The 115,343-nt window shown below is 70.2% G+C and carries 97 protein-coding genes and 5 pseudogenes (1 of these 102 running past the window's edge); 54 read left to right on the top strand and 48 right to left on the bottom strand.

Annotated features, from left to right (window positions below; translation table 11 throughout):
• Positions 1-454, top strand: the 3' portion of a protein-coding gene (locus tag ACFY16_RS30535; RefSeq protein WP_390650410.1) for a lysozyme. 374 nt of this gene lie to the left of the window's left edge; the window shows 454 of its 828 coding nt (coding positions 375-828); the start codon falls outside the window, past its left edge; it ends in the stop codon at positions 452-454.
• A 221-nt stretch (positions 455-675) separates the two neighbouring features.
• Here ACFY16_RS30535 and ACFY16_RS30530 read toward each other — a convergent pair whose 3' ends face one another.
• From ACFY16_RS30530 to ACFY16_RS30515, 4 genes are all read right to left on the bottom strand, one after another.
• On the bottom strand, positions 676-1,347 hold the full coding sequence (locus ACFY16_RS30530) for a lipoprotein (RefSeq protein ID WP_390650409.1): 672 nt from the start codon (positions 1,345-1,347) through the stop codon (positions 676-678).
• Positions 1,348-1,449: 102 nt separating this feature from the next.
• Positions 1,450-2,442, bottom strand: coding sequence for a methylmalonyl Co-A mutase-associated GTPase MeaB (gene meaB / locus ACFY16_RS30525; protein WP_390650408.1), 993 nt, complete (start codon positions 2,440-2,442; stop codon positions 1,450-1,452).
• A 4-nt stretch (positions 2,443-2,446) separates the two neighbouring features.
• Positions 2,447-4,621, bottom strand: a complete 2,175-nt coding sequence (gene scpA, locus ACFY16_RS30520) for a methylmalonyl-CoA mutase (protein ID WP_390650407.1) — start codon at positions 4,619-4,621, stop codon at positions 2,447-2,449.
• A complete protein-coding gene (locus tag ACFY16_RS30515) occupies positions 4,621-6,429 on the bottom strand; it encodes a methylmalonyl-CoA mutase family protein (RefSeq protein WP_390650406.1) in 1,809 nt (602 codons plus the stop codon). The genes scpA and ACFY16_RS30515 overlap by 1 nt, the downstream gene beginning before the upstream one ends.
• 207 nt (positions 6,430-6,636) lie before the next feature.
• Here ACFY16_RS30515 and ACFY16_RS30510 point away from each other — a divergent pair, with 207 nt between their 5' ends.
• The 3 genes from ACFY16_RS30510 (at position 6,637) to ACFY16_RS30500 (ending at position 13,697) form a co-directional block, all read left to right on the top strand.
• Positions 6,637-9,036, top strand: a complete 2,400-nt coding sequence (locus ACFY16_RS30510; RefSeq protein WP_390650405.1) for a SpoIIE family protein phosphatase — start codon at positions 6,637-6,639, stop codon at positions 9,034-9,036.
• A 295-nt stretch (positions 9,037-9,331) separates the two neighbouring features.
• On the top strand, positions 9,332-9,499 hold the full coding sequence (locus ACFY16_RS30505; RefSeq protein WP_390650404.1) for a hypothetical protein: 168 nt from the start codon (positions 9,332-9,334) through the stop codon (positions 9,497-9,499).
• A gap of 274 nt (positions 9,500-9,773) precedes the next feature.
• Positions 9,774-13,697 carry a glycoside hydrolase family 2 TIM barrel-domain containing protein gene (locus ACFY16_RS30500; protein WP_390650403.1) on the top strand — a complete coding sequence of 1,308 codons (3,924 nt, stop codon included), beginning with the start codon at positions 9,774-9,776 and terminating at the stop codon, positions 13,695-13,697.
• Between the two features lie 118 nt (positions 13,698-13,815).
• On the opposite strand, the gene ACFY16_RS30495 is transcribed toward ACFY16_RS30500, so the two are convergent.
• The 4 genes from ACFY16_RS30495 to ACFY16_RS30480 all read right to left on the bottom strand — a co-directional run bounded on the left by ACFY16_RS30495 (position 13,816) and on the right by ACFY16_RS30480 (position 17,850).
• Positions 13,816-14,169: a hypothetical protein gene (locus ACFY16_RS30495; RefSeq protein ID WP_390650402.1), complete on the bottom strand. Its 354-nt coding sequence runs from the start codon at positions 14,167-14,169 to the stop codon at positions 13,816-13,818.
• A gap of 203 nt (positions 14,170-14,372) precedes the next feature.
• A complete protein-coding gene (locus tag ACFY16_RS30490) occupies positions 14,373-15,413 on the bottom strand; it encodes a ComEC/Rec2 family competence protein (protein WP_390650401.1) in 1,041 nt (346 codons plus the stop codon).
• Positions 15,410-16,693 (bottom strand): hypothetical protein, encoded by a 1,284-nt coding sequence (locus tag ACFY16_RS30485; RefSeq protein WP_390650400.1) that lies wholly within the window; start codon positions 16,691-16,693, stop codon positions 15,410-15,412. The genes ACFY16_RS30490 and ACFY16_RS30485 overlap by 4 nt, the downstream gene beginning before the upstream one ends.
• Complete coding sequence (locus ACFY16_RS30480; RefSeq protein ID WP_390650399.1) at positions 16,690-17,850, bottom strand: caspase family protein; 1,161 nt, start codon at positions 17,848-17,850, stop codon at positions 16,690-16,692. The genes ACFY16_RS30485 and ACFY16_RS30480 overlap by 4 nt, the downstream gene beginning before the upstream one ends.
• A gap of 143 nt (positions 17,851-17,993) precedes the next feature.
• On the opposite strand from ACFY16_RS30480, the gene ACFY16_RS30475 reads away from it, so the two are divergent.
• Positions 17,994-19,049 carry a DUF2235 domain-containing protein gene (locus ACFY16_RS30475; protein WP_390650398.1) on the top strand — a complete coding sequence of 352 codons (1,056 nt, stop codon included), beginning with the start codon at positions 17,994-17,996 and terminating at the stop codon, positions 19,047-19,049.
• 98 nt (positions 19,050-19,147) lie between these two features.
• On the opposite strand, the gene ACFY16_RS30470 is transcribed toward ACFY16_RS30475, so the two are convergent.
• Complete coding sequence (locus tag ACFY16_RS30470; RefSeq protein ID WP_390650397.1) at positions 19,148-20,128, bottom strand: polysaccharide deacetylase family protein; 981 nt, start codon at positions 20,126-20,128, stop codon at positions 19,148-19,150.
• A 34-nt stretch (positions 20,129-20,162) separates the two neighbouring features.
• Positions 20,163-21,182: a glycoside hydrolase family 11 protein gene (locus ACFY16_RS30465; protein ID WP_390650396.1), complete on the bottom strand. Its 1,020-nt coding sequence runs from the start codon at positions 21,180-21,182 to the stop codon at positions 20,163-20,165.
• A gap of 478 nt (positions 21,183-21,660) precedes the next feature.
• Between ACFY16_RS30465 and ACFY16_RS30460 the strand changes: the two genes are divergently transcribed.
• Positions 21,661-22,491: a PP2C family protein-serine/threonine phosphatase gene (locus ACFY16_RS30460; RefSeq protein ID WP_390650395.1), complete on the top strand. Its 831-nt coding sequence runs from the start codon at positions 21,661-21,663 to the stop codon at positions 22,489-22,491.
• A gap of 49 nt (positions 22,492-22,540) precedes the next feature.
• Positions 22,541-23,554, top strand: a complete 1,014-nt coding sequence (locus tag ACFY16_RS30455; RefSeq protein ID WP_390650394.1) for an MASE1 domain-containing protein — start codon at positions 22,541-22,543, stop codon at positions 23,552-23,554.
• A 100-nt stretch (positions 23,555-23,654) separates the two neighbouring features.
• Here ACFY16_RS30455 and ACFY16_RS30450 read toward each other — a convergent pair.
• A pseudogene (locus ACFY16_RS30450) lies at positions 23,655-23,846 on the bottom strand (DJ-1/PfpI family protein); the annotation flags it as partial.
• A gap of 342 nt (positions 23,847-24,188) precedes the next feature.
• Between ACFY16_RS30450 and ACFY16_RS30445 the strand changes: the two are divergent.
• The 3 genes from ACFY16_RS30445 (at position 24,189) to ACFY16_RS30435 (ending at position 27,217) form a co-directional block, all read left to right on the top strand.
• Positions 24,189-25,112: an SGNH/GDSL hydrolase family protein gene (locus tag ACFY16_RS30445; RefSeq protein ID WP_390650393.1), complete on the top strand. Its 924-nt coding sequence runs from the start codon at positions 24,189-24,191 to the stop codon at positions 25,110-25,112.
• Between the two features lie 133 nt (positions 25,113-25,245).
• A complete protein-coding gene (locus ACFY16_RS30440; protein WP_390650392.1) occupies positions 25,246-25,884 on the top strand; it encodes an NUDIX hydrolase in 639 nt (212 codons plus the stop codon).
• Between the two features lie 259 nt (positions 25,885-26,143).
• Positions 26,144-27,217, top strand: coding sequence for an NAD(+)/NADH kinase (locus tag ACFY16_RS30435; RefSeq protein ID WP_390650391.1), 1,074 nt, complete (start codon positions 26,144-26,146; stop codon positions 27,215-27,217).
• A gap of 57 nt (positions 27,218-27,274) precedes the next feature.
• On the opposite strand, the gene ACFY16_RS30430 is transcribed toward ACFY16_RS30435, so the two are convergent.
• Complete coding sequence (locus ACFY16_RS30430) at positions 27,275-28,270, bottom strand: pyridoxal-phosphate dependent enzyme (RefSeq protein ID WP_390650390.1); 996 nt, start codon at positions 28,268-28,270, stop codon at positions 27,275-27,277.
• A gap of 271 nt (positions 28,271-28,541) precedes the next feature.
• Here ACFY16_RS30430 and ACFY16_RS30425 point away from each other — a divergent pair, with 271 nt between their 5' ends.
• The 3 genes from ACFY16_RS30425 (at position 28,542) to ACFY16_RS30415 (ending at position 32,324) form a co-directional block, all read left to right on the top strand.
• On the top strand, positions 28,542-29,258 hold the full coding sequence (locus tag ACFY16_RS30425; RefSeq protein WP_390650389.1) for a hypothetical protein: 717 nt from the start codon (positions 28,542-28,544) through the stop codon (positions 29,256-29,258).
• Between the two features lie 128 nt (positions 29,259-29,386).
• On the top strand, positions 29,387-31,540 hold the full coding sequence (locus ACFY16_RS30420) for a histidine kinase (RefSeq protein ID WP_390650388.1): 2,154 nt from the start codon (positions 29,387-29,389) through the stop codon (positions 31,538-31,540).
• 61 nt (positions 31,541-31,601) lie between these two features.
• A complete protein-coding gene (locus tag ACFY16_RS30415; RefSeq protein ID WP_390650387.1) occupies positions 31,602-32,324 on the top strand; it encodes a response regulator in 723 nt (240 codons plus the stop codon).
• 63 nt (positions 32,325-32,387) lie between these two features.
• On the opposite strand, the gene ACFY16_RS30410 is transcribed toward ACFY16_RS30415, so the two are convergent.
• A complete protein-coding gene (locus ACFY16_RS30410) occupies positions 32,388-32,849 on the bottom strand; it encodes a hypothetical protein (protein WP_390650386.1) in 462 nt (153 codons plus the stop codon).
• 215 nt (positions 32,850-33,064) lie between these two features.
• Between ACFY16_RS30410 and ACFY16_RS30405 the strand changes: the two genes are divergently transcribed.
• From ACFY16_RS30405 to ACFY16_RS30390, 4 genes are all read left to right on the top strand, one after another.
• A complete protein-coding gene (locus tag ACFY16_RS30405) occupies positions 33,065-33,421 on the top strand; it encodes a sortase-dependent protein (RefSeq protein ID WP_390650385.1) in 357 nt (118 codons plus the stop codon).
• Complete coding sequence (locus tag ACFY16_RS30400; protein ID WP_390650384.1) at positions 33,418-34,035, top strand: class F sortase; 618 nt, start codon at positions 33,418-33,420, stop codon at positions 34,033-34,035. The genes ACFY16_RS30405 and ACFY16_RS30400 overlap by 4 nt, the downstream gene beginning before the upstream one ends.
• A 141-nt stretch (positions 34,036-34,176) precedes the next feature.
• Positions 34,177-34,668 (top strand): RNA polymerase sigma factor, encoded by a 492-nt coding sequence (locus tag ACFY16_RS30395; RefSeq protein WP_390650383.1) that lies wholly within the window; start codon positions 34,177-34,179, stop codon positions 34,666-34,668.
• 566 nt (positions 34,669-35,234) lie between these two features.
• Positions 35,235-36,116, top strand: a complete 882-nt coding sequence (locus ACFY16_RS30390; protein WP_390650382.1) for a PhzF family phenazine biosynthesis protein — start codon at positions 35,235-35,237, stop codon at positions 36,114-36,116.
• 148 nt (positions 36,117-36,264) lie between these two features.
• Here ACFY16_RS30390 and ACFY16_RS30385 read toward each other — a convergent pair whose 3' ends face one another.
• The 5 genes from ACFY16_RS30385 to ACFY16_RS30365 form a co-directional block, all read right to left on the bottom strand.
• Positions 36,265-36,621, bottom strand: coding sequence for a MerR family DNA-binding protein (locus ACFY16_RS30385; protein WP_390650504.1), 357 nt, complete (start codon positions 36,619-36,621; stop codon positions 36,265-36,267).
• 36 nt (positions 36,622-36,657) lie between these two features.
• Positions 36,658-38,751 carry a SpoIIE family protein phosphatase gene (locus ACFY16_RS30380; protein ID WP_390650381.1) on the bottom strand — a complete coding sequence of 698 codons (2,094 nt, stop codon included), beginning with the start codon at positions 38,749-38,751 and terminating at the stop codon, positions 36,658-36,660.
• A 112-nt stretch (positions 38,752-38,863) separates the two neighbouring features.
• Positions 38,864-40,036, bottom strand: a complete 1,173-nt coding sequence (locus ACFY16_RS30375) for an acyltransferase family protein (protein ID WP_390650380.1) — start codon at positions 40,034-40,036, stop codon at positions 38,864-38,866.
• 203 nt (positions 40,037-40,239) lie between these two features.
• Positions 40,240-40,743 (bottom strand): NUDIX hydrolase, encoded by a 504-nt coding sequence (locus tag ACFY16_RS30370; RefSeq protein WP_390650379.1) that lies wholly within the window; start codon positions 40,741-40,743, stop codon positions 40,240-40,242.
• A 379-nt stretch (positions 40,744-41,122) separates the two neighbouring features.
• Positions 41,123-41,845, bottom strand: coding sequence for an FAD binding domain-containing protein (locus ACFY16_RS30365; protein ID WP_390650378.1), 723 nt, complete (start codon positions 41,843-41,845; stop codon positions 41,123-41,125).
• 376 nt (positions 41,846-42,221) lie between these two features.
• Here ACFY16_RS30365 and ACFY16_RS30360 point away from each other — a divergent pair, with 376 nt between their 5' ends.
• Together ACFY16_RS30360 and ACFY16_RS30355 are read left to right on the top strand one after the other, a co-directional pair.
• On the top strand, positions 42,222-45,092 hold the full coding sequence (locus tag ACFY16_RS30360; protein WP_390650377.1) for a peroxidase family protein: 2,871 nt from the start codon (positions 42,222-42,224) through the stop codon (positions 45,090-45,092).
• 268 nt (positions 45,093-45,360) lie between these two features.
• Positions 45,361-47,175 carry an ABC transporter ATP-binding protein gene (locus ACFY16_RS30355; protein ID WP_390650376.1) on the top strand — a complete coding sequence of 605 codons (1,815 nt, stop codon included), beginning with the start codon at positions 45,361-45,363 and terminating at the stop codon, positions 47,173-47,175.
• Here ACFY16_RS30355 and ACFY16_RS30350 read toward each other — a convergent pair.
• Entirely contained in the window at positions 47,103-47,342 is a 240-nt protein-coding gene (locus tag ACFY16_RS30350; protein ID WP_390650375.1) for an aldehyde dehydrogenase family protein, read from the bottom strand. The two genes, ACFY16_RS30355 and ACFY16_RS30350, sit on opposite strands and share 73 nt — an antisense overlap.
• 533 nt (positions 47,343-47,875) lie before the next feature.
• Between ACFY16_RS30350 and ACFY16_RS30345 the strand changes: the two genes are divergently transcribed.
• The 3 genes and pseudogenes from ACFY16_RS30345 (at position 47,876) to ACFY16_RS30335 (ending at position 50,535) form a co-directional block, all read left to right on the top strand.
• On the top strand, positions 47,876-48,343 hold the full coding sequence (locus tag ACFY16_RS30345; protein ID WP_390650374.1) for a lamin tail domain-containing protein: 468 nt from the start codon (positions 47,876-47,878) through the stop codon (positions 48,341-48,343).
• Positions 48,344-48,717: 374 nt separating this feature from the next.
• Positions 48,718-48,852, top strand: a pseudogene (locus ACFY16_RS30340) (hypothetical protein); the annotation flags it as partial.
• Between the two features lie 15 nt (positions 48,853-48,867).
• Entirely contained in the window at positions 48,868-50,535 is a 1,668-nt protein-coding gene (locus ACFY16_RS30335) for a serine hydrolase (RefSeq protein WP_390650503.1), read from the top strand.
• Positions 50,536-50,634: 99 nt separating this feature from the next.
• Here the strand turns inward: ACFY16_RS30335 and ACFY16_RS30330 are convergent, their stop codons facing one another.
• From ACFY16_RS30330 to ACFY16_RS30320, 3 genes are all read right to left on the bottom strand, one after another.
• Positions 50,635-50,892 (bottom strand): hypothetical protein, encoded by a 258-nt coding sequence (locus ACFY16_RS30330; protein ID WP_390650373.1) that lies wholly within the window; start codon positions 50,890-50,892, stop codon positions 50,635-50,637.
• Complete coding sequence (locus ACFY16_RS30325) at positions 50,879-51,193, bottom strand: DUF6400 family protein (protein WP_390650372.1); 315 nt, start codon at positions 51,191-51,193, stop codon at positions 50,879-50,881. The genes ACFY16_RS30330 and ACFY16_RS30325 overlap by 14 nt, the downstream gene beginning before the upstream one ends.
• Positions 51,194-51,579: 386 nt before the next feature.
• The gene (locus ACFY16_RS30320) at positions 51,580-52,803 is read right to left on the bottom strand and encodes an Ig-like domain-containing protein (RefSeq protein WP_390650502.1); all 1,224 of its coding nucleotides are present in this window, start codon (positions 52,801-52,803) and stop codon (positions 51,580-51,582) included.
• Positions 52,804-53,014: 211 nt separating this feature from the next.
• Between ACFY16_RS30320 and ACFY16_RS30315 the strand changes: the two genes are divergently transcribed.
• The 9 genes and pseudogenes from ACFY16_RS30315 to ACFY16_RS30275 all read left to right on the top strand — a co-directional run.
• On the top strand, positions 53,015-54,151 hold the full coding sequence (locus tag ACFY16_RS30315) for a hypothetical protein (RefSeq protein WP_390650371.1): 1,137 nt from the start codon (positions 53,015-53,017) through the stop codon (positions 54,149-54,151).
• A gap of 279 nt (positions 54,152-54,430) precedes the next feature.
• Entirely contained in the window at positions 54,431-55,615 is a 1,185-nt protein-coding gene (locus tag ACFY16_RS30310; protein WP_390650370.1) for a lipid II:glycine glycyltransferase FemX, read from the top strand.
• Positions 55,612-57,318, top strand: a complete 1,707-nt coding sequence (gene murJ / locus ACFY16_RS30305) for a murein biosynthesis integral membrane protein MurJ (RefSeq protein WP_390650369.1) — start codon at positions 55,612-55,614, stop codon at positions 57,316-57,318. Before ACFY16_RS30310 ends, murJ begins: the two co-directional genes overlap by 4 nt.
• Before the next feature lie 76 nt (positions 57,319-57,394).
• Positions 57,395-58,075 carry a response regulator gene (locus ACFY16_RS30300; RefSeq protein WP_390650368.1) on the top strand — a complete coding sequence of 227 codons (681 nt, stop codon included), beginning with the start codon at positions 57,395-57,397 and terminating at the stop codon, positions 58,073-58,075.
• 7 nt (positions 58,076-58,082) lie between these two features.
• The gene (locus ACFY16_RS30295; protein ID WP_390650367.1) at positions 58,083-59,588 is read left to right on the top strand and encodes an ATP-binding protein; all 1,506 of its coding nucleotides are present in this window, start codon (positions 58,083-58,085) and stop codon (positions 59,586-59,588) included.
• Positions 59,585-60,100 carry a hypothetical protein gene (locus tag ACFY16_RS30290; RefSeq protein WP_390650366.1) on the top strand — a complete coding sequence of 172 codons (516 nt, stop codon included), beginning with the start codon at positions 59,585-59,587 and terminating at the stop codon, positions 60,098-60,100. The genes ACFY16_RS30295 and ACFY16_RS30290 overlap by 4 nt, the downstream gene beginning before the upstream one ends.
• A 3-nt stretch (positions 60,101-60,103) precedes the next feature.
• A pseudogene (locus ACFY16_RS30285) lies at positions 60,104-60,301 on the top strand (SWIM zinc finger domain-containing protein); the annotation flags it as partial.
• Positions 60,286-60,417: a hypothetical protein gene (locus ACFY16_RS30280; RefSeq protein WP_390650510.1), complete on the top strand. Its 132-nt coding sequence runs from the start codon at positions 60,286-60,288 to the stop codon at positions 60,415-60,417. The pseudogene ACFY16_RS30285 and the gene ACFY16_RS30280, both read left to right, overlap by 16 nt.
• A gap of 13 nt (positions 60,418-60,430) precedes the next feature.
• Positions 60,431-60,778, top strand: a pseudogene (locus ACFY16_RS30275) (TetR family transcriptional regulator); the annotation flags it as partial.
• Between the two features lie 725 nt (positions 60,779-61,503).
• Here ACFY16_RS30275 and ACFY16_RS30270 read toward each other — a convergent pair.
• On the bottom strand, positions 61,504-62,061 hold the full coding sequence (locus ACFY16_RS30270) for a hemerythrin domain-containing protein (protein ID WP_390650365.1): 558 nt from the start codon (positions 62,059-62,061) through the stop codon (positions 61,504-61,506).
• A 364-nt stretch (positions 62,062-62,425) separates the two neighbouring features.
• Between ACFY16_RS30270 and ACFY16_RS30265 the strand changes: the two genes are divergently transcribed.
• Complete coding sequence (locus tag ACFY16_RS30265) at positions 62,426-63,205, top strand: SDR family NAD(P)-dependent oxidoreductase (protein WP_390650364.1); 780 nt, start codon at positions 62,426-62,428, stop codon at positions 63,203-63,205.
• Between the two features lie 550 nt (positions 63,206-63,755).
• Complete coding sequence (locus ACFY16_RS30260) at positions 63,756-66,146, top strand: ATP-binding cassette domain-containing protein (RefSeq protein WP_390650363.1); 2,391 nt, start codon at positions 63,756-63,758, stop codon at positions 66,144-66,146.
• Between the two features lie 160 nt (positions 66,147-66,306).
• Here the strand turns inward: ACFY16_RS30260 and ACFY16_RS30255 are convergent, their stop codons facing one another.
• The gene (locus ACFY16_RS30255) at positions 66,307-66,783 is read right to left on the bottom strand and encodes a MarR family winged helix-turn-helix transcriptional regulator (protein WP_390650362.1); all 477 of its coding nucleotides are present in this window, start codon (positions 66,781-66,783) and stop codon (positions 66,307-66,309) included.
• A gap of 104 nt (positions 66,784-66,887) precedes the next feature.
• On the opposite strand from ACFY16_RS30255, the gene ACFY16_RS30250 reads away from it, so the two are divergent.
• The gene (locus ACFY16_RS30250; protein WP_390650361.1) at positions 66,888-67,271 is read left to right on the top strand and encodes a hypothetical protein; all 384 of its coding nucleotides are present in this window, start codon (positions 66,888-66,890) and stop codon (positions 67,269-67,271) included.
• Between the two features lie 241 nt (positions 67,272-67,512).
• Here ACFY16_RS30250 and ACFY16_RS30245 read toward each other — a convergent pair whose 3' ends face one another.
• A complete protein-coding gene (locus ACFY16_RS30245; RefSeq protein WP_390650360.1) occupies positions 67,513-68,148 on the bottom strand; it encodes a hypothetical protein in 636 nt (211 codons plus the stop codon).
• A gap of 429 nt (positions 68,149-68,577) precedes the next feature.
• Here ACFY16_RS30245 and ACFY16_RS30240 point away from each other — a divergent pair, with 429 nt between their 5' ends.
• Complete coding sequence (locus ACFY16_RS30240) at positions 68,578-69,315, top strand: SAM-dependent methyltransferase (protein WP_390650359.1); 738 nt, start codon at positions 68,578-68,580, stop codon at positions 69,313-69,315.
• 309 nt (positions 69,316-69,624) lie between these two features.
• Here ACFY16_RS30240 and ACFY16_RS30235 read toward each other — a convergent pair whose 3' ends face one another.
• The 4 genes from ACFY16_RS30235 to ACFY16_RS30220 form a co-directional block, all read right to left on the bottom strand.
• A complete protein-coding gene (locus ACFY16_RS30235; protein WP_390650358.1) occupies positions 69,625-70,830 on the bottom strand; it encodes a flotillin family protein in 1,206 nt (401 codons plus the stop codon).
• A gap of 14 nt (positions 70,831-70,844) precedes the next feature.
• Positions 70,845-71,093: a hypothetical protein gene (locus ACFY16_RS30230; protein ID WP_351145524.1), complete on the bottom strand. Its 249-nt coding sequence runs from the start codon at positions 71,091-71,093 to the stop codon at positions 70,845-70,847.
• Between the two features lie 490 nt (positions 71,094-71,583).
• On the bottom strand, positions 71,584-72,912 hold the full coding sequence (locus ACFY16_RS30225) for an enolase C-terminal domain-like protein (RefSeq protein ID WP_390650357.1): 1,329 nt from the start codon (positions 72,910-72,912) through the stop codon (positions 71,584-71,586).
• A 71-nt stretch (positions 72,913-72,983) separates the two neighbouring features.
• Entirely contained in the window at positions 72,984-74,321 is a 1,338-nt protein-coding gene (locus ACFY16_RS30220; protein WP_390650356.1) for a gluconate:H+ symporter, read from the bottom strand.
• A 317-nt stretch (positions 74,322-74,638) separates the two neighbouring features.
• On the opposite strand from ACFY16_RS30220, the gene ACFY16_RS30215 reads away from it, so the two are divergent.
• Positions 74,639-75,427 (top strand): IclR family transcriptional regulator, encoded by a 789-nt coding sequence (locus ACFY16_RS30215; RefSeq protein ID WP_390650355.1) that lies wholly within the window; start codon positions 74,639-74,641, stop codon positions 75,425-75,427.
• 83 nt (positions 75,428-75,510) lie between these two features.
• On the opposite strand, the gene ACFY16_RS30210 is transcribed toward ACFY16_RS30215, so the two are convergent.
• Positions 75,511-76,134, bottom strand: a complete 624-nt coding sequence (locus tag ACFY16_RS30210) for a helix-turn-helix domain-containing protein (RefSeq protein WP_390650354.1) — start codon at positions 76,132-76,134, stop codon at positions 75,511-75,513.
• Between the two features lie 228 nt (positions 76,135-76,362).
• On the opposite strand from ACFY16_RS30210, the gene ACFY16_RS30205 reads away from it, so the two are divergent.
• Entirely contained in the window at positions 76,363-76,554 is a 192-nt protein-coding gene (locus tag ACFY16_RS30205; RefSeq protein WP_390650353.1) for a hypothetical protein, read from the top strand.
• 26 nt (positions 76,555-76,580) lie between these two features.
• Here the strand turns inward: ACFY16_RS30205 and ACFY16_RS30200 are convergent, their stop codons facing one another.
• Positions 76,581-76,787: a DUF6233 domain-containing protein gene (locus tag ACFY16_RS30200; protein WP_390650501.1), complete on the bottom strand. Its 207-nt coding sequence runs from the start codon at positions 76,785-76,787 to the stop codon at positions 76,581-76,583.
• Between the two features lie 293 nt (positions 76,788-77,080).
• Here ACFY16_RS30200 and ACFY16_RS30195 point away from each other — a divergent pair, with 293 nt between their 5' ends.
• Positions 77,081-77,605 carry an ATP-binding protein gene (locus tag ACFY16_RS30195; RefSeq protein WP_390650352.1) on the top strand — a complete coding sequence of 175 codons (525 nt, stop codon included), beginning with the start codon at positions 77,081-77,083 and terminating at the stop codon, positions 77,603-77,605.
• 117 nt (positions 77,606-77,722) lie between these two features.
• Here the strand turns inward: ACFY16_RS30195 and ACFY16_RS30190 are convergent, their stop codons facing one another.
• Positions 77,723-80,635 carry a glycoside hydrolase family 3 C-terminal domain-containing protein gene (locus ACFY16_RS30190; RefSeq protein ID WP_390650351.1) on the bottom strand — a complete coding sequence of 971 codons (2,913 nt, stop codon included), beginning with the start codon at positions 80,633-80,635 and terminating at the stop codon, positions 77,723-77,725.
• Between the two features lie 425 nt (positions 80,636-81,060).
• Here ACFY16_RS30190 and ACFY16_RS30185 point away from each other — a divergent pair, with 425 nt between their 5' ends.
• Together ACFY16_RS30185 and ACFY16_RS30180 are read left to right on the top strand one after the other, a co-directional pair.
• Positions 81,061-82,575 carry a glycoside hydrolase family 43 protein gene (locus tag ACFY16_RS30185; protein ID WP_390650350.1) on the top strand — a complete coding sequence of 505 codons (1,515 nt, stop codon included), beginning with the start codon at positions 81,061-81,063 and terminating at the stop codon, positions 82,573-82,575.
• A gap of 134 nt (positions 82,576-82,709) precedes the next feature.
• On the top strand, positions 82,710-83,252 hold the full coding sequence (locus ACFY16_RS30180) for a GNAT family N-acetyltransferase (protein WP_390650349.1): 543 nt from the start codon (positions 82,710-82,712) through the stop codon (positions 83,250-83,252).
• Positions 83,253-83,422: 170 nt separating this feature from the next.
• Here the strand turns inward: ACFY16_RS30180 and ACFY16_RS30175 are convergent, their stop codons facing one another.
• A complete protein-coding gene (locus ACFY16_RS30175) occupies positions 83,423-83,884 on the bottom strand; it encodes a TetR/AcrR family transcriptional regulator (RefSeq protein ID WP_390650348.1) in 462 nt (153 codons plus the stop codon).
• Between the two features lie 187 nt (positions 83,885-84,071).
• On the bottom strand, positions 84,072-85,148 hold the full coding sequence (locus ACFY16_RS30170) for a LacI family DNA-binding transcriptional regulator (protein WP_390650347.1): 1,077 nt from the start codon (positions 85,146-85,148) through the stop codon (positions 84,072-84,074).
• A 632-nt stretch (positions 85,149-85,780) separates the two neighbouring features.
• On the opposite strand from ACFY16_RS30170, the gene ACFY16_RS30165 reads away from it, so the two are divergent.
• The gene (locus ACFY16_RS30165; RefSeq protein WP_390650346.1) at positions 85,781-86,551 is read left to right on the top strand and encodes a class I SAM-dependent methyltransferase; all 771 of its coding nucleotides are present in this window, start codon (positions 85,781-85,783) and stop codon (positions 86,549-86,551) included.
• 162 nt (positions 86,552-86,713) lie between these two features.
• Complete coding sequence (locus ACFY16_RS30160; protein WP_390650345.1) at positions 86,714-88,129, top strand: MFS transporter; 1,416 nt, start codon at positions 86,714-86,716, stop codon at positions 88,127-88,129.
• Positions 88,130-88,259: 130 nt separating this feature from the next.
• On the opposite strand, the gene ACFY16_RS30155 is transcribed toward ACFY16_RS30160, so the two are convergent.
• The 3 genes from ACFY16_RS30155 to ACFY16_RS30145 form a co-directional block, all read right to left on the bottom strand.
• Positions 88,260-88,892 (bottom strand): DedA family protein, encoded by a 633-nt coding sequence (locus ACFY16_RS30155; protein WP_390650500.1) that lies wholly within the window; start codon positions 88,890-88,892, stop codon positions 88,260-88,262.
• Between the two features lie 416 nt (positions 88,893-89,308).
• Positions 89,309-89,917: a TetR/AcrR family transcriptional regulator gene (locus ACFY16_RS30150; protein WP_390650344.1), complete on the bottom strand. Its 609-nt coding sequence runs from the start codon at positions 89,915-89,917 to the stop codon at positions 89,309-89,311.
• 365 nt (positions 89,918-90,282) lie between these two features.
• A complete protein-coding gene (locus ACFY16_RS30145) occupies positions 90,283-90,741 on the bottom strand; it encodes an Lrp/AsnC family transcriptional regulator (protein WP_390650343.1) in 459 nt (152 codons plus the stop codon).
• Positions 90,742-90,803: 62 nt separating this feature from the next.
• Between ACFY16_RS30145 and ACFY16_RS30140 the strand changes: the two genes are divergently transcribed.
• On the top strand, positions 90,804-91,553 hold the full coding sequence (locus tag ACFY16_RS30140; RefSeq protein ID WP_390650342.1) for an AzlC family ABC transporter permease: 750 nt from the start codon (positions 90,804-90,806) through the stop codon (positions 91,551-91,553).
• Entirely contained in the window at positions 91,546-91,875 is a 330-nt protein-coding gene (locus tag ACFY16_RS30135; protein ID WP_390650341.1) for a branched-chain amino acid transporter permease, read from the top strand. Before ACFY16_RS30140 ends, ACFY16_RS30135 begins: the two co-directional genes overlap by 8 nt.
• A gap of 41 nt (positions 91,876-91,916) precedes the next feature.
• Here ACFY16_RS30135 and ACFY16_RS30130 read toward each other — a convergent pair whose 3' ends face one another.
• Positions 91,917-92,993 (bottom strand): maleylacetate reductase, encoded by a 1,077-nt coding sequence (locus ACFY16_RS30130; RefSeq protein ID WP_390650340.1) that lies wholly within the window; start codon positions 92,991-92,993, stop codon positions 91,917-91,919.
• Between the two features lie 382 nt (positions 92,994-93,375).
• Positions 93,376-94,275, bottom strand: coding sequence for an LLM class flavin-dependent oxidoreductase (locus tag ACFY16_RS30125; protein ID WP_390650499.1), 900 nt, complete (start codon positions 94,273-94,275; stop codon positions 93,376-93,378).
• A 166-nt stretch (positions 94,276-94,441) separates the two neighbouring features.
• Here ACFY16_RS30125 and ACFY16_RS30120 point away from each other — a divergent pair, with 166 nt between their 5' ends.
• A complete protein-coding gene (locus ACFY16_RS30120) occupies positions 94,442-94,891 on the top strand; it encodes a MarR family winged helix-turn-helix transcriptional regulator (protein WP_390650339.1) in 450 nt (149 codons plus the stop codon).
• A 263-nt stretch (positions 94,892-95,154) separates the two neighbouring features.
• Here ACFY16_RS30120 and ACFY16_RS30115 read toward each other — a convergent pair whose 3' ends face one another.
• Positions 95,155-95,712: a TetR/AcrR family transcriptional regulator gene (locus ACFY16_RS30115; RefSeq protein WP_390650338.1), complete on the bottom strand. Its 558-nt coding sequence runs from the start codon at positions 95,710-95,712 to the stop codon at positions 95,155-95,157.
• A 10-nt stretch (positions 95,713-95,722) separates the two neighbouring features.
• Complete coding sequence (locus ACFY16_RS30110; RefSeq protein ID WP_390650337.1) at positions 95,723-96,304, bottom strand: sugar O-acetyltransferase; 582 nt, start codon at positions 96,302-96,304, stop codon at positions 95,723-95,725.
• Between the two features lie 119 nt (positions 96,305-96,423).
• Between ACFY16_RS30110 and ACFY16_RS30105 the strand changes: the two genes are divergently transcribed.
• From ACFY16_RS30105 to ACFY16_RS30080, 6 genes are all read left to right on the top strand, one after another.
• Positions 96,424-97,608, top strand: a complete 1,185-nt coding sequence (locus ACFY16_RS30105; protein ID WP_390650336.1) for a PP2C family protein-serine/threonine phosphatase — start codon at positions 96,424-96,426, stop codon at positions 97,606-97,608.
• 165 nt (positions 97,609-97,773) lie between these two features.
• The gene (locus ACFY16_RS30100; protein ID WP_390650498.1) at positions 97,774-98,637 is read left to right on the top strand and encodes an RNA polymerase sigma factor; all 864 of its coding nucleotides are present in this window, start codon (positions 97,774-97,776) and stop codon (positions 98,635-98,637) included.
• 163 nt (positions 98,638-98,800) lie between these two features.
• The gene (locus tag ACFY16_RS30095) at positions 98,801-99,529 is read left to right on the top strand and encodes a Crp/Fnr family transcriptional regulator (RefSeq protein WP_390650335.1); all 729 of its coding nucleotides are present in this window, start codon (positions 98,801-98,803) and stop codon (positions 99,527-99,529) included.
• Positions 99,526-100,533 (top strand): hypothetical protein, encoded by a 1,008-nt coding sequence (locus tag ACFY16_RS30090; protein WP_390650334.1) that lies wholly within the window; start codon positions 99,526-99,528, stop codon positions 100,531-100,533. Before ACFY16_RS30095 ends, ACFY16_RS30090 begins: the two co-directional genes overlap by 4 nt.
• An 82-nt stretch (positions 100,534-100,615) precedes the next feature.
• Positions 100,616-102,571, top strand: coding sequence for a dynamin family protein (locus tag ACFY16_RS30085; RefSeq protein ID WP_390650333.1), 1,956 nt, complete (start codon positions 100,616-100,618; stop codon positions 102,569-102,571).
• On the top strand, positions 102,568-102,915 hold the full coding sequence (locus ACFY16_RS30080) for a hypothetical protein (protein WP_390650332.1): 348 nt from the start codon (positions 102,568-102,570) through the stop codon (positions 102,913-102,915). The genes ACFY16_RS30085 and ACFY16_RS30080 overlap by 4 nt, the downstream gene beginning before the upstream one ends.
• A 297-nt stretch (positions 102,916-103,212) precedes the next feature.
• Here the strand turns inward: ACFY16_RS30080 and ACFY16_RS30075 are convergent, their stop codons facing one another.
• The 7 genes from ACFY16_RS30075 to ACFY16_RS30045 all read right to left on the bottom strand — a co-directional run bounded on the left by ACFY16_RS30075 (position 103,213) and on the right by ACFY16_RS30045 (position 112,541).
• Positions 103,213-104,724, bottom strand: a complete 1,512-nt coding sequence (locus ACFY16_RS30075) for a dynamin family protein (RefSeq protein ID WP_390650331.1) — start codon at positions 104,722-104,724, stop codon at positions 103,213-103,215.
• The gene (locus tag ACFY16_RS30070; RefSeq protein WP_390650330.1) at positions 104,721-105,635 is read right to left on the bottom strand and encodes a hypothetical protein; all 915 of its coding nucleotides are present in this window, start codon (positions 105,633-105,635) and stop codon (positions 104,721-104,723) included. The genes ACFY16_RS30075 and ACFY16_RS30070 overlap by 4 nt, the downstream gene beginning before the upstream one ends.
• Positions 105,636-105,649: 14 nt before the next feature.
• Complete coding sequence (locus ACFY16_RS30065; RefSeq protein WP_390650329.1) at positions 105,650-107,578, bottom strand: dynamin family protein; 1,929 nt, start codon at positions 107,576-107,578, stop codon at positions 105,650-105,652.
• Positions 107,575-109,098, bottom strand: coding sequence for a hypothetical protein (locus tag ACFY16_RS30060; RefSeq protein ID WP_390650328.1), 1,524 nt, complete (start codon positions 109,096-109,098; stop codon positions 107,575-107,577). Before ACFY16_RS30060 ends, ACFY16_RS30065 begins: the two co-directional genes overlap by 4 nt.
• 1 nt (position 109,099) lies before the next feature.
• Positions 109,100-110,158: a hypothetical protein gene (locus ACFY16_RS30055; RefSeq protein WP_390650327.1), complete on the bottom strand. Its 1,059-nt coding sequence runs from the start codon at positions 110,156-110,158 to the stop codon at positions 109,100-109,102.
• 87 nt (positions 110,159-110,245) lie between these two features.
• Positions 110,246-111,142 carry a hypothetical protein gene (locus tag ACFY16_RS30050; RefSeq protein WP_390650326.1) on the bottom strand — a complete coding sequence of 299 codons (897 nt, stop codon included), beginning with the start codon at positions 111,140-111,142 and terminating at the stop codon, positions 110,246-110,248.
• Positions 111,143-111,293: 151 nt separating this feature from the next.
• Entirely contained in the window at positions 111,294-112,541 is a 1,248-nt protein-coding gene (locus ACFY16_RS30045; RefSeq protein WP_390650325.1) for an Hsp70 family protein, read from the bottom strand.
• Positions 112,542-112,997: 456 nt separating this feature from the next.
• Here ACFY16_RS30045 and ACFY16_RS30040 point away from each other — a divergent pair, with 456 nt between their 5' ends.
• From ACFY16_RS30040 to ACFY16_RS30030, 3 genes and pseudogenes are all read left to right on the top strand, one after another.
• On the top strand, positions 112,998-113,954 hold the full coding sequence (locus ACFY16_RS30040) for a GlxA family transcriptional regulator (protein ID WP_390650324.1): 957 nt from the start codon (positions 112,998-113,000) through the stop codon (positions 113,952-113,954).
• Positions 113,955-114,055: 101 nt separating this feature from the next.
• Positions 114,056-115,054, top strand: coding sequence for a type I glyceraldehyde-3-phosphate dehydrogenase (gene gap / locus ACFY16_RS30035; RefSeq protein WP_390650323.1), 999 nt, complete (start codon positions 114,056-114,058; stop codon positions 115,052-115,054).
• A 93-nt stretch (positions 115,055-115,147) separates the two neighbouring features.
• Positions 115,148-115,234: pseudogene (locus ACFY16_RS30030) on the top strand (IS5/IS1182 family transposase); the annotation flags it as partial.
• Between the last annotated feature and the right edge of the window lie 109 nt (positions 115,235-115,343).

The raw sequence follows: 115,343 nt of genomic DNA, 5'->3' as shown, positions 1-115,343 counted from the left end.
CGGGTACCACTTCGCCACCCCCGACACCTCCAGCGGCGCCACCCAGGCCAACTACTTCGTCGACCACGGCGGCGGCTGGTCCAAGGACGGCAAGACGCTGCCCGGTGTGCTGGACATCGAGTGGAACCCGTACGGGGGCGACTGCTACGGCAAGACCAAGAGCGCCATGGTCTCCTGGATCCGCGACTTTCTGACGACGTACAAGGCCCGCACGGGCCGCGATGCCGTGCTCTACACGGCGACCAGCTGGTGGACCCAGTGCACCGGCAACTACAGCGGCTTCGGCGCCAGTACCCCCCTGTGGATCGCCCGGTACGCCTCCGCACCGGGCACACTGCCGGCGGGCTGGTCGACCCACACGATGTGGCAGTACACGTCGTCGGGGCCGACGGTCGGCGACCACGACAGGTTCAACGGGGCTCTGGACAGGGTGCAGGCCCTCGCCAACGGCTGACCTGCGCGCCCCGGGACGGCCATGTCCGTCCCGGGGCGCGCACGTGCCCGTTCGGCTCGAACCAGTGCATCCTGATGCCGGACCTGACCGGCACCTGGAAGCCGCGGGCCTGGACGATCGTCGGATCGGCCGTGCAGTTGCAGTAGCTGCCCGGACACCAGGCCTCGTCCTGGGGTCCGTCCAGGAGGCCTCGGTCACCGGGAACGTGCTGCCACCGAGCCTCAGGCGGCGCGCAGGGTGCGTTTGGCGAGTTCGAGGGCCGGCAGCATCGCCTCGTGCTCCTCGGTGTCCATTCCGCCGAGGTGGAGGACGACCGGCCCGTCGGACGTGGAGACGGCGAGGGCGCTCTCCTCCTTCGTCTCGTCCAGGAGTTCGCTCGTGTACAGGTACTTCACCTCGACGCCCTCGAGATCACCCGCCTTGAACGTGGCGTACTTCTCCTCGCTCACCTTTCCCTCGTCCGCGACGAACGCCTCCAGGACGGCACGGGTGTCGGCGTCGCCCGGGGCGCCGGTGAAGACGCGGAGGAAACCGATGTTCCCGGCGGGCTTGGCGTCGATCTCGCACACGGCGGCGACCGGCCCCTGGCGCAGGATCATGTCGCCGAGCTCCGCACTGCCGGCGGCTCCGTTGTCGATGGCTTCCGCCTTCCACTTCCGGGCGAGGTCGAAGGTGACGGGCAGCTCACAGGCCGATCCGTCGGCACCGATGGTGCCGCCGCTCTCGGCGCCCGTGCCGCTCGTGCCGCCGGACTCCGCGGCCGCCGATGTCTTCGCCGAGGCCTTGCTGTTCTTCTCCGCGTCCTGATCCTGGCCGCACGCCGTCAATGCCCCGACCAGCACCAGCACCGGGGCCAGCCCGTGCCACGCCCGTTTCCCCGCCCCGACCCGCATGTTCGTCTCTCCCCTCGATCCGGCGGGCCAGCGTATCCGAGGGCAGCGACGGCCGTGCGCAGGGGCTCCTTGCCCCGGCCGTGCGGCGAGGGCAAGGCCCGGTCAGCTGCCGGTCGCTCGCCCGCCGAAGGCCCCCAGAATGCGCTCCGCGGCCAGGGTGGCCGTCAACTCCCCGTCTCTGACCTGCTGTTCCAGCCCGGGCGTGAGTTCGCGTACGGCCCGGTCGGCGTGCAGGCGGCCGAGGAGTTCGTCGCGGACCATCGACCAGGTCCAGTCGACCTGCTGCTCCCGCCGCTTCGCTGCCAGCCGCCCGGTCGAGTCCAGTAGGGTGCGGTGCTGCTCCAGCCGCTCCCAGACGGTGTCCAGGCCGCTCGATTCGCGCGCGCTGCAGCTCAGTACCGGAGGTGCCCAGACCGCGTCCTTGCCGTGCATGAGCCGCAGCGCTCCCGCCAACTCCCGTGCGGCCGCCTGGGCGTCGCGCTCGTGCGGACCGTCCGCCTTGTTCACGGCGATGACGTCGGCGAGTTCCAGGACGCCCTTCTTGATGCCCTGGAGCTGGTCGCCGGTGCGGGCGAGGGTGAGCAGCAGGAAGGAGTCGACCATGTTCGCGACGGCCGTCTCGGACTGGCCGACGCCGACCGTCTCCACCAGGACGACGTCGTAGCCCGCGGCCTCCATGACCACGATCGACTCGCGCGTGGCCTTGGCGACACCGCCGAGGGTGCCGGCGGTGGGGGAGGGGCGTACGAAGGCGGCCGCGTCCACGGCCAGTCGTTCCATGCGTGTCTTGTCGCCGAGGATCGACCCGCCCGTCCGGCTGGAGGACGGGTCGACGGCGAGCACCGCGACCCGGTGGCCGAGCGAGGTCAGCATGGTGCCGAACGCGTCGATGAACGTGGACTTGCCCACGCCCGGCACCCCGCTGACGCCGATCCGTCGCGCCCGGCCGCTGTGCGGCAGCAGCTCGGTGAGCAACTCCTGGGCCAGCGCCCGGTGCTGGGGCCGGGTGGACTCGACGAGCGTGATGGCGCGGGCGACGATCGCACGCTTCCCGTCGAGGACACCCTTCACATACGTGTCGAGGTCGATCGCCATGGGCTCAGAGGCCGTGCCCGAGATCGGCCGACAGCCGCCGCACCAGGTCGTACGCCGCGTCCGGGATCACCGTCCCGGGCGGGAACACGGCCGCCGCGCCCATCTCCAGCAGCGTCGGCACGTCCTGTGGCGGAATCACCCCACCGACCACGATCATGATGTCCTCGCGCCCCTCCTCGGCGAGCTGTTCCTTGAGCGCCGGTACGAGGGTGAGGTGCCCGGCGGCCAGCGACGACACCCCGACGATGTGCACGTCCGCCTCGACGGCCTGGCGGGCCACCTCGGCCGGCGTCTGGAACAGCGGGCCGACGTCCACGTCGAAGCCGAGGTCGGCGAAGGCGGTGGCGATCACCTTCTGGCCACGGTCGTGGCCGTCCTGGCCCATCTTGGCGACCAGGATGCGCGGTCGGCGCCCCTCGGCCTCCTGGAAGGAGTCCACCAGCGCCCGGGTACGGTCCACGGACGGGGACTCGCCTGCTTCGTTGCGGTACACGCCGGAGATCGTACGGATCTGGCTCGCGTGCCGTCCGTACACCTTTTCCAGGGCGTCGGAGATCTCTCCGACGGTGGCCTTCGCGCGTGCCGCGCGCACCGCCAGCTCCAGCAGGTTGCCGTCGCCCCCGGCGGCCCTGGTCAGCGCGTCGAGCGCGTCCCGGCACGCGGTCTCGTCCCGCTCGGCCCGCAGCCGCCGCAGCTTCTCGATCTGCTGGGCGCGTACGGAGGAGTTGTCGACCTTGAGCACCTCGATCTGCTCGTCGCTGTCGACGCGGTACTTGTTGACGCCGATCACCGGCTGACGCCCGGAGTCGATACGGGCCTGGGTACGGGCCGCGGCCTCCTCGATGCGCAGCTTCGGGATGCCCGCGTCGATGGCCTTGGCCATGCCGCCCGCCTCCTCGACCTCCTGGATGTGCTGCCAGGCCCGGCGGGCCAGGTCGTACGTCAGCTTCTCGACGTAGGCGCTGCCGCCCCACGGGTCGATGACCCGGGTCGTGCCCGACTCCTGCTGAATGAGGAGCTGGGTGTTGCGGGCGATGCGCGCCGAGAAGTCGGTGGGCAGCGCGAGCGCCTCGTCGAGGGCGTTGGTGTGCAGCGACTGGGTGTGGCCCTGGGTCGCCGCCATCGCCTCGACGCACGTACGCGTGACGTTGTTGAACACGTCCTGCGCGGTCAGCGACCAGCCGGAGGTCTGTGAATGGGTGCGCAGCGAAAGGGACTTGGCGTTCTGCGGGTCGAACTGCTTGACCAGCTTCGCCCACAGCAGCCGCGCCGCCCGCAGCTTGGCGATCTCCATGAAGAAGTTCATGCCGATCGCCCAGAAGAAGGAGAGCCGCGGCGCGAACGCGTCCACGTCCAGTCCCGCCTCCCGCCCGGCCCGGATGTACTCCACGCCGTCCGCGAGGGTGTACGCGAGCTCCAGGTCGGCCGTCGCTCCCGCCTCCTGGATGTGGTAGCCGGAGATGGAGATGGAGTTGTAGCGCGGCATCCGCTGCGAGGTGAAGGCGAAGATGTCGGAGATGATCCGCATCGACGGCTTCGGCGGATAGATGTAGGTGTTGCGGACCATGAACTCCTTGAGGATGTCGTTCTGGATGGTCCCCGCCAGCTTCTCCGCCGGCACACCCTGCTCCTCGGCCGCCACGATGTACAGCGCGAGCACCGGCAGCACGGCGCCGTTCATCGTCATCGACACGGACATCTTGTCCAGCGGGATGCCGTCGAAGAGCTGCCGCATGTCGTAGATCGAGTCGATGGCCACGCCCGCCATGCCGACGTCGCCGGTCACCCGCGGGTGGTCGCTGTCGTAGCCGCGATGGGTGGGGAGGTCGAAGGCGACGGACAGGCCCTTCTGACCGGCCGCCAGATTGCGCCGGTAGAACGCGTTGGACTCCTCGGCGGTGGAGAAGCCCGCGTACTGGCGGATGGTCCAGGGCTGGTTGACGTACATCGTCGGGTACGGCCCGCGCAGAAACGGAGCCGTGCCCGGGTACGTCCCCAGGAAGTCCAGGCCCTCCAGGTCACGGCCGGTGTACAGCGGCTTGACCGCGATGCCCTCCGGGGTCTCCCAGCTGAGATCGTCCCCGTCGGCGGCCTTCTTGAGGGCGTCGCGCCACTCGTCGGCGCCGCCGTCGACAGTCGGGCTGCCCAGTTCGATCCCGGAGAAGTCGGGGATTCCCATCAGGACACTCCCATGCGGTCGAGGGTCGCGGACAGCACGGCCACGGCGTCGCAGCCCGCGAAGACGTACGAGTCGATCCCGGGGTACTGCCCGGGGCGACCGGCGAGGAACACGTGCGAGGCGCCCGCCGACCTGAGCTTTTCGGCCAGGGCGGCTGCCTGCTCCTCGTACAGCGCGTCACTGGAGCAGAGACAGACCTCGGTGGCGCCGCTGTCCTCGAAGCTGCCCTCGGTGACGGGCTCGATGCCGCCCGCCTGGAAGAGGTTGGCGGCGAAGGTCGTGCGCGCGGTGTGGGCGGCGGCGGGACCGATCGGGGCGAGGAAGACGCGCGGCCGGGTCCCGGTGGCGGCGAGATGGGCGTCGGAGCGGGCGCGCAGCTCCTCGTACGCCTCGTCGCGCCGTACGCGCGGCAGTCCGCCGGACGGCCGCTCGGGCGCGGCCTGGCGCTCGACGAGCCGCTCGGCGAGATGCGGGAACTCGCTGACGCCGGTGATGGGCTCGCGGCGCTCGGCGAGCCTGGCGCTGCGTGCCTCCCAGGTGGCGGCGAGCTCCTCGCCCAGGCGCCCGGAGCGCAGGGCGGCGGCCTGACCGCCGATCCCCTCGATCCACTGGAAGATCTCCCAGCCCGCACGGGCGAGTTCGTCCGTCAGCCGCTCCACGTACCAGGAGCCCCCCGCCGGGTCGATGACCCGAGCCAGGTGGGACTCCTCGACCAGGATGGTCGACGTGTTGCGGGCGATGCGGCGCGCGAAGGCGTCCGGCAGCCCGAGCGACTGGTCGAAGGGCAGAACGGTGACGGAGTCGGCACCGCCGACCCCGGCGGCCAGTGTGGCGACCGTGGTGCGCAGCATGTTCACCCACGGGTCGCGGCGCGACATCATCACCGGCGACGACACGGCGTGCTGCACCTGCGCGCCCCCGCCCGGTGCCCCGCACACCTCGGCGACCCGCGCCCACAGCCGGCGCGCGGCGCGCAGCTTGGCGACGGTCAGGAACTGGTCGGCGGTGGCCGCGTAGCGGAACTCCAGCTGAGCACAGGCCTGTTCGACGCTCAGCCCCGCTTCGGTCAGTTCGCGCAGGTAGGCGACACCGGTCGCGAGGGAGCAGCCCAGCTCCTGTGCGGCCGAGCCCCCGGCCTCGTGGTACGGCAGCGCGTCCACGGTGAGCGCCCGCAGCCCCGGGTACTCCTCGGTACACAGCCGCGCGAGCCCGGTCACGGGGGAGAAGCCGAGCTCGGCACCCGTACGGGCCTCGTGGCCGAGCGGATCCGCCCCCAGGTTGCCGCGCGCCGCGTCCTTGGCGACGCCGCGCTCGCCGTACAGGCGCAGCAACTCACGTGCGGCGGAATCGACCTCGCCCCCCGCGTCGAGGGCGACCGGAGCCAGGTCGAGAAGGACACCGTCGAGCACGTCGCCGAGCGACTCCACGGGGACACCGCCGTCACCGACGACGAGCCACAGCGAGGTGACGCCGTTCTCCAGGTCGGTGAGGACGGCGGCGTTGTCCGCCGTGGTGTGGCGCTGGCGTACGTCCCAGCCGCCGGTGGTGTTCCCTTCGGCTCGGCCCCCGCGCACGAACGGTGCGAATCCGGGGAAGCCGGGGTCCGGCGCGGCGTCGCGCGCGGTGTAGAGGGGCCGGGTGAGCAACCCGTCCTCGAGGGCGGTGGACAGGGTGTCCTCGGCTGCGTCGCCCGAGACGTCCTTGCCCGACTTGCGCAGGACACCCGCCACCAGGCGTTGCCACTGCTCATGTGTCGTGTCAGGGAACTCGGCGGCCAGCGAGAGCCCGTCGTCAGGCAGGACCGTCATGCTGGGATGCTAGGCCAGATCAACAAAGGAGCAGCAGGGGGCGCGGCTGTGACCTTGCCCTCGGCCGGAATGTGACCTGGCTCTCCTGCGTGTGGGGCCGAGGGATGCGTGCGGGCCGCCGCGCCCGCGAGTCTGATTTGTTCGAAACATCCGCGGGTGGGGCAGGCTAGAACTGTGAGTAACATCACTGGTGCGAATTGAGCCAAAATGACCGTTTCTGACCAGGGTTCCGGTCACTACGTGTGGTCGTCCGATGTCGCCGCGGCCACCATGAGCCTGGAGGGCGTCGTCACAGGGTGGAGCGAGGCGGCCCGGCGGCTGCTGGGCCATCACGCGCCGGAGGTGGTGGGACGCGCCGCCGCCGACCTCCTGGTCGTGCGGAACACCCCCGAGGTGACGGGGTTCTCCCCGGCCGGATCCCATGAGTGGAGCGGCAAGGCGGTGCTCCGGCACCGGGACGGCCACCACGTCGAGGTGTCCCTGCAGGTCCATCCCACGCTGGGTGCCGACGGCACGGCCGAGGGGTTCCTCGTGACCGCCACCACCGCCGCGGTCGCGTCGGAGCGGGACCGCACGCTCATGCAATGGGCCTACACCCAGTCTTCGATCGCGCTGTCCACTTACTCCACCGTCTCCGGCACATGGCAGCCGAACGCGGCCGCGTCCGGCACGTCGCCGTATCCGGACCCGGTCGGCGCAACCCGTGCCGACCAGGGACTCCTGCGCTGCGTACGCAGGGTCGCCGAGGAGGGGGAGCCGATGCGCTACGAGCGCCCCGCCCCGGCTCCGCCGGCCGGCCGACGCAGCTCCTGGATCATCGAACTGTGGCCCGTCCGGGACCCCGCCACGCAGCGGGTGGTCGGTGTCGGCACGGCGGCGTTCGACAACAGCGAGCAGCGCTCGGCCCGGCAACGCCTGGCCCTGCTCAACGAGGCAGGCACCCGTATCGGCACCACGCTGAACGTGACCCGCACCGCCCAGGAGCTCGCCGACCTGGCCGTTCCGCGGATCGCCGACTTCGTCAGCGTGGATCTCCTCGACACCGTGGCACGCGGGCACGAGCCCGCCGCGGGTTCGGTCGCCGCCGGGGTGATCCTGCGCAGGGTCGCGCACCAGTCGTCCACGGCGGGCGTGCCCGAAGCCGCCATCGAACTCGGCGAGCTCGACACCTACCCCGCGTTCTCACCCCCGGCCCGGGCCCTGACCGGCGGGAAACCCGTGATCAGCGGTGTGCAGGATCCCGACTTCGGCCGCTGGATCGCCGAACACGCGACGAGGTTCGTCCGCGTCCAGGAGTACGGCATCCACTCGGTCATGGCCGTCCCGTTGCGTGCGCGAGGCAGCACCCTCGGTGTCGCCGTCTTCATCCGCATGGAGGGTTCGAAGGCCTTCGAGCACGACGATCTGTCCCTCGCCGAGGAACTCGCCGGCCGGGCGGCCGTCGCCGTGGACAACGCGCGCCGCTACACCCGCGAACGCGTCAACGCACTCACTCTCCAGCACAGTCTGCTGCCCCGCGAGCTCCCCAGGCAGGCAGCCGTCGAGGTGGCCCACCGCTATCTGCCGGCCGGCACGGGGGCCGGAGTGGGCGGTGACTGGTTCGACGTCATCCCCCTGTCGGGAACCCGTGTCGCCCTGGTCGTCGGCGACGTGGTCGGTCACGGCATCCATGCCTCCGCCACCATGGGGCGGCTGCGCACCGCCGTGCGCACCCTCGCCGATGTGGACCTGCCCCCGGACGAGCTGCTCACCCACCTCGACGACCTCGTCACCCACCTGACCTGGGGCAGCGACAGCCTCCTCTCCTGGGACGAGCCGGACAGCGGTGAGGTCGGCGCGACCTGCCTGTACGCCGTCTACGACCCGGTCTCCCGCGTGTGCACGCTGGCCAGCGCCGGCCATGTCCCGCCCATCGTGCTGCTCCCCGACGGCACGGCCCAGGTGCTGAGGCTGACCCCGGGACCACTCCTGGGTGTCGGAGGCCTGCCGTTCGAGTCGACCGAGCTGGAACTGCCCGAGGGAAGCCTGCTCGCCTTCTACACCGACGGCCTGATCGAGTCCCGCGGCCACGACATCTGCCTCGGTCTGGAGCGTCTGCGTGAAGCCCTGAGCTCTCCCGTGCCCTCGTTGGAGGTCACCTGCGACGCCATCCTCAAGGCGTTGCTTCCGCAGAGTCCGGTCGACGACGTGGCCCTGCTGCTCGTGCGCACCAGGGCCCTGCACGCCGACCAGGTCGCGGCGTGGGCCCTGCCGTCCGACCCCGCGGTGGTGGCCGACGCCCGCGCCCGGGCCACGCGTCAGCTCGCGATCTGGGGGCTCGAGGACGCGGCGTTCATCACCGAACTGGTCGTGAGCGAACTGGTCACCAACGCCATCCGCTACGGAGCCGTCCCCATCGGGCTCCGCCTGATCCGGGACCAGACCCTGATCTGCGAGGTCTCCGACGCCAGCAGCACGGCTCCCCACCTGCGCCGTGCCCGTACCTACGACGAAGGCGGACGAGGACTGCAGATGGTCGCCCAGCTCACCCAGGGCTGGGGCACCCGCCAGACTCCCCACGGCAAGACGATCTGGGCCGAACAACCCCTCCCGGTCGGCTCCCCATGACAGACGCACGGGTAGCGCCCCCGGCTGGGCCACCACCGCCGACTCGAAGGCGCGCTGCACACACGTCGTCCTGGCGACCCGCGCCGACGACCGCGACCGCCTGGTGACGGCCTTCCGCAAGGTGGCACTTGACCACCTCACGGGTCATCCGGTCCAGTCCGGGTGAGGGGCGAACCGTGTGGTCGGACCCACACTTCCCGCTACTCCCAGTAACATGATGATCTTGTCGCTTGGATGTGTCATCCAGTCAATCGGCGCCCTGTGACAGGTGCGCCGCCCCCATTCGGAGAGCTGAATGCCTACACAGAGCGACGCCCTGCACGAAGCGCGCGTCAACTACGAGCACCACGTCGGGACATGCCGTCAGTGCCATGTCGACACCACGCCGTGCGCCGTCTCCAAACACCTCCTGCGCATCTACAACAACGCGCGGAGGTCCCAACCGGGCGCGACCGGCCGCTGAACGCACCCTCCTCAGGAACACACAAAGACCGACAGGATCGTTGCTTCGCTTGTGTTCGGGTCCTAGGGTGATCCTGGTTTGGCGATTACCTCTGCCACCAGCGGTTGAGATCTGTCTCGGCGTCAACTTCCATTCCTTCCCGATGCTTGCCCTGGCATCGGCCCAACGTCCCTAGGGGAGCACGATGTTCGGTTTACCGACAGCATCGGACAGGAACTGACGCGCCCTCAGACCGTACAGAAGCGCAGTGTCCGTCCCGAGGAGGGTCACGCTCATGGCACACCCGCACGTGTCGACCACGGACCAGCCGGACCGCCCGCCACGTGCGGTCGTCAGCCGCCGTCGCCTCCTGGAGGGAGGAGCCGCCGTACTCGGTGCGCTCGCCCTTTCGGCGTCGCCCGCCGCGGCGCACGCGGCCCGCCTGAGCGAAGCGGCGGACGGCACCCCGGAGTGGAACGGCCACATCGACGTCTTCCGCCTCGGCACCGAGCCCCCGCACACCACCCTCATGCCGTACGCGGATCAGGCCCAGGCCCTCGCCGCCGACCGCACCCGCTCCCCGTACCGGCTGAGCCTCGACGGCACCTGGAAGTTCGCCCACGCGGACCGCCCCGACGACCGGGACATCGGCTTCCACCGCACCGACCTCGACGACAGCGGCTGGGACAGCATCCCCGTTCCCTCCGCCTGGCAGTTGCACGGCTACGACCGCCCCATCTACATCAACATCACCTACCCGTGGTGGGGCCCCAACGGCCTGGGCGAGGAGGCGCAGCCGCCGGCCGCTCCCACCCGCTACAACCCCGTGGGCCAGTACCGTCGGACCTTCACGGTCCCGCGCGACTGGGCGGGACGGCGGACGTTCCTCCACTTCGAGGGGGTCAAGTCCGCCCACTACGTGTGGATCAACGGCGAGTTGGTCGGCTACCACGAGGACTCCTACGACCCAGCCGAGTACGACATCACCCCGCACCTCAAGCCGGGCACCAACCAGATCGCGGTGGAGGTGTACCGCTACTCCGACGGCGACTGGTTGGAGGACCAGGACATGATCCGGCTGAGCGGCATCTTCCGCTCGGTCTACCTGTACTCCACGCCGACCGTGCACCTGCGCGACTTCAGGCTGGACACCCCGCTGAGCGACGACTGCACGGCGGCCGAACTGTCGGTCACCGCGAGCGTCCGGGACTACGGCGGACAGAGCGGCGCTCAGTACTCCGTCGAAACCCAGCTGTACGACGCGGGCGGCCACCCGGTGTGGTCCAGACCGCTGCAGCAGGCCGTCGCGCTCGGCTCCGGCGAGGAGAAGACCGTACAGGCCGCGAAGGCCGTGCCCGCGCCGCGCCTGTGGTCGGCCGAACACCCGAACCTCTACACCGCCGTGCTCCGGCTGCGCGACCCGGCGGGCAAGGTGATCGAGACCCTCTCTCACCGGGTCGGCCTGCGCGAGTTCGCACTCAAGGACGGGCTGATGCGCATCAACGGCAAGCCCGTCTCCTTCCGGGGCACCAACCGGCACGAGATGCACCCGACCCGCGGCTCGGCCCTCACCCGCGCGGACCTGGTCGAGGACATCGGGATCATCAAGCGGTTGAACATCAACAGCGTCCGTACCTCGCACTACCCCAACAACCCGCTGTGGCTGGAGCTCGCCGACGAGTACGGCCTGTACCTCGTGGGCGAGACCAACCTCGAGACCCACGGCATCCGCGGCGAGTACCCCGGTGACCATGCCGAGTGGACGACGGCGTGCGTGGCCCGCGCCCAGAACATGGTCCACCGTGACAAGAACCACGCCTCGGTCGTCATCTGGTCGCTCGGCAACGAGGCCGGCGGCGGCAGCACGTTCACCGCCATGCACGACTGGATCCGCTCCTACGACCCCACCCGGGTCATCCAGTACGAGGGCGACGACCGCCCGGGGATCAGCGACATCCGCTCCGAGATGTACGACAGTCCCTCCCGCGTCGAGGCGCGGGCGAAGGACACCGCCGACACCCGGCCGTACGTGATGATCGAGTACTCCCACGCGATGGGGAACTCCAGCGGAAACTTCAAGAAGTACTGGGACCTCGTCCGCCGCTACGACGTCCTGCAGGGCGGCTGGATCTGGGACTTCGTCGACCAGGCCCTCAGCTGGCCCACCCCGACGCGCAAGCGGTTCACCGAGGCCGGGCCCGCCGCACTCCGCGGTGAGATCCTCGCCCCCAGCGGCACCTTCACCCGCGACAAGGGCATCTCCGGCGGCACCGTCTTCGCCCGCGACGCAACGCTCGACCTCACCGGATCCCTCACCCTGGAGGCCTGGGTCACCCCGCACGTCACCGGCTACCACCAGCCGATTCTCACCAAGGGCGACACCCAGTACGCCCTGAAGCAGTCGGACAGGACCCTGGAGTTCTTCATCTACGGCAGCGGCCAGTGGATCACCGCGAGCTGGGCGCTGCCGGACGACTGGACCGGCGCCGAGCACCACGTCGCGGGCGTCTTCGATGCGGCGGCGGGCACCCTGACCCTCCACGTCGACGGCTCGGTGCGGGCGACCCGGACCACCACGGTGCGCCCCGCCGTCAACACCGCGCCCCTGTCCCTGGCCACCGACGTCGACAACCCCACCCGGGAGTTCAGCGGCACCGTCCGGCGGGCACGCGTGTACGCCAGGGCGCTGAGTGCCGCCGAGCTGGCCTCCGACAGCCGAGGCCCCGGCGACGACGGCGTACGGTTCTGGTTCGACGCTGCCACCGTCGGCCTCACCGAGAAACGGCCCGGCGAGAAGACGTTCTACGCGTACGGCGGCGACTGGGGCGACAACCCCAACGACGGGGCCTTCTCCGGAGACGGCATCGTCACCGCCGACCGCGGGGCCACCGGCAAGTCCGCCGAGGTCAAGCAGATCTACCAGGCCATCAACGCCGCACCGGCCTCCGGCGGCCTGCTCGCCCCAGGAGCGGCCGTCACCCTCACCAACGAGTACCTCTTCACCAACCTCCGTGAATTCGACGGACGTTGGGAGCTCGTCGGCGACGGAGAAGTGGTGCAGCGTGGAAAGCTGAGCCGTGACCGGCTGGACGTGGCGCCGCTGTCCAGCAAGGACATCACCGTGCCCTTCGGGCTGCCGGGCGACCCGGCGCCGGGCGCGGAGTACTTCCTGCGGCTGTCCTTCACCACCAGGGAGACCACGAAGTGGGCGAAGGCCGGCTTCGAGGTGGCCAAACAGCAACTCGCCGTCGGCGCCGGCAGCCCCGCCGTCACGCCCGTGCCGCTGGACGACGTTCCGGCGCTCAGCCACGAGAACGGCGACGCGTCGGTCACCGTCACGGGCAAGGACTTCTCTGTCACCGTCGACAAGAAGACCGGCGTCATCACCTCGTACCGGGCCGGCGGCGCCCAACTGATCTCCTCCGGGCCGGTCCCGAACTTCTGGCGGGCCCCCACCGACAACGACCGGGGCAATGGCCAGCACACCCGCAACCAGACCTGGCGCGATGCCGGCGCCCTCCGCACGGTGACCGACGTGAGGGTACGGGCGCTGCGCGACCGGGCCGTGGAGATCAAGGTCGCCGGGACGCTGCCCACGACAACGGAATCGACGTACACCACCACTTACACCGTTTTCGGAAGCGGCGAGATCAAGGTCGACAACACCCTGCACCCGGGCGCGGCCTCGCTGCCGTACATCCCGGAGGTCGGCACCCTGCTTCTCCTGCCCGCTCGCCTGGAGAAGCTGTACTACTACGGCCGTGGTCCCGAGGAGAACCACTGGGACCGCAACGACGCCACCGACGTGGGCCTGTACTCCGGCACCGTCGCCGGGCAGTGGACCTCCTACCTGCGCCCGCAGGAGAACGGCAACAAGACCGACGTCCGCTGGGTCGCCCTCACCAGCCGCGACGGCGTGGGACTGCTCGTCTCCGGCGAGCCGCTGCTGGAGGTGAACGTCTCGCACTTCACCCCGGAGGATCTTTCGGTCGGGGCACGTCACGACTACCAGATCACCCCACGGGAGGAGGTCGTGCTACGGCTGAACCACCGTCAGATGGGTGTGGGCGGCGACAACAGCTGGGGTGCGCACACCCACGACGAGTACAAGCTCTTCGCGAGCCGCGACTACGCATACACCTACCGGCTGCGCCCGCTGACCGACGTTCGTGAGGCGACGGCACTCTCGCGTCGGCCCACAGCGGGGGAAGCGGAATGACTGCTCGCCGGTAGCGGGCTGTTGGCGCTCGTTGTCAGCCGATGCCCAGTTCGCCGCCGCGGTCCCGGAGCGCCGGCCGTGGCGGCTTCCGCTCACGCAGCCGGGCGCGGTGGCGGGTCTAGTTCCAGAGGGGGTACGTGACCACGCGCGCGTACCCCTGCGGCCTGGCGTCGGTGAAGACGAGGCTCATCCGGGCGTAGTGCGACGTCCGTGGGTGCTTCTTCCACGACTCCGGGCGCTCGAGCAGCACGATGACCGGGTACGAGTGGAACTTGCCCGCCGCACAGTACGGCTTGCAGTCGTTCACCAGGTTGAAACCCTTGGCCACCGCCGAACCCGGATCCCAGTGCGTCCAGTGAAGCGAGGCGAGGCGGCTGTTGCCGTCACCGCAGGCGAGAATGAAGTCGGCGGGGCGAACCTTCGCCTTCCAGAAGCAGTCGACGAGCACAGTGTCGCCTGACTGCTGTTTCACGGCGTGCGTGGCTGCGGGGGAGGCGGAGGCCGTTCCCAGGGCCGTGATGAGCGACGCGGCCGCACAGAGGGTAACCGCTGCTCTCAGTGTGTGTCTCAGCATGTCCCACTCCCCGACGCCTGTCGTTTCCGCACCCGGTCGGTCTCTCTACCGACGCTACGGCCGTCTCGGGTGATGCACCACTCGGACGAGCCGCCACGTCTCTACAGCTCGATGGTGACGAACCCGTCCTCCGCATCGGGCTCAGGCGTCGTCACCGTGTAGCCGAAGCGGTTCTCCAGGGCCTTCAGGTGCCAAGGGGCCGCGCGGTCCCGGTAGTTGAAGACGATGTCCTTCGCGGGGCCGCCGTGTTTGAGGATGCGGGCCATGGCGATGTCGTCCGGGTGGCCGTGCCGCGCACCGTTCGTGGAGATGAGATAGCGGTCGCAGTCGAGGAGGCCGAGGAGGTTCTTCGAGATGTTGTGGGCGCTGCCGTGGTGGGCGACCTTGAGTGCGTCGAGGTGCAGCCGGCCCCCTGCGGCCTCGGCGCGTGACCGCAGCGACGCCACGAGCCGGCGGTCGTCCGCGTCGCCGGTGAGGACGATCCGCCGGTCCTCGAACTCGAAGAGCAGGCCGATACTGGTGAGGTTGGTGGGCGACCCGTCCGGATCGAACGCCGTCTCGGCCAGTTGGTCCACGTTCACGCCGCCGAAGTGCTCGAAGCCGAGCACCGGAGCGACCTCGTCGGGGTCCCGGCCCGGTATCAGGCCGTTGCGGGCGCACTCCTCGACCCACTTGGGTGCCAGCTTCTCCAGCTGCTGCCGGTCGGGGGAGAGCACCTCCAGCGCGGAACCGTCGTCGAACCAGGCGAACTCCCGCCCGGTTTCGATGCTGCGCCCGCCGAACGCGTCGTTCCACGGGACCTTCTGCGCCAGCAGCGAACTGGTGAGCTTCTCGCCGTCCTGGGCGCCGAACCCCTCGGTGTCGAGGAGGTGGTCGAACCCGTTGAACCAGACGTCGCCGAACTCCACCGGTCGGCCGGGATCGTCCAGCAGAGCGAGCACACCCAGGATGTGGTCCTGGTCGACGTGGGTGACGACGAGCAGGTCGACGAAACCTTCGAGGCCGGAGAGCGCGGACTTGACCCGTGGATACGTCCCGGTCCGTCCGCCGTCGACGAGGATACGGCGTACGAAGCCGCCGTCACCGTATTCGAGGAGGAGGCAGTCGCCGTCCTCGCCGGGCATCATGGTCAGTCTGATCATTGTTGCCTCCCGCGCAGGGCGACGATCACGAACGGTTCACGGTTGTCGACGTGCCAGGACAGCCGGCGTGCCTGGTCGAGTCTGCGGGCGCAGACCGGATCGTCGGGGAACTCGGAGAGTCCGTGGACGAGCCGGCTGAGGCCCAGGGTGAACAGCGGCACTCCGCGGTCGCAGGCCTCGATCAGCGCGTCCCGCGCCGCCAGGTGTTCCTTCTCGGTGTGCGCCCGGCGCAGGTGGCGCATGGCCCACAGCACCGAGCCGTCGCTGAGCCAGTCGAACCTCTCCCGCAGCTGGTCCAGCCACGGGTCCCAGCGCTGCGGCCGCTCCGTGAGCTCGCTGCCGACCAGGATGTACGCTCCGGCGACTGCCGCGAGGGTGTTCTCCATCGTGCCGAAGAGCAGCTCCTCGGTGTCCCTGACCAGGGCCGCCGCCGCGTCGAAGGCCCCGCGGGCCATGTACGCGAGGGCGGGCCCCACGCGGCTGTCGCGCACGGTGACCGAGACGGCACTGCCGGTCGGGCTCTGGCGTTCGTTGACGAGCACCTCGATCTGAGCCGAATCCCATGGTGCCGGCAGAGTGACGAGGTGCTCGGTGCCCGCCAGCGAGACCACGAGGAACTGCCTGGGGCCGGTGGGGCCGCCCAGGGTGGGCTTCCCGTGCTGGTCGACCGGGCCCTGCGGACCGAACCGGTAAAGCCGCGCGGCGGAGTCGCCCAGTTCGAGACTGGCGACGGAATGGGGCGCGGACCTGGCGATGCCCAGCGCGACCGGCTGCCGACCGGGCATCTCGGCCAGCGCGAGCATGGACGTGAAGTGCCAGCTCGTGGCCTTCGGGTCGCCGACCCACACCGCGTGCCCCGGCGGGATGAGTCCGCCCTTGTCCCAGACACCGGAGCGCGACCCCCGGGAGCGGGGCATCGGGATCTTCTCCCCGTCGTGATACGCCCCGTACGGCTCGATGTTGCCCATGAGGTACTGCCAGGAGTGCGACTCGTAGGGCGAGGGAGCCGTGCGCAGCGTCACCGGTGTGTCCGCGCCCTCTGTCGCCTCGGCGTCCTTGGACAGGACGACACCGGAGGGCAGCGTGGCGGACACCACGTAGGGGCCGGGGGTGACCTCGTAGCGCGCCGGTTCCGCCGAAGTCCCGCACGGGAAGACGACGTTGCGGTGGGTGGCGCCGCTGCCGTCGGAGGAGTAGATGTTGCCGACGACCCTGGCGCCGTCCGCCAGATCCGCCTCGTGGAGGCTCAGGGCAACGGTGACGCTCAGGGCGGCGGTCATGACTTCCCCAGCTGTATCCGGCGGAACACCGGCCGTACCGTGACGGACTTGGTCCGCACGTCCTGGTCGCCTAGCCGCGCCTCGAAGTCGTAGTTGCCGAAGCGCAGTTCGATGGTCCACTCGCTCTGCGGGTCCCCGTCGTCGGCCTGACCGGCCGCCCGGCGCAGCCGTTCGTGTCCCCCCTCCCGGCACACGAACTCGGCCGCGGCGTTGTCCTCCGCGCAGCCGCATCCCACGTACACCGGCACGAGCGGTGGTCCGGGCAGCCGGTGCAGGTCGAACACCGGCAGTTCGCCGACCGAGGGAACCTGGACGCCCACGACGGCACCGGCGAAGCGCGGCTGGTGCATGAAGTGATCGATGGCCTCCAGCAGATTGGAGGTGTTGATCAGCCAGTCGCCCTCGGGGTCGTCGCTGGCCGCTCCCGCGAGGCTCCTCAACAGCGCCTCGGTGAACAGGCTGACCTGCCCCGGCCGGGCGTGCGAGCGGTCCCCGGCAAGGGTGGCGTAGTACGGGACGTGGAACCGCCGCGGCAGGTCGAGCGGCCGCGTTCCGGCGCCGAGCGGGGTCTGCCCGGCGAACCGGGTGCCCGAACTCTCGATGAGCACATCGGAGTTGGACCGGCAGGCGTCGACGAAGAACACCTGCTCGCTGGCCTTGCACCGTTTCAGCCCGTTCATCAGACCGGAGAAGTCCAGTGCGCCGTTGAGGGGGTTGAAGCGGTCGCCGAAGATGTCGGCGGCCAGCAGGGCCATGTCCTCGCCCTGCGAGACTCCATGGCCACAGAAGTAGAAGACGAGCCGGTTGCCGACATGGCTGTCGCCGCGGTCGTACCACTGTCTGACGGCCTCGACGACGTTGTCGATGGTGGCCGGCTCGACGTCATGGCCGGTTCCGGTACGGGGATCGATGTACGGGGCCGGCTGCTCCTCGCTCAGCAGCAGTGCGAGACTGCCGAGGGGTTTGTGCGGCTCGTTGTACTCGGCCAGCAGCCAGGTCGCGAAGGCGCGCGCCGACACGGGCGGCGAGCTGAGTTGCTGCATCCCGTCGGAATCGGGCACCGGCGCCTCACCGCCTGCCAGATGCGGGTACTTGCCGACGCCGACGACCAGCGCGTGGGTGCGCGGGGAGCCGGTGTCCTGAGCGTCGTGAATCACGGCACCGGCCACGGTTCCTCCGGTGACTCGACTGTTTCTGAGCATGCTTGAGGTGAGGCGTTTCTCCCAATATAACCCTCAAAGCACCCTGTATCCTGATGTGTGAAGGTGATCGCATCCGCCTCGGAATCGCGGAGCCCGCCATGCCCAAGAATCTTGTGATCTGCCTGGACGGCACGGGCAACCAGTTGAAGGCGAAAGGGAGCACGAACGTGGTCCGGCTCTTCGAGATGCTGGACCTGTCCCGGCCCGAGGAGCAGATCGCCTACTACGACCCAGGTGTCGGCACCTTCTCCGCCGCCGGTGCCTGGACACCCGTCAGCCGGTACCTGTCCAGGCTCTTCGGACTCGCCTTCGGCTCCGGGATGAGAGCCAACCTGGCCGAGGCCTACACGTATCTGATGCAGCATTACCAGTCGGGCGACCGGATCTACGTCTTCGGCTTCAGCCGTGGCGCCTACACGGCCCGCGCGCTCACCGGCATGCTCAGGGCGGTCGGCCTGATGCGGCCCGGCATGGAGAACCTCGTCCCGTACGCCGTGTCCGTGTACGCCAGGAGCAAGAACTGGTCCCGGCAGGACTGGGACCAACTCCATCGTTTCGCGGGCGCGTTCAGCGGCGCGGTCGGCCGGCGTGTCGGCATCCCCGTCGAGTACCTCGGGATCTGGGACTCCGTGAAGGCGGCCGGTGTGCTGCGCTGGAACCTGCGGTGGCCGTACACGCGTCAAGCCGGCAGCATCCGCCGGGTCCGCCACGCCGTCTCCATCGACGAGAAGCGCAGGCCGTACCGGGAGTACCTCGTCACGACCGGCGGCACGGAGCAGACGGTGCCGGGTTCCGTCGAGCAGGTGTGGTTCGCCGGGGTGCACTCCGACGTCGGCGGGACCTTCGAGGACGATCCCCGGCTCGCCACCCTCGCCCTGAAGTGGATCGTGGACGGTGCCCTCGAATCGGGCCTCCTGCTGAAGCCCGGGGCCTACGCACGCCAGTTGACCGTCGTCCCCGAGGACGCCCTGGGAACGGTGCACCGGATGGGGTGGGTCTGGGCCCTGCTCACCTACCGCAACCGTAGGCTGCCCCCGGCCGCACACGTGCACGCGAGCGTCCGCGCCCGCCTGGAGAAGCACCCGGGATACGCGGCCCGGATCCCCGACACGGCCGTCTGGTCCGACGGCGACTGGCCGGCCGGCCACGGATGACGAGGGCGACATCCGTTGACGCACCTCGCTCGCCCGGGGGGCTTGGCAGGGTGGCGCGGCGGCCATGGACCGCCGCGCCTTTTGGGTGTTCTCGGGGATCAGGTCGTGCTGCAGGAGACCGTTGGCCAGGTCCGGGTGCCGTTGGTCTGGAGGGTGACGCCGAAGTTGTTGCCGCTGCCGTTGGGTGTGGCGGTCAGCACTTGGGCGCTGGGGTAACTCGCGTTGATGTTCCAGGTGGAGAGGATCTTCTCGGGGGAGGGGACGTTCATCGTCACGGTCCAGTTGTTGGAGCCGGAGACCGCGACGTTGAGGTTGTACCGGTCGCTCCACTGCTGGCCCGCGGACAGGGTCGCGGTGCACCCGCTGCCGCCGCCACCGCCGGTGCCGCCATTGTCGGGGGCCACGGCGCGGCCGGTCTGCGGAGAGATCATCCCGGCACACAGGCCGCGTGCGGCCAGTCCCTGCGCGATACGCGGGATCGCGGCGAGCGTGTTGACGGGCCAGTCGTGCATGAGGATGATCTGGCCGTTGGTGAGCCGGCCGGCGGCCTGCACGATCGAGTCGGTACTGGCGCCGTTCCAGTCCTGCGAGTCCACGTCCCAGATGATCTCGGTCAGGCCGTACTTGGCCTCGACCGCCTTCACCGTCGAGTTGGTCTCGCCGTACGGCGGGCGGAACAGTCTCGGCGTGCCGCCGCCCGCGTTGGCGATGGCCTGCTGGGTCCGGGAGATCTCCGAGTCGATCTGCGCCTGGCTCTGCTGGGTCAGATGCGGGTGGGAGTAGCTGTGGTTGCCGACCCACATGCCGGCTTCGACCTGGGCCCGCACCTGGGCCGGGTAGGCCGCGGCGTACTGGCCCTCGTTGAACATCGTGGCCCGCAGCCCGTTCTGCTTGAGGGCGTTGAGCAGGGCCGGCGTGTTGGTGGACGGGCCGTCGTCGAAGGTGAGTCCGACGTATCCGTTGCAGGTGGCGGCCTGCGCCGGGGCGGCGTCGACGGTGAGCGTGCCCACGGCGGCCGTCGCGACGAGGGGCAGTGTCGCGATCAGGGAACGTAACGAGTGAGGTGGTCTGGCTCTCATGCCGAGTGGTCCTCCGGCCTCGGGGGTTCGGGGGTCAACTCGTGCTGCAGGAGACCGTTGGCCAGGTCCAGGTGCCGTTGGTCTGGAGGGTGACGCCGAAGTTGTTGCCGCTGCCGTTGGGTGTGGCGGTCAGCACTTGGGCGCTGGGGTAACTCGCGTTGATGTTCCAGGTGGAGAGGATCTTCTCGGGGGAGGGGACGTTCATCGTCACGGTCCAGTTGTTGGAGCCGGAGACCGCGACGTTGAGGTTGTACCGGTCGCTCCACTGCTGGCCCGCGGACAGGGTCGCGGTGCACCCGCTGCCGCCGCCGCCACCGCCGCCGCCACCGCTCGAACCCGTGCCGCCCACCGTGATGTTGGAGCTCCCGCTGCTCTGGTAGCCCTCGGTCGCCAGGATCATGTAGTTGAAGGTGCCCAGGTTCATTCCGTGGCTGGCCCAGGCGTCGAAGTGGTTGCCGGTGGTGATGGTGCCGCCGGTCCTCTTCGACTGCCGGACGCTCCAGTACTGATCGAAGGTGCGAGTGCCCTCGATGGAGGGGGCGTTGTACCGCGTCGTCTTGTAGATGTCGTACGTACCGCCGTCGCTGTTGACGGTGCCCATGTACGTTCCCGTGGGCCGGTAGGTGCCCCAGTTGTCGACGATGTAGTACTCCACGAGCGGGTTGGTCGACCACCCGTACAGGGCCAGGTAGGCGTTGCCGGACGGGTTGAAGCTGCCCGAGTACGTCACGCTCCTGCGTCCGCCGGTGCTCCAGCCCTTGCCGGCGACGAAGTTCCCGGTGTTGCTCCATGTGGTGCCGTAGTTGCCGCCGGAGCCCAGGTTCATGGAGACCGTCCCGGCCGAGTCGGTCCAGAACGAGTAGTAGTAGCCGTTGTTGGTGCCGGTCTGGTTCGTGGTGATGGTCGTGTCGGCGTTGGCGGTGCCGGGCAGTGTCAGTGCGGCCACGGCGACGAGCAGCATGGTGCAGACACTGCTGATGAGCAGCCTGAGGCGGCTGAGCGACCCGAAGCGGCCGCGGCTGCGGTTCGACGGGTGTGCGGGTGCGTCGTTCATGTGCGTGCTTCCTCCTCGTACGGGTGAGGCCGGTGGGGGGCCGGGCAGCGCGACACGACTCTTCGATGTTGTCGTTGAACAGGAGGCGACGGCGACCGAGCATCGACGTCGCGCAACACGGCCGGACTTGGTCGGTCGCAGGGTGCTCGGCGACCGGAAGACCGGGTCACGTGGCGACCCGGGTCGGCAGGGGGTGAGCCCTGTCGATGGCCAACAGTGTTGGTCTGTCCCCGTCAACTGTCAACAGTTTCGGCAATGACGCCGAAACATTCGCTCACCTCGGGGCTTCTTCGGAAGGTATGTCTCCTGGTCAATGGAGAGATGTGGCCGATCCCGGAAAGGCTGATCGTTTGTGCTGTCGATTTCGAGATCAAGGGAGGGGCAGACTCTTCGAAAGTTTCGAAGATTTTCCGGATCATGACCGGCGTAGATATGTGGTGTTTACCCTGAAAGGGATAATGCGCCCCAGGAGTGATCGATGCCGCATAAGCGCCCTACGGGCGACGCCGACGAGCTGCTGGCCAGACTCGGGTCACTGACCGCCCAGGCACGCGAGCGCGCCGAAGTGCAGCGTTCCCGGGTCGAGCTGGCGATCGCCCTGCAGCGCGGCATGCTGCCCGGAGAGCTGCCCGCAGCCCCGGGATTCCGGGTAGCCGCCCGATACGTGCCCGCCTGCCACGGCCTCAACGTGGGCGGCGACTGGTACGACGCGTTCCTGCTGCCCGACGGCCGTATCGGGCTGTCCATCGGCGACGTTCAGGGCCACAACATCGAGGCCGCCGCGTTCATGGGCCAGGTGAGGGTCGGCCTGCGCGCCCTTGCCTCCGTCACGAGCGAGCCGGGGGAACTCCTCGCCCGGACGAACGACCTGCTCCTCTCCCTCGGCGCCGACCTCTTCGCCACCTGCAACTTCATGCGGCTCGACCCGGCCACCGGCGAGGTGGAGAGCGCGCGGGCCGGACACATTCCCTGCGTCTGGGCCTCGGCGGACGGAAAGTCCGGCATCACCAGTGACGAGGGAGGCCCGCCCCTCGGCATCCAGGAGGGGATGGAGTACCCGACGACCCGGTACCGGCTCACCATGGGCGGGGTGTTCGTCCTGCTCACGGACGGCGTGGTGGAAGGGCCTTCACTCAACGTCGACGTGGGGCTCGATCACGTCGCTCGACTGGCCGGTATCGCCGCCGTCGCTGGCATGGACGCGGAGCCGCTGGCCGCAGCCCTGATCAAGGTTTCCGAGCTCGTGGGACACGAGGACGACGCCGCCGTGCTCGTCGTCCGCCACGACGGGCCTGACGTTCAGTCGTAGGGCGGGAACCGCGTTCCTCGCCTCGCCGACGCGGCGGCGTCGGTGTCTGATGGCTGCTGTGGTGCGTACCCAGGATCTGCGCCGGCCTGTCGTCGTGGGCCTCCAGACGCTGGCTGTCGCCGCCTGCTATTACGCGGCGGGACGGCTGGGACTCCTGCGGCAGCTCGTCGTCGAGGGTGCGGTGTTCACACCCATCTGGCCGCCCACGGGCATCGCGCTGGCCGGCCTGCTGATCTTCGGGCTGCGCTGCTGGCCCGGCATCGCGCTCGGCGCATTTCTCGTCATCATGTCCATCACGTCGTTCCGGCCCGTGGTGATCGGCAATCTGTTCGGAAACACCGCCGCCCCGGTCTGCTCGTGCCTCATGCTGCGCAAGGTGGGCTTCCGTCCCGACCTCAGCCGTCTGCGGGACGGCCTCGCGCTGGTGTTCCTGGGTGCCCTGGCCGGCATGCTGATCAGCGCGACCGTCGGCGTCGGCCTCCTCGTCCTCCGGGGCAGACTCGACGCGGGCGACTTCTGGCCCGTCTGGCTGGCGTGGTGGGTGGGCGACGCGATGGGCGTCCTGATCGTCACCCCGTTCCTGCTCATGCTGCACGGGGCGCGCCGGCCCCCTCATCTGTCGCGGTGGCCGGAGGCCCTGGGGCTGGCCCTCATCGCCGGCGTCCTGGTCCCGCCGGCCACCCGCAGCACCATCAGCATGCTGTTCCTCGTCTACCCGCTGCTGATCTGGATTGCTCTGCGTTTCCAGCTCGTGGGCAGCATGCTGTGCGCCCTGTTCGCCTCCGTCATGGCCACCATCGCGGCGACGGACGCGGTCGGCCCGTTCGCGGGGCTGACCCGTATCGAGGTGATGATCAAGCTCCAGGCCTTCAACGGAACCATGGCCCTGACCGCCCTGCTCCTCTCATCCGTGATCACCGAGCAGCTCAACACCAGACGTTCCGTGGAACGGGCCTGTCAGGAGCTGGTCGAGGTCCTGGCACATCTCACCGCGGAGGATTCCGCGCACAACCGGCCACCGCCGGAGGACGACGGCCGACAGCAAGAGCGCGGAGCGGAGTGAGCCGCTCCCGCGGACGATCACGCATCAGCTCCGCGATGCGGCGAGGAGCGACGATGCCTATGGGGCAGCGACCATGCCTACGGGTCAGCGACCTTGCCTACGGGGCTTCGCCGAAGGTCCTGCCGGTGCGGACCCAGGGGGTGGTGGCGCGGCGCCCGTCGAGCAGTCCGGCCTGAGCGAGCACGAACGCCCCCGTGCAGATGGCGACGATCCTGACCCCGCGACGGTGCGCGTCCCGCAGGGCGTCCAGGACGGTCGGCGGCACTTCCGCGCCGATGGGTTGCCACCCCGGCGGCTCGGCCTTCCGGCGCCGAGCGGGAACCTGATGGCCTACGACGCGACCTACACGTTCAGGACCTACGACCAGGTGCCGACGTCCTGAGCCGGCTCGCCGACCGCCAGAGCCAGAACGCGGCCGTCCCACCCACGTTCGGTGGAGCCGCCGTGGTGCACATATCGGCTCGCCGGCCTTGGCCGGCGGGCCGCGACGACAGCAACTTCCCCGAACTCGAGTCGAGTTGGCTCGTGCAGATGTCTGGTCCCGGGAACGTACCGACCGGTATACAAGCCGGACGTGCGAATGCCGCACAGGCGCCGGAGCGGGGCGCCGTCCTGGACCCTGGGGGAGCAGTTCATGAAGGATCACCGGAACCCGGAGGCAACAGCGCTGCGCCGCCGCCGAGTCACAACCGTAGGAGCGGCGGTGAGTGCCTGCGCACTCGGCTTGGCCTCAGCGGCACCGGCCACGGCCGCCCCCGATGGCGCGAGCCACGGACGCGGTACGCACTACGTGGCTCTCGGGGACTCCTACACCTCGGGACCGCTGATCCCCCGGCAAGTGGACACGAACTGTGCGCGCTCGGACCACAACTACCCCTCACTCGTGGCGGCGGAGCGAAGAACGACCGCCTTCAAGGATGTGAGCTGCGCCGGGGCGACCACCGAGAACATGTGGAAACCGCAGGGCACGAACGACCCGCAACTGGACGCGGTGCAGCGCGACACCGACCTGGTGACGGTGCAGATCGGCGGCAATGATGTCGGCTTCGGCTCCATCATCGCCACCTGCGCCCGGCTCGGCGCGACGGACCTGACCGGCAACCCGTGCCAGCGCTACTACTCCTCGTCCGGAACCGACCAGTTGATGCTCAACGTCCTGGACACGATGCCCAAGATCGCCGCTGTACTGCGCGCGGTGCACTCCAGGGCGCCGCATGCCCGCGTGCTGGTCGTCGGCTACCCGGACCTGCTGCCGGACGACGGCAGCGGCTGCTACCCCTCGGTACCGTTCGCGGCGAAGGACTTCCCCTACCTGCGGGACACCAGCAAGCACCTCAACCTGATGCTGCGTCTGGTGGCCCGGATGAACCGCGCGGAGTACGTCGACACGTACGGGCCCACACGTGGCCACGACATGTGCAAGGCGCCCGCGGACCGCTGGATCGAGCCCCTGCAGCCGGCGTCTCCGGCGGCCCCCGCGCACCCCAATGCCAAGGGCGAGGAAGCCATGGCAGGCGCCGTGACGGAGCAGCTGGAGCCGGGTCACGGACGCCGCTGAACAGCGGAGGGACGCCTGCGGGAAGGTCCCGTGTGAGGGCCTTGCCCCCATCCGGCAGTATCGGCCCATGAGGACGCGTACCCGCGCCGACGGTTCCCGGTGTTCCGTCGGAGCTCCGTGTCAGGATGCTTGGATGACCTCCTCTCACAGTCGGCCGAGCATCGGTGACGAGCGGCTTCGCACCCAGCTTGTGGAGATGGTCGAGCGCATCGACCCCTGGGACGAACTGGAGCGGACCCACCTGGAGACCGCCACGGAATGGGTCGCCAGCGGGGCGCCGGTCTGCAGGACGCGCAAACCCGACGTCCCGGCGATGCATCTGGTGAGCTACTTCGTCGTCCTGGACGAGGAATGCGGGGTGCTGCTGCTCGTCGCGCACCGCAAGGCCGGCCTGTGGCTTCCCACGGGTGGGCACGTCGAACCCGGTGAGACGCCGTGGAGCGCGGTTGAACGCGAGTGCCTGGAGGAGTTGGGTATCCCGGCGGCCGCCTCGACGATCACCGGAAGGCGGCCCTTCTTCCTGACGGTCACTCGGACCCGAGGCCAAGGTGAGCACACGGACGTTTCGCTCTGGTACGTCGTCAGCGCCGCCGTCGACAGCATCGTTTCCTACGACGAGGAGGAGTTCACGGCGATCCGGTGGCTGACCCCCGAGCAGGTACTGGGCGAGCCGTTGAACTCCCTGGACCCCCACATGCATCGCTTCACTCGCAAGCTGGCGCACGCGGCGGGCCTGGACACCGCAGCCCCCACGGCCCGCCGCTCGCCGTGAGCCCGGACGGGACGACGGGGGCGAGCTGAGGCGGGTCGGACACCGGTCGTGCCGGCTTTGTCAGATACCGCCTGGCCGACCGCGGTCGCGGAACGGTCCCGGGTGATGTCCGGGGAGGTAACCACAGCCTCAGCCGCACGGCCCAGTCGCGTAGCGGCGTGGCGTTCGAGGCGGGGTCCGCCGCGCGGTGAGGATGGCAGCCGGTATCGAGTGCGGACAGGTGCCACGTTCATTCGCGAGAGTTGGCTCGGAGGCAGAGGTGACGGTGCGTCGTATCGGCTTGGTCGTTCACGGAGGACGCGGAGAAGCCTTGGACGCCGCTCGAACCGTCCGTGCGTGGTGCGCCGAAAACGCCGTGCAGTGCACGGACATCGACGTATGGCGTGATGGCGGGCGCCACAGTGCCCGGGAGGAGGTCGAGTCCGCGGGCGATCCCGATCTCATCGTCACAGTGGGCGGTGACGGAACCTTCTTGCGCGGCGCTCGGCTGGCCGCCGAGCACGACGCCCTGGTCCTGGGCGTCGACCTCGGGCGGGTGGGCTTCCTGACGGAGGTACCCGTCACCGTGGTGCGCGCCGCGCTGGACGCCGTACAGGAGGAACGGCTGACCGTCGAGAGCCGAATGCTGCTCACCCTGCGCGCCTCACGCACTCTGGAGGTGCCCTCCGGTGTGCAGGAGCTGATGCGCTACGGCCGCGGCCCGCTGCTGCCGCCGCCGCGGATCCGCACCGAGTGCGAGGCCGGTGGCGACTGGGGCATCGCGCTGAACGTAGCGGCGCTCAACGACGTCGTCGTGGAGAAACTGGCGAGGGACCGGCAGGTGTCGGTCGGCGTCTATCTCGCCGGCAGGCTCCTGGCGTCCTACTCCGCCGACGCGCTGCTGGTCGCGACACCGACGGGCTCGACGGCCTACAGCTTCGCCGCCGGCGGCCCTGTCGTCTCCCCCCGCGCCGAAGCCCTCATCTTCACGCCCGTCGCCCCGCACATGGCGTTCAACCGTTCGGTCGTGGCCGCGCCCGACGAACCCATCGCTCTGCGGGTGCTCGAACGGTCGGGTCAGGCCGCCGTCAGTATCGACGGCCAACTGCGGGGCGTGCTCGACCCGGGGGACTGGATCGGCGTGTACGCGGCGCCACGCCGCCTGCGGGCCGTCCGGCTGGGGCCGACGGACTTCTACGGCCGCCTGCGTGAACGCATGAACCTGACCGACGCCCCGGCCGCGGTCGCCGACGGAACCCCCGCCCCGCTCTGGCCGGTGACGACCCCGCCGCCGGGAGACCTCGCGCATCTGGCGCTGCCTCCCGGTCCCGGTGACGAGCCGGAGACCCGGTGATCCGCCCGTCCCGGTCGTCTCCTTGTCCGACGGCAGCGCGGACCCACGTCTGCCCCCTCAAAGACCACTGATCACGCTGTTCTCGCCGTAGGCGACGGCTGCCTGGTGCCCGAAGAGCCCCGGCAGCCCTCCCGTATGGACGAACACGGTCGTCCGACCCGGTCGGATGCTGCCGTCTTCCACGGCGGCGATCAGCCCTGCCATCGCTCGGCCGGTATAGATGGGATCCAGGATGATCCCTTCCGTGCGGGCCGCGACCGTGAGCGCGGACTTGACCGCGTCCGTCAAATCGCCGTAGCCGGAACCGACCTGGTCGCCGCGCATCTTCAGGTGCTCGGCCCGCACGGCTTCGGGGAGGAGGTCCGCCACGAACGCGGCCACGACCGGCAGGGGGTCGTCGAGGGCGCCGGTGTCGACCCCGAGAACACGGTCGGGGCCGAGCGAGGCAACCAGCCCCGCCATGGTTCCGCCCGACCCCAGCGCCACGACCGCGGTTTCGAGGTCGGGCACCTGCTCGCTCAGTTCTTCTCCGCACCGGACGTACCCCAGCGCGCCCACAGCGCTCGAGCCACCGAAGGGAATGAGGGCAGGACGGGCGCCTTGCTCGGACAGGCGTGCGCACACCTCTGCCGCTGCCGCGTCCAGAGCTGCCCGGTCAGAGGCGCCGGACCACACGACGTGGGCGCCCAACAGCCCGTCGAGCACCAGATTGCCCGACCCTGGCCGGCCCTCGGTCGCCGGGAAGACGAGTACAGAGCGGATGCCCAGGCGAGCGGCCGCAGCGGCGGTCAGGCGAGCGTGATTGCTCTGAGGGGCGCCCGTGGTCACGAGCGTGTCCGCTCCATCGGCGATCGCGGCACCGACGGTCCACTCCAGCTTGCGTACCTTGTTTCCGCCTCCGCCCAGGCCGGTCAGGTCGTCACGCTTGATCAAAAGATCGTGCTGCCCGAGCCCCAGTGCAGCCGCGAGTCGGGGCAGTGGCTCCACGGGCGTCGGCCAAGTCCCGAGCGTGACCGGGGACGGAGAACTGAGGGTGACATCGGTGGTGTTCACAGGGGAAAGCGTCGTCCATCGACCGCGGGGGCGCGACACCGGCCGACGCGCAGGCGCCGTGCGGGCAGGCTCGGGCCCCTCGGATCGGCGCTGAGCGTACACACCCGTGCGGGATCCATCACGCGTTGTCGGTCGTTCGGAGCGGTGGTGTCCCGCCCGGCGGAACGGGACATCGGCCCCATGTGTCCGGGACACCGGGCAGGCGACGGTTGTCGGGTACGTCCGACAGCCGGCCGGTGTGGCCGCCGGCACCGTCCAAGGGGGAAACGTCATGTCCGCTTCACTCTCACACCCGTCCTCGACCGGCATCGGCCCGGGCGCCGCACCGGAGCCGGCACGTGCGCGCGCGGAGCGCCGCGGCTGGGCCTGGGGAGGCATCGTCACGGCGGTCGGCGGTCTCGCGGTGTTCGTCGCGTCGGGGCCACTGTGGCCCTACGAGGACTCCGACATCCTCGACAACGCTCGTATGGTCGACCGGCTCGGTGGTTCGGCCATGTGGTGGGTGTTCGTCACCCAGGTGGCGTTCACCGCGGCCGCGCTCGGCGCGGTGGTCTTCGGCGCGGGACTGCGGCGCCGGCTCGACCGGCAGTGCCCGGCGGGCAGCCTGGTACCCGCGACCGCACATCTGGGGATGGTTTTGGTCGGCGTGATGAGCCTGGTCGGGGCAGGGATGGGCACGGAGACGTTTCACAACCTGCGGATGGCCGACAGGACCGATCCCGACACGATCGTCGGTGAACTGGCCCAGTTGGGCACGTACGGATGGGCGTGGGCGGGGCTGCTGCTCACCGCCGCCGCACTGGTTGTCGCGGCGTTCCGGCAGGGCGCGGTGAGCCGCTGGATCGGCGTCGTCAGCCTGTTGTTCGGATTCCTGCTGCTGGTCACTCAGCTGACGCCGTTCCAGTACCTGGCGCTGTTCGTCGGCGTGCCGTACCTGCTGATCCTCGGCTCGGCGTTCGCCTTCGGGCGGATCCGGGCGCTCGACTGACCGGGGCGGACAGGGTGGCGGGGGAACGCAGCACTCGTACGTCGTAGGCAGCAGCGGTACCCCTGCGTCGGGCGCAGTGATGGCGCTTGCGCGGTGACAACCCCGGCTTCTGCTGGGAGCCTTGGCCCGTGGCAGGAACCGGTGTGGCGGCCCGTCAGGGCATGGACGGCGGGGGCCATCGGGCCCCCGCCGTCGGCGTGCTCGTGGTGACCTGGGGCCTGGCGGTGACGGCCCTGGTGCTGATGGGTGTGGCGGATCCTCCCTGGGACGCGACACAGTGGTACTTCGTCGTGGATGCCGCGGACGCGGTGGTGTACGGCCTGGTGGCGGCCGTGGTCCTGAGTCGGCGCATGCATCCCGTGGCCTGGCTGGTGGCGTCGACCGCGGTCGGCGGCGGCGTGGCGGCGGTCACGGCGCAGGCGGTGACGTTGTGGGCGCGGGACGCCGGTCCCGGGGCCGTGCCGCCATCGTGGGCGGTGCTGCAGGGCACGGCCTGGATACCGGGGACACTGGCACTGGTCCTGATCGTTCCGTACCTGGTGTCGGAGCATGCCCCGACACATGCTGTACGGACGGCGATCGGCGTGGGAATCGCGCTGATCGTCGGCCTGCTGGCGGTGCGGCTGACCGATCCGTGGCCGTGGCCGGAGGGAGAGCCGTCCGCACCGTTCGCGGTCCGCGACGCAGGGTGGGGGCGGCTGGTCGAGCCGGTCCAGCGGACGCTGCTCGGTTGTGTGGTGGTGCTGGGGCTGCTTGCCGCGGGCCACGCGGCGCGTCGCCGTATGCGGGACACGACAGGGGCCGGCCGCGGGCTCGGCTGGCTGGCGATCGGTACGGCGTTGGTGGCGGTGACGTTCCTGCCGCTGGTGCTGTTCACGGGCGAGGGGCCGACGGCCCTGCGACTGTTCACGCCGCTGACGCACCTGGCATCCCAGGCGTTCTTCCCGGCGGCTGTGCTGGTCGTGGTGCTGCGGCAACGGCTGTGGGGCATCGACCTGGTGGTCAGCCGGGCGCTCGTGTGGTGGCTGCTCACCGGTCTGCTCGTCGCCGGTTACTTGCTGACGGTGGCCGTGCTCGGACTGCTGCTGCCGGGCGAGGGGGCGCTGGGCAGAGTGCTGGCGACGGCGGCGCCCGCGGCCGGGATCCAGCCCGCCCGCGGCTGGCTTCAGCGGCGCGTCGACCGGCTCGTGCACGGGGAGGCGGCGGCGCCCGCCCTCAGCCGGGTCGGGCGGCACCTCGGCAGCGCGGCCGGTCCGCAGCAGGCGCTCGCCGGTATGGCGGAGAACATCGCCGCTTCCTTCAACCTCGGCTCGGTGGTGGTCCTCGACGAGGACGGGAAAGCGCGCGTCACCGTCGGCGACCCGGCGGGTTCCGAGCCGGTGGTGGTCGCGCTCGTCGTACGTCAGCGGGCGGCCGGGACGCTGGTGGTGACGGCGCGTCCCGGGGAACGGCTGGACCGGCGGGCCCGCTCCGCTCTCGACGAGGTCGCGCCCGTCGTGGCCACCGCCGTTCACCTCGCCGCCGTCACGCGCGAACTGCGCGAGTCGCGCGGCCGACTGGCCGCCGCGCGCGACGACGAACGCAGAGCGCTGCGCCGGGAACTCCACGACCAGTTGGGTCCGGCTCTCGCCGGCATCGGCCTGGGGCTGGCGGCTGCCCGCAACATGGTCCCGCAGGACTCACCGGCAGACCCGCTGCTGGCCAGGCTGCGCAGCGAGGTCGATGCCCGTGTCGAGGAGGTTCGCGTCCTCGCCCGAGGGCTGGTCCCGCCGGTCCTCGCCGAGCTGGGCCTCGTACCGGCGCTACGTGAGCTGGTCATGCGTCACGAGGCGGACGGTCTCATCGTCGTCGTGCGCGCCGACAACGACCTCGTACACGGGGACGGCACCCGAGATCCGACGGCCAAAGGCCCCGACGTCCCCAGGGAGGTGGCCGGCACCGTCTACGCGGTCGTCGCGGAGGCCCTGCGGAACGTCGTACGGCACGCCGGGGCCCGGACCTGCGCGGTCACGGTGACGGGCTTGGCCCCCGCCGCCGGCGACCTGCTGACGGTGAGCGTGGAGGACGACGGGCGGGGTATCGGCCCCAGGGCCCGGCCCGGTATCGGCACCCAGTCCCTCCGGGAACGAGCCGAGGCCCTGGGCGGCACGATCGGCTGGGAGGGCGGGGCCGGTGGCCAAGGCACCCGGCTCGTTCTCCGCGTGCCGCTGCGGCCGGCGAGCGGCGGGCACGGGCGGTGGTACGAGCAGGAGCACGACGAGGTGGGCGGCAGCATCGGATAGGCCCGGCTCGGGACACCGAGCCGGGGAGTGACCGAGCCGGAGGCGGAAAGAGGACAGCGCCATGGGGGACGACACAGAACAGGGCGGAGCGGATCCCGGTCCCGGGATCGGCTCAGGGATCGGTGCCGGTTCGGTGCGGATCATCGTCGTGGACGACCATCCGGTGTTCCGTATGGGCATGACCGCACTGCTCGGCTCGCTGCCCGGGCTGACGGTGGTGGCCGAAGCCGAATCGCTGGCGTCGGCGGTGATGACGGTCCGAGCACAGCAGCCCGACGTGGTCGTCATGGATCTGCACCTGGGCGATTGTGCGCCGTCGGGCGTGGAAGCCACGCGGGAGCTGCTGCGCGTCCGGCCGGGCACGTCCGTCCTGGTCGTGACGATGCTGGATGACGACGACTCGGTGTTCGCCGCGATGCGGGCCGGAGCCCGCGGCTATCTCCTCAAGGGCGCCTCGCCCGCCGAAATCGAACGGGCGGTCCGGGCCGTGGCCAACGGCGAGGTGATCCTGGGCCCGGCGGTGGCCTCGCGCGCAGTGGCCCAGCTGACCGGGACGCGCTCCGCCGGCACCGCAGCGGTGGCGCTGCCGGAACTGACGTCGCGGGAACACGAGGTCCTGGACCTCGTGGCCCGGGGCCTGGACAACCTGGCGATCTCACGGCGTCTCGTGCTCAGTCCGAAGACCGTACGCAACCATTTGTCGAACATCCTGACCAAGCTGCAGGCAGCCAGCCGCGCCGAGGTCATCGTCCGCGCCCGTCAGGCGGGGCTCGGGGAGAACTGAGCGGACCGCCTGGCAGGAGTACTCGAGTAGGCGGTTCCACCACCGCTGCCCGGGACGAGCGTTTCAGTCGCAGAAGAACAGCTCAAGATCGTCGATGGACCCCGGCCCGGTCAGGAATGCCTCGGCCTCGGCGATCTCGTTCTGCGGTGGCGGCCCGTCCGCCGACAACTGCCTCATCCAAATCTCGCCCTGCTCGCCCATCGCGTAGATGCCGGACAGCACCTCGGCCATGCCCGCAGGGCCCGCCGGGCGGCGTCCGACGACGGGTCGGAGCTCCCACCCGCCTGCCCGCGCGGCGAGCCGCAGCACGCCGGCCCAGTTGGCGATCCGCCCGATGCGGACGTGCCACGAGTCCTCGGTGAACGGCGCCATCCGTCCACCGTGCAGGGCGTTGGTGGCGACCGTGATGTCCTCGATCACCTGCCGTTCCACGGCACTACGGACCCAGCGCCCTTCCTGGGATTCCTCGATGGCGGCGGACCACCACTCCCATGCGCCGTGGAGTCGGGCGGCGAACCTGTCCATGCCCCAAGGTTTCCATGCATGGCGTGCTGGTTCTCCGAGGGGTCCCTCGCGCTGTCGCGCCGTACGTTCAGGGTCCGTTCGGGCACGCCCCGATGGCCTCCGGTGGCTTTGCCGTTCCTTTACAACCTGTTCCTTCGCTGCCTCGTCTCTCTGCTCGATCCGTAACCCAACCCGCCGGTCTCCTGGGCCGGCGGACCGACGAAAGAGAGCGATTCATGCGCCGAACTGTCCTCAGTTCCCTGGCACTTGCGGGCACAGCCGTGCTGGCCGGCACGGTGCCCGCGTTCGCCGACGGAACGAGCCCGAGCCCGGTCCCCACAGCCCGGCCGACCGCAAGCGCCGCCCCGACCGCGGCCACTCCCACCCCGGAGCCGAGCACCGCCCCGACCCGGGCGGCTACCCCGAGCCAGGTCAGCCGAGTGCCGAACGGAGCCCCCGACACCGGTGTGGCGTCGGGGTCCACGCAGTCCGGAGGCGAGGGCGGGCTGATCGGCGGCGGGGCTGCCGCGGTGCTCGCCGTGGGCGGCGCGTCGGTCTTCGTCGTACGACGCCGACGGGCGAACGGGGCATGACCTCACTCTCCAGGCGTGCGTTCGCCACCGCGGCGCTGGCCTCGTTGCTCGTGGGCTGCGACGGCCACGGCACTGGCCGGGCCACGACCGCACGATCGAGGAGCGCGCCACCGCCCTCGCGGCCCTCCGCACAGGCGAGCACGGTGCCGGCTCTCGGGCGTTCGGTCCCGGTCAGACTGCAGATCCCGGCCATCGAGGTCGACACCCCGGTCATGCGGCTGGGGCTGGCCGCGGACGGCAGTGTGCAGGTGCCCCCGATCACGGCGCACGATCGGGCGGGCTGGTACCGGTACTCGCCGACGCCGGGCCAGGTCGGCCCGTCGGTGATCCTCGCCCATGTCACGGTCGGCTCTTACGGGGACGGGATCTTCCGTCACCTCGCGGACCTGCACCAGGGTGACCGGATCGTGGCACGCCTGGAGAACGGCAAGGCGGCGATGTTCGCCGTCGAGTCCGTACGGACGGTCGCCAAGGCGGACTTCCCGGCGGACCAGGTCTACGGCAACGTGGACCGGCCGGAGTTGAGGCTCATCACGTGCGGTGGTCCCCGTACCGGTGACGGGTACCTGGACAACGTGATCGTCTTCGCCGCGCTGAGCTCCGCGAGCCCCTGACCCGACACCGGATCCCGCCATCCACCACCCGGATCCCGGATCCCGGACCGATGGAACGTACGCCACCGGCCCGGGATCCTTCCATACGAGCCATACGAGCCATACGAGCCCTTACGAATGCCGTCACGACCATGGAGAGCGTTGAAACGGTCCCGCGACAAGGCAGCGTCCGAGCTGTTCGCCGCCCTCTACCCACGCCTCGCCGGCTGGTGCCGCCGTCTGGTCGACGACGACGAGACGGCCCACGAGATCGCCTCGGAAGCGTTCACCCGGCTCTGGGCCCGCTGGACATCCGTGGAGGAGCCCCGCGGCTTCCTCTACGTCACCGCGGCCAACCTCGTCCGGGACCACTGGCGCAAGGTGGAGCGCGAGCGCAGAGCCGTGCGCCGTGCCACCTCCGAAGCCGCCGTCCGCCCCTACACCGAGCAGGCAGACCCCTCGGTGCGTCTGCTCGTGCAGTCGCTGCCGGAACGACTGCGCGTCCCGCTCCTGTTGCACTACTACGCTGACATGCCGGTCCGGGAGGTGGCCGTGCTGACCGGGCGCAAGGAAGGAACCGTCAAGGCCGACCTCCACGCGGCCCGAGAACTGCTCCGCGCCCACCTGAGGAGAAGCCTTGATCACAGCCTCTGACGAGGGTCCGGACTTCGACCCCGACGACCCTCTCGCCGTCATCCTGCGACCCACCACCGAGTACCTCGGCCCTCCCCCCGGTCAATACGAAACGATCCGCCGCAACGCCACGCGCCGCCGGCTGCTCCGTGCCGCGGCCGGGGTCGGTCTGACGTGCGCCGTCGCCGTCGTCATCGCACTCCCGCTCCACCTGACGACATCCGAGGCACCCGCGTCCCCGGCGATCCCTCTCGCGCCGCCGCCCGCGAGCAGTCCCTCGTCCGGGAGCAGTCCTTCGTTCGCGCCCACCCCTTCGGCGTCCCCCGAGCCCGTCAGCCCGAGTCCCACCGGGAGTACCCGGACCGACATGTCCCGTACCCCCTCTTCCCCGGCCGTTCCGACTCGCGGGCCGTCGGCGACACCGACCGTGCCATCACGCGAGCCGTAGCCAGGATCGGTCTCTCGGGCCTGCCTGTCGCAGTGGGTCTGCCGGTGGATCCTGCACCCTTTGTATGCACTGCGCGTGTACCCGCCTGCACTACGATCGCCGCCGTGACTGACGCCATTGCCCTCCTGCGGGACTCCTGGTGAACGGGAGCGGTCTGCCCGTCACGATCGTGCGTGCGTGTCTGCGTGAAGGCCTCGGTGGCAGTCCTACCGCGGTCCTGGACGAGACACCCCTGAGCGATGACGAGCGCCGTGCCGTGCCTGCTCTGGCGGGCACCTCCCACGCTGTCTTCATCTCCGCGAGCGGCGGCGAGCGCAACGGTGCTGATGTGTCGTTGCGCTTCTTCACCGCCGAGGGAGAACTGCCCGCGTGCGGCCATGGGACGGTCGCGGCTCTGGCCGTCCTGGCCGAACGTGGCGGACAGCCGGAGTGTCAGGTCACCCTCAGCGCGTCGGGACGGATCTTCACCGGTCATGTCGTCCGGGAGAACAGCCACTTCAATGCCGTCTTCGACCCGGGATCGGTCGGCTTGCGTGAGCCCACCGCGAGCGAGCACGGTGTCGTCCTCCGCGCCTTGGGTGTCACCTCGGACACGCTCGCACCCGGTACGTGCGTCGCTTCCCTGGGACGGCCACGGCTGCTCGTCCCCGTGGCCACGCGGTCCGCTCTGACCGGCCTGGTCCCGGACTTCGACAAGCTTCGCGACGCCTGCGACCGACTCGGCCTGCTCGGTTGCTACGTTCACTCCGTCCCGACGGCCGACGGCCGTGTCGCCGCCCGCATGTTCGCCCCCTCGATCGGTGTCCCCGAGGACATCGCCAACGCCAACAGCACTGCCTGCCTTGCCGCCCACCTGGCCCGCCAGGGCATGACCGGCATCACCGTCGACATGGGCGACTCCCTCGGCAACCCCTCCGCCATCACGGCCGTCGCACGGCGCAGTGGGGCCGGCCCGCTGGTCCAGGTCGGTGGCACCGCGAGAGTCGTGCGAGTCCTGCGCCTCCAGGGCACGCAGCCATGAGCGCGACGGCCGACCGGACACGACCCGGCGGAGGGCACGCCCGGGGCGGTGGCACCTCGACGCGTACTGCCTATGGTCTGCCGGGGTCGGTTCGGGTCCCGACGGACTCCGGCTCGTCGGCCGGCCGGGCAGGCCGATCCTGACGCGCTCAGGCCGTGCCGGGCCGGCCGGCTGCCCGCAGCGGGCATGCGGTGCCGGCACGCGCCGTCAGGTCGGCCCGCAGCGCGGCGAGTTCGGTCATGCGCGCGTCGATGACCTGGATCTTCTCGGCGAACAGTGCGGACAACGCTTCCGCGGCGTCCGGCGCCCGGCTCAGTTCCTCGCCGTGCCGCGCGATCTCCGCGAGGGTGAATCCGAGTGTCTGCGCGGTGCGGACGTACCGCAGCCGGGGCACGGCCTCGGGCGGGAAGTCGCGATAGCCGTTGGTCAGCCGCCGGCCCATGACGAGGCCGATCCTCTCGTAGAACCGGATGGCGTCCTTGGTCAGACCCGCCTGCGCGGCCAGCTCACGACCAGCTCGGCCCGGCCGGTGGGCACGCGCTCAATGCCGCGAGTCGGTGACCGACCTGAAGGGGCGTGCGCGGGCGATCAGGAGGGCGACGTCGTCGTGGTCGTCAGGGTGGCGGAGTTTCTGAAGGAGTCGGTCGCAGGTTTCTTCCAGGGGGGAGTCGGGTGCGTCGACGAGGTGCAGCAGGGTGTCGAGCCGTTCGTCGAGGGGGTGGTGGCGGGTCTCGACCAGGCCGTCGGTGTAAAGGACCAGTTCGTCGCCCGGTGCGAAGCTGACGGTGGTGGTTTCGAACGGGACACCGCCGACGCCGAGCGGGGTGCCCGTGGGCAGGTCGTGCAGCCGGGGCTGCTCGCCGCCGCCGACCACGACGGGAGGCAGGTGGCCGGCGTTGGCGATGCGGAGCTCGGCGCGGTGGGGGTCGTAGACGGCGTACAGGCAGGTGGCGATGTACTGCTCCAGCCGTGATGTGATCGTGTCGAGGTGCTGGAGGACCTGGGCGGGGTCGAGGTCGAGTTCGGTGAAAGCGGCGGTGGCGGTGCGCAGCCGGCCCATGGCGGCGGCCGCGTCGATACCGCTGCCCATGACGTCACCCACGACGAGTGCGGTCCGGTCGCCGGCCAGGGGCAGGACGTCGTACCAGTCGCCGCCGACCTCGTAGGCGGCCTGTGCGGGCAGGTAGCGGGAGGCGACCTGCAGGCCGGGAAGGCTCGGCGGGTGGTCGGGGAGCAGGCTGCGCTGCAGGGTCACGGCGGCGTTGCGCACGCTCTGGTGCGTGCGGGCGTTGTCGATGCAGACCGCGGCCCGGGAGGCCAGCTCGGTGGCGATGGCGAGGTCGTCCTCGTCGAAGGGCCGTGGATCGCGGGCCCGGGTGAGGCCGAGAAAGCCGAGGACGGTGCCACGGGCGGCGAGCGGGACGGCCATGTAGGAGTGCACTCCGGCGCGAGCCAGCAGCATGGCCGCGTCCTTGTCGCGGGCGATTAGGCCCAGGTCGCCTCCCTCCACGTGGCGGACCAGGACGGGCCGGCCGGTACGCACGCACCGGGCGGCCAGACGGTCGGCGTCGTACGTGGCGATGCGGCCGGGTGGATCGGCGGCTTCGAAGGCGTCGGTGGGGTAGGCGGCCTTCACCGCGAGGGCACGGAAGAACACGGGGCCGTCGCGGGAGACGGGACGGTGTTCGTCGAGGAGGGAGTCGAGCACGTCGACGGCGACGACGTCGGCGAACTCGGGAACGGTCACGTCGGCCAGTTCCCGGGCGGTCTGGTCGACCTCCAGGGTGGTGCCGATACGGGCGGAGCCGTCGGCGATCAATGCGAGGCGCCGCCGTGTCTCGCCGGCCTCCAGCGCCGACCGGTACCGCTGGGTGACATCCACGACCAGCTCCGCCAGACCGAGAATGCGGCCCTGAGTGTCCTCGAGCCGGTACATCGAGATCGACCAGGCGTGCTCGTGCCCGGGGTCGGCCGGGGTGCGCCCGACGATGGTGGACTCCTCGACCAGCGGGTTTCCGGTCCGGAGGACGTGCCGCATCGCGGCCTCGGTCTCTTCGAAGTCCGTAGCCCTCATGATCTCGCGGTAGTGGCGGCCGAGGTGGTCCGCCGCCGGACGGCCGTGCATGCGCTCCAGAGCCGGGTTCACGGACACATACCGCAGATCGGTGTCGAAGATCGCCACCCCGACGGGCGACTGGGAGATCAGCCGGGTGGACAGGGCGACGTCCCGTTCCAGCTCACGCAGCGTGGGCGAGTCGGTGCCGAGTCCGAGGGCGTAGAACTCGCCGCGGTCGTTCATCAGCCGCATGTTGCGCAGCTCCACCAGTCGCGTGCCGCCGTCCTTGCGACGGATGGGGAACGTTCCGGCCCAGCTCTGTCCGGTCTCCATGACCTCGATGAATGTCTTGACCACCCATTCCCAGTGCTCTTCGTGCACGAGCACATGCGCGGCGTACCGCCCGAGGGCCTCCTCCGATGTGTAGCCGTACAGCTCCTCGGCCTGTGGGCTCCACAGGACGATGCGGCCCTCGGCGTCCAGCAGGACCGCGGCGACACCGAGGAGGTCCATCAGCCCACTCGGCGGGCTGATGTCACCCTGCCCGAGGCCGGTGGGAGGACGCTCGAGTTCGCTCATCGCAGGCACTCCTTCCGACCGCCGGGGAGGTGTCCTCCTCTGTCCGGCCGGGAACACGGCCGGCCTGGGTCTGCAGGCGCTTCGGCTTCCAGGGTCCCCCTAGACCCCGAGATCACACACTTTCGTTCACGTCCACGTCCGGCCGGACTGCTGCTGGACCGGAACCCGCCGTGGACGACCGTCGCGTGTTCGAGGAGCGTCGGCCGCGGAGCAGCAGCCTTCTGGCCGGGCGTTCCACTGCCTCGTACAGGACCCATGACAGTCCCAGTGACACGGCGAACACGAAGGCGGTGCAGGCCAGGCCCGCGGGCACACCGAAGCGGGGGGTGCCGATGAGGCTCCTGCCGGCTCGCAGCACCAGGAGGTGGACCATGTAGAAGGCGAACGAGAGCTCCCCGAGCCGTACCAGCCGCCGATGCCGCCACAGGGAGGGCAGGCCGCGCAGGTCGGCGACGGCGGCCGCCGGGATGAGCAGGGCGAAACCGATCAGGGTGCAGGCTGTGGCCGGATATCCGGCGGTGACCTGAGGCACGAGGAAGTAGCCGATGATCGCCACGGCGAGTGAGGCCTCCAGACCTGGACCGCGCCACCGGCCGAGGACCACCAGGCGGGCCACGGCGGCACCGAGGACGAACTCGGGCAGACGGGCCGCGGGAAGGGAGTACAGCTGTTGGCCCAGCCGGCCTTGGGCGTCGTACCAGGACAGGATCAGTACCGCCAGCACCGATGCTCCAGCCAGGACGGCCGATCCGCGTGTGCGCAGCCGGCGCAGCACGAGTGCCAGCAGCGGGAAGACAGCGTAGAAGAAGGCCTCGCATGCCAGGGACCAGCTGACCGGGTCCAGCGTCTGCCACCAGGGGCCCCACCAGGAATGCATCAACAAGACGTTGGCCAGGCCCTGACCTGGCGTAGGCGTCGGCAGAATCCCCAGGGTGCATGCCATGAGCAGCGCGAGCGTGGCGGTGACCAGGTGTACGGGGTACACGCGGGCGATGCGCCGTCGCCAGAAGGCAAGGGCGCGGTCGACCGGTCGGGCGGACCACATCAGTACGAAGCCGGACAGGATGAAGAAGAACGACACCCCGGTGCCGCCGGCCCCGAATCCCCACGTCAGGATGCGGCCGCCGGTGCCGCCGAAGTAACCGGCGTTGCGTACGTGCAGTCCGAAGACGAGCAGCGCGGCCACCCACCGCAGGCCGGTGAGGGACGGCAGCGGGGGCGCCGAAGCGGGCGGAGAGGCATCGGAATCCGTCGCTGAGACGGTGTGCGGTGACGTCCGGGCCATCTGGGGCGCCGCCGTCCTTGTCTCACCTGTCAGGGGATGTTTCGTGCCGAGCATGAAAGGCAACCTTGCCGATTACGCACGGTTCATTCCGCACTCGTACGAAACATCACACGGACGCCGACGCATATGGGGGTCGCGCCTTGTCTCGACAGCCGCTGTCGCAGCCGCAGTCGCAGCCGGCCAGCAGTTCAGGGGATTTCCGATCAGCGGACAATATGCTGGGGCAGGGCCCGATATCGGCCAAATGCTTCGCGGGCATCCGGAACGAACTCCTGATGACGCGCAAGGTCGATCAGTTCGAGCTCGGTGAGCCAATCATGCCAAGCGATTTCTGATGGGTCGGGCCGGGCGGGCTCCGTGACTACGACCTCGTGCAGACCGAGCCAGTAGGGACTGATCGCTCCCGCGCACAGGAACTTGAACACGAACTGCGGGCGGCCTCGGACACCGAGCTCCTCCGTCAACTCCCGTGCGGCGGCGTCTTCGTACGACTCCGCAATGCCCACGGCGCCTCCGAGCATCCAGTTGAACTGCCCCGGGAAAAGGGAAGCGTCGTCGGGACGGCGGTGCACGAGGATCCGGCCGTCGGCGTCACGGCACACGATCGTTGCTATGCGATGCAGCCATCCCTGGCGAATCGCCTCACCCCGGTCCACAACAGCCAGCACTTCGTCCCGCTCGTCAACGCGCTCAACAAGTTCGCCCATGGGGCACACGATGGCAGAGAGCAGCGAGGCCGGTCCCGGAACCACGCTCCCTGGATCATGTGGGGCGAGGCGGCGGCCGCCGCATCTGACGCACACCTGCCTGCCCGTTGGGTCCACGAACGCCTCGCCGAGGCCGGTTACGACCGACCCGCCGACTCAGTACCGGCGATCAAGGTGTTGCGGAAGGCTGCACCCGGTCTCAGCCTGCTCTCGGCCGTAGCCAGCTTGCGGAAGAACGCGGCGGCGCACCGCCCGTGGCACCAAGGGCCCTTGGGCAGCCCCACCGACGGTGAAGGGCCGGCGCAAGCGGATGCGGGGCATCGCGCGGCGGGTGGGCTGCGGCGCTCCAGTGAGGCACACATCGCCCGAGAGGGCGTACTCAACGGTCGGCGGCGCGGGCCAGGACGTCGGTGACCTGTCGGCGGACCGCTCCCCGGGCTGTGGCGTGAAGGGCCCCGACAGCCGTACGAGCGAGGGCGCGGAGGACCTGCTCGGGGTCGGCGTCATACGCAGTGCTCTCGCTCAGCACCTCGTAGCCGTCGCGGACGGCGACGCGAAGGCGGCTTCGTTCCTCACTGTCGGCGTGCACAGCCGCGGCGACGACGAGGGGCGGCGGTCCGCCCGCTTCGCCGGGCAGCTTGAGGTATCCGCTGGCCACCGGTTCACGCCAGCGGAGGCTGAGCAGCAGGTGGTTCTTCGCCAGAACCTCGGCCAGGTCGGTCTCGTAGGTCCTGTCCGGTTCCAGCACCCTTGCTCGGGCGTCCAGTACGAGCGCGGCGGGCAGCAGGCAGCGCAGCGTACTGCCGACAAGGTTGCCGCCGACCGTGGCTGTCCGGCGCACGGCTCCGGTTCCCACCGTTGCGGCCGCCCGACTCAGTACCTCCGGCACCCGGCCGTCGATCCGGTTCAGCACCACCGCCGCTCCCAGCACCTCGCGCCCCATCACGTTGGCCTCTGGCACGTTGCGCAGCGACACGGCCTGTTCAGGGAAGCCGTCCCGCTGCCAGGTGGCCCACACCAGAGTCGCCCCGCCTATCGGTACGGCCCCCTGGGCCATGCACTCCTGTGCTTCGGACACGGACGTGGGCAGATGCAACAGCACGGTAACCGACCTGCTTTCCGGGGAGCTGAGGATGAGATGCGGGTCGCGACAGTCAGCGATAGGGGCGCTGACTTTGCGCATGATGCCCTCGCGCACGGGGGCGTATACAGGGCTCACACTTTCGCGCTGTGCGCCCGTCGATCCGGACGGCTCTTCCCCCACATCTCACCCAGCCGTTCCTGCGACTGGCGCTTTCCGTGATTACACCCGTTTGCCGTGCTGCGTGCGACATTGCCGCACTCGGCCGTCAGGGTTGCGGAGTGTAGAGCAGAACCCCCACGGTCACCGGCAAGGGACTCCGTGTGCTGTCGCTCCTCCCGGACGATCGCCCATGTCTCCTTGCGGCGAGGGCGACACCCGTCACGAAGAGGCACGCATGGATGAGATCCAGCAGTACGAGCGCTACATAGGCGGGAGCCCGGAGGCCGAGCGGCCGGTCTTCGAACGGCTCGCACACGACTTGCTGCAGATCCAGCTCAAGCTGAGGAAGCGCAGCGGCTCCGCCGCTCTCCAACGGACGTTCCATGCCAAGTCGGTCCTCGGCGTGGAGAACGCGCGGCTGAGGTTCCACGACGACCTTCCCGAAGCCCTGCGGACGGGTTTCGTCCGGCCCGGAGCCGAGTACCCGGTCACGGTCCGGCTGTCCAACGCGAGCGGTGTCCCTCAGCCCGACTTCGCGCCCGACCTGCGCGGTGCGGCGCTGCGTGTCGAGGTGGGCCACGATCAGACCCACGATCTGCTGATGACGAGCTTCCCGGTCTCGCATGCGCGCAACGCCCGCGAGTTCGTGGCGTTCGCGAAGGCCATGGCCGGCGCGGACTCGCGGCCCGCCAAGGCGTTCGCGTTCTTCGTCAAGCTGCCCCTGGCCGTCGGCTGGTCCACGGCCGCGCGCATGCGGCGCAACGTGATGGCGGGCGCCAGGCGCACGGTGCGCAGCCTGGCGCTGGAGACGTACTGGAGCCGTGGCGCGATCCTGTGGGGCGACGCCGGACCGGTCCGCTATCAACTACGTCCCGCCACCGGTGCCCCCGCGGCCCCGGATCCCTCCCGCACCGACCCCGACCACCTGCGGCGCGAGCTCTCGGACCGGCTGATGCGGGCGGACATCGTCTTCGAGCTGTGCGTGCAGCGCTACGTGAACGCCACACGCACACCCATCGAGGACGGCTCGGTGGAGTGGAAGGTGGAGGACGCGCCCGTGCTGCCAGTGGCGACGTTGACGATTCCCCGCCAGGACATGACCGCCGCCGAGGCGCGGGCCGCCATGTCGCGGATCGACCAGCTGGCGTTCAACCCGTGGAACACCACCGAGGCCTTCCGCCCCCTGGGCAACCTCAACCGCGCCCGCAAGGTGGCTTACGAGGCCGGCAGCGCTCACCGTCTGGGCTACCGCTTCCTCACCGTCGAGCCACGGCGCAACACCCTGCTCGGGGTACCGCTGAGAGCCACTTTCCGCGTCGTGGACCGTTTCGTGCCGTGGCATCGGCTGCCCACCCGGCTGGGCCTGCTCAATCTCATCGCCCTCCGGCAGGTGCTCCGCCGGCACAACCTCATCGACACCGACATTCACGAGGCTCCGCCCACCGCCCAGCAGGCACCGTCACCCGTCGACGAGGAGCTGCGGGTCCGGCGTAGCTACGACGGCACCTGGAACGACCTCTCGGCGCCGCGCATGGGCGCCGCCGGCGCCATGTTCGGCCGCAACATGCCACCCGTCTACCGACCTGACCTGTTCGACACGCCGAACCCGATCACCGTCAGCAGGGAGCTGCTGCACCGCGACACGTTCATCCCGGCGTCGTCGCTGAACGTCCTCGCCGCCGCGTGGATCCAGTTCCAGGTGCACGACTGGGTCGAACACAGGCGTCACCCGGTCGGCGAGAAGTCGGTCGAGGTGCCGCTGCCGCCCGGCATGACCTGGCACAACACCCCGGGCGGGCCGGCCGAGAAGGTGATGCGGTTCGCCGAGAACGAGGTGGTGCAGCGGCCCGGCAGCGAGCAGCCGCCGATCCTGTTCCGCAACACCGTCTCGCACTGGTGGGACGGCTCGGAGGTCTACGGCGGCACGGAATCCGTCGCGAAGTCCCTGCGCGAGCCCGACGGCGGCGCCGAACTGCGCCTGGAGGACGGACACCTGCCGGTCGCGAACGGTGTGCCGCTCACCGGCTTCCAGAACAGCTGGTGGCTCGGTCTCAGCGCCATGACCACCCTGTTCGCCCGTGAGCACAACGCCGTCTGCCGGGCACTGCGGGACGAGTATCGGCATCTGGACGAGGACCGTATCCACCACACGGCGCGACTCGTCGTCGCGGCCCTGATCGCCAAGATCCACACGGTCGAGTGGACCCCCGCGATCCTCGCCACCAAGGCGATCGACATCGGCCTGAAGACCAACTGGCAGGGACCGCCCAAGACCTGGCTCGACCAGTTGGGCACATGGCTGCTCGAGGCGCACGATCTGGGAGGCATTCCCAAGACCATGCCCGACCACCACGGTGCGCCGTACTCCCTCACGGAGGAGTTCGTCACCGTCTACCGCATGCATCCGCTCATCCCCGACGACTACGAGATCGTCGACCACCGGTTCGGCCACCGGCTCGACACCCTTGCGTTCCACGACGTCCAGGGAGCCGCCGCGGAGCCGCTCATCCGCAAGACCGGTCTGGTGGACACGCTGTACTCCCTGGGCATCGCCAACCCGGGCGCGATCACCCTGCACAACTTCCCGCGGGCGCTCCAGGCGTTCGAGCGCGACGGGGAGGTCATCGACCTGTCGGTGGTCGACCTGGTGCGCACCAGGCGCCGCGGCGTCCCCCGCTACAACGACTTCCTGGAAGGCCTCCACAAGCCTCGGATCCGGGGGTTCGAGGACCTCTCCTCCGATCCGGAGACAGTCGCGCGGCTGAAGGACGTGTACCGCTCGGTCGACGAGATCGACACCGTGGTGGGGCTCTTCGCCGAGAATCCCCCCAGTGGCTTCGGCTTCAGCGACACCGCCTTCCGGATCTTCATCCTGATGGCCAGCCGACGGCTGCAGAGCGACCGCTTCCTCACGGTCGACTTCCGGCCCGAGACCTACACTCCGCTGGGCATGGACTGGATCGAACGCAACGGCATGACCAGCGTCATCCTCCGGCACTGCCCTGAGCTGGCAAGCATCCTGCCCCGTACGGGTGGGGCCGGCGCGTTCGCACCCTGGCGTGCGGTCCAGCCCGTCCGGAACCACGCCGACGCCGACCAGAGGTGACCGGGGACGGGAGAGCGACATGTCGGCACTCGAAGAAAAGGCTTGGACTCCGCGCGCGCCGTCGCGGGACACTGCGATTCATGGCTTGCCCGTACTCGCCCGTCTGCGTGGCCGCGAGCTGCGCGGGGACTCCGCCGTCGTGCCCGCCTGCCGGAGGGGGACCCGAGCGAGGGCACTCACTCGAACCGAAGCTCCGCACGGTCTTTGAGGCAACGGCATCCCCGACAGCAGCACGTGACGGGCTGCCGCACGACATCACGGGGTGGAAATGGGATCGCCTGAATCGCGCGAGGTCTTGCCGGGCAGGGGCCCGGTGCTCCTCGCACTTCGTTACTACGGGCGGGAGTTGGCCCGGCTCCGGCGGCTGACAGTGCCCGCGGTGGTGCTGTCGGCGCTGGGCAACATCGGCCTCAACTACGTAGCGCCGCTGGTCGTGGCGAAGCTCGTCGGCCGGATCGCCGGCGACGCCGCCGTCACTGTCGGCTCGACGCTGCCCTATGTCCTCGGCTTCGCCGGCGTCCTGCTGCTCGCGGAGACGCTGTGGCGCATCAGCCTGCACTGCCTGAACCGCGTTGACGCTCTCGGCATCGAGAATCTGTACGTGATCGGCATGGACGAACTGTTCGCCAAGGACGCCGCGTTCTTCCACGACAACTTCGCCGGGTCGTTGACCAAGCGGGTCCTGAGCTTCGCCTCCCGCTTCGAGGAGTTCGTCGACACCATGACCTTCCAGGTCGTGGGCAGCTTCGTGCCGCTGCTGTTCGGGTCGGTGGTGCTGTGGCACTACGAGCCACTGCTCGTGTTCGGGCTCTTGGTGATGATCGTACTGACGGCGTTCTGCGTGGTGCCCCTCATCCGTCGCCGCCAGGCGCTCGTCGACCAGCGCGAGGAGGCGATCGCCCGGGTGTCGGGCCATGTCGCCGACAGCCTGATGAACATGGACACGGTCCGTGCGTTCGCAGCCGAGGAACGCGAGGCCGCGGAGCACCGGTCCCGCGTCGCGGCGTCGCGGCGGCTCATGCTGAGGTCGTGGGACTACGGCAACCTGCGCATCGACACGCTGGTCGCGCCGATGTCCGTGCTGACCAACGCGCTGGGCCTGTTGCTCGCGGTCGCGCTCGGCGGGGGCGAGCACGGCGTGGAGGCTGTCGTGGTCGCCTTCACCTACTACACCAACGCGACGCGGATCATGTTCGAGTTCAACCAGATCTATCGCCGGCTGGAAAGCTCGATGACGGAGGCCGCGCAGTTCACCGAACTGCTGCTGAAGCCGCCGACCGTGATCGACCCCGTGTCGCCGGAGCCGTTGCTGTCCCGGGCAGCCGACGTCCGCTTCGAGCAGGTGACCTTCACCCACGCGGGCGCGGAGCCGCTCTTCGAGGGCCTCGACCTGGCCGTGCCGAGCGGGACGAAGATCGGTCTCGTCGGCCGGTCCGGCGGAGGCAAGACCACGCTCACCCGGCTGCTGCTTCGGATGACGGACATCGACGCAGGCCGGATCCTGATCGGGGGGCAGGACATCAGCAGGCTGCGCCAGGCCGACCTGCGCAGCCTGATCGCCTACGTGCCGCAGGACCCGGCGATGTTCCATCGCACGCTACGGGACAACATCGCGTTCGCCCGGCCGGACGCCACCGACGCCGAGATCCGCCGCGCGGCAGAGGCGGCGCACGTCGCGGAGTTCGCCGACACGCTGCCCGACGGCTTCGACACCATGGTGGGTGAGCGGGGTGTCAAGCTGTCCGGTGGACAGCGCCAGCGGGTCGCCCTCGCCAGGGCGATCCTGCGCGACGCGCCGGTCCTACTGCTCGACGAGGCGACCAGCGCCCTGGACTCCGAGAGTGAGATCCTCGTGCAGGAGGCGCTGTGGCGACTGATGGAGGGACGGACGGCGCTCGTGGTGGCGCACCGGCTGAGCACGGTCGCCACCATGGACCAGCTCGTCGTCCTCGACCGCGGACGGATCGTCGAGCTGGGCACGCACCAGGAGCTGCTCGCGTCGGAAGGCGCCTACGCGAAGCTGTGGAAGCACCAGTCGGGCGGCTTCCTCGACGACAGCCCCGCGCGGGCCGACCTGCACTGAACCTCCCGTCCGGCCGGCCGCACAGCGGCCCGCGTCCACACCGTCGCGGTCAGTCCGTGGCGGGTGCCGTTCGCGAGAGCGACGGCCTGCTCCTCCTCCTCGTACGTGAGCACGGACAGCACCGGGCCGAAGATCTCCTCCTGGGCGATGCGCGTCTCGGGGCGCACCGGTCGAAGAGGGTCGGCTCGACGAAGTACCCGTCGTCGTAGGGCGCGCCGGCGAGCTTGCCGCCGCCGACGACCACCTCGGCGCCCTCATCTCATCCCGGCCGATGGCGAGATGGTCCAGCACCCGCTTCTCCTGGCGGGCGTTGATCAGCGGGCCCATGTCGACCGGCTGGTCCCACAGGTGCGTCCTGTGCCGGCTGTTACTCACTTTCGGGTGGTGGCCCGGGCGCGGCTGGTGCTGTTCCGGGGTGATCAGGGTGGGGCCGGCCAATGCCCGCAAGGGACTGCGATACGGTGAGCCATCAATTCGCCTCATTCGACGCATTAATGGATATTGCAGCCGAGAGTCACAGCAATATGGATGGTCTGTAACAGGGTGCACGTGTCGCCCCTCGCATTCCGGCCATAGCGGACAGGGTGTGGGTGCGCGGCCAGCCGGCCGCCAACCCGCACACCGCACCACCCCTACGCGGCACACGGCCACGGCGGGGGAGTGCTCGTACTCTGCAGGAGGACTTGTGTCCGCTTCTTCTGTGACTGTCCGTCGTCTGGCCGCCGCCGCTCTCGCGGCCAGTGCCGTGGTGGGCGCGGTGGCGCTGCCGGCGTCCGCGGCCGACCATGCGCGTCGGCACGAGCCGCGGGTGGAGATCAGCGACGTACAGCAGCATTCCACGGGCCGCGACGACCGCTCCAACCGTTCCCTGAACAGGGAGTGGGTGGAGGTCACCAACACCGGCCGTCGCGAGGTCGACCTGGACGGGTGGACGCTGTCCGACGAGGACGGCCACACCTACACCTTCGACGGCTACCGCCTGGAGGGTCGCTCGACCGTCCGCATCCACACCGGCTACGGCCGCGACAGCGAAACCGACCTCTACCAGGACCGCCGCCGCTACGTGTGGGACAGTCGCGCCGACACCGCCACCCTGCGCAACGACCGCGACCGCGTCATCGACGAAGTCTCCTGGGGCGGCGAGCGCCGCCACGGAGGCCACCACTGACCGGACGGGGCCGCGTTGCAGGGTGAGCACTGAACACCGCCCACCCTGCATCCACCCGGCGGTGCGCCCCCCTTTCACGGGCGGCGCGCCGCCGGCGTGTACTTCCCGAACAGGGCGCGGGTGTACCGCATACGGACACTCTTGGTCGACTTGCCGCCCTGATACGGGCCGATTAGCGTGATACTGCGGTTCGTGGCAGGGGCGGCACGTGATGGAACAAGGTGGCCCCTGACTGCGTGATCGAGTTGACTGTCATGCAGGATCACCATGGGAATCCCAGCGCTTCAGCCGCTGAAAGTGCCGGCCTGCCGCTCCCCCGCACGTGTTCGCCGAACAGGCACATCGCCAGGGGGTCTCAGCACCGGAGTTGACTCATGATTGTGACTGACTGGCAAGCGCGTCATGGCCTTACGGCGGCGGAGCATCAAGCCGAGTTCGACCGCCTCAGCGGGCGAGGGTACCGGCTGATCAAGATCTCAGGCTATGAACTGGGCGGCCAGCCTCGGTTCGCCAGTGTGTGGGCGGTGCAGAACGGAAGTTCGTGGCAGGCACGCCACGGCATCTCCGCCACCGACTACCAGGCCACGGTGACATCGCTGGGCGGCAGCGGCTTCCGGCCGGTCGATCTGTCGGTGTTCCGGTCAGGCAACTCGCCCTTGTTCAGCGCCGTCTGGGAACAGGAACAGGGCCTGGAATGGGTCGCACGGCACGGCCTGACCAGCAGTCAGTACCAGTCCTTGTTCGATGACCTGTCACATCGGGGCTTCCGTCTGCGCTGCGTCTCCCCCTACGAAGACGCGGGTGGGGAGCGGTTCGCCTGCATCTGGGACCGTTACGCCGGCCCGGCCTGGTCAGCCCGACATGGCCTGACCAGTGACGAGTACCAGCGCGAATTCAACAGGCAACGCGATCTCGGGTTCCGGCTCGTGCGCGCCGTCGGTTACACCATCGGCAGCGACATCCGGTACGCGGGCATCTGGGAGCAGTCGCCCGGGCACCCATGGGCAGCCGCACACGGCGTGACGCACGGCGACTACCAAGGCCAGTTCGACGCCAACTCCCGAGCCGGTCTGCGGCTTGTCGACGTCAGCGGCGCCCGCGACGGCGCCTCGGCACGCTACACGACGATCTGGGAGTCCACGCCCGAAGCCGCCCTCAGCAGCGACGCCGCCACGGGTCTGGTCGTGCCCTTCATGCAGAAGTGGGCCGTTCCAGGTTTCTCCTTCGCCGTGGCCCGCAATGGTGCGATCAGCTCCGCCCGCGCCTTCGGCTACGCCAACCGCATCACCCGCGAAATCGCCACGCCCGACCACCGGTTCCGCATCGCAAGCGTCAGCAAGCCCATCACGTCCACCACGGTGCACCTGCTGCTCGAGCGAGGCCGGCTCGCTCTCACGGACCGGGTGTTCGGACCGGGAGCCCTCCTCGGCACCACGTACGGGACGCAGCCCTACAGCGACCGAGTGCGGGCCGTGACGCTGCAGCACCTGCTGGAGCACACGGCCGGGGGCTGGAGCAACGATGCCAACGACCCCATGTTCCAGCAGACGGCGTTCGACCGGAACGCGCTGATCACCTGGACTCTCGACAACCGGCCACTCGAATTCGACCCGGGCACGACATGGAACTACTCGAACTTCGGTTACTGCCTCCTCGGCCGAATCGTCGAGCGCGTCACCGGCATGTCGTACGGGGACTCGGTACTCCAGTTCGTACTCGATCCCAGCGGTGCCGGGCGGGCGCTCCTGGCAGGGGCCACGGCTCCGGACCGGGCGCCCGAGGAGGCGATGTACGTCGGCCTCGACAGCGCCGCTCCCTATGACATCCGTGTCGACCGCATGGACGCCCATGGGGGCTGGGCCGCGACACCGGCCGACGTACTCAGGTTCTGCTTCTCGGTCGACGGTCTGCCGTCACCGCCCGACCTGCTGCAGCCGATGACACGTACGGCCATGACGACCGCGTCCGCGGCCCGCCCGGTCTCGGCGACGACCCCCGGCTACGCGCGAGGATGGGCCGTCAACACCATCGACACCATCTGGCACGACGGCACCCTGCCCGGCACCCAGTCCATTCTGGTGCGCCCGTCCAACGGCCGGGCCTGGAGTGCGGTCTGCAATGCGGGTCGTCCGGGCACAGCCCTCGCCGAGGAGTTCGACGCTCTCATGTGGAAGGTGCAACAGGCGGTGTGACGAACTCGGAACGCGTCCCTTCGCGAAAGCCGCCAGATCCCGCGGGGCCACGCCCGGGCTCCGCAGGGCGAACGAGGCTCCTGCCGACGGACGTGGCGGTCACTGCCGCCAAAGGTGGCTGATGATGCGCTCCGAGCGGGAACGAGTGGCTCCGAAGCCGGTTTCGTGGTCCCACACATGCGTGCACGACGGGCACTGCAGGTGGAGTCGGCTTCCGGTGTTGGAGAGCAGGTAGCGCCAGTGCTCGGAGCAGGTACGCCGCTGCTCGCAGGCGACGCACCCGCGGCTGTCCGCGCAGCTCGGGCAGGGTACCCAGGCCCGGCGTCCGAGATCTGCCTGCGGATCAAGGGGCAGCACGGCCGCCTCCTCTCCTGGGGAGGACACCGGCCGAGACCAGGTCGTCGTACAGGCGTTCTTGTTCCTCGCTGAGGCCCGAGAACAACAGGTCGTTCGCCGCGTCTTCGCCGCGCAGCGCCGCCAGGGGATCCCAGTCGGGGCCGAGAGCGTCCAGTACGTGGGCGCGCCGCAGCATCTCGTGCGAGGTCAGGTCCACAGTGAAGTCGACCGGCGTGGCGTCGGCCGGAGGGCCGGCCTCGGGTCGGCGCCGCTCTACGGGCTCGTCCGGATCGTCGGGAAGGCGAGGAGTATGGGGGGACATGTCGCCGAACTTAGGTACACCTTCCTGGCTGGGGCAAGAGCAGGTGGGGGACGTCACATCACGATCGGCCACCCGGGCTCCGTGGCACTGCTCCCACTGAGACCCGGCACTGCCCCACATACGTGCCCAAGGAGAAACTGGCTGCGGCCCATGGTGAGGGATGGACCGGAGACGCCGGCGTCGCCTTCGTCAAGGGCCTCGGCGTCCCCGAGCTCCTGGCCGCGGCGGGCCCGATCCTGCCCGCTGTGGCCGACATCGCACCGGTTCCGGTGCCGCTGACTGCCGCCGGCTGGGTCCTGCTGGTGGCCGACGCGGTGATCACCCGCACCGCGAGGTCAACCCGGCGTGCAGGTGCTCCCACGGCGCGACGCGGACACCGCGCCCGATCACCGCAAGGCGCTCCTGGCAAGCCACTGCTCCCAGCCGACGTTCCAGTCGCCGAGGCCGTTGTTCAGGGCCACCTCCCCTTTTGTCTCCGCGCCCTTGACCTCGAACGGGTCGCCGATGCGGGCGTTCTCGTAGAGCCATCGGGCGTCGGCGTCGCTCATGCCGATGCAGCCGTGGCTTCTGTTGGCCCTGCCGAAGTAGGCGGCGTTCCAGGGCGCGGCGTGTGCGTAGGTACCCGACCAGGTCAGCCGCATCGCGTAGTCGACCTTCTGGTCGTAGGCGTCGCCGAGGCCCACCGTCTCGGAGTTCATCCGGATCGTGCCCTCCTTCGCCATCAGTACCTCGGTGCCGCGCCAGGAGCCCGTGTCGGGGCCGGGCGTGCCGCCGGACACCGGGAAGGTCCGTACCGTCCGGCCGTCGCGCTGCAGGGTGAGCCGCTTGCTGTCGAGGTCGACCTTGAACACCTGCCGGGCGCCGATGGTGAAGCCGAGCCTGTAGTCGCGTACGAACCAGCCGCCGCCGGACCCCGAGTCCGTGCCGTTCAGCCGGGCGTCCAGGGTCACCTGGGTGCCGGGCTGCCAGTACTCCCTGGGCCGCCAGTCGACGCGGTCCTTGCCCGACCAGTCCTTCATCCAGCCCCAGGAGCCTTCGGTGTGGTTGGAGGTGGTGACCTTGAGCTGCTTCTCCACCGCCGCCTTGTTGCGCACCGGGTAGTCGAAGACCAGGGAGATCGGCTGGGCCACGCCGACCGTGGTGGTGTCGCCGGGCCGCCAGTCCACCTTGTTGACCTTGTCGGCGGCGGCGGTGGTGAAGGACGCCCGCTCGGTCCCCGCCGTGCCGTCGTCCGCGCGGGTGGCCGCCTTGACGGTGTAGTCGGTGCCGGGTACGGCGTTGCGGTCCGACGTCCAGGTGCGGCCGTCGTCCGACAGCGCGCCGGTGAGTGTGCCACCTCGGGCGTCGGTGACGGTGACCGATGTGAGGGTGCCGCCGTGGGCGGCGACCCTGACCGGCTCGCCCGCCTTCACCCGGGTGCCGCGGGGTGTCACGGTGACCGTCGCCACCCGGCCGCTCGTGGTCCCGCCGCCGGCTTTCGCGTCCGACCCGGACGGTGTCGTGCCGTCGGCGGAGCAGGCGGAGAGGGCCGTGGTCAGCAGGACGGCGGCCGCCGCGGCAGTGGCGGAGGCGCTGCGGCGGACGCGGCCCCTGCGTATCGCGACACGTATCTGGCTCAACGGGAAACCTCCGTGGACGTCGGGAAGACACCGGAACGTGGGGGACCCTAAGCCGCGAAAAGCGCCGGACATCGGCATGTAGGCCGCATGACGGCAGTTGCAGAGGAACGGTCATCGTCCGGTCACACACGCCGCGCGGGACGGTCATGAAAGGCCGTGAATCTTCCCCGAGTTGTGACCGTCCTGAGGAAGGGGATGTTCCTTGTCCGACACCACATCTCGCCCCGCCACTCCGCGCCGGCGCCCCCTCGCCGTGGCCCTGCTCGCCGGTGCCGTCGCGCTCACGATCGGCATGGCCCCGGCGTCCGCGGACACCGCCTCGTGGCGCTCCGTCGCACCGGAGGGACTGAGCGATGCCATCCTCGACGACGTCTCCACCGAGCAGGGGGTGACGTGGACGGCCGGGCTCGACGTGAGCGATCGGTCCCCGCTCGCCCTGCGCTGGAACGGCACCGGCTGGACCAGGACGCCGCAGCCCGCGGCACACGGCCGCGTGAACGACATCGCCGCGGCCCCTGGCGGAGAGGCCTGGGCGGTCGGGTACAAGGAGGAGGGAACGAGGCAGGAGGGAACGCAGCAGGACACACCCACCGTCCAGCACTGGGACGGCGCCTCCTGGAAGTTTGAGGACCTGCCCCTGCCCGCGGACGCGGTCGCCGGCTTCTACGCGGTCGCCGTCTCGCCCCGGGGCACGGTCTGGGTGGGCGGCGGCCTCTCCAGCGACGACCCCGGCGGGGAACCGTTGCTGATGACCCGTAGCCCGCAGGGGGAGTGGCGCAACACCGAGATCCCGGCCGACGCGGCCGTCGGCTCCACGATCTCGGTCCTCCCCCTGGCGGAGGACGACGTGTGGCTGGTCGGTGCCAAGGGCGTCACGCACTTCGACGGAACGACCTGGACCCGCCAGCGTCTCCCCGCCCACCTCGACGGCCAGGCCTTCTCCCTCGGCGCCATCGCGCAACGGAAACCCGGCGAGATATGGGCCGTGGGCCTCGTAGAGGACGACAAGCTGTGGCGCCGCCCGGTGGTACTGCGGCTGTACCACGGCCGTTGGGAGGAGGTACCAACCCCGAAGGAGACGGCGCAGCTGCAGGGCATCACCTTCGACGAGCAGGACCGGCCCGTGATCGTCGGTGAGACCTTCGACCCCGCGGTGGACCCGGACTTCACCTACGTGCTGACCATGGACCGGGCCGGTCACCTGGTCCGGGGACAGCAGCCGCCCGGCTCCGGGCGGCTCTACGCCGCGGACATCGACGACCAGGGCCGGATATGGGTGTCAGGGGCGAACGACGATCCCTCCGGCCTCCATGTGCCGTACGTCGCCGTACGGGACTGACGGAACTCCGCCGGACCGACCGCGGCCGCGGCATGGCCCGCTGAGGCCAGGTCAGACACCTGTCTGACCTGGCCTTTCGTCATGTGTGTGAGGAAGGGGGGGCGAGTCCGTCGACCAGGACACCGGCTCGGGAGCGTGTGACAGCCGTCGCACAGAAATGGTCATGGTCCGGTCACATTCGCCGCGCGGCACGGTCACGGGCGCCTGTGAACCTTCCTCGCGTTCCGTGCCGAACGGCTCGGTTCCCCACCCGACAACAACGGCACCCGAGGAGGCGCAGTGTCAGCGTTGCTCGTGACGGCAGGCCGCGGTCAGCAGGAAGCGTGGCTGAGACCCGTCTCCGCCGAGGCGTACCACGCCTTCCTGGCATCCCGCACCGGCTCCGCCCTGGCCCCCGGCTTTCTGCAGTGCCCCTCCTGGGCCGCGGTGAAGGACGGCTGGCGGGCCCAACTGCTCGGCTGGGGACCGCCGACCGGCCCCGGCGCGGGGCTGCTGAGCGGTGTCGCGCTGGTGCTGCTGCGTCAGTTCCCCGGCACCCGCAAGTACTTCGCCTACTTGCCCGAGGGGCCCGTCGCCGACTGGGCCGACCCGGATCTCGACGACTGGCTCTCCCCGCTGCTGAGCCACCTGCGCACCCTGGGAGCGTTCGCCGTACGCATCGGCCCCTCGCCCGCCCACCGCCGGTGGAACGCCGCCGCGCTCAAGGCGGCGACCGGCCCCGGGCGACGCCTGTCCGACGTGCTCGACTGCGCGGTCGACCCGCTGGGCACCGCCGTGGCCGAGCGGCTGCGGGCCCGCGGCTGGCGGCGCTGCGGCGACGGCGACGACGACGGGGACGCCCAGCCCCGCTACGTCTTCCAGGTGCCGCTGGCCGGGCGGACCGGCGACGACCTGTGGTCCGGGCTCAGCCAGGAGTGGCGGCGCAACATCCGCCGGGCGCAGAAGTCGGGCGTGCAGGTGACGGTGGGCGGGGCCGCCGAACTCCCCGAGTTCTACCGGCTGCTGCGGATCACCGAGGAGCGCGACGGCTTCCGCCTCGGCCGCTCACTCGCGTATTACGAGCGCCAGTACGCGGCTCTCAACGCCGAGGAGCCGGGCCGGATGAGGCTCTACCTCGCCCGCCACGAGGGCGAGATCCTGGCCGCCCACACCATGATCACCGTAGGTCGGCGGGTCTGGTACCAGACCGGGGCCTCCGCCGACCACCGGCGCGAGGTCCGCCCCTCCAACGCCCTGCAGTGGCAGATGATGCTCGACGCCCACGCCCGGGGCGCGGAGGTCTACGACATGCGCGGGGTACCCTCCACACTCGACCCCGGCGAACGGTCGTTCGGGCTGCTGCGCTGGAAGCTCGGCACCGGGGGGAAGGTCGTCGAGACGCTGGGGGAGTGGGAGACACCTTTGAACGGCACCGCCAACCACGCGCTGTACCGCGCCTTCCAGATGTACCTGGCCCGCCGATGAGCGCCTCCCCGGCCCGGGCCATCCCGGGCGATCGCGGTACCCGACCCACCGACGGGACTCCCTCGACCGAGCAGCCGGCCCACCGGCCCGGATCGGTGCTGCGCAGCGGTGCGCTCATGGCCGCCGGGTCCCTGGTTTCCCGCGCCACCGGCTTCGTACGCTCCGCCGTGGTCGCCGCAGCGCTCGGCGTGGGCCTGGCCGCCGACGGCTACGCGGTCGGCAACACCGTCCCCAACATCGTCTACACGCTGCTCCTCGGTGGCGCGCTCAACGCCGTCTTCGTCCCCGAGCTGGTCAAGGCCGCCAAGGAACACAAGGACGGCGGGGCCGCGTACACCGACCGCCTTCTCACCGCCTGCACGGCCGCCCTGCTGCTGATCACGGCCGGGGCGGTGCTCGCCGCGCCCGCGCTGGTGGCGGCCTACACCGACTACACCGGCGCGCAGGCGGCGACGACGGTCGCCTTCGCGCGTTCCTGCCTGCCCCAGATATTCTTCCTCGGCCTGTTCACCCTGCTCGGACAGGTGCTGAACGCCCGCAGCCGGTTCGGCGCCATGATGTGGACCCCAGTCCTCAACAACGTGATCGTCACTTCCGCCTTCGGCCTCTACCTGGCCACGGCCGTGGACGGGGGAACGCTCACCCCCGCGGAGACCGCCCTGCTCGGCTGGGGCACCACGGCCGGGATCGTCGTACAGGCGCTGGCCCTGCTGCCGTCCCTGCGTGCGGCGCGCTTTCGCTGGCGGCCCAGGTTCGACTGGCGGGGCAGCGGGCTGTCCCGGCCGCTGCGCTCGGCCGGCTGGCTGGTACTGCTCGTGTTCACCAACCAGCTCGCGTACTGGGCGGTGACCAGGCTCGCGACGACGGCGGGGCAGCGCGCCGCGGCCGAGGGCATCGACGGCGGAGCCGGATTCAGTGCCTACGGCAACGCGTATCTGCTGTGGGCTGTACCGCACGGCATCGTGACCGTCTCCCTGGTCACCGCGCTGATGCCACGGATGAGCAGGTCGGCGGCCGACGGCGACACGGCCGGCGTGCGACGGGACGTGTCGCACGCCCTGCGCGGCAGCGCCGCCGCCGTCGTGCCCGCCGCGTGCGTGCTCCTCGCGGTCGCCGAGCCCACCATGGCGGTGGCCTTCCAGTACGGCAGGACCGGCCCGGACGACATCGCGGTCATGGCAGGGGCGTTGACGGCGTTCGCGCCGGGGCTGATCGCCTTCTCCGGACAGTACGTCCTCTCGCGCGCCTTCTACGCGCTCTCCGACACCCGCACACCCTTTCTGCTGAACCTGGTGATCGCCGGCCTCAACGCGGGCCTGTCCGCGGCCGCTTGTCTGCTTCTGCCCGCACGCTGGGCGGTCACCGGCATGGCCGGAGCGTACTCGGTGGCGCTCTTCGTGGGCTGGGCGGTCACCGCGTACGTCCTCGACCGCAGGCTCTCGGCGGCCGCGGGCCCCCGGCGTCCGCCGTGGCGCTCCCCGGCCGCGGCCGGGCTGGCCCGACTGCTGCTGGCCGCGATCCCGGCCGCCCTGCTCGGTCACCTCGCGGCCGGGTACAGCGACTCGCTCGGCCCGCTCGCGGCAGCGGCGGCGGGCACGGTGGCCATCCTGGCGACCTTCGCGCTGCTGACCCGTCCCCTGCGCCTGACCGAGCTGGAGTCCGTCCTCCGGGCGGTGCCCCGCACACTCCGCCGCCGGGGCTGACGCAAAGCCCCCGCCACCTTTTGTCATTCAACTGACCGGGTTCGTTCGTCACTTGATCGAATGGAATACTCCGCACATGCCACGTGTCCTGCTCATCGAAGACGACGCCTCCGTACGAGAAGGCATCGAACTCGGCCTGCGCCGCCGTGGGCACGAGGTACGCACCGCCGCCACCGGCGAGGCGGGGCTCGCGGTCATCGGTGAATTCCGCCCCGATCTGCTGCTCCTCGACCTCATGTTGCCCGGCATCAACGGCGTCCAGGTCTGCCGCCAGGTACGCGAGGCCGGTCAACTGCCGATCATCATGCTCACCGCCCGCGGCGACGACTTCGACGTCGTGGTCGGGCTGGAGGCTGGGGCCGACGACTACATCGTCAAACCCGCCCGCACGGAGGTCATCGAGGCCCGCATCCGGGCCGTACTGCGCCGCATCGAGGAGCCGGGCGGCCGGCCCGCCGTGGAGTTCCACGGCGACCTCGCCATCGACCGTGCCGGACTGAACGTCGCCAAGGCGGGGGAGCGTGTGGCGCTCGCCCCCTCCGAGCTGAAGCTCCTGCTGTATCTGACGGCCGCGCCCGAGCAGGTCTTCAGCCGTCAGCAACTGCTGGAGCACGTCTGGGAGCACAGCTACCACGGCGACGCCCGCCTCGTCGATGCCTGTGTGCGGCGGCTGCGCCACAAGATCGAGGACGTACCCGGCAACCCCCGCTACATCCAGACTCTGCGGGGCTTCGGTTACCGCTTCGGACCCCTGTGAGCCCGTGGTGAACCGCCGTAAAACCCGTATCGGGCTGCGTACCCGACTGGTGCTCGCCTTTCTGCTGGTCGCCGCTGTCAGCGCCGGAACCACCGCGGCCCTCGCCTATCGCGAGGCACGCAACGCGATCCTTCAGCAGGCCCAGGACACGGCTGTGTCCTCCTTCCGCGAGCGGGTCCAGGAGCTCGCCACGCCGCTGCCCGTCGAGCCCTCGTCGCTCCGGGAACAGCTGCAACGACTCGCCCGGCAGGGCAACCCCCACCCGTGGGTGGTGTTCGCCGAGTACGGATCGGTCCGGGTCTCCTCGGCCTACGAGCCCGTTTCGAGCGTCATCACTCCCGAACTGCGGCGTGCCGCGCACGCCCACCCGCGCGGCAGCTTCCAGCGAGTCGAGAGGAAGGGCACCCCGTGGCTGACCGTGGCCGTCCCGACGGTTTTCCAGGCGGGCCAGACCACGCGTCCCACCGGGCTGGTGCTGTACGCCGTGATGCCGCTGACCGACGAGGAGGCCAACATCCAGGCCATGCTCGACGCGGCCCGTGACGGGGCTGTCCCCGGGCTCGCGGTGGCCCTCGTCCCGGCCCTGCTGTCGGCACGCAGCGTGCTGCGCCCGGTCCGTGACCTGAGGAAGGCCGCACGAAGCATGGGCCACGGACGCCTCGACACCCGCATCCAGGTCCGGGGCAGCGACGAACTCGCCGATCTGGCCCGTACCTTCAACGAGTCGTCCGGCGAACTGGAGCGGACCGTCGGCGAACTCCGGGCGGCCGAGGCGCGCGCCCGCCGTTTCGCCTCCGACGTCTCCCATGAACTGCGCACCCCGCTCGCCGGGATGCTGGCCGTCACCGAGGTCCTGGACGAGGACGCGGCCGGCCTCGCTCCCGACACCGCCGCCGCCGTGCGGCTGATCAGTGCCGAGACGGGCAAACTGGCGGTGCTCGTCGAGGACTTGATGGAGATATCCCGCTTCGACGCCCGGGCCGCCGAGCTGAACACCGACGAGGTCGACATCGCCCAGACCATCCGCAAGACCCTGAAGAGCCGTCACTGGATCGACCCCGCCCAGGTCGTCACCGACCTGCCCGACGGCATCCGGGCCCGGATCGACCCCAGGCGCTTCGACATCGTCATCGCCAACCTCGTCGGCAACGCGCTGAAGCACGGAAGCGCGCCCGTCGTGGTGCGACTGCGCACCGAGCCCTACGGCGAAGGCACGCCCGGGGCGGCCACGGCGACCGGCCCGAACGATGCGGGCCTGTTGCCCGCACGGGTCGTCACCGAGGTCGCGGACAGCGGCCCGGGCATACCCACCGACGTGCTGCCGCACATCTTCGACCGCTTCTACAAGGCGGACGCGGCCCGCAGCCGCTCGACGGGCAGTGGCCTCGGCCTCGCCATCACCCTGGAGAACGTACGGCTGCACGGCGGCACGATCCGAGCCGCGAACGGCCCGCGGGGCGGCGCCGTCTTCACCGTGGAGATACCCCTGACGGGCACGGAGGCGACGGCATGACCCGAACGGGCTCCACCACCGGCCGTGCCGTCGCGGCCTGGGCCATGGCGGCCGCCCTGCTGACCGGCTGCGGAGTTCAGGAGACCGGCGTCGTCGAGGCCGGGGGGCCGGCCACCGTCATCGTCTTCCCCGCGTCCGACCAGCGGATGCTCCTGTTCTTCCTCGCCTCGGACGGCCGCCTGACACCGGTGACCCGACTCAGTGCAGCGGACGTTCCCGCGAACGCCAAGCAGGAGTGGGTCCGCAAAACCCTCGCCGCGTTGTTCGCCGGCCCCTCGGCGAGCGAACGCGCGGCCGGACTCCACACGGGCCTGCCGGAGGAGGGCGCCGAAATGGAGCTGAACTCGACCTCCACCACCCTCACCATCCTCCTCCCGCTCCCGGTGCGGCCTCTGGCGAAGACCGCGCTACGTCAGCTCGTGTGCACGGCCGCGTACGCGGCGGGCGGGGACGGCACTGCGGAAGTCACCATCGCCGGCGACGACGGCACACTCCCGCCGACCCACTGCTAGGCCATGTTCACCGAGGCGAACCTCAAGGGGCTGGCCGGCCCCCGTTCCTTCGAGCGTGGGCGCGCATCCTTCGACGCCGTGTCCGGGGTCGAGGCCGGTGACGACCGGGTCACCGCGACCGTCCACGGCACGGAGCGATACGAAGTGGAGTTGACCCTGGGCGGGTCCGGAGGACTGAGCGGCGAGTGCGACTGCCCGTACTTCATCCGCGACTGTCACCGCCGCCGGAGGAGTTCACCGCGTACGTCACCGCCCTGCGCCCCGCCCAGAAACGCAAGCGGAACCTACTGCGCCTGATGCAGGAGCACGGTCTGTGAGCCGACCGGCACCGCGCCGGAGGCCCTTCTGGCGGCCGGCCCGACACCTGGCGCCGCCCTCGAACAGTGGGTCGACCTCTTCGTCGACTTCCTGGTCACCAAGCACGGCCTGGCTGCCGCGATGCAGGCCGACAACACGGGCTTCGAGACGCTGCACGCCTACTTCCTCGACCGCCTCCTGCCGGTGTGCACCCAGCTCCTCGACACTGCCGCCGCCTCCGGCGAGATCCGCTCCGGCCTCGACGCCTACCAGCTGATGCGCGGCATCGGAAACCTCTGCATCGGCGCCGACAGCGACCCCCGTTACGACGCACGCCGACTGGTCGCACTCCTCGTCGCGGGACTACGGCAACCGCGCTGACCGTGACGCCCGTGAATGACAGCGCGGGACGTCCGGGCGCAGCCCCGGCCGCTTGCCGTCGTCACGGGCCGGCGGCTGTCCGGCGCCCGGTGCCGTTGAGCCGCCCTCCGTCGTGCGGCCGAGCAGGACCAGCCCGTCCGGCGCGGCCACGATTGCGACCGGCAGGATCGGCCATGAGGAGGGGCGCACCATGCCGCTGCGGCTCGCGACGGCCGCGATCAGCGCGAGCAGCGTGCCTGCCGCGCCCGGCGCGCGCCGGTCTGTGTGGTCGCCACCAGGAGGGGCGGCGGTCTGCCGAGGTCCGGTCGGGCGCGGCAGACGCGGCCGCGCACGCTCGTGCTCCCGGCCGGGCGGCGGATCGGCGGGCCGGTCCGGCTTCGCGGGGCCGCTCGCCCCCTGGGACGAAAGCGGTGTTCGGCAAGGGGCGGGCCCCGGGCATCACGCCAGGTCCCTGGTGCCGCGGTGGCGCACAGTGCGGTGGGCGCGGCCGTTGCGGCCGGTGCACGGGCCATGGGCAGGGTCAAACAAACCAGTCACGCCAGGCCCCCGGATGGAGGACGCCTTGCGTCTTGTCCAGGGCCGTCGCTCCCGGCGCGTCATCTATTCGCCGACTTGGACGGGGAGCCGGTCCCGATGGTTGTGCCACGAGGGAAAGTGAGGGATGAATTGCGAACTACCGCCAGGCTTCACGGGAGTCGGCGCCATCGAGCGTTGAGCGAGTTCTCTCAGTGCTTCCGGCCCGCCATCAGATCGCGTACCCGGTCCACCAGGCCGACCCCAGGTCCCAGGATCTTGTCGGCGGGAGCCGTGGCCGGTGCCGAAGGGTGGGGCTGGATCGGAGCCGCCTTCTTCGCATCGCGGATCTTGCCCCCCAGCCGCTGCATCGCCTCCGGCGTGCAGACCTCCGCGAGCAGTGGGAAGAGCTGGTTCTCCTCGTCACGGACGTGCTCAGCCACCTCGAGCCTGAGCTTTGCGACCAAGTGGTCGAACTGGTCGTCCTCGGCGTCACGACCCTCGAGGTCCTTCAAAAGCTGCTCGACTCTGGCGTGGTCCTCCATCTCCTTGTCTGCCAGGTCGTCCCCGCCGTCAACGAACCTGCGGACCGCCGGGTACAGATACTGCTCCTCCGCGACCGAGTGCTGCACCAGCTCGACCGTCAGCTCGTCCGCCAATTGGCGCCGCCGCTGGTCGCCCACGGGCTGCAATTCGATCTGCTCGAAGAGCGAATCAATCTTACGGTGGTCCGTTGTCAGCTCCGCGATGACATTCCCGCCTTGCTCCATTCCGGGTTCCTCCTTCTCCAGGCAACGATGAACAGATCAGCTCACCGTGGCATGACGAGTACCCGATGCCCCCACCGACACGCAGTAGACGTGGCCGGTTGGCTCACCCGGCATGGCGGAGCAAATCCCCGGATCAGGTCGAACCCCCACACCACTTCTCAGCACGCGATCGGTACTCAACGCGCTATGTGCCCTAATTGCCCAATGCGATCCCGGTTACCCGGATGGCCGGAGTTCTTTCGAGCGTCGTAGATTCCGACCCGGAGGCCGTGAGAGTGACAGCGGCTGAACCGATTCACGACGAGCGGTCCAGATGGGCGGTCTGCCCCATGACACGTATGGACGCGCCGTCTAGGGTGCGGGCATGACCTCGCACAGCTACCTCTCCGAACTGTTCTCGCTGGACGGCCGGGTCGCACTGGTGACGGGCGGCAGTTCCGGCATCGGCCGAGCCATCGCAGGGGCTCTCGCGCGAGCGGGGGCGAGCGTGGTGATCGTGGCGCGCAAGGAGTCGGAACTTGCCGCCACGATCGACGAGTTGGTGGCGGACGGCTGCCGGGCGGCCTGGGTGAGCGCCGACCTGAGCACCCGCGACGGGGTGCGCGCGGCGGCGGAGCAGGCAGCCGCCGTGTTCGGCGAGCCCGACATTCTCGTCAACAGTGCCGGGATCAACCTGCGGCCGCCGATGGGCGAGCTGGGCGAGGAGGTGTGGGACACCACGATGGCGGTGAATCTGGAGGCGCCCTACCTGTTGGGCCAGCTGTTCGGGCCCGCCATGGCCGAGCGAGGCTTCGGGCGGATCATCCACATCACCTCCCAGCAGGCGCACCGGGCGTTCGTCCAGAGCGGCGCCTACGGGGTCTCCAAGGGGGCGCTGGAGTCGTTGGCCCGCTCTCAGGCCGAGGCGTGGTCACCGTACGGGGTCACCTGCAACACGCTGGTGCCCGGCTTCGTCATGACCCCGCTCAACGCGCGGTTGTCGTCCGACCCGGAGAAGGTGGCTGCGCTGGCCGCGCGCACGATGGTCGGACGCAACGGCCTGGCCGAGGACTTCGCCGGAGCGGCGGTGTTCCTGGCCGGCCGCGCGTCCGGCTATGTCACCGGGCAGGCGATCCACGTCGACGGCGGGTTCTCCGTCCACTGAGCCCAACACCGCACGAAAACCGGACCAATTGGGGGCCGGTCGAAGAGGTGCGAGCGCGCCATGGCGCTGCCGCGCCGTGGAGACCTCAGCGTCCGAGTCGGTCGGTGTGCCGCACGTCGGCGACGCCGAGACCGGCCAGGAGTCGGCCCAGCGGCCGTACGGTGTTCGCGACCGTGCCTCCGTGATCCCCTGGGCAACCTGATCCGTGTCCGGGAGGTCCGCTGAGCCGTCCGGTGATCGCGGCCATGACCTGCAGAGAAGGCACGGTGAAGGAGCCCGCACGCTGCTGATGGCCACGCCGACGGCCGGCCCGAACGGCAGAGACCTGGCCGCCACCCGGGCCGGTCGGCTCGGGGCTGGGCCGACCACGCCCGCTACGCGTCCATGACCGGGGCGAAGTCGAGGTCCTCGAGATCGACGTGCTGCCACAGGAGCAGGTGACCGGTTCATTACGCACACCGGCCTCGATCTGGGTGCGCGGCTGGTTAGATCGATCCCGGCGACGCCGACGGAGACCACGAAGGCGGCTCCGGTAACAGATGGAGACATGATGAGCATGGCCATGAGGGCGGACACGCAGTCGCCTGCGCTGCACGTTGCCGACAGCCACGATTTGATCCGCGTGCACGGCGCGCGCGAGAACAACCTCAAGGACGTCAGCATCGAGATCCCGAAGCGCCGCCTGACGGTGTTCACCGGCGTCTCCGGCTCGGGCAAGAGTTCGCTGGTGTTCGACACGATCGCCGCGGAGTCGCAGCGGCTGATCAATGAGACCTACAGCGCGTTCGTGCAGGGATTCATGCCGACGCTGGCGCGTCCCGAGGTCGACGTACTCGACGGGCTGACGACCGCGATCATCGTCGACCAGCAGCGGATGGGTGCCGATCCACGCTCCACGGTCGGCACCGCCACCGACGCCAACGCGATGCTGCGCATCCTCTTCAGCCGGCTCGGCAAGCCGCACATCGGCTCGCCCAAGGCGTTCTCCTTCAACGTCGCCTCGATCAGCGGTGCGGGTGCGGTCACTCTGGAACGCGCCGGACAGAAGGTGAAGGAACGTCGCTCGTTCAGCATCACCGGCGGTATGTGCCCGCGCTGCGAGGGCCGGGGCTCGGTCACCGACGTCGACCTCACCCAGTTCTACGACGACTCCAAGTCGCTCGACGAGGGCGCGCTCACCATCCCCGGCTACAAGTCGGGCGGCTGGAACTACCGGCTCTACACCGAGTCCGGCCTCGTCGACCCGAACAAGCCGATCCGTAAGTACACCAAGAAGGAGCTGCACGACTTCCTCCACCTCGAACCGACCCGGATGAAGATCGCGGGCATCAACATGACCTACGAGGGGCTGATCCCGCGGATCCAGAAGTCGATGCTCTCCAAGGACCGGGAAGCGATGCAGCCGCACATCCGGGAGTTCGTGGACCGGGCGATCACCTTCACCACCTGCCCCGACTGCGAGGGCACCCGGCTCACCGAGGCGGCCCGGTCGTCGAAGATCAACAAGATCAGCATCGCCGACGCCTGCGCGATGCAGATCAGCGACCTGGCCGAATGGGTCCGCGGCCTCGACGAGCCGTCGGTGGGTCCGCTGCTCACCGCTCTGCAGCAGACTCTGGACTCGTTCGTGGAGATCGGCCTCGGCTACCTCGCGCTCGACCGCCCGTCGGGCACGCTGTCGGGCGGCGAGGCGCAGCGGGTCAAGATGATCCGCCACCTCGGCTCCTCGCTCACCGACGTCACCTACGTCTTCGACGAGCCCACCACGGGCCTGCACCCTCATGACATCCAGCGGATGAACGACCTGCTGCTGCGGCTGCGGGACAAGGGCAACACGGTGCTCGTCGTGGAGCACAAGCCACAGGCGATCGCCATCGCCGACCATGTCGTCGACCTCGGCCCCGGTGCCGGCACCGCCGGCGGCACCGTCTGCTTCGAGGGCACCGTCGAGGGGCTGCGGGCCGGTTCCACCGTCACCGGCCGCCATCTCGACGACCGGGCCGCTGTCAAGGAGACGGTCCGCAAGCCCACCGGCTCGCTGGAGATCCGCGGCGCGACGGAGCACAACCTGCAGGAGGTCGACGTCGACATCCCGCTCGGGGTGCTCTGTGTGGTCACCGGCGTGGCGGGCTCCGGCAAGAGCTCGCTCGTGCACGGGTCGATCCCGGCCGGCGAGGGCGTGGTCTCGGTCGACCAGAGCCCGATCCGCGGCTCGCGGCGGAGCAATCCGGCGACGTACACCGGACTGCTCGAACCGATCCGCAAGGCGTTCGCCAAGGCCAACGGTGTCAAGCCGGCACTGTTCAGCGCCAACTCCGAGGGCGCCTGTCCCACCTGCAACGGCGCGGGCGTCGTCTACACCGACCTGGCGATGATGGCCGGCGTCGCCACCACCTGCGAGGAGTGCGAGGGGAAGCGGTTCCAGGCATCGGTGCTGGAGTACCACCTCGGAGGCCGGGACATCAGCGAGGTGCTGGCGATGCCGGTGACCGAGGCCGAGGAGTTCTTCGGCGCCGGTGAGGCGGCCACGCCGGCCGCGCACCGCATCCTCGAACGGCTTGCCGACGTCGGGCTCGGCTACGTCAGTCTCGGTCAGCCGCTCACCACGCTGTCCGGCGGCGAGCGGCAGCGGCTCAAGCTGGCCACCCACATGGCCGACAAGGGGGGCGTCTACGTCCTCGACGAGCCGACCAACGGCCTTCACCTCGCCGACGTCGAGCAACTGCTCGGCCTGCTCGACCGGCTCGTCGACTCCGGCAAGTCGGTCATCGTCGTCGAGCACCACCCAGCGGTCATGGCGCACGCCGACTGGATCGTCGACCTCGGCCCTGGCGCCGGTCACGACGGCGGCCGGATCGTCTTCGAGGGCACTCCCGCCGACCTCGTCGCCGCCCGGTCCACCCTCACCGGCGAGCACCTCGCGGACTACGTCGGCGCCTGACCGAGGTCCTCGCGGCCCCAGTGAGACGAGTCCTCTTTCGACGCCGACACATCACGAGATCGAGGACGTCACGCACCTGGGGTTGTAGCTGGATCACCATGGCGTCCGCCGGCAGCAGGGTCCGTGCCGGCGGACAGCCTGCGTTCGCCTTCGGCGAGTTTCAGCGCTCCCGCTCTTCGGCCACCGCCACCTCGTAGGCGCGCAGGGTGTCGACGAAGAGGCGTCGCTGCGACGGGGTCAGTGGGGTGAGCACGCGGCGCCAGGCAGCGGCGCCGGGGGCGAGCCAGGCGGCGATCGCGTCGTGCTGGTCGGGGGTGATGGCCACGATCCGGCGCCGCCGGTCGGACGGATCCTCGCGCCGGTCCAGGATGCCCTTCCCGCTCAAGTCCCCGACCATCAGGCTGACCGTGGTGGGCGCCACCTCCAGGCGCGCGGCCAGTTCGTTGACGGTCATGGGTCCGTCGAACAACAGGCAGGACAGCAGTGAGAGGTGACGGGGCGCCAACGCCTGCGGCTGCAGTGCCTCGGGCACCGGAATGCGCTTCACCCGGCTCGCCATCCGCGGCATGAGCAACAGCAGTTCACGCACCGCGGCGTCCACGTCCGCCCCGCCCTCACGCCGCGCGGATTCAGCCATCACGCACTCCTCAGCATTTACCTTTGATGACAAAGATGCTTTGCTATCAAAGGCATTAGTAGTCGACCTGCCCGCGACCGCGGGCCACGGACGGAGATTTCACCATGCCCCACTTCACCGTGCACATCAGCGAAACCGCCCTCGACAGGAAGGTCGAAGAGGGGCTGATCCGCGGACTCGCGGACGCGGTCGGATCCGTCTACGGCGACCAGTTCAGCCGCCTGGTCGCCGTCGACCTCATCGGGATCCCCCAGCGTCGGCGCGGCATCGGCGGGGCCCCGACCGACCAGACCGCCCCGAACGTCACACTGAGCCTGCGCGAGGCGGCCTACCAGCACCCGGATGTACCGGACGCACCCGCGCGCCTGATCGCCGCGATCACCGACGCGCTGGTCGGCGTGCTCGGTGAACAGGTCCGCGAGCAGGTGGCGGTCGGCCTGCTGACCGTTCCCGAAGGGCGCTCCGGAATCGGCGGCCAGGTCACCTGACCAGATCTGCCGCGGACTTCGAGATGCCGGCCGACGGGGCGATCCGGAGCGATACGGCGCCGAGTACCCTCCGCCTCAGGTGCGGAAGTCGAGGCGACGGCACCACGCCGGCTTCCACGTCGTAGGTACGAGCGCCGGCGGACTGGGCCTTCCTGGCTCCGCTCTCCGTGGTGACCGAAGACGGTACGGCGCAGGGCGCCGTACTCCGTCAGCGGGGTCTCCGGTGCTGCTGTCTATGGCTTTAGCGGGAGGCCTGAGCTGGCTGTGCTTCGGGTGCGGGGGCCTCGGCCTGCGCGGGAGCGTCTGCGGCGGTGTAGAAGACCGAGGAGCCCTGCTTGGTGCGCTGGGCCTGGCTCTTGGCCACGAGACCTTCGAGCGTGGTGCGAACGACGGTGGCCTTGATGCCGCGGTCGGGGTGGGCCTCGCTGAGGGTGGTGGCGATTTCCGCTGCGGAGCGCGGTTCGCTGTGTCCGGTGAGGTGGCCGCGGATGAGTTCCACAAGGGTGGGCTTGGTCGACTTGGCGGTCGCGGCCTTGGCTGCGGACCTCTTGGCTGCCTTGCTGACCGGCGCGGCGCCGGCCTTCTTCGCGCGGACCTGCTTACCCGCCTCGGACTTGGCGACTTTCTCCTGCCGCGGAGCGGGCACCGCGGCGTCTTCGGACGCGACCGCGGACTTGGCGGGTGCGGCGGTGGTGCCGAGTGCCTTCTGGATGTTCACCAGCACGGTGTGATCGTGTTGCAGAGCGAGCAACTGCTCCTGCAGCGCGGCGATTTCCGCACCAAGGCGTTCTTGGTCTTTGGCATTGCGTTCGAGGTCGCTTGCCACCTGTGCGATGTACTGCGACGTGAGTTCGGTGGTCGGGGTGGTCTCAGACATGTGTGCTGACCTTTCCTCGGTTCGCGACTGCGGAGAGATGAATGACAGGGCAGTCGTAGGGAACCTACCGCTGATTCCTGACTGCTTGGGCCGGGCTGCAAGTGTTGCAGTGTGCTTCAGCGTAGAGATAGTACGCACGACTGGAGCCAATTGTTCCTTCCAGTGGGATCCGCGGGCCGATCGGAGGCGGAGTGCGCCGCGCAGGACACCGTGCGGTCAGCGGTTACCCACAAGCTCAGAGTCCTGCCGGGTTGTCAGTGTGCACCCACCAGCCGGTCAAGAAGCTCCTGCGTCCGGTGAGGGGAGTGACCGCACGGACGGGTGAGGAGAGCAATTGCCCATATCTGTGGTCGGCCGTTGACCGGTGAGCGTCAGGTGCACGGAGGAAATTCAGGTGTGCGGGGTCTCTGAGGCTGTCAGGCTGCGCCGGTGAACCGTGAACAGATCTCCGGAATCGCCCATGCCGACCACCCGATAAAGTCCCCGCTCGACGACGACTCTGTGTGCCGACTACTGGAACGAGCTCTGCCACGCGGCAACGAGCGTGTGCTCGACCTTGGTTGCGGCAGCGGGGAATGGCTTCTGCGTGCCCTGGCTGCGCACCCGCAGGTTCACGCCGTGGGCGTTGACATTTCCGAGGACGCCCTGGCGCAGGCCCGCCAGGCCGCGATCAGCCTCAGTGTCCAGGAGCGCCTCGAACTCCACTGCCAAGAAGCCGAAAGCTTCTCCTCTCCGCACTTGTTCGACCTGGTGCTCAGCGTCGGGGCCACACATGCCTTCGGCGGCCTGCTCCCCACCCTCGCGGCCGCACGCAAGTACCTGGCCCCCGGGGGACGCGTGCTCATCGGTGAGGGCATCTGGGAACGCCGGCCTTCTCAGGAAGCTGTCGAAATGCTGGGGGAGTTCACCGACCTGGCCACCACGGTCGACCGCGTCGTCGCCGACGGGTGGACCCCTGTCCACGGGCACGTCAGCACGCGCCGCGAGCTGGACGACTACGAATGGGCCTGCTGGGGGGCGCTGGCCTCATGGGCCCTCGACCACCCCACGGACCCGGACAGCCCGCAGGTGCTTGAGACGGCCACTGTCCGCCGCTCCGAGTGGCTGCGAATCTACCGGGACACCTGGGGTTTCGTCTGCATGGTGCTGCGGCAGACGCCCGACTGACCTCGGACAGGCCCGGGTGCCCCGCCGCTGTCACGTGTCGGGATGTTGGTGAGCGCGGCCGGCGCGCGCATCGGTGGGCTGAGCCGACCGGGTATGCGGCCCCGCGGTGGTGCAGGCGGCCTTGTCCGCCAACGCGGGGCGCCGTGACGTGGGTGAGCCGGCCGGTGGCCCCGCGCTCCACTGCCGGAGCGCTGAACAGCCGCCACATCTGGGCATCGGACGCGTGGGCCCGCGCAAGCTCGACGCGGGCCGACGCTCGGGGGCCGGCCCACGACCGGTCCCCGAGCTCAGGGCCTTTGAGGGCTCCGACTACTTCGAGGGCTCCGACTGGTCCAGGTTCACCGGGCCGTCGTCCGCCTTCTTCTCCTTGGCCGGGTGCAGCTCGAGCAGGCCGTTGCCACTGCTCTGCTCGGGGCGGCGCCCGTCGGAGGAGTCCTGGCCGTTCAGGTTCTGCCGGACCGAGTCGAGAATGGTGAGGCCCTGGGACACCAGGCCCGCGGCGATCTCGCCGAGGCCGTCCGCGCCGTTCAGGACATTGACGTTGGCTCCGGCGAGGCCGCCGGCGGCCTCCTTCACGATCTGTGGCAGCTGGTCGATCAGCATGCGGTCGAGGGCGACCCGGTCGTAGGAGGCAGCCGCCTCGGCCTGGATCTTCATGCGCTGCGCATCGGCGGCGGCGAGCACCCTGATCCGCTCGGCCTCGGCCTCGGCGGGCTTCACGATCTCGGCGACCAGCTGCTGCTGGCGCAGTTTGGCCTGGCGCTGCGCCAGTTCGGTCTGGGCGGCGAGCACTTCCTGCTGGGCGTGGGCCTGTGCCAGCGGTCCGGCCTGGGCTGCCTGCGCCTCGGCGCGGTTCACCTCGGCCGAGTACTCCGCCTTGACGATGGCTGTCTGCCGGGCGTACTCGGCCTGCTTGCGGGCCGCCGCCTGCTCCGCCTCGGCCGCGGCCTGGGTGGCCTGTGCCTGGGCGATCTGGGCCTGCCGCTGGATGGCCGCCTTGTGCGGTGCGGACATCGCGTCGATGTAGCCGGTGTCGCCGTCGTCGATCGACTGGATCTGCAGCGAGTCCACGATCAGACCGATCTTCGCCATCTCGGTCTTCGAGGTGTCCAGGACCTCCGCGGCGAGCTTCTGCCGCTCGGTGACGATCTCCTCGACTGTCATCGAGCCGATGATCGCCCGCAGGTGGCCGGCGAAGATCCGTCCGGTCAGCACCGACATCTGGTCCTGGTCGGAGAGGAAGCGCTGACCCGCGTTGATGATGCTCTCGTGGTCGTTGCCGACCTTGAAGGCGATCACGGCGCGGACGTGCAGCGCGATGCCCTGCCTGGTCACACAGGTCTCGGTGACCTCGGACTCGCACATCGACAAGGTGAGGAAACGGGTCTTTCGGAAGATCGGAAGCACGAACTTTCCGTGCCCCGTCACCACTCGGAACGGCGCGCCCCCCAGTCCCCGCCGGCCCCCCGAGATCAGCATCGCCTCGTCGGGAGCGGGAACGCGGTATCCGAACATTTCTCTTCTACTCCTCAGTCGGCGTCGGCAAGGTCGCCAAGCGCGTCCAACGGATCCACCCACTCGACGACGCCGACCTCACGACATCCGCGCGACTCGATCACGAGTACCGTCGCCCCCGTCGGCAGAGGATCCTCCGACCAGGCGAGAAAGGTCTCGGAGCCGCCTCTGACCCGCACCAGGATCTCGCCGGGGCCCGCGGATCCGCGGGTTCCGACGAGTATTTTCCCCGTGCAGCCGATCACGGCCTCGTCCTGCGGCATCATCGGCCGCCCTCCATCGCTCTGGCCCACGATTCAGACGATAGACCTACCCGGGTCGGAGGCCCAACGGGTATGGCGACTCCACGGAACGGCACCGACCGACGACAGCCCCTGACCTGCGTGGCTGGGTTCACGCGGCAGCCCCAGCGCCTTCTCCGCGGGGATGTACCGCCGCACCGGGGACGCCCCCGCGCAGATCGGGCTGACCGATCGCCAGAACAGTGAGGCCGCGGGACAGGGGAACACCGACGTGGTCGGCTGCCACTTCAACTCCAGTCGCTTGTCGTCACCTGCTCGTAGAGGTCTGCAGCAGCCGCTCCTCCGGTCAGTCCGCGGGCCGACGAGCCTGCTGCGCCTCGCGCATGACCGCCCGGGGGTCCGCCACCGGACCCCACCCCCTCGGCTTCGGTGCGACGGGGCTGAGCCCGCAGGTGGAACGTTCCACCCCGTGCCCAGCCGGCCGCGGTCCCGACCTCGCAGGGCGATACGGCTAGCGCACCAGGCAGGGGCGCTTGGCGTCGAACGTCCAGCCGGGCACGAGGTGCTGCATCCCGGCGGCGTCGTCCCGCGCCCCCAGCGCCTTCTTCCGGTAGAGCTCGTGGGCCGCGAGGAGGCGGTCCATGTCGAGTTCGACGCCCAGACCGGGGGCGTCGGGGACGGCGATCTCGCCGTCGACGATCCGTGGCGGGGTGACGGTGAGCCGCTCCAGGCCCTCCTGCCAGATCCAGTGCGTGTCCAGGGCGTTGTACGCGCCTGGGGCCGCGGCGCCGCAGTGCGTGACCATGGCGAGCGAGATGTCGAAGTGGTTGTTGGAGTGGCAGCCCCACGTCAGGCCCATCGCGTTGCACAGCTGGGCCACGCGCACCGAGCCCTGCATGGTCCAGAAGTGTGGATCGGCCAGCGGGATGGAGACCGACTGCAGGGCCAGGGCGTGGGTCAGCTGGCGCCAGTCGGTGGCGATCATATTGGTTGCGGTCGGCAGTCCGGTGGCCCGGCGGAACTCGGCGAGGATCTCGCGCCCTGAGTAGCCGCCCTCGGCTCCGCAGGGATCCTCGGCGTAGGCGAGGGTGCCGACCAGGGGCTCGCAGAGCTCGATGGCCTCGCGCAACGACCAGGCGCCGTTCGGGTCCAGGGTGATGCGCGCCGAGGGGAAGCGGTCCTTGAGCGCGCGAACCGCCTCGACCTCCTCGGCACCCGCCAGCACTCCGCCCTTGAGCTTGAAGTCCCGGAAGCCGTACAGGTCGTAGGCCGCCTCGGCCTGGCGGACGATCGCCTCGGGCGTGAGGGCCTCCTCGTGCCGGATGCGGTACCAGTCCACGTCCGAGCCGGGCTCGCGGACGTAGTCCAGATCGGTGCGATCGGGGTCGCCGACATAGAAGAGGTACCCCAACACCCTTACGGAATCCCGCTGTTGGCCGTCGCCGAGGAGGGCCGCGACCGGCACGTCGAGGTGTTGGCCGAGCAGGTCGAGCAGGGCCGACTCGACAGCCGTGACGGCGTGCACGGTGGTCCGCAGGTCGAAGGTCTGGGCGCCGCGTCCGCCCGAGTCGCGGTCCGCGAAGCGGTTCCCGATCTCACGCAGGACGCGCTTGTAGTCGCCCACCTTCGCGCCGACGACCAGGGACTCGGCGTCCTGCAGAGTCTGGGTGATCTTCTCGCCGCCGGGCACCTCCCCCAGCCCCGTACGGCCGTCGGAGTCCTTGAGGACGAGGATGTTGCGGGTGAAGTAGGGGCCGTGGGCGCCGGAGAGGTTCAGCTCCATGGAGTCAAGGCCGGCGACGGGGTAGACGTCGAAGTGGGTGACGGTCGGCTGGCTCATGCGTGTCGAGCTCCTTGCGTACGTGGGGGAGGAGAGGCCGTGAACAGAGGCTTCGTGGGCTTCAGGGCTCGTCAGAGGCTGAGGACGTCGAGGGCCCACTCCAGCGCCAGGACGCCGCCCAGGCCGAGGATCGCGAGCACCGTCGTATAGGTGGTCCGGACCTTGATCGCCTCGATGACCGAGAGGTTGAAGTACTCCTTGAACAGCCAGAATCCCGGGTCGTTGACGTGGGAGAAGGCGATCGACCCGCAGGACACGGCGAGCACCATGATCTCGGGGTGGATGCCGCTGCCCGCGAGGAGCGGCAGCACCACGCCGGAGGCCGTGACGACGGCGACCGTCGCCGAGCCGAGGGCCACGCGGAGGATGACCGCGATGAGCCACGCCAGGATGATCGGCGAGATGGACCAACTGTCCGTGGCGTCCTTGATGTAGTCGGAGATCCCGCCTTCGACGAGGACGTTCTTGAAGGCACCGCCGGCGCCGATCACCAGGAGAATCATCGCCATCGCCTGGGCTGCCGAGGAGCAGGAGGCGCTGACGTCCGCCATGCTGCGGCCGATTCGCGGTCCGAACGCCCAGATCGCCAGCAACAGGGTGAGCATGAGCGCGATCGGTGCCGAGCCGATGAAGGCGACGAAGTGCAGGAACGGGCTGTCGCCGGAGGCGACCATGTCGGTCACGGCGGCGCCGGCGATCAGCACCACGGGGAAGAGGGCCACGAACAGCGACCAGCCCATGCCGGGCATCTCCTCGTCGACGAACTCACGCTCACTGACGAGGCCCTTGGGGATGGAGGGGTTCATCGCCTTGACGAACGGCAGGCGCGGCCATGCGAGCGCGATGAGCGCTCCGGCGGGAACGGCGACGAAGAGTCCGTAGAAGAGGGTGTGGCCGACGGAGGCGTGGAAGGTCGCGGCCACGGCGGTAGGGCCGGGGTGCGGCGGCAGGAAGCTGTGCATGGTGGACAGGGCGATGGACATCGGCAGGCCCACCCACAGCAGTTTCGCCCCGGTGACCCTGACGAGGGTGAACGCGATGGGCACGATGATGATGAAGGCGACCTCGTAGAACATGGTCACGCCGATGAGCATGGAGGTGACCACCATGGCCACCTGGACCCAGCGCGGTCCGAACGCGTCGAGGAGCTTGCCGGCTATTCGCTGGGCGGCGCCGGAGTCGCCCATGACCCGGCCGACCATGGCGCCGAGCCCGATGGTGAGCATCGTGTCGCCGATCTGATCCCCGATGCCCTCCGAGAGGACGTCCGGAATGTTGGCCACCGGAATACCCCGGACCAGCGCGACGCCGACCGCCACGAGCAGGAGCGCGGCGAAGCCGTTGAGTTTCAGCCGGGTCATGAGGAGCAGCAGGATCACAACGCTGATCCCGACTACGAGGAGAGGCATGTCAGTTCCCCTTTGAACTGTCGAACTGTCGAACTGTCGTGCAACTGAGCTGCTGGACCGCTGAGCCGTGGCGTGGGTGGCCGGTGCGCACGGCGATGCAACGGCCCTCGCCGGAGCCGGAGCCGGAGCCGGAGCGGGAGCGGGAGCCGGTGGCGGTGGGCGACGGGGTGCCGCGGGGTGGTCGGAAGGTCTCCGCAGTGAACCGCACCCTGAATCTCATCTCTATATGCAGATGGCGTACATGTATGAGAACGCAGGCTAGGTCGGTGAACGGATGGAGGTCAATGGGTCCGGCAGTGTGGATTTACGATGAGGCCATGTCGGAGAGCAGCGGGGTCCGTGGGGTGAAGTCGGCGGCCCGTACCGTCGAACTGCTCGAACTGCTCGCCGCACGGGGCGACCGGCCCGCCCGCCTGGACGAACTCGCCGGGGAGCTGTGCGTACCGCGCAGCAGCATGTACCAGCTGCTGCAGACCCTGGTCGGCTGCGGCTGGGTGCGCTCCGACACGACCGGGTCCCTCTACGGCATCGGAATCCGCGCTCTGTTCACCGGCACGAGCTACCTGGACAGCGACCCGCACGTGCGCAGGGTCCGCCCCTGTCTCGACGAGGCCTCGGACACACTCGGCGAGACGATCCATCTGGCCCGGCTCGACGGCCCGAACGTCGTCTACCTCGCGACGCGCGAGTCCCACGAGTACCCGCGCACCATCAGCCGGGTCGGCCGCCGGATCCCGGCGCACGCCGGCGCCCTCGGCAAGGCGCTGCTCGCCGAGCGCCCCGACGGCGAACTCCCGCTTCCCGACGGCCCGTTGACGGCCCTCACGGAGAACACGCACACCGACCGTGGCACTCTGCTGGTCGACCTCGCCGGAGTACGCGAGCGCGGCTACTCCATAGACCGCGAGGAGACGGTGACCGGCATCGCGGGCTTCGGTTTCGCCCTGCGGTACGACTCACCGGCCACCGACGCCATCAGTTGCTCGGTGCCCGTGGCGCGGCTCGGCAAGGAGCACGAAGCGCGGGTCGTCGCGGTCATGCAAGAGCTGCGGACGAAGATCGAGAACGCCCTGTCACCCGCCGCAGGCGCTCCCGACTGGCGCTGACCGTCGCCCGTCCCCTTCGTTCCAGTCGTCGGGAGGCAGCAGCGGCTCGGCTACGACCCGCGCCGTGGGATGCCCGGGTCGCGTCAGACGGCTCCGTGTGTCGGACGGCGGTGGGGGTCGGCCGGCCGTCCCGGTGTCATCGCCAGGTAGTACACGCACTCAGCGTGCTCGGCGTCGTTGGCGAAGGCGTGCCGGCGGTCGCCCGGGAAGTAGGCGGAGTCCCCGGCCGCCAGAAGATATGGGGCGCCGTCGACGGTCAGGCGCAGGCGACCTGTCTCCACTGCCACGTACTCATGTGATCCGGGTGGATGCGGGAGGAACTCCCCGGCGTCGACGCCGGGCTCCAGGGCGGTGCGCATGAACTCGAACTCCGTGCCGGGCAGCACAGGCGAAAGGATGCGCCGAACCCAGCCGGCGGAATCCCGCACGATGTGCTGCCGGGCGCGGGGCAGGATCACCACTTCGGGACGGACGGGCTCGTCCAGGAGCCTGGCGACCGAGGTGCCCAGCGCGGTCGCCAGACGGTCGAGGACCAGCACACTCGGCGTCTTGGCGCCACGCTCCACCTCGGACACCATGCTCCGGCTCACCCCGCTCAGCTCGGCGAGCCGCTCCAGGGCCATGTTCCGGGCTCGTCGCTCGGATCGGATCCTGGCCCCCAACTCGACCATGGACAAACCACTGGAGAGGAAGTTGCCGCCACTCATTCTTCCACTTTAGCGATCGGCATCCTCTATAGAAGAGATCGGGACTCCTCCCCATCGGGGAGCCGTGGGCGAGGCGCAGAATCCCGGCTTCCACGGTCCCCTGCCGCTTGTTCCCGCCGCCTGCTCGGCCGTCGCCAGGCGACGCCCGAGAGTGCGACCGTCGGCCGCCCTCGCCCTGCTGCGGTCAACGGAGGACCATGGGAGGCAAGCAACCGAGGGAGGACCGCCATGAAAACAGGAGCCTCGGATTACGACTCCTGGCTGTACTCTCACACGCCCTCTCAGGCTGAGGGCGAGCGGGACGAACCTGCCGAGCGGGCGGCCATGCATCCGGACGTCCCCAGGACCGAGCCGTCCCAGGCGGAGGGCGAGCGGATGGACGACACCAGGACGGCAGGACCGCCGACAAGCGATCAATGAACGGCACACGCTGCCGAGCCCCGGCATCACAGGAACGCGGTCCGGGGCTCGGCAGCGTTCGACACCCGCCAGCGGCAGCGGGTTGCGGCTGCTCCGGGGAATCCGAGCGCATTACGCGGCCGGCAATACGTACATCGCGGGACCTGCCGCCGCGAGGCATCGAACGCCTGCACCCGGCTCGGCGGGAAGTACCGCCCGCTTCTGCTTGCCGCCCGGCAATTGCCGGTATGCACGCGTCGACGTTGCTGCGGCTCAGCCACCGCTCGATCAGCCACTTCGACGGGGGACGCTGCCGCTCCTCACCCCGCCGCCGCTCCTCACCCCGCCGCTGCTCCTCCTCGCGTCGCTCCTCGTCCGAGATCCACCGGTCGAGCTGGGCAAGGCTCGCCCGAGTCTGAAGCCCGACAACGGGACGCGCGAAGTGGAGCAGCTCAAGACGCGGCCGGCAGCCCGGGAAACGCCGAAGCCGTACCGGATCTCTGCCGTGCCCGTTCCCGCGGCCCGCATGGCGCTAGCATCGGGTCCCGTGATCGTATGGCTCAATGGCACCCACGGCGCAGGCAAGACGACGACCAGTGCACTGGTGCAGCAGTTGATCCCGGATTCACGGGTGTTCGACGCCGAGAAGGTCGGCGAGACACTCATGGACATCACGCCGGGCCTGCCGGGGACGGACAACTTCCAGCACTGGCCGCCATGGCGGCCGCTCGTCGTGGAGACCGCCCGCCACGTGCTCGACTACACCGGCGGTACTCTGGTGATGCCCATGACTGTCCTGGTCGAGCAGTACTGGCGCGAGATCAGCACGGGACTCGCCCAACATGCCATTCCGGTACGGCACTTCGTCCTCCATGCTGACCAGGACACCCTCCGCGGGCGCATCGCGGGCGACACTGTTCTTGGCCCCAACTCCCCATTCCGTCTCCAATACCTCGAGCCCTACGCCGAGGCGGCCCGCACGTGGCTGCACGCCGAGGCCGAGGTCGTCGACACCACGCACCTCACGCCCGCCCAGGCCGCCCTGCAGATCGCAGAGGCCGTCAAGAGTTGAGGTCCGCCCGCCACGCGAAAACAGCCGCAGGTGGCCACAAGAAACGACCTTCCGCCAACCTGGAGGCCGCCGTGGTCGGCGTGCGTCACACCGCCTCCACGGGGAGGTCCTCGTGGCCTAGGGCGTGGCCCTCCCGGACGGGTGGGGCGAGTCGAAGCGGAAGCCGGTGAGTCGGATGGCGCCGTGGAGTGTCAGCCGCAGGTCGTGGACGCCGTGCAGCGGCGCGGGAAACCCGGTCGAGACGGTCGTGCACGTGTAACGGTCGCCAGTGACCGGCACCGCGACCTCGGCCAGCAGCCGCTCGTCCACCCGGAACTCCAGCCGTGCCTGCCCGGTGTCGCCGTGCCCGTCCGGCCCGGGGTCTTCGCGTGCGACCTCCGCCTCGACCCGTACGGCGCCGGAGAGGTCGACGGCACGGAACAGCAGCGCCCCGGGCTGTCTCGGGTCGGCCGGCGTGACGGCGTCGCCCGCCGCGCGGGTGGCGTCCACCAGGGTGACGCCCGCGTGGTCGTCGAAGTCGACGGCCGGGGTGCGCCGGTCGACGACCTTGCGGGGCGCGGGGGCCGTCCCGGTCACCGTCAGGGGAGTGGTGAGGACGATGTCGTCGGCGGAGCGGGCTATCAGGACCTCATAGCGGCCGGGGTCGACGGTGAAGGTGCCGGTGGCGACGTCCCAGTGGGCGAGCCGCCCGGCGGGCAGGTGGAAGTTCAGCTCCCGGTTCTCGCCGGGGCCGAGGTCGGCCTTGTGGAAGTCGGCGAGCCGCAGCCGCGGCGCCTCGTAGCGGGCGTCCAGGGCCCGGACGTAGAGCTGGACCACCTCGCTGCCGCGCCGGGCGCCGGTGTTCGTGAGCGTCACCGAGACCTGAACCGAGCCGTCCTGTGCGACCGTCCCCTGCGACAACCGCAGGTCGCGGTAGGCGAATGTGGTGTAGGAGAGCCCGTGGCCGAAGGCGTAAAGTCGCGCGGCGCGGTGGTACTGATAGGTCCAGCCGGCCTTGATGATGTCGTAGTCGAGCGGGTGCGGCAGCGCGTCGTCGCCGCGGTACCAGGTCTGCGGGAGACGTCCCGCGGGGTCGGCCTCGCCGAGCAGGACGTCGGCCAGCGCGCGTCCGGTCTCCTGCCCGCCGTGGGAGGTCCACACCACGGCGGGCAGGTGCTCGTCGGCCCAGTCGACGGCGTACGGGTAGCTGCTCATCACCACCAGTGCCGTCTCCGGGCGGACCGCGCCGACCGCGCGCAGCAGTGCCTCCTGGGCCTCGGGAAGCGCTGTGCCGGCGCGGTCCTCGGTCTCCCGGCCGTTGATCAGCGGGTGGTTGCCGAGCACCACCACGGCCACGTCTGCGGCCCGGGCCGTGGCCACCGTCTCGGCCGTTCCGTCGCGCAGCAGTTCACGGTGCCAGCGTTCGGCGGCCTGCCGGGTTTCGGCGGTCACGCTCACCCGGCCGTCGGCCGGGTCGACGACGGCGTACCGGCCGGTGAGGACGCTGCGGAGCAGCACCGCGTCGGGGTCGTCGGCGAGATCGGGTTCCAGACGGAAGGTCTCGTGCACGTACCAGCTCTTGAGCAGCTCCTGGTCGGCGGCGAGCGAGGCGTCGTCTTTGACGGAGAGGTAGCGCCCGCTCATCGCGCAACGCAGCGTGAGCACGCCGTCGCCCCAGTCGGCGACGTCGAAGGCGGTCCTGAGCAGCGGCTCGCCGGTGGTGCGGGAGCGCAGCGCGATCCGGTCGGTGCCCTCGACGTGGACCACCTCCCCGCCGCGTTCCCTCAGTGCCGCGTCCAGACCGGCGGCGACGCTGATCCGGTAGGGCATGGTGCCGCTGTACCAGTCCTCGCACAGTGTGCCGGCGAGCGGACCGATCACCGCGACCTGCGCACGGCCTGACATGGCGTCGAGTGGCAGCAGCCCGTCGTTCTTGAGCAGTACCACCGACTCGGTCGCGGCGCGGCGGGCGAGAGCACGGTGTTCAGGGCAGTCCACGACCTCGGGACCGATGCCGGCATAGGGGTCGAGCTCGGGGTCGAACTCGCCGAGCCGGAACCGGAGTTGCAGCTGTCGCCGCACCGCGCGGTTCACGTCGGATTCGTCGATCAGGCCGCGGTCCAGCGCCTCGCGCAGCCGGCCGATCGGAGTCGCGCTGTCCTGGAGGTGGTCGGTGAAACTGTCGATGCCGGCCTTCAGTGCGGCCGCGTGGGACTCGGCATGGTCGTCGAAGTAGTGCTGGGGGTCCACGAGATTGGACGGAGCCTCCTGGTCGCTGACCACGAACAGCTCGTGGCCGGTGAATCGCGCCCAGTGCCGCAGCTCCGTCTCGATCAGGGGACTGACATGACAGGGGCGGCCGTTGACCAGGTTGTACGCGGCCATGGCGCCGGTCGCGGCGCCGGAGGCGACGACCGGTCGGAAGGCGGCCAGGTCGTACTCGTGCAGCACCCGGGGCCGCACACCGGAGGAGGTTACGCAGCGGTCGTCCTCGTTGTTGTAGGCGAGGAAGTGCTTGAGCACCGGCGCCGCGCGCAGGAACCGCGGGTGGTCGCCGGTCAGGCCGCGGCAGTAGGCCTCGGCCAGCCGCGCGGTGTGTACGGGGTCCTCGGAGTAGCCCTCCTCGTTGCGGCCCCAGCGCGGGTCGCGCAGCAGGTTCACCACCGGGGCCCAGGCGTGCAGGCTGGTCGCGGCGCTGCCGACGACGGGCGGACGGCCGGCGAGCGACGGGTGGTGGTGGAAGGCGCGCAGCTCGACCGAGACGGCCTCGGCGACCTGGTGCACCAGCTTCTCGTCCCAGCTGGCGCCCAGTCCCACCGCCTGCGGAAAGACCGTCGCCACCCCGACCCCGGCCACGCCGTGCAGCGTCTCGGTCCCGGTGCGGAACGAGCCGACGCCGAGGCGTGGAACGCCCGGCACGTACTGATGCAGCATCGCGATCCGTTCGTCGAGCGTGAGCCGCCCGAGCAGGTCTTCGACGCGCTTACGCAAGGGCAGCGCGGGATCACGGAACGGCAGCCGGTCGGTCGGGGACAGGGACGGGAAGCTCACGTGGCAGGCCCCTCAAGACGGGTCGGAGGTCGCAATGTGTTGAAGCGCTTCGACGCTGACAGGAACCCGGCGGTCTGTCAATATTCTTGGGCGTGGGTGGATATCTGCCTGTCCAGGGGCCTTGTCGAACCGGTTCGCATGTCATTACTGTCGCCGCACCATTCAAGCGCTTCGACACCTGCGGAAGAAGTGCCGCCTTCACCATGAGACCCGAGCGTGAGACCTGAGCATGAGACCCGAGTTGAACCGCAGCAGCTTGGTGAGTGCTGGTGAAGTTCGTGGCAGCAGGTCACGGCCGCCACTGGTCGGGCACTCGACGCAGCGACCGGCGACACCCCGGCCACCTCGATGCCGGGGCGCTTCCGGAGAGCTCGGACGCCAACGTCGGCAGCAACTGCGCCCCGCCGATGAAAGGAATTGAAGCAGTGTCAGACATCCACTCGCCGGGCAGGACCTTCGCCAACCCGGTGATCCCGGGGTTCCACCCCGATCCGAGCATCTGCCGCGTGGGCGACGACTACTACCTCGTGTGCTCCAGCTTCGAGTACTTCCCCGGTGTGCCTGTCTTTCACAGCCGCGACCTGGTGAACTGGACACAGATCGGCAACGCTCTGGACCGGCCGAGCCAACTGCCCCTCCCCACCGGCACACCCTCGTCCGCCGGGATCTACGCACCCACGCTGCGCCACCACGACGGCCGATTCTGGCTGATCGTCACCCTGGTCTGCGAGGGCGGCGGCAACCTGCTCTTCACCACCACCGATCCGGCCGGACCGTGGTCCGACCCCGTCCGATTGCCGGGCGTCCCCGGCATCGACCCGGATCTGGCCTGGGACGAGGACGGCACCTGCTGGTGCACGGTCGCCGGAGTCGGACAGGTCCGCATCGACCCGCACACCGGGGAGTCGTTCGGCGCGCCGCGCAAGCTCTGGTCCGGCACGCCGGGCGCCAAGGCCCCGGAGGCACCACACCTGTACCACGTCGGCGACCACTGGTACCTGCTGATCGCCGAAGGCGGCACCGAGCGCGGCCACAGTGTCTCGGTCGCCCGCGGCCGCACGCCCACCGGACCGTTCGAGCCGTGCCCGGCCAACCCGATCCTGACGCACCGAGGCTTCGAGCACCCCATCCAGAACACCGGCCACGCCGACCTGGTGCAGGCAACCGACGGTTCCTGGTGGATGGTGCTGCTGGGGGTGCGCCCCGGCGGCGGAACCCCCGGCTGGCACGTGCTCGGCCGCGAGACCTTCCTGGCGCCGGTCACCTGGGTCGACGGCTGGCCCGTCGTCGGCGACCTGGAACCCGACATGCCCGCGCCCGCTTGGCCGCTCCGGCCGGACCCCGTCGCGCCGCACCGGGACGACTTCGACCTCAGCGCGCTCCAGCCGTGCTGGGTCTCGCTGCGCGACCGCCCCGCCCGGCACTGCACCACGAAGGAACGGGCCGGATGGCTTACGCTCCACGCCCGCGGCAGCTCCCTGGACGAGCCCGACGTCGTGTTCGTCGGACGCCGCCAGCAGCACCTGTCGTGCCGGGCGCGCACACTCATCGACCCCGCGGAAGGGCGCGGCGGCCTGGCGGTCCGGCTCGACGAGGACCACCACTACGAGATCGAGGCGGGCTCCGGGGAAGTGAAGGTGCTCGCCCGCATCGGCCCGCTGCATACGGTGGTCGCCTCCCGCCCGGTGCCGGCCGGACCCCTTGTCCTGGGTATCCAGGTGACGCCCACGCGGACGCTGCGCGACGCGCGCACCGGGCCCGACACCCTCAGCCTCGGTGTCGAGGAACCGGACGGCACGTTCACCGTGCTGGGCACCCTCGACGGCCGCTACCTGTCCACCGAGGTGGCCGGTGGCTTCACCGGCCGGGTGATCGGCATGTACGCATCGGGCGGCACCGTCCACTTCGACTGGTTCGACTACGAGCCGCTCGACCAGTGAACGGGCCGTCGTGGTCGCGCGACCACTGAACCGGCCCCGCGGTCGCGCGACCACCAGGTGCACCGGTGCTCGCCGTCCGGCGTGGTCCCGAACCCTGTGCCTGGTCAGAACAGGCGGACTGGGATACTGCGGTCATGGATGCCGGGGTGATGGGGAACGGGACGCGATCGGACGTGGCAGTGCCTGTACGGACCACGTCGGAGCAGGGGGCGGGTTGGGCATTGCGTTCTGCGGCGGCAGCGGACCTCGAGGTGCTGGTGGAGTTGCGGGCCACAGTCATGCGTACTGATCTTGAACGCCTCGGGCGCTTCGACGAGCACCGGGTGCGGCAGCGGCTGCGGGATTCCTTCTCCGAGCAGTACACGTCGATCATCATGATCGACCGCGAAGTCGCTGGATGCGTCACGGTCCGGCCCGCCGCAGGCAGGCAATGGCTGGAGCACTTCTACCTTGCTCCGCATCATCAGGGCCAAGGGCTCGGATCCGCTGTCTTGCGCACGGTACTGGGACGGACCGATGCGCAGGGCATGACCGTGGCCCTGAATGTCCTGCAGGGCAGTGCTGCCCGTCGACTCTACGAGCGGCACGGATTCCTTGTGGAAGCCCAGGACCCGGTCGATGTCCTCATGGTGCGACCGCCGGGAGCGATGGCCAGCGCCCGCCTGTGGCCGGCGTAGCCGGCACCGACCAGGACCGTCGACGCGCGCCGAACCGCGGCTGTTTGACCATCCGGTCCGGGGTGTCCGGGCCGTCCTCGCGCCGGCTGCGGGGTGCCCGCCGCGGCCCGCTGTCGGACATCGTTACGAGGGCGAGCCGCAGGCGGGACCCGTGCCATGGGTGACCACGGCTACGGCGTGCTGGTGAGGTTGCCCATCACCTGCTGCAGCTGCTGCGGGGACAGCGGGTCGGCGGGCAGAGGGCGAGCGGCTTCGGTGCGCAGGCCGTCGAGCACGAAGCCGACACCTCGGCGCCAGAAGTCCGGGGCGGTGGCCTTGGCCGCACGGGCAAGCAGAGCGTTGGTGCCGAAGACGAACAGCATGTCCTCGTGGGTGAAGTCCGGGCGGAGGGCACCGGCCCGCTGGGCGCGCTCGATGACGCGTACAGCGGCGGCCTGGGTGCGGTCGCAGACGGCCATCAGGCGGGCCGCGCCCGGGTAGCGGCCGGTGACCACGTCGCCGATCGCGGGCTCGGTGGCCTGCAGCTCGCACACCTTCTCGATGTGGTACGCGAACCCGTCCCAGGCGTCGTCGTGCGCGAGGGCCCGCTCGGCAGCCTCGTCGAGCCGGACCGCCGCGACGTCGACCGCCACTTCGTCGATGAGCGCCTCGCGGGTGCCGAAGCAAACTCGCCGTCTACCGCAAGAAGGCGGAAGCGGCCCTCGCGGCCACCGAGAAGTGACCGACCGCGGTGCCGGCCGCCACGTCCGTCCACCACCTTCACAGCAATCCGCAACTGTTCGGCTGGCGATGATTCCACGGCGCGACGAGCGACGGTCGTCAGGCCGACTTCCGTATGACCAGACGGGTCGGGGTGACCACAGACGACAGCGGGTGGCTGCCGCTCCCCGCCGCGAGCTGGTCCGCCGTGCGGTTGAACAACAGCCGGGCCATCAACCGGCCCATTCCCTCGACGTCCTGATGAACCGTCGTGAGCTGGGGCTCCGCGGCCTCGGCGATGGACGCCAGGTCGTCGAAGCCGACGACGGCCACATCCTCCGGCACCCTGCGGCCCCGCTCCCGCAGCACCCGCAGGGCACCGGACGCCATGACGTCCGAGGCGACGAACACCGCGTCAAGATCAGGAGACCGGTCAAGGAGCACAGCCATGGCATCAGCCCCGCCCTGCAGGGTGAAGTCGCCCTCGGCGATCAACTGGGGCGGGGGGTTGATGAGCACGTCGCAGTAGCCGTCAAGGCGGTCGATCGCGGCAGCTTGGTTGAGCGGCCCAGCAATCGTCGCAATGTGTTGACGCCCCAGCGACACGAGATGCCGAACGGCTTCTCGGGCACCGCCGCGGTTGTCGGCGTCGACGTACGTGCAGACCTTGCTGCGGTGTCCGGAGCCAAGGACCGGACGACCGCCAAAGACAGCGGGCAGCCCCATATGCTCGATCATGCCCGGCAATGGGTCGTCTGCACGCAGCGAGAACAGCAGCGCGCCATCGACGTGCCCGCCGCCGAGGAAGTCACCGACGCGCGGATAGTCGTCCGGCTCCTCGATGAACAGGAGTACCGGCTGTGCTCCGTGGCGGACGAGTTCCTGTCGGATGCCACGCAGATGGGAGTTGAAGTAGGGGTCGACGAAGAGTCGGTTCTGAGGTTCGGTGACCACAACGGCAATGGCGTTGTTGCGGCGGGTGACCAGGCTTCGGGCGGCTTGGTTCGCTACATAGCCCAGCTCCGCCACCGCTTCTCGGATGCGCTCGGCGACCTCCGCCCGCACCCTCGGCTCGTCGTTGATCACCCGCGACACGGTGGATTTCGACACCCCTGCCCTGCGCGCCACGTCCTCGAGTGTGGGGCGCCTTCCGTTCAGGCGTTCAGTCAACTTCGGCTCCGATTCAGTGCAGTTCATCAGGTGTCGCTGGACACGTTAGCCGTCCGTCGGCAGCACTGATCACCGATCCCGCACGGCATCAGTCCTGCTCGAACGAGCCGCCTTGTCCCCGCAAGGCAGACCTTTGGGCCTCTCGCTGATCCGACCTCAGGCGCGCACCGGAGCCCGCCCGTCGAGAGGAGATGTCGAAACGGGCGCCTTCGAGGACGACGAACGTCGGGACGGCAGCGGTGCCCGCATGCCCGTTCGGTGAGGTTTCCGCAGACGCTGCGTCGCTGCGTCAGCGTCGGCCCGCAACCGGCCGGCATGGGCACGCGGCACTACCTCAGCGACTACGTCCAGTCGCTTCGGGTGCGAGCCGACGGCGACCGGGACCCGGGCCGCGCCCTGGGACGGGGAAGGGCATGTCGGCCTCGTCCTGCCGTGCGCGGCGCCGGTGCCGTCAGCCCAGGAGTCACCATGGCTGATGGCGCTCACCAGGGCTGACGGCACCGGCGCGCAGGAGAGTAAGCGGGGCGCGGGTGGGGTGCCATGCCGGTACCCCACAAGGTGTAGGTGTCCCGCTATGCCCCGACAATGGATGCGTGGCACGTGAAGCTGGCTCCCGGGGCCCTCAGGGATCCGGGAGCCCCGGGCACTACGGCGAGCAGATGTTCCGCCCGCAGGACGAAGGTGAGTCGGAGCGGACCGACCTAGGGGCCCTCGTCTACGACGCCACGACGATCGCGCGGCTGCGGCAGCTGGGTGTCGGTCCGGGCTGGCGTTGTCTGGACGTGGGCGCCGGAACCGGGACGGTGGCGCGTCTGCTTCTGCGTGAAGCGGGCGTCGACGAGGTCGTGGCGGTGGACCGGGACATCCGGTTCCTCTCGTCCGAGCCTGTCGCGGGATTGGCCGCGCTCGAGGCCGACGTGACCTCCGACCGCTTCGAGCCGGGTCTTTTCGATCTCGTCCACGCCAGGTTTGTGCTGATGCACCTGCCGTCTCCCGCTGTGATGGTCGAGCGACTCGCCGGGCTGCTCGCGCCGGGAGGTGTACTCGTGCTGAGCGACGCGGTGGACCTGACGACCGATGACGCTCCGGACACGCCGTACACCCTGGCCATGCGGGCGATGTGGCAGGGACTGCGTGAGACGATCGGCACCGACGTCTCGTGGGTGCCCGGTTGTCCTCAGCTGATGCTTGCCGCCGGGCTGGAGGCCGTGGCCGCCGAAATCCATGTGCCGCCACTGGTGCCGGGCAGCCCCATCAGCCGGTTCTGGGCTCGGACATGGGACCGGGCACGTGCTGCGATGGTGGCGACGAGCATGGTGGACGACGCCGCGATCGACGAAGCCGAGCGCCGGCTGGATTCTCCGGCATACGCCGGGCTGTCTCCCGGAATGCTGACTGCCTGGGGCTGGAAACCTGCGCAGTCACGCTGACCAGGCAGCAGGATACGCACCCGTTGCCGACAGGCGAAGTCCGTCGGGCTCTCTTCCCCGCCTGAGGCGCGGTGAGTCGGCATGGTCCCGGGCGCGGGTTATATATGTCGATTAGTGTGGCTTTTTTGCGTGGAGTCTCCGTTGATGGGATGGAGCTGAGACGTGACGTTCGCGGAGTCGGCCGGGGGCGAGTCGGTACCCCCTCCCGAGCCGGCCCCGGAGTCCGGGCGGCGGTCCTTGGCTCCCCTGCTGGCGGTGTGCGCCGGGTATTTCATGGTGATCCTGGACGTGACGATCATCAACGTCGCCGTGCCGGTGGTGGGCCGGGAACTGTCTGCCTCGCTCACCGGCATTCAGTGGATCACGGATGGGTACACCATGGTCTTCGCGGGGTTCCTGATGACCGGGGGAGCGCTGGGCGACCGGCTGGGCAACCGTCGGGTCTTCTGCTGGGGCGTGCTGGTGTTCACGGTGTCCTCGGCCGCGTGCGCGTCCGCGCCGAACACGCCGTTGCTGGTGGTGGCCCGGTTGGTGGAAGGGCTCGGGGCGGCGCTGATCGTGCCCGGATCCCTGGCCCTGCTTCAACAGGCCTACCCGACGCCGGCCGTACGGTCGCGGGCCTTCGGACTGTGGGGTTCGATGGCGGGTATCGCGGCCTCCGCCGGGCCTCTGCTGGGCGGGTTGCTGGTCTCCACGGTGGGCTGGCGGTGGGTCTTCCTCATCAACCTGCCCGTCGGTGTGGTCTGCCTGGTGCTGACCCTTCGGTACGTGACGCCCTCGCCCCGGCACGGCGCCCGGGCTCTGGACTGGCCGGCGCAGTGTGCGGTGGTGGCGGCGGTGGCTCTGCTGACCGGCGCGCTGAATGAGGCCGGACGGCGCGGCTGGTCGGATCCTGCAGTGCTCGCCGGGCTGGTCCTCGCCGCGTCGGCCACCGCTGCGTTCGCGGTGCGCGAGCGACTGGCCCGGTCTCCCGCCCTTCCGCTGAGTCTGCTGCGCTCGCGTGCGATGAGCGGCGCGGCCCTCGTCGGCCTGCTGTTCAACTTCGGCTTCTACGGCATGGTGTTCACCGCCAGCCTGGACTTCCAGCATCAGCGCGGCTTCAGCGCCCTGAAGACCGGGGTGGCACTGTTCCCTGCGGTGGCCATGACCACGTTCGCCTCTGTACTTTCGGGGCGGCTGACTCGCCGCACCGGTGATCGTCCGCTGGTGGTCTTCGGCATGCTCCTGGCTGCGCTGGGGCTGGCAGGCTGGGCCGCGGCGGGAGTCGATCCCGCCTATTGGCTGCTGGTGGCTCCGATGATGGCCGCAGGGTTCGGTACGTCCTTCGCCCTGACCGGCTCGACCGCCACCGTGATGAGTGCGGCACCCCCGGCGTACTCAGGGGCCGCTTCGGCCCTGTTCAACACCACCCGCCAGATCGGCAGCGCCACCGGCGTGGCGCTGGGGGGCAGCCTGCTCGCCAGTGGCACCGACTACAACGCCGGGCTGCGTACCAGCATGGCCATCGGTGCGCTCGCCTACGTGATCGCCGCGGGTTTCGCGTGGCGGTGCGTGCCGGCGAAGCCCGAAGGGGCGTAGGGCGTCGTCAGTTCCTACACCCGTGTCGAGAGCCTCGTCGGGCGGGGCATCGCCGCCCTGGCCCACGCCGTCACGGCCGCACCGGCCAGGTGGCACTGCCCCGACGCCGTAGCGCCGCCCTCGCACGCGTTCAGGACGACCGCCGGCCGCGCCGCACGCGTAGTGCCTCTGCCGCCAGCGGCAGCAGCGAGACCGCGACGATCACAGCGACCAGGAGCAGCAGATAGCGGTCGGCATGGGGCACCGACGAGCCGAGGGTGTAGCCGGCCAGGACGAGGGTCTGCGACCAGAGCAGGCCGCCGACCACCTGCCAGAGGGTGAATGCGCGCACCGGCACCCCCAGCGCCCCGGCCGCCGGATGCAGCACGGTGCGCAGCATCGGAATGAAGCGGCCCAGCACGATCGCCTTGCCGTAGCCGTACCGCGCCAGCAGCTCCTCCGCCCGCGTCACCCCCTGCCGTACACGCCGGTTCGATGTGCGGGCCAGCAGTGCCCGTCCGCCACGCCGCCCGAGCAGGAAACCCACCTGCGCCCCGGCCGTGGCTCCGACGGCCGCGCACACCAGTACCTGCCACAGTTCCAGCTGTGGCGCCCGGTGCACGGTCTCCGCGCACAGCACACCGGCCGGGAACAGCAGTGCGTCGCCGGGCAGGAAGAAGCCGACCACGAGCAGGCCCGACTCCGCGAAGATCACCACCAGGACGCCCAGCGCACCGAAGGCCGCCAGCACCGAGGTGCTGTTCATCGGGTTGATGGCGATCATCTTGAGGGCGATCATCGCCATCGTCTCCTGGCCGGCAGTCCCCACCGGGTGATCCCCTCGTCAAGCATCATGCGGAGCAACGAGTCCGCCTTCAGGGGCTGGAGCGCGAGTCCGGCCGCGTACCCGTCGCGACGGCGAGCTGAACGGCCTGCTGGTAATGGCCCTCTACCAGTTTCCAGTGTGGCCGTGGCGAAGGTGCACCTCAACCGATCACCGACGACTTCCGCGCCAGGCTGTCAGCGGCGGGTGAGACACCACGGCCCATGACATCGGACGACGCTTTGCGCCGCGGGCCCTGGCGGAGCCAGAGGTGCTGCGCACGCGGTTGGGTGCCGTGCGCACCCGGCCTTCGGTGCGTGCCTTGCACGACTGGGTGGAGGAGCTGTGTGCCCGGTTGGGCGACAGCGAATCCCCGCTCACTCGTCGGCGTGGTCGTGGTCGAAGAGCAGGCGCACGAAGTCGGTGACGGGCCCGATGATGTCGAGGTTCTGGTCGAGTACCCACTGCAGTTGGAGCCCGTTGAGCACGGCATGGAAGAGGGACGCGGCGTTCTCGGGGCTCACGCCTTCGCGCAGCCTGCCGCGGGCCGCCTCGTCGTGGAGCCCCTCCGCGAACTGCGCGCGTCCTCGTTGGTAGCGCTCGACGAAATAGGTGTGGGCGGGATGATCCGCCCGTGAGGCAGCGGCTGCGAGTTCGATCCACAGGCGCATCAGCTCGGGCGTCTCCTGGTGGTGGCGGATCAGCTCGCCGAGGTAGGGCGCGAGCTGGTCCGGGCTGTCGACCTGTGCCACACCGTGCTGCCACTCCTCGGAGTCGCGTTGGGCGAGCACCTCGGCGAGGAGCTCGTCCTTGTTGCGGAAGTGATGCAGGAGTCCGGCATGGGTGATGCCGGCCCGGACCGCGATGTCGCGCAGGGAGGCTTTGGCGTAGCCCTTCTCCGCGAAACTGTCGCGTGCCGCCCGTACGATCTCCGCTCTGCGGGCTGGTGTCTTGGCGTACGGCCCACGCGTTTTTGCCTCACCCACGGTGCGCTCACTCTCCTCGACGAAGCCCGGCCCGGGACGGACCTGCGTGGCAGCTGCGCTTAAAAACTTACCACTGGTCGGGATTTGCCTGTCGTCCATCCTCTTGTTGCGGTCGACCGAAAGGTAATGCTCTGGTCACGACGGTTGATCCCGCGCTTCCCGTGCTTGCCGTCACGGTGGCCGATGCCGCGGGTGAACTGCGCGAACGTGGAGCCGACGTCGACGCCTGCCTGTCCCGTCTGAACTGAAAGGGCACCCCCAGCGGCCGACGAGGTCAGCCCGGCTTCGCGTCGGTGCCGGCCACCCCGTACACCGACAGGAACGGCGCCGTCGGCAGTGTACGGGGAAGGCTCCGGCGATGGCGGTCAGGAGTCGGTCTTGATCTTCTTCATGGTCAGGTGGGATTCGACACGCAGGATCCCGGGCAGGCCGGTGAGCTTGCCGGTGAGGAAGGCTTCGTAGGCGGCGTGGTCGGCGACTGCGACGCGGAGGAAGTAGTCGGGGCGGCCGAACATCCGGCGGAACTCGACGACTTCCTCGTAGGAGGCCAGTGTGTCCTCCAGTGCCTGGATGGTCTTGAGGTCGTTGGCGTAGACCTCGACGTCGATCATGACTTCCAGGCCGCGGCCGACGGCGTCGGGATTGATGACGGCACGGTAGCCGGTGATGACGCCCTCCGTCTCCAGCCGCTTGAGACGGCGCAGACACGGCGGCGGGGTCAGGCCGACCCGCTTGGCCAGTTCGGCGTTGGTGAGCCGCCCGTCCTGGCGCAGATGAAACAAAATTTCTCTGTCGATCGCATCCAGGCTGAAACCATTGCTCATGGCGATAGCTTACGGGAATGATTGGCAACCATATGTTGCGAGGTTCATCCTAAAATTTCAGCATGCAAACGCTTCCGGTCGCTGAGGGCGATCCCCCTCGTCCTGTCCCCGCGCCCCCGCCTCGGCTGCGGTCCGAGGCGCCGGCGGCCCTCAAGGACTCCGGCTCCGTGGGGCTGGGCCTGTTGCCGCTCGGCCTCGCCTTCGGAGTGTTCATCACCCATGCCGGACTGCCCTGGTGGTGCGCGAGCCTGTTCACCGCCGTCATCTACGCCGGCTCGTTCGAGTTCCTGCTCGTGGGCCTGGCTCTTGCGGCCGCGCCCCTGGCGACGGTCGCGCTGACCGCCTTCCTGGTCGACGTCCGGCACGTGTTCTACGCGCTGTCCTTCCCCCTGCACCGCGTGCACGGGCGCCTGGCCAGGACCTACAGCACCTTCGCCCTGACCGACGAGGCATACGCCCTGACCACCGGCGAGCAAGCCCGGTCGTGGTCCGGCGCGCGCATCCTGTGGCTGCAGGCGTTCATGCAGCTGTACTGGGTCGGCGGCGCCACCACCGGTGCCCTGCTCGGCTCACTGATACCCGACCGCGTCACCGGCCTGGACTTCGCGATGACCGCCCTGTTCGCCGTCCTGGCCCTCGACGCCGTCGCGGAACGGCGCGGCGACCTGCCCACTCCCGTCCTCGCGCTGCTCAGCGCGCTGGCCGCCCGCCTGGTCTTCCCCGGCCAGATGCTGCCGGCCGCCTTCACCCTGTTCACCGCCGCTCTCCTGGCCCGACACCTTGCCACCAGCAAGAGGCTGCCTCATGCCTGACACCCCCTACCTGCTCATGGCCGTCGCCGTCTCGGCCGCCGTCACCTGGGCTCTGCGTGCCCTGCCCTTCACGGTCCTCGCACCCCTGCGCGCCAGCAGGACCGTCCAGTACCTCGGCGCCCGCATGCCGGCCGGTGTCATGGTGATCCTGTTCGTCTACTGCCTGCGCGACCTTCCGCTGCCCCAGCCGCGCGCAGCCGCACCCCTGGCGGCCTTGGCCGTCACCGCAGGGCTGCACCTGTGGCGCCGCAACGCGCTGCTGAGCATCCTCGGCGGCACCGCCGTCAACGTGGCCCTGGCCAGCACGCTTTTCGCCCGCTGACCCGTTCCGACAGCGAGTCGCCGCAAGCCGGCGGCTCCACCTCAACGAGGGACGCGGTCCATCGTCAGCGGGTCCGCGCCCTGCCACGCGGCTCGCAGCAGCCGCCGCAGACCCTCGGCGGTCACAGGGCGCGGGTTGTTCGCCGGGACCACTTCCAGGATCGCGTGTACGGCATCGTCGATGTCAGCCTCGTCGAATCCGTGGTCGCGCAGCGCTTTCGGCGCGTCCACCACGCGCCGCAGCCGTTGCAGGCCCTCGACGGCCGACGCGGCACCGAACGCCTCCGCGATCCGGCGCTCGGCCTCCGGCGCCGCGGGTGCGTTGAACGCCAGCACATACGGCAGCACGACCGCGTGCGTCTGGGCGTGCGGCAGGTCGTACGCGCCGCCCAGCACATGGCAGATCTTGTGGTGCAGGCCTGAGCCCGCAGAGGAGAACGCCAGGGCCGCCAGGTAGGCCCCGTACAGGACCTGTTCGCGGCCCTCGAGCCCGTCCGGGTGGGTCACCACGGCCGGCAGTCCGGCCGCCAACGCGCGGATACCCTCTCCGGCCAGCGCCTGGTCCACCGGATCGGTGCGCGGCGCCCACATGGAGTCCACGCAGTGCGCGAGTGCGTTGAGTCCCGAGGCGACACTCGTCGCCACCGGCAACGACAGCGTCAGCGTGGCGTCGTAGACGATCGAGCGGGGCAGCACCCGCGCGTCCACTCCGGTGGTCTTGCGCGTGCCCTCGGTCAGTCCCCAGACGCTGGTGGCCTCCGAGCCCGCGTATGTCGTGGGAACGGCCAGGATGGGGATCCCGCTGGTCAGCGCGATCGCTTTGGCGAGGCCGGTCGTCGAGCCCCCGCCGACACTGACCAGGAGATCCACCTCGTGCGCGGCCGCCGCGGCGCGCGCCCGTTCGGCCGTCTCGACCGGAACGTGCATCACCACCTCGTCGTGCCGCAGCACGACCGGCACCTCGGCGGTGACCTTCTCGGCCAAGGCGGCCTCGGTGGCCGCCGCGATCACCATCACCCGTGAGCCGCCCAGCCACTCGACCTCGGCCCGTACCGTCTCCGGCGCTGAGCCGGGCACGAAGCAGACGCGCTGCGCGAGGGTCTCATGTTCGAATCGCAAAGGGGATCTTTCCTTCTGTGCGAGGAGGGAGCTGCCTAGGTGCAGGGGAACGAATCTTCATGCCTGCCGGAGCACGATGTCGAACCGCACCCGGGACCAGCTGCGTCCGGAGAGGCCGCGGCCGTCGGGGGTCGGTGTGCCGGCCGACTGCGGTTCAACGGTGATCCGAGCTCGACGGCAGCAGTTGTCGACGAGCTCGGCGAGGCAGCCGTGGAACTTGCGATCGTCTACGACAACGCAGTCCGCAGGCGTGGCGCTCCGGCGCGAGGTGTCACTCTCACCTGGGTGAAGCGGTCCACCGGCCGGGTGAACTGTCGTCCCGTCTCGCATGCTTGGTCCGGGAGTCGCTGCGGCATCGGTCGTTCGGCGGCGAAGTCGTCGGTCAGGGGTTGCTGTCGGTTTTCAGGGCGCGTCGGGCTTGGCGCACCGGGGTGATGATCTCGTCGACGAGCCACTGTGCGACCTGCGGGGGGTACGGGCTTCGCAGGCTGAGCACGATGTGTGTCACGCCGGCGGCGATGAGGTCCAGGATCGTCTTGCGGTCACCGGCGGGGTCGTCGTAGGAGACGATGTACTGCACGGAGCGGGTGATCGCCCGCGAGTCCCGGCCGATGGCCGCGCAGTGCGTGTCCAGGACGCGGCTGCGTTGGGTGATGTAGTCCAGGGTGTTGTGCGGGGGGCCGGGGATGTTCCAGATGTCCGCCTGCTCGGCCACCAGGCGCAGCGTCCGGGTTCCCCAACCGCCGACCAGCAGTGGTGGGCCCGGTCGCTGGACGGGTTTGGGCTCGTTGCGGTTGCCCTTGAGGGTGTAGTGGCGACCGTGGAAGTCGAAGACTTCCCGCGTCCACATGGACTTGAGGATGGTGATGGTCTCCGCCAGGCGGGCGATGCCCTCGGCCGGTGGGACCAAGGTCAGGCCGTAGGCGTCGTACTCCGCGACGGCGGGGTTTTCTCCAGCGACGCCTCCGGAGTCGGCCGGTTGATGGGTGCCGCCCACGCCGAGGCCCATGACCAGACGACCCCGCGAGATCACGTCGACCGTCGTGGCGATCTTGCCCAGGACGGCGGGCTGACGGATTCGATTGCTCGTGACGAGGAGCCCCAGCCGTAATCGTCGGGTCTGCGCGGCGAGGGCGCTCAAAAGCGTCCACCCTTCGAGGATCTGCCCGTCCCTTGGGCCTGCGATCGGCATGAGGTGGTCCCACAGCCATGCGTCCGCAATCTGCGGCAGGGCGTCGGCCTCCTGCCATACGCGCAAGATCTCCTCGTAGGTGACGCGCATCGGGGTGGTTTTGATACCGAACGTCACCCCGTCCTGGTACCGGTCGCTCACGGCGCATACCCGCCCTTCGGCTCGATGTGCCACCGCTCCTGGAGGCGGTGGTCATTCCGTCACCATAGCTGATCGTCAGCAACTCTGACTATCAGCTCTGAGTAAGATGCCGTGCATGACCGGCGACGCACCGTCCAATCCCCTTGCCTCCCGATTGGGCTATCTGCTCAAGCACGCGTATCTGCAACTGACGGAGGCGTCCGCGCACGCGCTGGCGCCATTCGGGATTGACGGCCGTGAGCTGGCAGTCCTGACCGTGCTCGCGACCGACTCCCCGCTGTCTCAACTGGAGGCGGCCGGCAGGCTGGGCGTCGACCGCACTACGATGGTGGCGCTCATCGACGCGCTGGAGGGCAAGGGCCTCGTCGAGCGCCGCCGCAGCGCCCGGGACCGGCGCAAGAACACCGTGCAGCTGACCCCGACGGGCGAGGACTTCCTCCGTCGAGCCGAGCACGCCCGCCAGGAAATGGAGCGTCAGTTCCTCGCCCCGCTCTCCGGCTCGGACGCAGACTGCTTGATTCGCGCCCTGCAGACCCTGGTCATCACCCCGAAGACCGCCGACTGACGCCCGGGCAGGCACGGACTGGCGCCCGTCAGGCAGCGCGGGCCCGGATGGAAATCGCAACTCCTCCCATCTGCGACCTGGCGCAAGGGCTCGGGCTCGAGTGGAACCCTCCTGCGGAGGAGTTGGGCGTTGGGCGTTTGGCGGCGGGGGCACCGGGCTGCCGGCCGGCGCGGTTCAGCCCAGTAGCGTGAGAGACACCGTGTCCGGGTTGTTCGACGGAGTCGAACTCAGGCGGGTCCAGGTACGCCCGTGCGGTACAGCGGTCAGGGAGCCCGCTCTTCGGTTGCGGTGATGCGGGTGATGGCCTCAAGCGTCAGGGCGTGGTCGTGCGGTTCACGAGCCAGGGCGCGGTGGAGGGTCAGGCCCTCGATGAGGGCGTCGAGTTGGCGGGCGGTGTCCCGGTCGAAGTGTCGTTCCAGGTGGGTGCGGCTGCGGCGCATCCATGCGTGGGTGAGTTCCCGGTAGTCCGGTTGCCGAGCGGCGAGGGTGTACAGCTCCTGGGTGAGGACGAGGTCGCGCTGGGGCCCCTCGGACAGGGTGTGGACGAGTTCGGCCACAGCTGTTCTGGCCTGGTCGCGATCGGTCGGGGTGGAGAGGTGGGCGTCGAAGACCGCGACGATGTGGTCGGTGAAGCGGCCGAAGGCTTCACGTAGTAGCTGGTCGATGCCGCTGAAGTGGTACGTCATCGATCCCAGAGGCACGCCGGCTCGTGCGGCGATCTTGCGGTGGGAGACGCCGGCGAGGCCCTCTTCGGCGATGAGGTCGAGAGTGGCGGCGATGATGCGTTCGCGGCGCTGCGGGTCGGTGTGTCCGGTGGCCATGTCGGCGAGTTCAGAGGGTGCGGACGGGGCGGGCGGGATTGCCGACGGCGACGACGTTGGCGGGCACGTCCTTGGTGACGACCGCGCCGGCGCCGATGACGGAGTTGTCCCCGAGGGTCACGCCGGGCAGGACGATCGCGCCTCCGCCGAGCCATACGTTGTTGCCGATGGTGATCGGCTTGGCGGCTTCCAGCTTGTCGCGCCGGGGCTGCGGTTCCAGGGGATGGGTGGGGGTGAGCAGCTGAACGTTCGGGCCGATCTGGCAGTCCTCGCCGATGACGATCGCGGCGACGTCCAGCGCGGTCAGGTTGTAGTTGACGAAGGTACGCGCGCCGACGGTGATGTTGCTGCCGTAGTCGACGTACAGGGGCGGTCGCACGTGCGCCTCGTCGCCGACGGAACCCAGCAGCTCTGCGAGGAGTGGTTGGGCGGCGCCGGCATCTTCGGCGTAGGCGGCCTGGTAGCGGGCGGCCAGGCGCACGGCCCGCTGCTGGCGGCGGGTGATCTCGGGGTCGTCGGCGATGTAGAGATCCCCGGCCAGCATGCGTTCCAGGTTCGTGCGCGGGTCTTGCCCGAAGTGGTCCGTCGGCATACGGGGAGCGTACACAAAGGAGCGGACGAACGTACACTCTCGTTCGTGGTGCGGTCTGGTGATCGGGGCCTGTCTGCTGCGCCGGGACGCGTTCGTCAGCTGACTGCCATGATGGCAGTGTGGAAGGCGTGGAGGTCCGGCACGGTGTGGCGGGTGTGCGGCGTCTGTGGCAGGCGAGTCATACGCTGCTGGTGTTCCCGATCGTGCTCATATTGGTGATCACGGTGGTGGACCAATTGGTTCCGGCCGACATTCACCTCGGTCCGCTGCTGGTCACTGCGCCCGCGTTCACGGCCTCGTTCGCGGGTCCCCGGCTGACGGGGCTGATCGGATTCCTGGCTGTGGCCGCCCAGGCGTACATCGGCTGGCACTTCGGCATGCTGTTCACACGGAACGTGCTGGTGCAGATCCTCGCGCTGGCGGTGCTGTCGGCACTGATCGTGTTCTTCTGTGTGGTACGCGAGCGACACGAGCGTCAGCTGGACCAGGTGCGGGCCGTCGCCCAGGCGGCCCAGCACGGTCTGCTGTGGCCGTTGCCGGAGCGGATGGGCCGTTTGCGGATCGCCTGCCTGTACCTGGCTGCCGAGGACGAGGCGCAGATCGGCGGCGACCTGTATGCGGCCACCCGCATCGTCGGCGGCGTGCGGGTCATGATCGGCGATGTGCGTGGTAAAGGCCTGTCCGCCATCGGCGAGGCCGCGCTCCTGCTGGGAGCCTTCCGGGAGGCCGCACACCGGCACTCCACACTGCCCACGCTGGCCGCTGCCCTGGAGCAGAGTGCGACCCGCTACCTGGCCGACTTCGAGCCGGCCGATGAGGCAGGCGAACGCTTCGCCACCGCCTTGCTGCTGGAAGTCCCCGACGAGGACCACACCGCCCGGATAGTCAGCTGCGGACATCCCCCGCCCCTGCTGCTGAGCCCCGGCGACGCACTCACCGTCCCCAGCCTGCACCCCGCGCCACCGTTGGGGATCGGTGGGACAGGGCCCGAGGGATACACAATCGATGTGATTCCGTTCGAGCCCGGCGACACCCTCCTGCTCTATACCGATGGCGTCATCGAAGCCCGCGACGCCGACGGCGGCTTCTACCCTCTTGAGACACGGGCCGCCCGGTGGAGCCAGTCAGGACCCGAATCGCTGCTGCGTCACATCCAGCGCGATCTCCGCGTCCACACCCGCGGACACCTCGAAGACGATGCGGCTCTCATCGTCCTGCGCCGCGAGCCCGATGACCATCGAGGCCGCCACCACGGGCGACTCATCCACGCGAGCGGGTTCGGGCACAACTCTGCAACCGGCTGACATCGAGGCCGCGGCCGGTTGCGTTCAGCTACATCCCGTTTCGTCGTTCATATCGGCGAGAGGCCATTCGTGGCCCATTCCGGGCAGACCGGGAGCGCACCCAATTCGTAGGGGCAGGCCCTGGGGCACTTGGGACGCGGCGAGAAGTTTCCGGTCAACGGGCACATGCGGGTGAGCCGGGGAGTCGCCACATCCGACCAGGTGATAGCTGTCGTTGCCCGTTTCCGAGACCTGATCCCGGGATCAGGTCTTCTCGGACGGAGCGCCCGTAAATTGACAGTCCGCCGGGCGTGGACCGATTCCGTCCCGCCATGGGCGCGGGAGACTGTGGGGGGGAATCCGGCTGTGTCCGTGACGGCTGAACATCGTGGTGCCGCGGCAGAAGCCGCAGGGTGGCATCCGGGCAGCGAGTGGCATTCAGGGAACGGGGGGCAACCACGCTACGGGGGCCTTCCGGGGAACGAGGGGCGTGCGAGCGACGCGGAGTTGGTCCGCCGGGTAGGGCAAGGAGACGAACGTGCCTTCGCACTCCTGGAATCCCGCCATCGGGCCGCGCTGCGGAAGTGGTGTGCGGCCCGGTCACGCACCGTTGCCGAGGCGGAGGATCTGCGGCAGGAGACGCTCCTGCGGGCCTGGCGTGGAGCCGGGGGATTCCTGGGGAACTCCGACGTGCGCACCTGGCTGTACCGGATAGTGGTCAACGCCGCGGCCGACGAGCTCAGGCGCAGGGCGCGCCGGCCCCGGGAGACCGCGCTGACGGCGACGGACGGCAGCGCGTGGTTGACGTCGGTGGTGTCCGCTCCGGAACGCACGGTCATCGAATCGGTCGACCTCGGGCGAGCTCTGGCCTGTCTGCCGACACACCAGCGGGTGGTGGTCACACTGATCGACCTGATCGGCTGTACGACGGCGGAGGCGGCCGCGGTGTGCGGAGTCGGCGAACCGACGGTGCGTAGCCGGCTCAGTCGCGGACGACGGCAACTGCGTGCGCTGATGTCGGGCTCCGACCAGGAGCGGTCGGAGGCCTGAGCCGGCCGACCACCTCCACCCGTCGAAGATTCCGGACCTCACAGCGCCTGGAATCGACCGTCATTGGGCATCTATGAGAAAGATGCGCACATCCGCCTGACGCTCACGATTCCTTTACGCTATTTTCCCCAAGCAAGCACATTCCAGGGGAGGGTGGCGCCGCATGCACGTCCAGCAGCCCCTCGGCCGAAGCTGGCCGAGGGGCAGTCTTCTGTCCAATCTCAGCGGGCCTGATCGCGACGCGCTGCTCGGCCTCGGCAGCTTCCGCAGGTACACGCCGGGTGAGGCGCTGATGGTGGAGGGCGGCCGGGACACCGTGGTGGCGCTGCTCCTGGACGGCTGCGTCAAAGTACTGGTCGCAGCCGAGGACGGCAGTACGGTGCTGCTGGCCATCCGGGCCCCCGGCGATGTCGTCGGGGAGCTGGCCGCCCTGGACGGAAGGCCGCGGTCAGCGACCGTGCTCGCAGCCAGGGGAACGTCCGCCAGGGTCATCAGCGGTGTGGCCTTCCGAGGCTTTCTGCGTGAGCGTCCCGACGCGGCGACCGAGTTGCAGCGTTCCGTCGCCGGGAAGCTGCGGGCAGCGATCCGCTACCGGATCGATGCGGTCAGCGGGCCGGTGACGGTCCGTCTGGCCCGGACACTCGACACCCTGGCGCGAGCTTACGGGCGTCCGGCGCGGCAGGGGCTGCGGATCGACGTGCCGCTCAGCAACGCCGATCTGGCGGCCCTGGCGGGGCTGTCCACGGCGAGTGTGCAGCGTGGTCTGCGGGCGCTGCGCGCATCGGGCGCGATAGCCACCGAATACCGCAGCGTCCTGGTGAGGGACATCGCCGTGCTGCGCGCTGTGGCAGCCGGGCAGGACCGGCCCGCTGCCCCCGGCGTGGCGGTATGACGGGCGGTCAGGGGCCGCGGCAGCGCAGGCTGTGCCTGGTGGTGGACATCGAGGCATACAGCGGACGGCCCTATGCGGCACAGCAGCGGGCGCAGTCCAGACTGGCGCAGGCTCTGGACCACGCCTGCGAGCGAGCCGGATTGAGCCGCCGGTCGTGCGATCTGCAGGACCGCGGGGACGGCCAGTTGCTGCTGCTCCCGGTGGGCACCGACGAAGGACGTGCGGTCCCGGGACTGGTGCTCGGCCTGCGGGATGCGCTGTTCACGCTCAACGCACGCGGTGTCGCCGACGAAACCGTCCGGCTGCGCGCCGCGCTGGCGCAGGGATCGGTGCAGCGGGCTCCGCTGGGCTATGTCGCCTGGTCGGTGGAGCTCGCCTGCCGTCTGCTCGACTCGGCGAGCCTGCGCAGCACGCTGGCGAACGCGACGGAGAGCGACATCGCGCTGATCGTGGCGGCGGACCTGTATGCGGACGTCTTCGCGACCGGCGCCGCAGGGGTGCCCACGTCGGCGTTCAGGCGGGTGCGGATCGACGTGCCGGAGAAGCGGTTCACGGCTGACGCATGGATCAGCGCACTGTCCCACGGGGTCGCCGCCCCGCTCGGCCCTCCAGGGAAGCAGCCGGCCGTCCCTCGGTACGGGGGCGGGCGGGCCTCGAAGCTGGTCGGCGGCGCCCTGCTGGGCGGCGCCGCACTCGAGCTGCTGGTACCCGACGGCGACGGCTCGGCACACCCGGGCCTCGACGAGCGTCCAATTGTGGAGGAGCACCCGACGGAACACCACCACGCGGAACAGGGGGACGTCCACATGAGCTACGGCGACGACACGGACACGAGCTACGGCGACGAGACCGAGCACACCTGGGACGACGGGCGCCTCACCGAGGACGACGTCATCGAGTCCGCGGACCACACCGGCTACACCTCCGTCTCCGAGTTCGTCGCGGGCGAGAACGGCTACGAACCCGACCCGCCGGACACCAGTGACCACGACACCGTCTGGTGACGGCGCTTGACGGCACAGTGGCGCCCACGACGGCGTCTGTAAGGGGTGCGGAAGAGACACCGCCGGACGAAGGGACCGTCATATGAGCAGCTCCGACAGGCATCCACTGGCCCCCGCCGTCATCCGGCACATCCACCAGTGCGCCGACACCATCGAACGGTTCGGCGCCGGACCCCGGGCCGCCGCGCTGCACGCCGAGGCGGCGGGCGCCGGGCTGGCCCCGTCGGCGGTCGTCGTGGTGGGGGAGAAGAAACGCGGTAAGAGCTCGCTCATCAACGCGTTGCTGGAACGCCCGGATCTGCTGCCGGTGGACGCGGACGTGGCCACCGCGGTTCATCTGTCGGTCCGTCACGAGGCCACCGACTGCGCCCGGGCCCTCAGCGATGACCGTCCTGGAGGCGTGGAGATCCCCCTGGACCGGATCGCGGAGTACGCCGCCGTCGACCCGGAGAGCAGGGACAGCCTGCATCCGGAAGTGACCGGCGTGGCGATCGGCGTTCCGGCCACCCTGCTGGAGGACGGGCTCACGCTGATCGACACTCCCGGCGTCGGCGGCCTCGTCTCGGGCCATGCCGCGATCACCATGGCCACGCTGGCGAAGGCCGAGGCGCTGCTGTTCGTCGTCGACGGTTCCACCGAACTCACGAAATCGGAACTCACTTTCCTGGAGAAGGCCGCCCAGCGGGTCGCCACCGTGGTGTTCGTCCTCACCCAGATCGACACCTACCCGCACTGGAAGTCTGTTCTCGCCCGCAACCACGCCCTGCTGGCCGAGCGCGCCCCAGGGTTCGCACGCGCGCCCTGGTACCCCGTCAGCAGCCGCTACCGACTCGACTCGATCCGCGCCCGGGACAGCGGCGACGGTCCGTGGGCGGACGAACTCCACTCGCGCAGCGGCTTCGGCCCGCTGGAGGAGGAACTGCGCCGTGACATCGTCCGGCGTGCCGAACGCGACCGGCTCGCCGCTGCGTTGGACCTGGCGCAGGCGTCCCTCAGTGAACGGGACAGTGCGCTCGCCCTGCGGGAGAAGGAACTCATGGCCGGTTCGGCCGACGAGGAGGAGTTGCGCAGACAGCAGCAGGCACTGGAACGGCTGTCCGCGCCGGACGCGCGCTGGCGGCAGCGGCTGTCCACCCGGGCGGAGTCCGCCGACCACCGGCTGCGGGCCAGGGTCGGCCGCTCGCTGCAGGACATCCGGCGCCTGGTGGACGACCAGACCTCCGAAGGCGGCCCGGAGGGTTCGCAGACCGTCGCCCGCACCGTACGAGACGGCCTCGACGGCCTGCGGCTGGAACTGGAGAACGAGGCGTATCGGGAGTGCGGTCGGCTGGCCGCTCAGCTAGCCGAGGACTGTTCCGTCCCGGGGCTGGAGGTGCTGACCCCGGCGCTGGGGAGGGACGACTGGCGCAAGGAGCCGCTGGAAGGCCTGGTGGCCGGCGCGGAGATCGACCTTCGCCGAGTCGGCGAGCGGGCGGGCAAGATGCTGGAGGCGCTCACCCGGTCGCCGGACGGGCTGCCGGTGCCGCCCGCCCCTGCAGGCTGGCTGGACCGGCTCACCGGACGGCAGGCCGCGCCGCAGACCCCCGCCCAGATGGTGTGGCGGGCGATGGGCGACGCCATGACCGCATACCGGGCAGCGAACCGCCTGACGCGGGTGGCGGTGCCGCTGGGGCTGGCCGCCGGGGTGGTCGCCTTCGGAACGGCCGTATGGAGGGTACGCAGCCAGCAGCGGACCGACCTGGCCCGACACCTGGTGCAGACCGAGGCCGTGCGGCGGCTGGAGTCCTGCGCCGACGAGCTGCCACCGATGGTGACGGACATGCTGCGCGCCATCGAAGCGGACCTCGTCCGCCAGGCCGAAGGGGAGATCGCGGACCGGCGCGACGAAGTCGACCGCGCGCTCGTGGTGTTGAGGGAGAACCAGGCGCGCCGCGACACGGAACTCATGCCGCAGCGACAGGAGGTCCGTGCCTGCCGGGAGGAACTGGGCGGGCTGCTGGCCGAGGGACGCGAACTGCGCCGAGGACTGGACGCGTGAACGCCGCGGTGCCGCCGGGTTCACCGCGGCGCCCAGCCACCGGTGGGCCCGACTCGACCGGCCCGCTCTGCGGAGAGCTGCTTCAGCTGTGCCGTGGCGCGGGGCTGCGGCTCGGCCCCGGGCCCGCCGGGGACGGCCTGCGCGCTCTGTCGGAACAGCTGGCCGACCAGGGCTGCTGCCAGGGGCCGGACACGGCGGAAAGGGCCTGCGGCGCACAAGTGGCCGAGCGGCTGGCCCTGTTGCTGCGACTCGGTAGCGACGACGCGGAGTGCCGGGTGCTCGCGGGCCTGAACGAGGGGCTAAGGGCACTGCTGATCAACGGGTGCGGCCTGTCCGGGCAGTAGGCCCGGACAGGCGCCGGCGGGCTGCTCGGCCCCCGGCCCGACGCCGGCTGCCCCGGGGCCGCTCCGGTACCGGCGGTTCGGCCCACCACGGCCGGTGGTGGTGGCTCGGCCCACCATTGCTGGCCCGGGTGGCTCGGCCCACCACGGCCGGTACGGTGGCTCGGCCCACCGCTGCTGGCCCCGGTAGTTCGATCCACCGCTACCGGTACCGGCGGTTCTACTCACCGCCACCGGTACCGGTAGTTCTACTCACCGCCACCGGTACCTGCGGCTCGGCCCACCCGCGGACCGGTCGGGTCAGTGCCAGGCCTCGAAGAGGAACGCCTCGCACAGTTCCCGGGCCGTCCGGGCGTGCCGCTGGACCGGCCGGGAAGGGGCGGTGAACTCCAGTCGACGCCAGTACGCGGCCTGCTCGGCGGCAGCGGCGGCGACGGCGGTGGGCGCTGCGCCGGGGGCGAGGGCCAGGCAGGACTGTGTCGTGGCACCGGTCGCCAGAGCGACCAGAGCGGCGCTGTCCGGTTCGGGCAGGACCAGGCGTCCGCCTGCCAGATCGGACAGGGCGGCGGCCAGATCCTGCTGCCGCATCAGCGGATGCCGGCGTACGCCGGCGATCCCCGCCCGCAGTTCGTCCAGTGCCGCCCTGGCCGGCGTCGTCAGAGCCTGCCCTGCGCCGGCCGCCGCAGCGGACGCGACGGCGTCCAGCGCCGTGAGTGCCGCCGCGGCGCGCAGCCGGTCCGCGGCGTCGATGAAGCGCCGCTTCATGTGGGCCAGCAGCGGATCGATGCCGCAGGCCCGGCGCAGTTCGTCGAGGAGCGAGCGCGTGCTGGTCGCGCCTTCGGCCACCGCGGCCACGGCCGTCGCGATCCCGTACCGCCCCAGCAGCGCGAAGGCGCGCTGCCGCTGCTCCGCCGAGAGCGGGCCGGTCTCCCAGCACAGAAAGTCGTCCGGGGAGTAGAGCGCCCGCTCGAGCGCCGCTCGGTCGGTGGCGAGCCGCCGTACCAGCAAGGTGTCCTGCTCGGTGAATTCGTCGCCGAGCGCGGTCTGTGCCAGCAGACCGGCGACCGGGACCACCTCGGTGACCATGCCGGTGAGACGGCGGGTGTAGGTGGCGGCCACCCGCCGGGCCCGGGGCCAGGGGTCGCCCTCTCCGCTGCCCAGCTCATCGATGCGGCTGAGCACGCCGACCACATTGAGGGCGGTCATCCGGGCACCGGCCTTCATCCGCAGCGCCTGCAGGGCCTCCTCGTCCCCGGCGCCCGGGTGCGGCATCACATACAGCAGGGCGTCGGCCTGTGCGAGGGCACGCATCGCCACCTCGTCCAGGCCGCTCAGGGTGTCCATGCCCGGCGTGTCGACCAGGGTGTAGTCGTCGGCACCGAGGCTGTCGGTCACCTCGACAGCGATCTCCTCGATCTCCTCACGGGGAGAGCCGAGCAGTGTCGGATCAGCCGGAATGCCTCCGCCGGGCGCTCCGCGCACATGGTAGGTGCGCCCGTCGGTGCGGCGTACCTCGATGCGGTTCTGCACACCACGGCGGAACCAGGCGACCAGCATGGTGCACTCGGTCGCCGCCGTGGCCGCGAGTCGGCGTCCCAGGAGGGCGTTGACCAGGGTGGACTTGCCGGCGTTCATTCGCCCGCCCACGGCGACCCGCAGGGTCCGCTCGCCGAGCCGCTGCCGTACGGCGGCGACCGAGTCCGCCGCGGGTCCGGGCGGCAGCAGCGGTTCCGCCGTGTCGCACAGCCGCAGGACCCGGGCGCAGAGCTCCCCGCTGCCGGTGCGGGTGCCGAAGGCGTGAGGGGCGCTCACCGCCGCCCCACCGGGGCGGGCGGCGCGGTGGATGCCTGCGCCCGTTCGAGGGCCCTGATCAGCCGGCGGGCCGGCTCTTCCAGCGGTTGCAGCTCGGCGAGGTGCCGACGGGCCTCCTGCTCGTGACGGAGTTGTTTGCGGTACTCGCTCTCCACACCGTCCAACGTGGAGATGAGGCTGTTCCAGAGGCTCGCTCTGGCCTGGGCGGTCTCGCTGAGCCTGCGGCTGGTGTCCGCCGCGGAACGCAACTCCGCGACCCGGCCCGACACATGTTGTGACAGGCACCACAGCACCGGGACGTGCACCCCCTGCGGAGTCGCCCCGCAGGAGACGGCGACCGTGGCGCCTGCGACCCGGGGTGAGTCGGTGATGGCCGTCTGGAGCGCCTCCATCGGGGCCGTCGCCCGGGCCCATGCGGCGGGGCCGGACACCAGGTCCGCCTTGGTATAGGCGATGACGACGGGGGTGTTCCGGGAACGCTCGCCGATCGCCTGCTGGAGCAGCACGGTCAGCCGCCGAACCTCGCGGCGGCTGGACTCGGCTTCGGCGAGCCGGGCGGCGTCGGTGAAGACCACCAGCCCGTCGGCCCGGACGAGTTCGGCGAGGACCGCTGCCGTCTCCTCGTTCCCCGCCCGGTCGTCGAGGGCGCCACCGCGGTAGTCGTTCCAGGTGAAGTCGGCGATCCGCCGCCGGTGGTAGGTCAGCTCGAAGGAGTGCGCGTCGCGGCGCGAGGACGGCGGCGGGTAGAGGCCGCGGCGGATGGCACGGGCACTGTCCAGCAGTTCGCGGTCGCGCGGCTTGTCCGCGGTACGGACGCGGAATCCTCGGTAGCCCGAGCGCATCAGCTCGTACATCATGGCGATGTACGTGGTCTTGCCCGCGTTGCTGTGGCCCAGCATCACGATCTTCACTGCGGTTCCTGTTCTCAGGTAGGGGCCAGTCGGGCGGCCAGGTCCCGGCTTCGGGCGAGAAGGCCGTTGAGGGAGTCCAGTCGGCGCCGGGTCCGTTCGCGTTCCCGGGTGAGCTGCTCGGCCGCGGTCGTCAGATGTTTCTGATGGAGAGTCAGTTCCTCTTCCAGGGCGGTGCGCTGGACCGCCAGGCGGTCGGTGAGCTGCGCGGCGAGACGGTCGGTGATCTCCTCGACGGAGCGGCTGATCTGCGGCGGGATCTCCGTGGTGAGCTCGGCGACCAGCCGGTTGGTGTAGCGGGCCGCGTCCCCGCGGGCCCGGGTCAGCTCCTGGCGCTGTTTGCGACGCCCGGACAGCAGGGCCACGATTCCGAAGCCCGCGGCGAGCGGGGCCATGACGCTGGTGGTGAACAGCATCGTGATGCCCGCGGCCAGGCCGCCTGCCCCCCAGGCAGGCACCACCCGTTCGACGAAGCCGAGCAGTCCGCCGTTCAGGTCGTCGCTGTGCACCACAGGGGGCAGCGCCTCCAGCCGCCGCGGCCGGGCGAGGACGAGTTCGGCACCGATCTCGTCGTCCGAGGCCACTCCGCAGGCCTGTTCCATCGCCGCCGCCAGCTCGGCGGTGCCCTGGCGTGTGGCGGTGTCCAGGTCCAGCCAGATCGCCTCCACCCCCGCCTCCAGGTCACGGGGCAACTCGGTGGCCAGGACCGCGGGCGGTGCGGTGGCCATCTTCTCCTCGGCCAACTGCCGCAGGTCGTTGACGTTGCGCTGGAAACCCAGGCGCAACCGGCGCTCCAGCTCGCGGCTGGAGCGGGTGAGCGTCCTGCGCCAGGCCGCGTCCTCGCCCTGCAGCGCCCGCAGCGCGTCGCGGCGGCGTCGTACCTCGTCCTCAAGAGCCGGGTCCTGCTTCAGCGACCGCAGCCTGCGCTCCTGGGCGGCGGCGAGCGGGGCCACCGCCGAGGTGACGGCATGGAGACAGTTCGCCAGCCGCAGTTCTGCGGCCCTGGCGGCGATCCGTTCGGTCAACGCGTCCTGCAGCGTGGGGAATCCGCTGAGGCGCAGCCGCTGGGCGGCCAGCGCATCGTCACCGGCTCCGGCAGCGGCGGCGAGGTCGACATCCTCCTTCGCCCTGCTGCTGACGGCGAACCAGGGAGCGGAGACATAGCGCGGCGCATGCTCGGCGAGCAGCCGCCTGTTGCGCTCCAGCACCTCCTCCCAGCGGCCGTACTTGTCCGTCTGCGTGAGGACGAAGACGACCTCGGCGATGCGTTCGGTGGCCTGCTCCAGAAAGCGCAACTCCGAAGCGGTGAGCTCGCTCTGGCCGTTGACCACGAAGACCAGGGCGTCCGCGCGGGCCAGGGTCGCCATGGTGATGCGGGCATGCCCGGACACCAGACCTCCGACACCGGGCGTGTCGACCAGGACCAGTCCCGATGCGAGCAGCGGCGACGGAATCCCCACCTCCACATGGCGCACATCGCGGCGGTACGGCTCCTGGGTGACCGGGTCGAGAGCGGCGTACTCGCCGATCGAGGCGACCGGGATCGGGTGCCCCCGAGGATCACCTTCCAGGAAGGCGGTGGCCTGCGGCTCCTCGGCATGACGGACCACCAGGTGCACCCCGGTGGCGACATCGACCTCGACGGGCAGCAGCCCGGGACGGCCGACCAGCGCATTGATCAGTGAGCTCTTGCCGCGTTTCTTCTCGCCGACCACCACCAGCACCGCCGCCCCGGCACGCACCCTTGCCGCCTCGGCCCGGACGGCCTCGGCGAGTTCCGGGGAAACCAGGACGTCTTCCGGCGCGGCATCGTCCGGCTCCTGCCCGCCGCCGGAGGCACGGGCGGCCCGGTCCAGAAGGCCGGCGGCGTCCGTGGCCAGGCGCAGTACGTCGGGCTGGAGCGCATGCTGAGACGGCGTCGCAGGCGTCTTGGGGCCGGCGTTCATCGGTTACCTCCTGGCGGGGGGTCCTGGTGGGCCTGTTGGCCGGTGGCGTCCGGGCGGGTCTCGCGCCCGCTGCCGCTGTCCGGGAAACCGGTGCCGCCGTCCGGAAGCGGGGGTACGCCGGCGGCGCTCTGTTCCGGCGGCAGGGCCTCGGACCCGGGGGCGGCGGTGGGTTGTGCCGGGCCGCGCGAAGGAGACGGTTCGTCGTCGAATCCGCCGAAGTAGCTGTCGTAGGAGGCATTTTCGGCCTCGACCTCGCGGCTCCGTCCGAATACCGGCGGCGGTGTCGGGGCGGTGCTCCTGCGGAACATCCCGGGTTCCTCGTCCTGCTGCCGCCGACGGGCGTCCTGGGGGGCGTCGTAGGCGGCGGGCCCCCGCAGCCCGCCGTGGGCCGAGGGCTGCTGCTCCGGGGGGCCGCCGTGGAATCCCGACGAGAACTCGTCGCGGCCGCGGCCCAGCCCTGCGATGTTCCGGCCCAGCTCTGTGAGGCTCCGGCCCGCATCTGTGATGTTCCGGCCCACCTCTGAGATGTTCCGGCCGAGCTCCGTGATGTTCCGGCGCAGCCCCGTCAACGGCGAGCGGGTCGAGGACGCCCCGGGAACCGGGGATTTGGGCCCCTGCAGCGGGTCCGGTCCGGCCGACGAGCCGGATGCGGGCTTCTGCTTTCCCCTCACGCCGCCGTGCGGGCCGGGGTGCTCTCGGGTCCAGCTGGAGTACGCGTGCGCAGGACGCGGGGGAGGGGCCGGGGCGGCCAGCCGTTCTCGCCGGTACTGTGTGACGTCGTCGCTGCACAGGTGGGTCAGCCCGGTGAGGTCCGCGTCGCGGGCCTCACGCCAGCCGGTGACCAGCGTGACGTCGTTCTTCGGGTGTTCCAGCGCCGCCGCCCACAACTGCGCGGCGGCGGAGCCGGGCAGCAGGTGCACAAGGTACCGCTCAGCGGGCAGCCACACCGCAGCGGTCCTGTCCGGCGCCGCAGGCTCCCCGACCGTCCGCAGCAGGCCGTCCGGGCCCTCGTGCGAAGCTGCCCCGGCGCCGGGGACGACGGACGGCAACGGCTTCCACGGTGCCGGACAGGGCCGGCTGGTCCGCGGATCGGCCGAGCGATTCGACCGCGCGTCCCAGGTGAGGCTCGCCCACTCGCGGTAGACGGGCCCGGCCCATGCCGCGAACTCATGCCGCAGATCATCCAGCGACGGCACGGCCGCGCTCGGCTCCGAGCTGTGCCAGCCGACGAACCCGTACAGCCGCCGCGGCGGCTGGTTGGCGTCCTGGTTCATGGTGTCGCTGACCAGATCCAGATAGCAGGCCGCGCCCACGAGCAAGCCATGACTCCCGCGACTCAGCAGGAACCGAGGGCCGCCCTCAAGGCGCTTGCCTCCCGCGACCGCGGCGTGGACTGCCCGCCCGACCGGGCTGTTCTCCCCGAGTCCCTCGGGATGGGCACGCCACCAGCGATCCATCTGGAACGTACGTCCATACACCACGGCGGACCAGCCGCCGGGCAGGCCCTCGCTGCCGTCCATGTCAGGCCTCCTGCAGCTTCCCGGAACGGTAGATGGGCATGTGATGCAGTTCCTCGGCGAGTGACTCCGCGCGCTTGCGGGCCCCCGAAACCTCGTCCTCCATGGATCGGAGCTCTTCCCGCCACGCGTCGATCTTCGCGTTCCCGCTCTTCATCTCGCCGCGCTTGAAGAACCCGCCGAAGAGCCCGGCGCTCAGCGTGGCCACTTCCTTGCCCTGTCGGTCGATCTGACCGCCGACTTCCCGGATCTGCTGCTCGTGCCGGGTGATGCCCTCGGTCAGGTAGTGCAGCAGCGCGAAGATGATCGGGTTGTGCACATACCTGGGATCGACGTCACTCGGGTTGACGGTGGGTCCGGTCGCCTCGCCGAAGTTGCCGATCTGTACCGGGCAGAGCATTGCCGAGACGCCGTCGGCCGCCACCAGCTGCACCAGGTTGGTGAGGTTCTTCGCGAGGGTCGCGAGCGCCTCACGGGTGCTCATGCCCGTCACCTGGGGCAACAGATCGGTCTTGGTGACCAGGACGACCAGTGAGGGCGGGGGTTCGTTGGTCTCCCGCCGCTTGCCGATGACGAAGTTGATGGCGCGCGAGAACGTGGCGATCCTCATCGGGTCGGTGGCCGGGTTGACATGGGGGCGGGCGCCGTCGGCGATCCACTGGCCGACGTGCTGACCGTCCAGGACCAGGAAGATGGCGTCCGAGACCTCGATGCGTTCCCGCAGCATCGCGATGTCTTCCGGGGAGTCCTCGCGGTTGCCGCGGTCGGTGCCCGCGCCGCCGCGGAAGTCCAGGCAGTCGATCTCCAGCAGGGGCAACACCCCCTGCAGGAAACGGAACTCATAGCCGACGGGCTTGTTCACATCGTTCGGCCTGGGGAAGGTGCCCTCCTCGGAGAGCGCAGTCCAGGCGTCGGCCAGGTCCAGGTCCGCATCCGGGTCGGTGGCGTACAGGAAGTAGCCGTTGAAGCCCTGGGACAGCCTGGCGTACATGCCGTGCAGGTACGTTGTCTTGCCGCAGCTGGTCGCGCCCAGCATGGTGAGGGTGATCCTGGGGACGCTCATACCTTTTCGGTTCCTCTCTCGAACACGCCGCTGAATACGCCGCGCCGGTCGCGCGTGGGTCTGTGATGAGGGGTGACACCAGCCGGGTCAGAAGGCCGCCACGCCTTCCAGCAGCGTCTGGAGCCGCTCGGCGGGTGCCACCAGCGGTTGCAGCCGGTCGAATTCCTCCTGAGCCTCCGATCGCCGACGGGCGCTGATCGCGGCCCACGACGGTTCGCCCTTCCACCAGCTGCTGATGCGGTCCCCCACGGTGTCCCGGGCCGCCGCCCTGCGGGCCGCCTCGAGCCGCTCGTCCACCGACTCCCGAAGTTCCAGGCTTCGTCCGACGATGCCGAAGTGCAGGCTCCACAGCACCGGCAGGGCCACATTCACCGGAGCGGGCCCGCAGGACACGGGGACCACCGCACCGTGCAGCTGCCGGGTCGCCGCGATCCCGTCGATCAGCTGCCGAAACGGCGCGATCAGCCGCTCCACGACGTGCGGGTCGTCCAGGTCGACGAGATCGCATTTGGTGAGGGCGAGGACGATCGGCGTCAGGGCCTTGCCTCGGGCGTCGAGTGCCCGCTGCACATGGACCGTCATGCGCCGTACTTCGCCCGGTGCGGCGGAGTGGCCGAGAAGTCGCTGTGCGTCGGCGAAGAGGATGATGCCCTGGGCCTGCTTGAGATCCTCATGCAGCTGCTCTGCCTGGTGGCTGTTGCTGACCCGTTCGTTCAGCGCCCCGCCACGGTAGTCGCGCCAGCGGAACGGGAAGACATCACGCCCGTCGTGCTGGAGTACCAGCTCGAATACCGCCCGCTGGTCGCTGGCGTGCGGATACCGGCCCTTCAGTACCGCTTCGGCGGCACTCATGAGCGTGCGGTGCGCGTAGGGATCCTCCGCGCGCAGACTCAAACCCTCGATGCCTTCGCGCATGACGGCATACATGAGAGAGACATATGTGGTCTTGCCTGCCGCGCTGTGACCGAGCATCACAATGTCCATACGAGTCCCTCGGCGAGGTACGGAAGCCGTGCGCCGAACAGTTCGGCACCCTCGTTGGACGGCGGTCAGGGCCGGAATGTGCCACGCCGACCGAAAACGTTCGCAGGACGTGACGGTCGGCGACCGGCCGGCCCACAGCCCCTACGGGTCGTCACACATCCGAGAACGGATTGCCGGACTCGTCGAAGTACCTGATCGCGGACTTCGAGGGCCGGCCTGTGTCGAGGCCGTCGCTGCGTGGCTCGTCCGCCGTTGCCCGCCTCCCTCGGCGATCGGAGGGCGGTTGCGCCAACGCCCCCAGCACCACGGCCGCCTTGGGGTCGCGGGCAAGCAGCGGCAGCCGCCCGGTGCGCTCCGCGATCAGATCGGAGACCCGGGGCGTACGGCCCGCTCCGCCGGCGATGATCACGGCATGCAGGTCACCCGGCTCCCGGCCGGCCTGGCGTACGGTCTCGGCGAGCAGATCGTAGGTGCGCTCGATGACCGGCTCCGCGGCGGTTCGGAACTCATGACCGCGGACCAGGAAAGGCTCCGGGTAGCCGGGTACCCGCACATCGACGCTCGTGCTGCCGGACAGCGTCTCCCGCGCGGCCACCAGGGTGCGGCGCACTGCGACCCGCTGCCGGACCGCATCCGGGGACGTGTCCTCCCAGAGGTCCTGCCAGGGTCCCGGGTCACGGTCCAGTACCCGTTCGGCCAGCAGCCCGCGCAGGCACTCGTCCAGGTCGTCCCCGCCCAGATCGTGGTCGCCGCCGGTGCGTACGACGGTGAACCGCCGGCCGTCCCAGGCGAGAACCGACACTTTGAAGGCGCCGCCGAGGTCGTACACCGCGATGTGCCCGCCCTCCGAAGGCTCAGCGAGGTGTGCTGCGTCCGGGAGTCCCCGGCCGGCCATGTGGTGGCGGGCCACCGCGACCGGCTCGGGCAGGAACTCGGGGCGCGGAATTTCCGCCGCGGCGGCAGCGGCGCCCAGCCGCGCCAGCTGCTGCGGGGCCCAGTGAGCCGGATGGGTCAGAACGGTCCGGCCCGGCGAGGTGCCGCCATGCCGGGCCCGGGCCTGCTCCAGCGCCCGGGTCAGCACTGCGGCCGCCAGGTCGGCCGTGGCCACTGCGCCGCCCCCGAGCAGGACCTGCTCCTGTTCCACCAGGGCCCGCTTGGCCGCGCGCTCGGCGCGCTCAGGCCGGTGGGGAGCGGCCTCCAGCGCAGCCTCACCGGTGAGCAGCCGGCCGTTGTCGTCCAGGCAGACCAGTGAGGGCAAGAGCCCGCCGTAGCCGGTCCCCAGTGGAAGGATCGTGGGAGCCGGGTCCTCTTCGGCTCCTGTGGACTGCGATGCGGCCGCCGAAGTGCAGTACATGCCGAAGTCGATCGCCAACGACCAGTCCCTCATGTGCTCGGTCATCGTCAGCACGTCCTCCTCCACGTCCCCCCGCCGACCACGTCGGCGCGCCGCGATGTGTAGCACGCGATCATAGGGCCACCGCTGTCCGGTGAACGGGACGAGGACTCGCCCTCCTTCTGGAATGAGCCGCTCCGGGCCCGGGGGCTCGATTCACCGAGGCGATCGCTCATTGACGTGTGCCGGGAGGCGGCCATCGACTCGCTCGGTCCGGCACAGCGGGGAGAGGCGGTGGTCGCCTGCTTCGAGGGGGCGCTTTCCGGACCGCTCTGCGAACTCGTCCGGCAGGAGGAGCAAGCGGAAAGCGGCGTCCCCGGCCAACCATGCGGGGGCAGCGTGCGTGCTTGCCTCGCCGGTGCGACCGTTCGCGGGGCGGATGCGGTGCTCGGCCGGCCCGATGGGTACCGGGCTCGACCCGCACAAGAAATCTCGTCCCGCACCCCTGCGTACCCTGTCTCTGTGCCAGCCTTCCACCTGCGTCGCGTCGCCATTCTCGTGCTCGAGGGTGCGAAGCCCCTCGATGTCGGAATCCCCGCGCAGGTGTTCACGACGCGCGCGAGCATGCCCTACGAGGTGCGGCTGTGCGGCGCGGCACCTGGTCTCGTGACCGGTGGCGACGGCCTTTCGTACCACGTAGCCCATGGCCTTGACGCGCTTGCGTGGGCCGACATCGTCTTCATTCCCGGTTATCGGTTCCCGGACCGCGACGATCCGCCGCAGGCCGTCGTCGACGCGCTGATCGCTGCCCATGATCGCGGCGCGCGGCTCGCCGCCATCTCGACGGGCGCCTTCGCGCTCGCCGCGACGAGCCTGCTCGACGGCAAGCGTGCCACGACGCACTGGCATTACACGCGGGCGCTGGTGGCGAAGCATCCGCTCGTTCAGGTCGACGAGAACGTTCTGTTCGTCGACGAGGGCAGCGTACTGACCTCGGCCGGCGCCGCCTCGGGCATCGACCTGTGCCTGCACATTCTGCGCGGCGACCTCGGGGTGGCCGCGTCGAACCACGCGGCCCGGCGACTGGTCGCGGCCCCCTACCGCAGCGGCGGTCAGGCGCAGTATGTGCCGCGCAGTGTGCCGGAGCCGCTCGGCGAGCGGTTCGCCGACACCCGAGAGTGGGCGCTGCACCGGCTCGACGAGCCCCTCACCCTCGAGGTACTGGCGCGGCGGGCAGCGGTCTCGCCGCGCACGTTCTCGCGGCGTTTCGTGGAGGAGACCGGGTACACCCCGATGCAGTGGGTCATGCGAGCCCGCATCGACATGGCCCGCGAGCTGCTCGAGCGTTCGCAGCGCGGTGTCGAGCAGATCGCCGCCGACGTCGGTCTCGGCACCGGTGCGAATCTGCGGCTGCACTTCCAGCGCATCCTCGGCACCACGCCGAGCGAGTACCGGCGCACCTTCGCCCAGGGCGAGTAGAGCCGCCACCTGGCGCGATCCTTTCGAACCGTGGCGATCCCGCCACTGTCACCTGCGGGTGCCGCGAGCGAGCCTGGTGGCGAACCGAAGGGACAGCATTCATGACTCGCATCGCCATCAACGGATTCGGCCGCATCGGACGCAACGTGCTGCGCGCGCTGCTCGAACGCGACAGCAGCCTCGAGATCGTCGCCGTCAACGACCTCACGGAGCCCGCTATCCTCGCGCGGCTGCTGGCCTACGACACGACGGCCGGCCGGCTCGGTCGCCCGGTGACCGTCGACGGGGACGACCTCGTCGTCGACGGCCGTCGCATCAAGGTGCTCGCCGAGCGCGAACCGGCGCAGCTGCCGTGGGCCGAACTTGGTGTCGACATCGCCCTCGAAGCGACCGGCCGCTTCACGTCGGCCAAGGCCGCCCGTGCCCATCTCGACGCGGGCGCGAAGAAGGTGCTCGTCAGCGCGCCGTCGGACGGCGCTGATGTCACGCTGGCATTCGGGGTCAACAGCGACACGTACGACCCGGCCGTGCACACGATCGTCTCGAACGCCTCGTGCACGACCAACGCGCTCGCACCGCTGGCCGCGGTACTCGACGAGCTCGCCGGGATCGAGCACGGCTTCATGACGACGGTGCACGCCTACACGCAGGAGCAGAACCTGCAGGACGGTCCGCACCGCGATGCCCGTCGCGCCCGAGCTGCCGCCGTCAACATCGTGCCGACCACGACGGGCGCAGCCAAGGCGATCGGCCTCGTGCTGCCGAACCTGGACGGCAAGCTGTCGGGCGACTCGATCCGTGTGCCGGTTCCGGTGGGGTCGATCGTCGAGCTCAACACGACCGTCGCCCGGGACGTGACGCGCGACGACGTGCTGGCGGCGTACCGCGCCGCGGCGGAGGGGCCGCTCGCCGGCATCCTCGAGTACTCGGACTTCCCACTCGTGTCCTCCGACATCACCGGCAATCCGGCTTCGTCCATCTTCGACTCGGCCCTCACCCGCGTCGACGGCCGGCACGTGAAGGTGGTCGCCTGGTACGACAACGAGTGGGGCTTCTCGAACCGCGTGATCGACACGCTCGAGCTCCTCGCCACCCGCTGACGGGAGTATGCCCGGCCGCCACGGGCCAGGAGCGCGTCGGTACCCGACTGGTGAAGACGCGCTCCGCCCGGGGACCCGGGTTGGGCCGGGTCGGTGGACTCCACGATCGTGCGTGCTCACCGGCATGCGGCCGGGGCCCGCAACAAGGGGCCCCGGCAGGCGAACGGCCGAGCCATCGGCCACTTTGCGGCGATGGGACCTCCCCCCGGGTGGTGGACACCCTGACGCCGACCCCGGTGGGGGTCGGGAGAGGGTGACCGATTATGGTGATGAAGGTCTATTCGCCCGA

The sequence above is a fragment of the Streptomyces sp. NPDC001315 genome, assembly GCF_042896175.1.
Classification (GTDB): Bacteria; Actinomycetota; Actinomycetes; order Streptomycetales; family Streptomycetaceae; genus Streptomyces.
This window is presented reverse-complemented; position numbering and strand designations above follow the sequence as displayed.

Excerpts from the sequence above, each read along its gene's own strand:
- ACFY16_RS30235 (WP_390650358.1), bottom strand. The coding sequence starts at position 70,830 with ATGTTCGGATACCGCGTTCCCGCTCCCGACGAGGCGATGCTGATCTCG.
- ACFY16_RS30410 (WP_390650386.1), bottom strand. The coding sequence starts at position 32,849 with ATGGACAGGTTCGCCGCCCGACTCCACGGCGCATGGGAGTGGTGGTCC.
- ACFY16_RS30405 (WP_390650385.1), top strand. The coding sequence starts at position 33,065 with ATGCGCCGAACTGTCCTCAGTTCCCTGGCACTTGCGGGCACAGCCGTG.
- ACFY16_RS30085 (WP_390650333.1), top strand. The coding sequence starts at position 100,616 with ATGAGCAGCTCCGACAGGCATCCACTGGCCCCCGCCGTCATCCGGCAC.
- ACFY16_RS30400 (WP_390650384.1), top strand. The coding sequence starts at position 33,418 with ATGACCTCACTCTCCAGGCGTGCGTTCGCCACCGCGGCGCTGGCCTCG.
- ACFY16_RS30475 (WP_390650398.1), top strand. The coding sequence starts at position 17,994 with ATGCCCAAGAATCTTGTGATCTGCCTGGACGGCACGGGCAACCAGTTG.
- ACFY16_RS30300 (WP_390650368.1), top strand. The coding sequence starts at position 57,395 with ATGCCACGTGTCCTGCTCATCGAAGACGACGCCTCCGTACGAGAAGGC.
- ACFY16_RS30065 (WP_390650329.1), bottom strand. The coding sequence starts at position 107,578 with ATGAACGCCGGCCCCAAGACGCCTGCGACGCCGTCTCAGCATGCGCTC.
- ACFY16_RS30145 (WP_390650343.1), bottom strand. The coding sequence starts at position 90,741 with ATGAGCAATGGTTTCAGCCTGGATGCGATCGACAGAGAAATTTTGTTT.
- ACFY16_RS30510 (WP_390650405.1), top strand. The coding sequence starts at position 6,637 with ATGACCGTTTCTGACCAGGGTTCCGGTCACTACGTGTGGTCGTCCGAT.
- ACFY16_RS30325 (WP_390650372.1), bottom strand. The coding sequence starts at position 51,193 with ATGTCCCCCCATACTCCTCGCCTTCCCGACGATCCGGACGAGCCCGTA.
- ACFY16_RS30355 (WP_390650376.1), top strand. The coding sequence starts at position 45,361 with ATGGGATCGCCTGAATCGCGCGAGGTCTTGCCGGGCAGGGGCCCGGTG.
- ACFY16_RS30230 (WP_351145524.1), bottom strand. The coding sequence starts at position 71,093 with ATGCCGCAGGACGAGGCCGTGATCGGCTGCACGGGGAAAATACTCGTC.
- ACFY16_RS30095 (WP_390650335.1), top strand. The coding sequence starts at position 98,801 with ATGCACGTCCAGCAGCCCCTCGGCCGAAGCTGGCCGAGGGGCAGTCTT.
- ACFY16_RS30140 (WP_390650342.1), top strand. The coding sequence starts at position 90,804 with ATGCAAACGCTTCCGGTCGCTGAGGGCGATCCCCCTCGTCCTGTCCCC.
- ACFY16_RS30470 (WP_390650397.1), bottom strand. The coding sequence starts at position 20,128 with ATGAGAGCCAGACCACCTCACTCGTTACGTTCCCTGATCGCGACACTG.
- ACFY16_RS30245 (WP_390650360.1), bottom strand. The coding sequence starts at position 68,148 with ATGTCTGAGACCACCCCGACCACCGAACTCACGTCGCAGTACATCGCA.
- ACFY16_RS30515 (WP_390650406.1), bottom strand. The coding sequence starts at position 6,429 with ATGACGGTCCTGCCTGACGACGGGCTCTCGCTGGCCGCCGAGTTCCCT.
- murJ (WP_390650369.1), top strand. The coding sequence starts at position 55,612 with ATGAGCGCCTCCCCGGCCCGGGCCATCCCGGGCGATCGCGGTACCCGA.
- ACFY16_RS30380 (WP_390650381.1), bottom strand. The coding sequence starts at position 38,751 with ATGAGCGAACTCGAGCGTCCTCCCACCGGCCTCGGGCAGGGTGACATC.
- ACFY16_RS30415 (WP_390650387.1), top strand. The coding sequence starts at position 31,602 with ATGGGGGACGACACAGAACAGGGCGGAGCGGATCCCGGTCCCGGGATC.
- ACFY16_RS30165 (WP_390650346.1), top strand. The coding sequence starts at position 85,781 with ATGTTCCGCCCGCAGGACGAAGGTGAGTCGGAGCGGACCGACCTAGGG.
- meaB (WP_390650408.1), bottom strand. The coding sequence starts at position 2,442 with ATGGCGATCGACCTCGACACGTATGTGAAGGGTGTCCTCGACGGGAAG.
- ACFY16_RS30060 (WP_390650328.1), bottom strand. The coding sequence starts at position 109,098 with ATGGACGGCAGCGAGGGCCTGCCCGGCGGCTGGTCCGCCGTGGTGTAT.
- ACFY16_RS30170 (WP_390650347.1), bottom strand. The coding sequence starts at position 85,148 with ATGAACTGCACTGAATCGGAGCCGAAGTTGACTGAACGCCTGAACGGA.
- scpA (WP_390650407.1), bottom strand. The coding sequence starts at position 4,621 with ATGGGAATCCCCGACTTCTCCGGGATCGAACTGGGCAGCCCGACTGTC.
- ACFY16_RS30265 (WP_390650364.1), top strand. The coding sequence starts at position 62,426 with ATGACCTCGCACAGCTACCTCTCCGAACTGTTCTCGCTGGACGGCCGG.
- ACFY16_RS30110 (WP_390650337.1), bottom strand. The coding sequence starts at position 96,304 with ATGCCGACGGACCACTTCGGGCAAGACCCGCGCACGAACCTGGAACGC.
- ACFY16_RS30465 (WP_390650396.1), bottom strand. The coding sequence starts at position 21,182 with ATGAACGACGCACCCGCACACCCGTCGAACCGCAGCCGCGGCCGCTTC.
- ACFY16_RS30485 (WP_390650400.1), bottom strand. The coding sequence starts at position 16,693 with ATGACCGCCGCCCTGAGCGTCACCGTTGCCCTGAGCCTCCACGAGGCG.
- ACFY16_RS30125 (WP_390650499.1), bottom strand. The coding sequence starts at position 94,275 with ATGCGCGTCACCTACGAGGAGATCTTGCGCGTATGGCAGGAGGCCGAC.
- ACFY16_RS30250 (WP_390650361.1), top strand. The coding sequence starts at position 66,888 with ATGCCCCACTTCACCGTGCACATCAGCGAAACCGCCCTCGACAGGAAG.
- ACFY16_RS30500 (WP_390650403.1), top strand. The coding sequence starts at position 9,774 with ATGGCACACCCGCACGTGTCGACCACGGACCAGCCGGACCGCCCGCCA.
- ACFY16_RS30090 (WP_390650334.1), top strand. The coding sequence starts at position 99,526 with ATGACGGGCGGTCAGGGGCCGCGGCAGCGCAGGCTGTGCCTGGTGGTG.
- ACFY16_RS30270 (WP_390650365.1), bottom strand. The coding sequence starts at position 62,061 with ATGGAGCAAGGCGGGAATGTCATCGCGGAGCTGACAACGGACCACCGT.
- ACFY16_RS30220 (WP_390650356.1), bottom strand. The coding sequence starts at position 74,321 with ATGCCTCTCCTCGTAGTCGGGATCAGCGTTGTGATCCTGCTGCTCCTC.
- ACFY16_RS30210 (WP_390650354.1), bottom strand. The coding sequence starts at position 76,134 with ATGAGTGGCGGCAACTTCCTCTCCAGTGGTTTGTCCATGGTCGAGTTG.
- ACFY16_RS30290 (WP_390650366.1), top strand. The coding sequence starts at position 59,585 with ATGACCCGAACGGGCTCCACCACCGGCCGTGCCGTCGCGGCCTGGGCC.
- ACFY16_RS30425 (WP_390650389.1), top strand. The coding sequence starts at position 28,542 with ATGTCCGCTTCACTCTCACACCCGTCCTCGACCGGCATCGGCCCGGGC.
- ACFY16_RS30460 (WP_390650395.1), top strand. The coding sequence starts at position 21,661 with ATGCCGCATAAGCGCCCTACGGGCGACGCCGACGAGCTGCTGGCCAGA.
- ACFY16_RS30455 (WP_390650394.1), top strand. The coding sequence starts at position 22,541 with ATGGCTGCTGTGGTGCGTACCCAGGATCTGCGCCGGCCTGTCGTCGTG.
- ACFY16_RS30445 (WP_390650393.1), top strand. The coding sequence starts at position 24,189 with ATGAAGGATCACCGGAACCCGGAGGCAACAGCGCTGCGCCGCCGCCGA.
- ACFY16_RS30225 (WP_390650357.1), bottom strand. The coding sequence starts at position 72,912 with ATGAGCCAGCCGACCGTCACCCACTTCGACGTCTACCCCGTCGCCGGC.
- ACFY16_RS30490 (WP_390650401.1), bottom strand. The coding sequence starts at position 15,413 with ATGATCAGACTGACCATGATGCCCGGCGAGGACGGCGACTGCCTCCTC.
- ACFY16_RS30120 (WP_390650339.1), top strand. The coding sequence starts at position 94,442 with ATGACCGGCGACGCACCGTCCAATCCCCTTGCCTCCCGATTGGGCTAT.
- ACFY16_RS30155 (WP_390650500.1), bottom strand. The coding sequence starts at position 88,892 with ATGATCGCCATCAACCCGATGAACAGCACCTCGGTGCTGGCGGCCTTC.
- ACFY16_RS30115 (WP_390650338.1), bottom strand. The coding sequence starts at position 95,712 with ATGGCCACCGGACACACCGACCCGCAGCGCCGCGAACGCATCATCGCC.
- ACFY16_RS30505 (WP_390650404.1), top strand. The coding sequence starts at position 9,332 with ATGCCTACACAGAGCGACGCCCTGCACGAAGCGCGCGTCAACTACGAG.
- ACFY16_RS30530 (WP_390650409.1), bottom strand. The coding sequence starts at position 1,347 with ATGCGGGTCGGGGCGGGGAAACGGGCGTGGCACGGGCTGGCCCCGGTG.
- ACFY16_RS30135 (WP_390650341.1), top strand. The coding sequence starts at position 91,546 with ATGCCTGACACCCCCTACCTGCTCATGGCCGTCGCCGTCTCGGCCGCC.
- ACFY16_RS30055 (WP_390650327.1), bottom strand. The coding sequence starts at position 110,158 with ATGAGCGTCCCCAGGATCACCCTCACCATGCTGGGCGCGACCAGCTGC.
- ACFY16_RS30100 (WP_390650498.1), top strand. The coding sequence starts at position 97,774 with ATGCGGGTGAGCCGGGGAGTCGCCACATCCGACCAGGTGATAGCTGTC.
- ACFY16_RS30360 (WP_390650377.1), top strand. The coding sequence starts at position 42,222 with ATGGATGAGATCCAGCAGTACGAGCGCTACATAGGCGGGAGCCCGGAG.
- ACFY16_RS30260 (WP_390650363.1), top strand. The coding sequence starts at position 63,756 with ATGAGCATGGCCATGAGGGCGGACACGCAGTCGCCTGCGCTGCACGTT.
- ACFY16_RS30375 (WP_390650380.1), bottom strand. The coding sequence starts at position 40,036 with ATGGCCCGGACGTCACCGCACACCGTCTCAGCGACGGATTCCGATGCC.
- ACFY16_RS30370 (WP_390650379.1), bottom strand. The coding sequence starts at position 40,743 with ATGGGCGAACTTGTTGAGCGCGTTGACGAGCGGGACGAAGTGCTGGCT.
- ACFY16_RS30205 (WP_390650353.1), top strand. The coding sequence starts at position 76,363 with ATGAAAACAGGAGCCTCGGATTACGACTCCTGGCTGTACTCTCACACG.
- ACFY16_RS30255 (WP_390650362.1), bottom strand. The coding sequence starts at position 66,783 with ATGGCTGAATCCGCGCGGCGTGAGGGCGGGGCGGACGTGGACGCCGCG.
- gap (WP_390650323.1), top strand. The coding sequence starts at position 114,056 with ATGACTCGCATCGCCATCAACGGATTCGGCCGCATCGGACGCAACGTG.
- ACFY16_RS30440 (WP_390650392.1), top strand. The coding sequence starts at position 25,246 with ATGACCTCCTCTCACAGTCGGCCGAGCATCGGTGACGAGCGGCTTCGC.
- ACFY16_RS30180 (WP_390650349.1), top strand. The coding sequence starts at position 82,710 with ATGGATGCCGGGGTGATGGGGAACGGGACGCGATCGGACGTGGCAGTG.
- ACFY16_RS30045 (WP_390650325.1), bottom strand. The coding sequence starts at position 112,541 with ATGACCGAGCACATGAGGGACTGGTCGTTGGCGATCGACTTCGGCATG.
- ACFY16_RS30215 (WP_390650355.1), top strand. The coding sequence starts at position 74,639 with ATGTCGGAGAGCAGCGGGGTCCGTGGGGTGAAGTCGGCGGCCCGTACC.
- ACFY16_RS30050 (WP_390650326.1), bottom strand. The coding sequence starts at position 111,142 with ATGGACATTGTGATGCTCGGTCACAGCGCGGCAGGCAAGACCACATAT.